The following is a 112,180-nucleotide window of genomic DNA, read 5'->3' on the forward strand; positions in this document are numbered from 1 at the left end:
CGGGGCGTAGTCGCGATAACCGTTTTCCAGCCGCGACGACGCGATCAGCGCCCGGGCTTCGTAATGACGAAGCGCGCGGGTGCTCGCGCCGGTACGCAGTGCCAGTTCGCCAATCTGCATGTTCACCTCCACCGGCGGAACTCTAGGGGCTTGACGCTAGTGTCAAGGTCAAGCGCCCGGGCTTGCCCGGCGCGTGACTTCGGACGGCGATTATAGGAACGCGGCCCGGAGGCCAGAAATGCACATGGGTATAGGCCCGGCATACCTGGGTATGACGGCCGGCGGGGCGCGCAGGCCGGCTCGTCTATGCTGGAGTTTTCGATTGCCAGCGAGGGTGCGTCATGGGCCTGAACGAAGCGAGCCAGCGGCTGCGGCGCGAATTATTGAACATGGCCTTCCGCCATGAGGGACTGGCGACCGACCTGGGGCGGGCCGCCGAGCAGCTGCCGGCGTCCCAGGCGGTGCACCTGGTGCGCATGGCGGCCTTCCTGCAGGGCGATGCCGAACGGCTGATCGCCATGGCCGAGCAGGTGCGCACGGGCGTCATCAGCGCCAGCGACCCCTGACCCCTCCAAAGCACTATTCCCTTCCTCCGGCGTGCGGGTAAGGTGGCGGCAGAACACCGCTGGATTGCCCATGAACCGCAACGCCGCGCCCCCGCAGGCCCGCCAGGTCGTCCTGGCCAACGGCCTGGGGCTGACCCTGGTGCACGACCCGCAGGCCACCCGCGCCGCCGCCCTGGCGCGGGTGGCGGCCGGCAGCCATGACGAGCCGCGGGCGCACCCCGGGCTCGCGCATTTCCTCGAACACCTGCTGTTCCTCGGCGGCGCGTGCTTCGCCGCGGGCGAGCGGCTGATGCCCTGGGTGCAGGCGCGGGGCGGGCGGCTGAACGCCAGCACCCGGGCGCGCACTACCGACTACTTCTTCGAAGTGCCCGCCGCGGAGCTGGACGGCGGGCTGGCGCGCCTGCTCGACATGCTGGCCCGGCCGCGGTTGGAAGTTAGCGCGCAACTCGGCGAGCGCGAGGTGCTGGAGGCGGAATACATCGCCCGCGCCAGCGATGCCGGCACGCTGATCGACGCGGCCCTGGCCGCCGGGGTGGCCGAGGGGCATCCGCTGCGCCGCTTCGTGGCCGGCCGGCGCGCCAGCCTGGCGGTGGAGGCGGCGGATTTCCAGGGCGCGCTGCGGGACTTCCATGGCGGCTTCTACCGGCCCGGCAATGTGCAGCTGTGGCTGCAGGGGCCGCAGTCCCTCGACGAGTTGCAGGCCCTGGCCGCCCGGCACTGCGGGGATTGCCCGGCCGGCCCGGTGCCGACCCGCGACCTGCCGCCGGCCCTGGCGCCGCTGGCCGGCGACAGGCTGCACCTGCGCCTGCCCGGTGCGCCGCGCCTGGTGCTGGGCTTCGCCGTGGCCGAGCTGGAGGCCGCCGCCGAGCAGACCGTCGATGCCCTGGCCGGCCTGCTGGGCGACGAGGCGGAGGGTGGATTGCTGGCCTGGCTGGGCGAGCGCGGGCTGTGCGATGCGGCGAGCTTGCGGGTGGCCTACCGCGCGCCGGGGCAGGCGTTGCTGGCGGCGACCTTCGAACTGGCGCAGGCGCGGGATGCCGCGCAGGTCGAGGCGGCCTTTCTCGATTGGCTGCGGGCGCTGCGCGAGGGTGGCGGCGTTGCCTTGGTGGCGAACGAAGCACGGCAACTGCCTCCCTTGGAGCAACTGCAACGGCGTGCCCGGGGCCTGCCGGCGCCGGTCTCGCCGCAATGGCTGGCGGCGCTGGACGCTTCGCGTCTGGTCCGCCTGCTGGTCGCGGCGGATGCGCCGGGCCAGCCCGCCTGCGTAGCCGGCTTCGACCTGCACCTGGGGCGCAGTCCGGTCGAGCCCGTAGCCTTTGCCCCTCAGCCTTGGCGTTTTGCGGCGCCGCCTGCGGTCAGCACGGCGGCAACGGGAGCGATCCATTTGCGTTGGCGCTTCCCGAGCGCGCCAGCCCATAGCCACTTCCTCGCTGTGCGCCACGGCCTGCGCCCGCTGGCCGGGCTGGCGCGGCGCAATGGCGTGAGCCTGCGCCTGGACGAGGAGGGCGCCGACTGGGCCCTGGGCCTGCAAGGCCCGGCCGACCGCCTGGAAAGCTGCCTGGACAGCGCCCTGGCGCTACTGGCCGAGCCCCCCGCGGCAGTGCTGGCCCAGGGGGAGCGCCTGCTGTTGCGCGAGCGGCAGCAGAAGGCCGCCGAACTGCCGATCCGCCGCCTGCTCGACGCCTTGCCGGTCCAGTTGGCGGGGGAGGGTGCGGCTTTGCCGGACTGGTCTTTGGCGCGCTGGGATGTGCTGGCGCGTAATGCCGAACTGCCCCAGCCAAGTCGGGTGCCCGGCCTGTTGGCGACGGAGCCGCTGTTGCCGACGGCACTGGTTCCGGGCCGCCATCGCTGCGACATGGCGGGTGAAGGCGAGTCGGCGCTGCTGCTGTTCTACCCGCTGCCAGGGCGGGATGCACCGCAGGAAGCCGCCTGGCGCCTGCTGGCGCGCGAGCTGGAAGGCGGCTTCTACCAGCGCCTGCGCGTCGAGTTGAACCTGGGCTATGCGCTGTTCTGCGGCTTCCGCCAGGTCGCCGGCTGGCGCGGGCTGCTGTTCGCCGTGCAGTCGCCGCACGCGCAGCCGGACGCGCTGTTCGGCCACCTGCGCACCTTCCTGGAAGACGCCGCCATCTCCCTGGGCGAACTGCCCGACGCCCGCCTGCACGACCTCGCCCATAGCCTGGCGAACGAGCCGGCCGGCGAGAACGCGGCCTGGCGCGACCAACTCGCCGGCGTGGATGCCGATCACGCGCAACGCGTGGCCGAGGCCGCCCGCCGCATCACTCGCACCGATCTCCAGGCCGCCCATGCCGCATTGCTGGACGAGCAGGGCGGCTGCTGGCTGCTGACCAACCGCGCCTGATCTCTTTTCTACACCTTCTTCCGCTACTGCCCGGGCGTACCGCCCCGGGCACGTGCGCCTGCGACTTTGGTCCTGCGCCGCAAGGCCCGCTGCCAAGGTGCCGCTACCCCCGCGACCAAGGCGCCGGGCCTTGTGGTGGCCTGGTGCCATGGCCTTGCGCAGCGATCCGGCAAGCCCCACGCAAGCAGCGCCGAAGTGCGCCCAAAGCAGCGTATGGCGCCGCGCGGGGCGTTTCGATAATCGCCTCCGCCACGACCCCGAACGGTCATCCATCCCCTGCGGAGCGCGTCATGAACAAGAACAACACCGCCATTCGCCGTTTCCTGCCCCTGGCCCTGGCCTCGCTGGGCAGCCTGGGCTGCCTGCCGGCCGTCGCCGACATCAAGCTGTACGACAAGGACGACACCACCTTCTCCACCGACGGCTACTTCAACGCCTTCTACGTCAACAGCGACGTGGACCGCGAGGGCGACACCTACGACCGCCGCCAGTCGCGGGTGAAGATGGGCTTTTTGCCCAACTACATCGGCTTCAACTTCGGCAAGAAGATCGACGGCCTGACCCTCACCGGGCGTTCCTCGTTCTGGGTGACCATCAACGACAGCGAGCAGGACGGCACCGACACCGCCATCGACGTGCGGCAGTTCTACGGCAACGTGGCCGGCGACTGGGGCGAGGTGCTGATCGGCAAGGACTTCGGCCTGTTCTCGCGCTCGAACATCTTCCTCGACGAACTGCTGGCCGGCTTCGGCAACGCCAGCGACACCCTCGGCCTGGTGGACGGCAAGGGCGTGTCCTTCGGCAACATCGGCACCGGCTACCCGTACCCGTTCCCCACCTCGCAGATCACCTACCGCAACAACAACCTGGTGGACGGCCTGCGCGTGGCGGTGGGCATCATGGACCCGATCGACACCAACCAGATCGACAAGGACGCCAGCGATGGCCTGGACGACAAGGCCTACCAGGACAACCCGCGCTACGAGAGCGAGATCAGCTACCAGTTCGACCTGGGCGGCGCGCAGATCTACAGCTGGGTCAACGGCGCCTACCAGACCTCGAAGAACACCAACGACCAGGTCGACGACGTCACCTCCAAGGGCCTGGGCTACGGCATCCAGGCCAAGTTCGGTGGCGTGTCGCTGACCGGCTCGGGCTTCACCGCCAAGGGCATCAACCCCTTCTTCACCAACAACGCCGGCGAAGCCGCGCTGCGCGAGGTGGACAGCCGCGGCATGCTGCTGCAGGGCTCCTACACCTGGGGCAAGAACCGCCTGGCGCTGTCCTACGGCAAGACCGAGGACGACGGCAACGGCCTGGGCAGCGCGGCGGACTACTCCACCCGCGGCATCGCCTACTTCCGCACCATCAACGACAACCTCAAGCTGGTGGCCGAGTACAACCAGTATGAGATCGACGGCCGCAAGGGCTCGCTGGTGAGCGAAGACACCGACACCTTTGCGGTTGGTGCGGTATTGAACTGGTAATAATCCTCAGAGCTCCTTTGGCAGTAATTGGGCGGGGCGGCGGTGGCGTCGGTCCGCCGTTTTTTTTGTGGAGGATGGTGTTCTGTCGGGAGGGTCTTTGAAGAGCGCCCTCTCCCCAGCCCTCTCCCTGAAGGGAGAGGGGGCTAGTCCGTGCCGAGAGGAGGAGTGGTTTCAGCCGGTAACTTTCGGTTTTGCCGGCTAACGCCGAAACATCAGCACACACCGAACGGTTCCCTCTCCCTTCAGGGAGAGGGTTGCGGACACCAACCCCGCTCCGCAGCTGAACCTGACTCCGCTGTTCATTGTAGGAGCGGGCCCTGCCCGCGAATCGCGCGCAGGGCGCGCTCCTACGAATGACACGGAGCTACACCTTTCGGAGGTCCCCGCCAGCACCCAAGTAGCATGGGGCCGCGCCAGGCGCCTTCGTAGAATGCCCCCGTGGTCAACCGGCGTTGAGGCAGGCGTATGCAGGAAGGGCAGGGCGAAGGGGTAGTCAGGGGCATGTCCAGCGCCCGCGATGCGGAGGCGGTGGCCCAGGACCTGGCGCGGCAGTTGATCCACCCGCACCTGGGCTTCGTGCTGTTCTTCTGCTCCGCCGAGTACGACCTGCCGGCCCTGGCCGCCGCGCTGGAGCAGTACTTCGGCGGCATCGAGCTGGTCGGCTGCACCACCGCCGGCGAGATCACCCCCCAGGGCTACGGCCGCGGCTGCGTCAGCGCGGTGGGGTTCGACGTGCGCAGCTTCGCCGTGGCCAGCGCGCTGATCGACGAGATGGAACGCTTCAGCCTGATCGACGCGCAGCAGCTGGTGGAGGCCCTGGTGGCCGACTGCCGCAGCAGCGAGTTGGCGCCGATCAAGGACCACAGCTTCGCCCTGACCCTGCTCGACGGCCTGTCCAGCCGCGAAGAGGTGGTGCTGGCGGCGCTCAGCGCGGCGCTCGGCGCCATCCCGCATTTCGGCGGCTCGGCCGGCGACGACAACCACCTCACCCATACCCACGTCTACTACCAGGGCCAGTTCCACACCGGCGCGGCGGTGGTGCTGCTGTTCAACACCTGGCTCGACTTCGAGGTGTTCACCACCCACCACGTGGTGCCGCGCGGCGAGAAGCTGGTGGTGACCCGCGCCGACAGCGCCAGCCGCCGGGTGCTGGAGCTCAACGCCGAGCCCGCCGCCCTGGAATACGCCCGGCTGGTCGGCGTGGAGCCCCACGACCTGAGCTTCGAGCTGTTCTCCCGCCACCCGCTGGCGGTGCGCATCAAGGACCAGTACTACGTGCGCTCCATCCAGCAGGTGCACGACGACTTCAGCCTGACCTTCTACTGCGCGGTGGAGAACGGCATCGTCCTCACCGCCATGAGCACCGGGCCGCTGCTGCCCAACCTGCAGGCGCAGTTCGCGCGCCTGCACGAACGCCTCGGCCCGCCGCTGCTGAGCATCGGCTGCGACTGCTTCCTGCGCCGCCTGGAGCTGGAAGTGGCGGGCGACAGCGCAGCCACCGCCGCTTTTCTCCGCCACCAGCAGGTGATCGGCTTCAACACCTACGGAGAGCAATTCAATGGCATGCACATCAACCAGACCTTCACCGGCGTCGCCATTGGCCGTCCCCGTGGCGGCGCCGGCTGAGCTGCTGGCGCGCATCGACGAGCTCGAGCGCGACAAGCTCAAGCTGCAGCGCATCAACACCGCGCTGATCGAGCGCATCGAATCCAGCGCCTCGCGCGGCGACGGCGCCTACGGGGCCTTCCAGCACTCGGTGGTGCTGGCCGAGCAGGTGCGCGAACGCACCGACGCCCTGAGCCAGGCAATGGCCGAGCTGAAGTCCAGCAACCAGCTGCTCAGCGACGCCCGCCTGCGCGCCGAGACCGCCCACCAGCACCTGCTGGACGCCATCGAAAGCATCTCCGACGCCTTCGTGCTGTTCGACCCGCAGCAGCGCATCGTTCTGTTCAACGAACGCTTCCGCGCACTCTGGGCGCCCACCCGCGCGCGCCTGGGCGCCGGCACCCGGCTGGCCGAGGTGCGCCGCCTGGCGCAGAGCAGCGGGCTGATAGTCGAGGAACAGCGCAGCAACGACGACGAACACACCCTCTACCGCCTGCGCGACGACCGCTGGGTGCGCATGAGCGAGCGGCCGACCCGCGACGGCGGCCTGGTGGTGCTCTACACCGACATCACCGAGATCAAGCTCAGCGAGACCGCGCGCCGCGAGCAGGCGGTGGCGCAGAAGTCGCACCTGCTGCAGCGCGCCGTGGACAACCTGTCCCAGGGCGTGGCCATGGTCGGCGCCGAGGGCGCGCTGGAGCTGTGGAACCGGCGCTTCCTGGAGCTCTGCGGGCTGGCGCCGATCGGCGCGCACCGGCCCTTCGCCGACGTCATGGGCGAGAGCGGCCTGCCGCTGCTCACCCCGCGCAGCCGCGGCGACGACGGCGCGCCCCTGGCGGCCCTGGAGCAGCGCCTGTTCGACGGCCGCATGCTGGAAATCCGCACCCACGCGCTGCCCACCGGCGGCTTCGTCAACACCTTCACCGACATCACCGAGCGCTACCGCCACGCCGAGGCGCTGCGCGAAAGCGAACGCTGGATCCGCCTGATCACCGACCAGGTGCCGGCGCTGATCGCCTACCTCAACGCCGACCTGGTCTACGAGTTCACCAACAAGGTCTACGAGCAGTGGTACCGCTGGCCCAGCGGCGCGATGCTCGGGCGCAACCTGCGCGAGGTGCACGGCGCCGAGCACTGCCGGCGCCTGGAGCCGTACTTCGAGCGGGCGCTGTCGGGCGAGAGCGTGACCTTCGAGATCGCCGAGACCAACCTGGCCGGGCAGGAGCGCTACATGCAGCGCTCCTACGTGCCCAACCGCCAGGCCGACGGCCAGGTCGCCGGGCTGTTCGTGCTGATCCGCGACATCACCGAGCGCCGGCGCACCGCCGAGGCGCTGCACCAGGCCTACCAGAACCTGGAGCAGCGGGTGCGCGAACGCACCGCCGAGCTGACCAGCCTGAACGACCAGCTCAAGCGCGAGATCGACGAGCGCAGCCAGGTGCAGGCGCGCCTGCGCGAGGCCAAGCGCGAGGCCGAGCAGGCCAACCTGTCGAAGACCAAGTTCCTCGCCGCGGTCAGCCACGACCTGCTGCAGCCGCTGAACGCCGCGCGGCTGTTCACCAGCGCCCTGCAGGAGCGCGGCGAGGGCGACGGCCTGGTGCGCAACATCAGCCACTCGCTGGAGGACGTGGAGAACCTGCTGGGCACCCTGGTGGACATCTCCAAGCTAGACGCCGGGGTGATCAAGCCGGACATCGCGCCCTTCGAGGTGGGCGAACTGCTCGGCAACCTCGCCGCCGAATACCGCCAGATCGCCGCCAGCGAAGGCCTGCGCCTGGACTACGTGGCCTGCGACGCCCAGGTGCGCAGCGACCTGCAACTGCTCGCCCGCATCCTGCGCAACCTGCTGTCCAACGCCATCCGCTACACGCCCGCCGGTCGCGTGCTGCTGGGCTGCCGGCGGCGCCGGCAGAGCCTGTGGATCGAGGTCTGGGACACCGGCATGGGCATCCCGGCGGACAAGCTCGGCGAGATTTTCCAGGAGTTCAAGCGCGGCGACACCCAGCGCTCCCACCAGGACCGCGGCCTGGGCCTGGGGCTGGCGATCGTCGAGAAGATCGCGCGCATGCTCGGCCACCGCATCCAGGTCGGCTCGGTGCCCGGCAAGGGCTCGCGCTTCGCCGTCGAGGTTCCGCTGGCGCGCGGGGCGGTGCGCGCGCGCCCGGAACCGGCGCAGCAGGCCGAACACCTGGTGGAACGCCTGCGCGGCTCGCGGGTGTGGGTGCTGGACAACGACGCGGCCATCTGCGCCGGCATGCGCACCCTGCTGGAAGCCTGGGGCTGCCGGGTGGTCACCGCGCTATCGGAAGAAGACCTGGCGCGCCAGGTGGACAACTTCCACGCTGAAGCCGACCTGCTGATAGCCGACTACCACCTGGACGACGGCTGCAACGGGGTGGACGCCGTGGCTTCGATAAACGCCCGCCGCGGCGCGCCGCTGCCGGCGTTGATGATCACCGCCAACTACAGCAACGAGCTCAAGCAGCAGGTGCGGGAGTTGGGGCATACGCTGATGCACAAGCCGGTTAGGCCGATGAAGCTGAAGACGGCGTTGTGTCACCTGATGGATCGCGCTGGTTGAAGCTGGCGCCGTACCTGTAGGAGCGGGCCCTGCCCGCGATTTTCGCGCGCAGGGCGCGCTCCTACATGGGGGATGGGGGCGGAGTAGGGCGGATAACCGTTCGCGGTTATCCGCCGTTGGTTGGGGGCGTGGCGGTGAAAGGTTCGACTTCGGTGCCGGGGTTGGCGTCCGCAACCCTCTCCCCAGCCCTCGGCTGCGCGCCCCGCCCTGAAGGGAGAGGGGGCTATCCGTGCCGCCGGTGGTTTTCGTGCCATCCGGCAACACCGGCGTGGCCGGCGAGCGCTGAAATCACACTTCACGCCGAACGGTCCCCTCTCCCTTCAGGGAGAGGGTTAGGGAGAGGGGCTTGTCCGTGCGGAGAAGGGATCTGGTGCCAGCCGGATACTCGGTACAAACCGGCTAACGCCGAAACGTCAGCGCACGCCGAACGGTCCCCTCTCCCTCTGGGAGAGGGTTAGGGTGAGGGAGCGGAGGTTGGCCCAGCAGAGGAGTCACCGGCAAACAGGTTCACGAGCAAGAACTAGGCGTCCCCCTCGCTCCTACGAAAAGCCAACCAGTGCTCAAGCCCGCTGAACAGCCGGCACACGCACCTTGGCCCGCAGTATCAGCGCAATCCCCCCCAACACCGCGCAGGACACCAGCAACAACCGCAAACTGATGTGCTCCCCCAGCACCAGCGCCCCGGACAACGCCGCCAGCACCGGCACACTCAACTGCACCGACGCCGCCTGGATCGCCGACAGCCCCGGCAACGCCGCGTACCAGATGGCATAGCCAATCCCCGAAGCCAGCGCCCCGGACAGCACCGCGTAGACCACGCCCGGCACATCCCCCCGCAACTGGCCATGGAACACCAGGGCCAGCACGGCGGCAAAGGCGATGCCACGAACGAAGTTGCCCGTAGTCACCGCCAATGGATCGCCCGCATTTCGCCCCAGCAGCGAATACAGCCCCCAGGCCACGCCGGACAGCAGCATCAGCAGGGCGCCCGTCAGGGGCGGCGCGCCGGCGCCGGGCAGCAGTTGCACCAGCAGCCCGCCCAGGGCCAGGGCGAAGCCCAGCAGGGCCTGGCCGGCCAGGCGTTCGCCGCGCAGCAGGCCGACTACGAGCATGGTCACCTGCACCGCGCCGAACAGCAGCAGCGCGCCGGCGCCGGCGTCCAGCTGCACGTAGGCGTAGGAGAAGGCCGCGGCGTAGACGAACAGCGCCGCCGCCGCGCGCCAGTTGCCTTTGGCCTCGCCGGCCCGGCCGCGCAGGCGCAGCAGCAGGCCGAGCATCAGCGCGCCGGAGAGGATGCGGATGCCGGTGAAGCTCACCGCGTCCAGCTGGGTGGCCTTCAGGGCCAGGCGGCAGAGCAGGGAATTGCCGGCGAAGGCGAGCATCGCCAGCGCTGTGAGCAGCAGGGTGCGCGAGGCGGGCATGGCGGCTCCCTAGCGGCGCAGGTAGGCGGCGAAGTCGATGTCGCCGGCGCTGAGGATGGCCTGCACGCGGTTGTGCACCTTGAGCTTGCGCAGGATCGCCGAGACGTGGGCCTTCACCGTGGTCTCGGCGATCTCCAGGTTGTAGGCGATCTGCTTGTTCGACTCGCCCTTGGTCATGCGTTCGAGCACCAGCAACTGCTTGCGCGTCAGCGCCTGCAGCAGCTCCGGCGGGATGCCGTGCTCCTCGTGGCCGCTGCGCCGCGGCGAGGCCTTCTGCGTGCGGATGATGTCCGAGGGCAGGTAGACGTTGCCGTTGAGGATCTGCTCGATGGCCTCGGTCATCTGCGCCCGCGGCGAGGACTTGGTGATGAAGCCCACCGCGCCGTAGGTGATGGCCTGCAGCACCACCTGCTTGTCCTGCTCGGCCGAGACGATCACCACCGGGATGGTCGGCGCCTCGTTGCGCAGGTTCATCAGGCCGCTCAGGCCGTGCATGCCGGGCATGTTCAGGTCGAGCAGGATCAGGTCCAGGTCGTCGTGCTCCTGGGTCAGGCCCAGGGCGCTGTCGAGGTCGGCGGTCTCCATCACCTCGCTGCCGGGGAAGCCGTCGGCGATGACGTTGTGGATGGCCTCGCGGAACAGCGGGTGATCGTCGGCGATCAGGATCTTGTACATGGCCTACACCTCGTTGTTGTCGTTATGGGCGGCGGCTAGCCGTTGCCGGGTGTGCTCAGGGGAAAGGGTGCGGCTGGGCGTCCTGCAGGGGCAGGCCGGCCTGTTCCCAGGCGTCTACTCCGTCACGGTACCAGTAGAGCCTGGAATAGCCCAGCGCATGGGCGCGGCGGACCGCGTTCCAGCTGGCCCAGCAGTCCGAGCGGCAGTAGAACACCAGCGGGCGCGTCGGGTCGCCCTCGCTCAGCTGCCGCAGGTTCTCGCGGAAGTAGGCCTGCCAGGGCGCGCTCAGCACGCCGTCGCCGGTGTTGGCCAGCCACAGGCTGCCGGGCAGGTTGCGGTGTGGTTCGTTGGCCACGAACCGGCCGTTGAGCCAGGTGCGCCGGTACACGTCCACCAGGCGCGTGTGCGGCTCGCGCTTGAGCAGCGCCTGCAGGGCGGCGGTGTCCAGAGTGGTGGCGTGGTCGGCGCTGGCCGGGGTCGGGCTGCGGTACTGGCTGGTGCGGTAGCCGTCGCTGGAGAACAGCGCTTCGTCCGCATGGGCCAGCGGCAGGCCCAGCAGCGCGCAGAGCAGGGCAGGGGCTAGGCGGAGCATGGTGGCATCTCGATATTTATTCTTCTGCCCGCCATTACATGCCAGGGGCGCTGCTTTGGAAATTCGACGTCCGGAGGGTTGATCCAGTACCAAAGTAGGAGATTTCAGCCCTTGCGCAGCGCCGCGTGCTGCGGGTTGAAGGTGAGCAGCGCAAGGCCGGCGAACAGCAGCGTCAGCCCCAGGCACACCGCCAGCGCCAGCGGGTCGAAGCGCTGGTACAGGGCGAAGCGCACCAGCTCCACGGCGTGGCTGAAGGGGTTGAGCGCGCACAGCCAGTACAGCCCCACGCTGGCCTCGCGCATCTTCCACAGCGGGTACAGCGCCGAGGACAGGAAGAACAGCGGGAAGATCACGAAGTTCATCACCCCGGCGAAGTTCTCCAACTGGCGGATGGCGTTGGACAGCAGCAGGCCCAGGGCGCTGAGCAGCAACGCCGCCAGCAGCAGCGCCGGCAGCGCCGCGAGCAGGCCCCAGGCCGGCGGCTGCACGCCGTAGAGCCAGGCGATGGCGAGGAAGGCGTATACCTGCAGCAGCGACACCAGCGCCGTGGCCAGCAGCTTGCCGGCCAGCAGGAAGGCGCGCGGCAGCGGGCTGGTGAGCAGTACGCGCATGCTGCCCATCTCGCGGTCGTAGACCATCGACAGCGAGCCCTGCATGCCGTTGAACAGCAGGATCATGCAGCACAGCCCGGGGACGATGTAGGTCTCGTAGGTCACGTAGGTGTCGTAGGGCTCGATGATCGAGATGCCCAGCGCGGCGCGAAAGCCCGCGGCGAACACCAGCAGCCACAGCAGTGGGCGCACCAGGGCGCTGAGGAAGCGCGAGCGCTGCAGCACGAAGCGCAGCCACTCGCGCACCACGATGCCGCGCAGGCATTGCCAGTAGGCGGCGGGGCCGAAGCCGAGGGTGTCGTAGGTGCTCATGCGCAGGCTTCCAGGCGGGTGAGGCGGGCGAAGGCGCGGGGCAGGTCGCCGTCGTCGGCGGCGCTGACCTGTGCCGCTTCGCCCTGGGCCACCAGGCGGCCGCGGTCGAGCACCAGCAACTGGTCGTCGCCGCGCACCTCGTCCAGCAAATGGGTGGTCCACAGCACCGCCAGGCCCTCGTCGCGGCACAGCTGGCGCACGTGTTCGTTCAGCCCCTGGCGCGCCGCCGGGTCCAGCCCCACGCTGGCCTCGTCGAGCAGCAGCAGGCGCGGGCGGTGCAGCAGCGCGCGGGCGATCTCCACGCGGCGGCGGTGGCCGCCGTTCAAGGTGCGCACCTTGTCGCGGCGGCGTTCCTGCAACTGCTGGCGGGCCAGCTCCTGCTCGATGCGCTCGGCCGCCAGGGCCCGCGGCAGGCCGTGCAGGGCGGCGTGGTAGCGCAGGTTCTGCTCCACGCTCAGGTCCAGGTCCAGGGTGCTCTGCTGGAACACCACGCCCAGCTGGCGCAGGGCCAGGCGCGGCTGGCGGGCCAGGCTGCAGCCGCATACCTCGATCTCGCCCTGTTGCAGGTCGTACAGGCGCGTGAGCAGGGCGATCAAGGTCGACTTGCCGGCGCCGTTGGGCCCCAGCAGGGCGGTGAAGCGCCCCTCCGGCAGGGTGAAGTCGATGCCGTCCAGCGCCTTGCGCGCGCCGTAGGCGAAGCCCACGCCCGCCACCCGCAGGGCGTTCATGGCGTCACCACCACGCCCCAGGGGTAGCGCCCGACCTTGATCGAGCGGGTCACCTTGAGGTCCTTCACGTCGATCACCGACACGTCGCCGCTGACGCCGTTGGTGGCCAGCAGCAGGCTCTCGTCCGGGTTGAACGCCAGGTGCCAGACGCGGCGGCCCACCAGCAGGTAGTCGAGCACCTCGAAGGTCTTCGCATCCACCACCGCCACGTGGTTGGCCGGGCCCAGGGCGACGAAGGCGTACTTGCCGTCGCTGGTCAGCTTCACGCCCACGGGCTGGATCTTGTCCGGGTGCACGCCCTTGATGGCGAAGCGCAGGCTCTTGAGGATCTTGCGGCTGGCCACGTCCACCACGCTGACGCTGCCGCCGATCTCCGCCGACACCCAGACCTGGCTGCCGTCCTTGTTGAACTCCGCGTGGCGCGGGCGCTGGTCCACCAGGGTGCTGTCCACCAGCTTCTGCGTGGCGGTGTCGATCCAGTGCAGCATGTTGGTGGTCTCGCTGGTGTTCACCGCCCACTTGCCGTCCGGGCTCACCGCCATGCCCTCGGGCTCCACGCCCACGTCGATCTGCCCGAGCACCTGGGCGGTCTGGGTATCGACCACCGTCACCAGCGCGTCGTCCTCGTTGGAGACGTACAGCCAGCGGTCGTTGGGGTGCAGGGCGAACTGCTCGGGGTCGGCGCCGGAGGGCAACTGCCTGACGATCTTGCCGCTGGCCAGGTCCATCACCTGCACGGTGTCGGAGTCGCTGGCGCAGATGTACAGCAGCTTGTTGTCGTGGGACAGCGCCAGGCCGCGCGGGCGCTTGCCGGTGTCCAGGGTGCCGGTGACGGTCATGCTGTCCAGGTCGATGACGCTGATGTTGTTGTCCTTCTCGTTGGACACGTAGGCCTTGGCGGCGAAGGCCGGCGGCGCCAGGCACAGGGCGGCGGCCAGCAGGGAAGGGGCCAGGGTGGCTGGGAACATGGCAGGTCGGAAAATGGCGGCGCGGAACATGGCGTATCTCCAGGTCAGGGCTTGGCGTCGGCGAGGCGGCAACGGCTTTCCGGGGCATCCAGGCCGAGGCTGTCGAGTTCGCTTGCGGGGTGCAGGAAGCCTTCCTGCGGCGAGGTGCTGACCAGCGCGCGCGGCTGCACCAGCGGGATGGGCTGGCGCAGCTGGCCGTCCCAGGGGCGGTAGCTGAGCTTGTAGCCCTTGAAGCCGTCCAGCGGCAGGTCCGGCGACAGCGCCAGGGCGCGGATGGCCTGCGGCTCGGCGTTGCGCAGGCGCGTCACGGCGCTGGCCACGCTGCGCACGGCGACCCAGGCGGCGAAGTCGCGGTCGTTCATCCAGCGCTTGGCCTGGGCCTCGAAGCGCTTCTGCAACTGCGCGGCGCCGAAGGTTTCCACGGTCTTGTGCCAGCCCGTGGCGACCAGGCCCTGGGTGCCGGCCACCGGGCGCGGCAGCCAGGTGTTGTAGGGCACGTACTCGCCGAAGTCGCCGTGCTCGTCGGCCACCAGCACCACGTCGTAGTCGTCGCCGGCCTGGGTGAACAGCGGCATGTCGGCCTGGGCGCTGCGGCGCTGGTCGTTGGCGAAGGTGAAGGCCTTCTCCTCGACTATCTTGGCCCCGAAGCGTTTGGCCGAGCGGCGCAGGGCGGCGGCGTAGGCCTTGTCCTCGGGGCGCTGGCCGATGATCAACAGCCAGTGCGTCCACTTGCGCAGCACCAGGAACTGGGTGAGGGCGTCGGTCAGCATCAGCCGGCTGGGCAGGGTGTGCAGCACGTTGGCCGGGCACTGGTCGGCGCGCAGCTCGTCGTCGGCGGCGCCGGCGTTGAACAGCAGGCTGTCCGGCAGCGCGGCGGCCAGTTGGCGCAGGCTCTCGGCCGGGGCGTTGACCACGAACAGGCGCAGGCCGTCGTCGTGCAGCTTGCGCGCCTCGGCCAGCAGCTGCTGCGCGTCGGCGCTGGTGGCGCTGACCAGGCTGTAGCGCTGCTTGAGGAAGCGCCCGGTGGTGTTGCTGTCGTCGATGGCCAGCTCGGCGCCGCGCAGGCCGGCGTCGGTGGGTTCAGGGATGATATTGGACAGCAGCGGGCCGGGGTCGGGCGTGTAGCCGAGATAGGCGATGCGCACCTGCAGCTCGGCCGGGGCATCCTCGGCACGCGCGTTCAGGCAGAGCAGGGCAGCGCAGGCGACCGCCAGCAGGTAGGCCACGCCGTGCAGGGCGAACTGGCGCATGGGCGACTCCATTGTTGTTGTGTCGCCAGCATAGGAACGCGCCAGGGCCTGGGAAATATGCAGAAAGTACCGCCGGGGCAATACCAAGGTAGTAGATCGCCGCCCGCGGCCGCGCCCTAGCATGGCCCTACAACAACAAAGACAACGGGAGCCGAGCCATGCGTATCGCCGTCACCCTGGTACTGCCCATCCTGCTGATCCTCAGCCTGCTGGGCTTCGATTTCATGTACAGCCTGCACACCCGCCCCGGCGTGCCCAGCGCCTGCGTCGCCGGCCAGCCCTGCCGCGTGGGGCCGTAGGGCGCGGCCATGTCGGCGCTGTGGCGGATCAACCTGCTGGTCGGGCTGTTCTTCGCCCTGGTCGCCGCGCTGTGTGTGGCCGTGCTGCTGCACCAGGGCGACGAGGACGTGCGCCGCGAACTGGACGCCGCCCGCGCCGTGGTGGAATACCTGCGCGAGGCGGCGCTGCGCGACCCGGCCAGCCTCGACCAGAGCCTCACCGGCGGCCTGCGCCACGTACGCGTGCACTGGCTCGACCAGCCGCCGCCGGCGCCGCGCGGCTGGCTCGACGAATGGCTGGCGGCGCGCCTGTACCCGGACGTCTACCACGCCGCGCCGCTGCAACTGGCCGATGGCCGCCGCGTGCAGCTGAGCGTGGACCCGCGCGACGAAATCGACGAAGTCCGCGACTCCCTGGTGCAGCTGCTGGCGCTGTTCGGCGTGGCTCTGGCGGTCAGCCTGCTGGCCATCCGCTGGGCGGTGCGCGGCGGGCTGCGGGTGGTGGAGCAGTTGCAGGCCGCGTTCGGCGAGATCGCCCAGGGCCGCCTGCAGGTGCGCCTGCCCGGCCATTCGCTGCCCGAGGCGCAGCGCCTGGCCGGGCGCTTCAACGGCATGGCCGAGGCCCTGGAGCGCGCCTGCCAGGAAAACGCCGAACTGACCCGCTCGCTGCTCGCCGTGCAGGAGCGCGAGCGCCAGGAACTGGCCCAGGCCCTGCACGACGACATCGGCCAGTACCTGGCCGGCATCCGCGCGCAACTCTTCCTGCTGCACAGCCTGCACGACCAACCCGCCGCGCAACTCACCCTGGAGCGCATGGACCAGCACTGCCGCGGCCTGAACGACAGCTTCCGCGCGCTGATCCGCGACCTCTACCCGGTGGTGCTGGAGCACCTGGCCCTGGACGAAGCGGTGCGCGCCTACGTCGAGGACTGGCAGGCCAGCCAGGGCATCGCCTGCGCCCTGAGCCTGCCCGACAGCCTGCCGCCCCTGGGCGACGCGGCCAAGGCGCACCTGTACCGCCTGCTGCAAGAGGCGCTGACCAACGTCGCCCGCCACGCCGGCGCCAGCCGCGTGTGGGTGCGCCTGCAAACCCGCGGCGGCCACCTGTACCTGGCCGTGCGCGACGACGGCCGCGGCAGCGACGGCCCGCCCCGCGCCGGCATCGGCCTGCGCTCCATGCGCGAGCGCGCCCGCTGCCTGGGCGGCGAACTGCAACTGCGCAGCCAGCCCGGCCTGGGCCTGGCGCTGCGCCTGCGGGTGCCGCTGCCAGTGGCGGCATGAGAGGAGAAAAGCGATGAAAATCCTGCTGGTGGACGACCATTTCGTGGTGCGCGAAGGCATAGCCGCCCTGCTGCGCGGCCTGCTGCCGGAAGCGGACGTGGTGGAGGCGGGCGACGGCGAGGAAGCGTTGCAGGCGGTGCAGCGCGAGATTCCCGCGCTGGTCATCCTCGACATCGGCCTGCCCGGCATCAGCGGCCTGGAAGTCACCCGCCGGCTGCGCCAGCGCCTGCCGCAGCTGCGCGTGCTGTTCTTCAGCATGCACGACGAACTGCCCCTGGTGCGCCAGGCCCTGGACGCCGGCGCCGCCGGCTACGTGACCAAGGGCGCGGCCCCGGCGGTGCTGCTCGAAGCGGTGCGCCGCGTGCTGGCCGGCCAGCTTTACATCGAACAACCCCTGGCCACCCGCCTGGCCTGCCAGCCCAGGGGCCTGGAAGAGGGCGACCCGCGCCTGCACGGCCTGACCCGCCGCGAATTCGAAATCTTCGTCATGCTCGCCCGCGGCCTGCCGGCAAGGCAGGTGGCCGAACACCTGTGCGTGAGCGCCAAGACGGTGTCCAACCACGTGACGCTGCTGAAGCAGAAGCTGCAGGTCAGCTCCCACGCGGAGCTGGTGCACCTGGCGATCGATAGCGGGGTGCTGCGTGTGAGCGGCGAGGCGTTGGCGGGGTAGGGACCTGGCTTTGCAGGGAATGGTGCGGGTGGTGCCGCGTAGGAGCGAGCATGGCTTTTCGTAGGATGGTGTTGAGCGAAGCGATACCCATCACCATGGTCCGATGGGTATCGCAAGCTCAACCCATCCTACGAAAAGCGCCCCGGCGCAGCCGGCAAGGCAGCCGCTCCCACGGGGGGCTGGGAGGCGCAGGCATAGGATGGCGTGGAGCGCAGCGATACCCATCTTTTCCCCCGCATGACCTGATTGGGTTTCCATCTACCTGTTGCTTGGTGTGATGTATTGCATCACACTTCGCCGCATGATCGTCAGCTTCCAGCACAAGGGCCTGGCTCTGTTCTTCAGAACTGGCTCCACCCGAGGAATCCGTGCCGACCATGCCAAACGCCTGGCGCGTATGTTGCCGTTCCTCGATCGAGCGGCCGCTCCGGACGACCTCAACCTGCCGGGCTGGCGTCTGCATCCCTTGAAGGGAGAACTGGACGGTTTCTGGTCACTCACGGTCAGCGGCAACTGGCGGGTGATCTTCCGCTTCATCGGCAACGACGTGGAACTTGTCGACTATCTTGATTACCACTGAACAGGAGGGGGTGCCCATGGTCATGTTCAATCCACCACATCCTGGCGAAACCCTGCGCGAAGACGTGCTGCCGGCGCTCGATATCAGCGTCACCGAACTGGCCCGCCGCCTGGGCTTCGCACGCGAAACCCTGTCGCGGGTGCTGCACGGCCGCGCGCCCATCAGCCCGGACCTGGCCGTGCGCCTGGAACTGGCCGGCATCGGCACGGCGCGCACCTGGCTCGGCGTGCAAGCCGACTACGACATCTGGCAGGCCAGGCACCGCGAACAACCACATATCGAGCGCTTCGCCGATATCGCCTGAAAACTGAAAAGCCCTGCGAATGCGGGGCTTCTCCTGTTCCGAAGCATCAGGGAGCTGCTCCGTAGGATGGCGTGGAGCGCAGCGATACCCATCGCCCCCTTGCGCACCACCTCCCCTGTAGGAGCGGACTTCGTCCGCGATCCGCGGCCACGCCCCCTGCAACGGTCGCCCTCAAGGCTCGAAAGTCACCGGCCGCAGCGGTGCGGTATTCACCTTCAACTCGAACACATCCGGCCGCGCGTAGTGGCCGCAGGCATCGAAATCGAGGTTGCCCTTGCTCAGCTGGGCCATGTCGAGGTCGGCGTAGAGTTCGGTCTCGCAGTCGAACACCGGGCCGGCCAGCACTTCGCCCTGCGGGCTGACGATCATGCTGCCGCCGCGCATCACGTACTCGTCCTCCTGATAGTCCAGGCCGAACGCCTCGCGATGCTGCTGCGGGTACTCGCCCAGGCGGATCGCCTGGCAGGCCGAGAGCACGAACACCCGGCCTTCCAGGGCGATGTGCACCATCGAACTGGCCCAGGACGGGCGGTCGTCCGCGGTGGGCGCGCAATACAGCTGCACACCCTGGGCGTACATGGCCTGGCGCAGCGCCGGCATGTAGTTCTCCCAGCAGATCACGCTGCCCAGCACGCCGAACTCGGTGTCCACCGGCTCTATCGTGGAACCGTCGCCGAAGCCCCAGATCAGCCGTTCCTGCCCGGTGGGCATCAGCTTGCGGTGGTAGCCGGCGATGCCGCGCCCCGGCGCCAGTGTCACGGCGGTGCAGTAGAGGGTGCGGCCGAAGCGCTCGATGATGCCCACCACCACGGTCACCCCGGTCTGCTCCACGCACTCGGCGAGCACCGTCAGTTCCGGGCCGTCCAGCGCCACGGCGCCTTCGACGTAACGCTGGTACAGCTCGCGCCCTGCGGCGCTGCGGTTGCCCACCACGCTGCCGAAGGCGGCCCCCTTGGGATAGCCGCCGATGAAGGCCTCGGGGAACACCGCCAGCTTCGCGCCCTGTTCCGCCACGCGGCGGAGGATGCCGCAGGCCTTCTCGACGCTGGCCATCGGCTCGTAGGGAACGGAGGCGGCCTGGATGATTGCTACACGGGTCATGGGGACTCCTGACTGTCTGTTGAAAAGGCTTAGAAACGGCTGATGTCGTTGTCGCGGGTTTCCGGCAGGGTCTTCCACAGCACCACCAGACACACCAGGGAGACCGCCGCCAGATAGGCCGCGGGCAGGTTCGCATCGCCGGTCTGGCGAATCAGCGCGGCGGCGATGAAGGGTCCCGGCCCGGCGAGGATCGCCAGTGCCAGGTTGTGGCCCAGGGCCGCGCCGGTGGAGCGGATCGAGGCCGGGAAGACCTCCACCAGCAGCACCACGTCCATCACCGCGGTGATCGCCACCAGCACGCCCATCACGATCAGCCCGGCGAGGATCGCCAGCGGGTTGCCGCTGTTGAGCAGCAGGAAGATCGGATAGGCCAGCAGCGTGAGCGCGGCGGCAGCGCCCAGCAGCAGCCTGCGCCGGCCGATGCGGTCGCTGAGTTGGCCGATCAGCGGGTTGACGATCACATAGACCACCAGCGCCGCGCTGCACAGCCACAGCGCGCTGCTGCGCGGCAGGCCGACGGTGGAGACCAGGTGGTTGTTGGCGTAGGTGATGAAGTAGTAGAGCGAGACGCCGAACAGCGCGGAGAAGGCGAAGGTGGTGACGAAGGCGCGGCGGCGCACGGCGCGGCTCGGGGCTTGTGCCTTGTGCGAGTCGCGCTGGCGGACCATCTCCTCGTATACCGGGGTATCGCCCAGCTTGCGGCGGATGAACACGGCGATGCCGGTCATCACGATGGACGCCACGAACGGCAGACGCCAGCCCCAGGCCGCCAACTGCTGGTCATCCAGCGCCGAGGCGATGCTCGCCGCGGTGAAGGTACCGAACAGGAAGGCCAGTCCCGCCGTCCCGGTGATCACGCTGGCGGCGGTGGCGCGGCGGTTGGATGGCGCGCTCTCGACGATGTAGATGCCGGCGCTGGACCACTCGCCGCCGACCATCATGCCCTGGATGAAACGCATGGCGATGAGCAGGATGGGCGCGGCGATACCGATCGCCTCGTAGGAGGGCAGCAGGCCGATGATGGTGGTGCACACGCCCATGCCGAACACCGTGATGATCAGCACCGCGCGGCGGCCGAAGCGGTCGCCGATGGGCCCGAGGATCAACGCCCCGAGCGGCCGCGAGAGGAAGCCGACGGCGAACACCGCCAGCGATGAGAGTAGCGACACGCCCGGCGCGCTGGAGGGGAAGAACAGCATGCCGATCACCGCGGCGAAGTAGCCGTAGATGGCGAAATCGAACCATTCCATGAAATTGCCGATGCCGACCGCGATGGCCCGCTTGCGGATATCCGACTGTCCGCCCCTGGTCCGGATGCCGCCTGCACCCATGCTTTGCTCAATCGCGTCCACAGAATTCTCCAGCGCTTGTTATGTTGTTGTGGACGCCAGACTAGGAATCTCCTCGGGCACGGGGCAAACGATTAGCAAATATGAGCCGGATTAACGTACGTAATATCTCGCGGATCGACCTCAACCTTCTGCTCACCTTCCACTGCCTGATGACCGAGCGCAGCGCCACCCGCGCCTCGGCGATGCTGCATGTGACCCAGGGCGCGGTGAGCGCGGCGCTGCGCCGGCTGCGCGAGCATTTCGGCGACGAACTGTTCATCCGCACCGCCTCCGGCATGCAGCCTACGCGCAAGGCCATGGAGCTGGCGCCGAAGATCGCCGAGGCGCTGACCTCCATTTCCGGCGTGCTGGGCGCCGAGCCGGAGTTCTCCCCGCGCGATTCCAGCTACCTGTTCAACATCGGCCTGTCCGACGACATCGAGTCCTACCTCGCCCCGCGCATCGTCAGCGCGGCGGCGGAGCGGGGCCTGGGCGTGACTTTCGCCTTCCACCAGAGCAACAGCTCGCTGTGGAAGCAGTCGCTGCAGGACCCGGACATGGACCTGGTGATCTGCAGCGAGCCGAAGGACTTCAACACCAGCTATTCGTCCCAGGTGCTGTTCTCCTCCTCGTACTCCTGCCTGTTCCGTCCGCGCGCCGGCGCGGCGGACGAACCCATCGGCCTGGAGGAATACTTCGCCGCCGACCACGTGCGCATCTCCTACGACGGCCGCCGCGGCTTCATCGACGACATGTTCGAGTCCGCCGGCTACGCCCGCCGCGTCATCGCCTCCTTCACCCACTTCAGCGGCGCCTTGACCACGCTGGTGAGCAGCGAGGCCATCGCCACGCTCCCGACCTTCGCCGCCGAGAGCTACGCGGCCATGACCCAGCTGCGCGCGAGCCCAGCGCCGCTGCCGGTGCCGTCCTTCCGCTGCTTCATGGTCTGGGACATCGCCAAGCACAGCAAACCGCACCACGAATGGCTGCGCCAGTTCATCGGCGAACTGGCGCAGAAGCTCGGCTAGCCGCGAGAGGACCGTCCATTCGGCATCAACCCGTAGGCGTGGATCTCATCCGCGAATCGCGCCGGGACGTCCGGCTATCGCGGACAAGGTCCGCCTACGGGGGCAGGTCCCCTCGTAGGATGGTGTTGAGCGAAGCGATACCCATCGCCATGACCGCATGGGTTTCGCAAGCTCAACCCATCCTACGAAAAGCATCTCGACGCAGACAGTTGCTCCTACGGTTACAGGGAGGCACGGTCGTAGGAGCGAACTCTGTCCGCGATTGGATTCACCGGCCACGCCGGACGCCCCGGCGGCACCGTCGACGGCGGATAACCGCGAACGGTTATGCGCCCTACGTCCGGCCGCGCTCCTCTGCGGCGGCATACAACCGCTCTATCCCTGCGCGCTGATATCTGCCTATACCCATAAGAGTTCTCGGTATGAGCTTATTCAGTCTGCTTTTCACATTTCTCGTTGAGTTGGCGGGCTTGGTTGATTAACTCGCTGAGTACATCGCTGGATGCAGGTTTCGGTACTGCGGCGGCTGATTTTATTTTGGCCTCGGATAATATCTCCTGGGTAAGCTGTGAGCATGATGGGAAGTCATGGTTGGTGAAGCTTGTTTCCGCTATTTTCAGTTTGTAGTGGATGGCTATTGAATCCGGGAGTTGTGCCTTGCAATGGGTTAGCATTGTTTCAGCTATTCTATAGGCCTTGTTGTCGTTTCCTGCCTTCACTGCATCAAGAAACTCTCTGCGGCTGCCTGTGACCTGGAATGAATAGCATCCGTTGGGAGAGGCCTTGTAGGTTCCGTCAAATGAAGCTCCCGCACCGCACCATCCGCTGCAATGGTTGGGCGATGTTTTGACGGCCTCAATCGTTACGGTATCTGGTTCGGTTTGATTTATGTTGATCTTGCACTCTGTATCGGAATCGCCTGGGCTTGCTACGATGCCTGTCCTGCCTTTTAAGTTTCCTTTCAGTGTGCAGGAAGAACCATTGCTTCCATACGTTTGGATATCGAAGCTCTGTCCTCCTGCATGGGGTGGCAGGATGCTTATATACCCCATTCCAGAATCCAGAGAGTATTCGTTTGAAATCACTCCAGTCGCCATTGCGGCGACTGGAGTGAGTAGGATGAAGGTAAATGATAGTTTTTTGATCATTGCTTTATCCTGACGCTTCTCAGACGATCGAGAAATAAGCGAGTGTTATTGCTATTCCGGTGGCATACCTTATGCCGCTGGAGATGTTGTCGTGAACTGTCCAGTAGTTTGGGCTTGAAAGCGTCACTCCAATCCCTTGTGAGAGTAGTTGCTTTAAGTCCGTAGGGAGATTCATTGAGGCTATTTGCGTATTGCTTAAGCCTCTAATGTTTACGCCATATGATACTGTCAGCCCTGAGTCTTGGTTAGGGCTTCCTCCAGACATTATTTCCACGCCAACATCCGTAGGGTAGATGTTGGGAGACTGCTGTAGGAGGCTAAGATAATTGGCTCCATATCTTTGTTTGACCGTGTCTAGGTTTGCCGCTATTGAGCTTACTAGTGTCATGATTTCGGAACATGCTTGAGGCTTGTTTTGTGCCATCTTGAATGTAAGCAAAAGAACTTGGGCTGATTCCGCGGACAGTATTGTTCCGTACTTCTGGTCTACCTGTGATACATCACCGTTGGGTACGAATTCAGGGTGAAGGACGATAGGGATGTTTAAAGCTTCTATTAGCTGTGGTTCGGGGTATGGGTAAGATGGATCGCACTGCTGTGCCAAGGGCTTGTAGAGATTGGCGATGACTTGGCCAGGGTTCTGATAGATATTGGTTTGCTGTGCTTGAGCGGTAGATTCGGTCATTATGGCATCCTCCTTGATCACTGCTCATATCCAAAGGAAACTGCTAAATATCTGGCTCTGGCTTCGAGTCGCTTGGATATCTCCAGGCTGGGGTCGTTAGGAACTCCGTTCCAATTGCGCAGTTCGTGAATAGCCGTCGGCCAGTCTTGGCTGTTAATAGCCTGCTGGAAATTTTGGAAGTTCTGGTTTTCACCGAAGTTATAGTATAGGTCGACAGCAACGGTTCTAGCTGCTTGTGGGAGGTTTGGCCAACTTGCCGAGAACTGGTTGCTGGCGAGGCGCTGTACGGTTTTTATAAGTTTTGCACTGAACAGCAGAAGGGCATCGTCGTCCGTTAGGTGTTGCCCTAATGAGGCATAAATAGTCCAGAAGTCTGGAGTGGAGGTCGAAATCTGTAGGGCCGGGGTGACTTTCTGTTTGGTAGAAAATGGAAGATTCAGAGCTTCAAGATCGCTTGCATTGTGTGTGAAGCAATCAAATCCATAGCCAATTGTTATATGCCCGTTCACAAGTGCAATGGTTTTGGGGCGCTGCCCAGCGTTTAATTCGTTTCGTGCAATAAAATCGGTGTTTATTTTTTGCTCAAGAAGATATTGAATATTGGCTTGAAGCTTTTCAACTTTGTCGCCTTTGTCACCATCCTGCAGGTCCTGAATGGTGGCCACCGCTTGTTGATTAAGACCAGTTTGATATTCCTCGATGGTGATTGAGTTCGGTTTTACGCCTAGCTCTACCGGAGTTCGAAAAGTGGTCTCATGGATTTTTAGATAACTCTCGGTTACCTGCACTGGCCGACCTGCAAGATTGGATATGCTGTTGGTCAGGCTTTGTGTGAAGCCTGGATCAATCCGCTCAGCAATACTTGAGCTCTGGATCCAGTAGTCAAAAGTGTAGGGGGTGATTGTTGTTGGAGGGAATTCGAGCACGGGGTAATTGGCTAGAGCCCTTATGAGTGACTGAGCCTTCTCAGCTGTGGGATGGCTGTGTGCTGGTGTGTTAAGCAGGTCAAAGTAACTAGTGCGCATTTTGCTCTCCTCCACTGAGAGATTCTTATTGATCGAGTTGGCTCGAGTGTGTCACCTATCTTAAGTATGGAAGAGCACTGAGGGATAATGCCTAGTGCTTAAATACAATACTGAATGCTTGGGTGTGGCTATGTTGTCCGAATACTTCCATTAGGTGTGTAAGCCATTTGCTATATATCTTGTAAGTGTGGTTGCTTCGGCCAAAGATTACGCAATGGTAAATCTTGCTGCCGACTGTTCGCCACGGATCAGTCCATTGAGGCCGGCATGGGACAATCAAGTCATTTCCAAGTCTGCTGTTCGCAGGTTGGCCTGGTACAGCTTATCGACGTTCAAGAGGGCAAGTTCGCGCTAAGTGGTGGAGAGGTGGGTGCTTTGTCATTGGGGCGCTGAGCTATCAGGCCCAGCTATGAGTGGCGCACCGAGGAAGTCAGCGTCGAGCGGGAAAATGCGGATTTGCTTTCCTCACACCAAGCGGTCAGCGGCACCGCCTCGCTCCCGACTAACCCCGGCCCCTGCCTTGAACCACGGCAGAAGCCCATGCAGGAAGCGTGTAGTAGCTGGAATGTATGTAGAAAAGGGACCGATTCATTTCTTCTGCTCTAAAACTGTCCGGGACGAGACCAGAGTGCTGAAAATAAATCTGTTTCCCTCTTCCGCAAGCGGGAGAGGGCTGTCCGGCATGCCCGTGAGATTCGGCATCAACCCATAGGTGCGCGATGTGTGGCAACCCGCGGATCTCATCCGCGAATCGCGCCGGGACGTCCGGCTATCGCGGACAGAGTCTGCTCCTACGGTGTCGGTATGGCGCGACGCGGCACTCACCTGCGGCGGATAACCGCGAACGGTTATCCGCCCTACGCCCGGCTACGCTCCTCTGCGGCGGCATACAACCGCTCGGCATCGGCCGCCAGGTACTCCAGTGCGCTGAAGGTGCCGTCCAACACATCCTCGGCGGGCGCCCCCAGGTCCGGCGCGCCGGCCAGCAGGCGCATGGTGGGACTGGGCAGTGTCGTAGAGGTCCGACGGGGCAGCGTGCTTGAGGGGATGGGATAGAACATGGGCTGCAAGGCTCATGAAAATCTCCCAGATCGACTCAGTCTTCCGCCTCCCGACGCCAATAGGGGAGGGCGGACCGTACAGGTTGGCGTACCGGAATCTGGGAACCGGCGCATCCGAAGATGCCCCGCACGGCCCGCCCATAACATGGGTACAGCCATGCAAGGTGCCGGAGATTGACCCCAGACACCTTCCAGAATTCCGGGACGTCAATCTCGCACTCTGTTGAGCGGCTGAGCAACGTCAGGGAGTTGCCGTGGGACTGTCAATCGGGTGGCCGCCCCGTTTCGACGATGACGACGGAAGCTCGCTGCCTGCCCATCCGCGCTTTCCCGGAGGCGCTTTGTATTCCAGTGTGTCCGCAGCGCGTTTTGACATTCGCAGAGATGGCTACGCCTTTTCTCGACACGGCGCAGATACCCCAAGGGCTTTTAATTCACTCCAACAGGACATCGGCGCGCGGTAGAGCCAGCGCTCCTCCAGAGCGCTCTTTCCCACTCCGATGGACTGTTCCCCCTAACCCTTGAGGAACAATGCCATGAACACTCTGAAGACCCTCGTGACCGCCATTACCTTTTCGCTGGCCGGCGTGGCGGTGCATGCGAATGCGGCCGAAGCACGCTGCTCCCACGGCACCGTCTGTTTCCAACTGACGCCCCTGGCTGAAGAAGGCGCAACCCCGCAACTGGCGGAAGACGGCTTCAGCAGGACGCCCCTGGGCATGCGCGTGAACTCGGCAGCGCCTGCGCAACAGACCATTGCCGCAGATGGCTACAGCCGGACGCCGTTGGGCAAGCGCGTGGCGTCGTCCCATGAATCGGCAACCGTCTGATTTCCGGGGTTTCACGTTTTCAGTCAATGAAGGTGAGGCGATGAAGCGAGACGAAGCAGGGAATGACAAGGTCGCCATTGTTTTTGGTGGCTCCCGGGGCATTGGCGCGGCAGCGGCGAGGCAACTCGCCGCCGACGGTTTCTCGGTGGCGCTGACCTACGTGTCCCGGCCGGACAGCGCCAAAGCGCTGGCCGCCGAGATCGAGGCGGGTGGCGGCCGTGCCCTTGCGATCCAGGCCGACAGCAAGGATGCCGCTGCCATCCGGAATGCGGTGTCGGCGGTGGTCGAGCGCTTTGGCGCGATCGACATGGCGGTGGTCAATGCCGGCGTGCTGCGGCTCGCCCGTATCGATGCCCTTGGCGTCGAGGACCTCGACCTGATGCTCGACGTGAACATCCGTGGCGTCATTCTCTCGATCCAGGCCGCCGTGGCCAGCATGCGCGACGGCGGGCGAGTGATCACCATCGGCAGCAATTCGGCCTCTGGGCGCACTTCGGTCGAAGGCGCGGTGTATGCGATGACCAAGGCCGCCGTCGCGCGCCTGGTGCAGGGGCTCGCGCTGGATCTCGCGGCGCGCCGGATCACCGTCAACAACATCCAGCCCGGCCCGACCGCGACCGACATGACGCAATCGCACCTGGACGCGCTGGCGGAACTCGTCCCACTCGGACGCGTCGCCCAGCCCATGGAGATCGCCGGCCTGGTCGCGTACCTCGCCAGCCCGGCAGCGGCCCACATGACCGGGGCGAGCCTGACGCTGGACGGCGGCTATGCACTGTAATGCCGGAAACGCCGGGGGTCGCGACGCTCAAGGGCTTGAGCGGCAATGACGCCGACGCCCCATTGTGGAAGAGGAACAGATTTATTCCTTCTGCTCTAAAGCTGTCCGGATGGACGAGACTAGAGTGCTGAAAATAAACCTGTCTTGCACGGACACCATACCGGTGGGCACGGCTTCTCGTAGGAGCGAGCTTGCTCGCGAACGGGCTCCGCTGCGGGCTCATTCGCGAGCAAGAACCAGGCGTCCCCCCTCGATCCTACGAAGCGCCCCCGCACGGCTGGCAAGAGAGTCGCTCTTACGGCACCAGGGCGGGCCATGCAGGTTGGCGTACCGGACTCGGACCGGCGCATCCGAAGATGCCCCACACGGCCCCCATGGCGGGCATCCACGATAAGGCGCGCTGATCCCGGCCCGAATGCCTTGATGGAAGAGGTGGCATAAAAATATAATGCGAGTCATTCGCATATGATGGAATGCCACTCCATGCACGCTACTGCCGCTACAGAGGATCAGCTGCTGCTCGGCCGGCTGTACCAGGACCACCACGGATGGCTGCGCGGATGGCTCCATCGTCGATTGGGCAACCGCTGCGATGCGGCCGACCTGGCCCAGGATACCTTCGTCCGGTTGCTCGTTTCGCCCGCTGCGCTGCAGCAGCCAATCGCGACGCCGCGAGCCTACCTGCTGACCATCGCACGGCGGCTGGTGATCAATCTCTACCGTCGGCGCTCGCTGGAGCAGGCGTATCTGGAAGTCCTGGCCAGCCTGCCGGAGGCGTGCACGCCTTCGCTGGAGCATCAGGCTCTGGTGCTCGAAGCCCTGCACGAGGTCGACGCGGTACTGGCCCGCCTGCCGAGCAAGGCACGCCAGGCGTTCCTCCTGTACCAGCTCGAAGGGCTCACCCAGGATGCCATCGCCCAGCGGTTGGGCGTGAGCGTACGTAGCGTTCAGCGTTATCTCGCGCTGGCTTTCGAAGAGTGCATCGTGCTGGCTGCGGAAGTTCCGGAGCACCCGTGAGCGCGCAATCCATCGACCGCGATATCGCTCGCCAGGCCGCGCGCTGGTATGTGCGCCTTCAGGGGCCGCGCGTCAGCGAGGCGCAACGTCGCGATTGCGAGCGCTGGCGCGCAGCCGACCCGGAGCACGAACGCGCCTGGCAGTTGGCGGAGGGCTTCAACCGGCGACTGGGGCTGATCCCGCCTCAGCTGGGGCTTGAAACGCTGGATCGTTCCCATGCCGCTACGCGCCGACAGGCCCTCAAGTTGCTCGCACTGCTGCTGGCAACGGCGCCTGCAGCCTTGCTGATTCGCCGTACGCAGTCCTGGCAGCAGCTCAATGCCGATGTTCGCAGCGGGGTAGGCGAGCAGCGCCAGATGTCTCTGGCCGACGGCACGCAGATTCATCTCAATACCGACAGCGCAGTCGATGTGGCCTTCGACGGTGCGAGCCGGCGGGTACGGCTGGTTGCAGGCGAGGTGCTGATCATCACCGCCAAGGACCCCGCCGGCAGACCCTTCATTGTGGAAACTGCCCAGGGCGAGATCGAGCCCATCGGCACGCGCTTCCTGGTGCGGCAATGGCCCGAGGACAGCCAGGTTGCGGTGCTCGAAGGCGCGGTGAAGCTGAACTCGCGGGCGGGAGAATCCCTGCTGCTGAAGGCCGGCGAACAGGCGAGATTCAACGCCCGGCATGTGGGCGGCGTCGAGCCGCTCGATGCACGCATCGCCGATTGGACCCGAGGCGTGATCAAGGCCGAGCGTATGAGCCTGGCAAGCTTCGCCGCCGAACTGGGGCGATACCGGCCCGGCCTGTTGCGATGCGACCCCGAGGTTGCGCAACTGGAAGTCTCCGGGGCGTTTCAACTGCACGACACCGACCAGGCGCTCCATGCGTTGACCCAGGTGCTGCCGGTGGAAATCCGCTATCGCACCCGTTACTGGGTCACCATCGCGCCCATTTCCAGCTGATTGGCGCTGCCGAATTTATTTTGTCGTCTTTTTCGTCTCTCGCGTGTCACCCGAGCACACAACGAAAAACATGCTCGACACAGGGAGTCACTCATGCAGCTTCACCCCTTCGCTTCGCGCCGTGCAGCACGACCCAGCGAACTCGCCCAGGCATTGCGCGCCGCTGCGCTCGGGCTGTGCCTGGGCCCGATCGGCTTCGTCGCGTCCGCGCAGGCCGACACCTCCGATCAGGCCAGTCGGCAACGCCACTTCGAGATAGCCCCTGGCCCGCTGGGCGCTGCGCTGGCGGAGTTCGCGAGCCAGGCGGGCATCACACTGCCGCTGCAGCCGCAGCGGGTGCAGGGGCTGAAGAGTCGAGGCCTGAGCGGCGATGCCGATGTCGACACCGGTCTGAGCCGGTTGCTCGAGGGGACTGGACTGCGCGCCTCACGGCAGGGCGACGGCCTCTATGTCCTGCGTCCGGTAGCCGAAGCCGAGCAGCCACTGAAGATGGACAGCAGCGAAATCATGGGCGTTCGCCAGGATGGCCTGACCGAGGGAACGGGCTCCTATACGACCGGCGCCATGCAGACCGCCACCAAGCTGAACCTCTCGCTGCGTGAAACGCCGCAGTCGGTCACGGTGATGACTCGCCAGCGCCTCGACGACCAGGCCCTGGCCGACCTCAACGACGTTGTGCAGAACACCCCGGGCATGGTCATCCGGCGCACGGGGCCGGAGCGTTCCACCTACTACGCCCGCGGCTTTGCGCTCGACAACATCATGTACGACGGCCTGCCCACCAGCCTCGACAGTTCCCAGCTGTCCCAGGACCTGCTTTCCGCAGACATGGCCATGTACGACCGGGTGGAGGTGGTGCGCGGCGCCACCGGCCTGATGCAGGGCGCCGGAAACCCGGCCGCGGCCATCAACCTGGTTCGCAAGCGTCCTACGCCAACGTTCCAGGCCAGCATCCAGGGCAGCGCAGGCACCTGGGACCGCTACCGCACCGACGTCGACCTGTCCGGCCCGCTGACCGACAACGGCGCTGTGCGCGGTCGCCTGGTCACCGCCTACCAGACCCAGGGCAGCTTCCGCGACTCGCTGGATAACGAGCGGAACCTGTTCTACGGGATCCTAGAGGCCGACCTGAACGACAGCACCACCCTGACGCTCAGCGCTTCGCGCCAGCAGGACGACTACAACGGCAACGGCTGGACCGGCCTGCCGGTGGGCTTCGACGGCAGCGACCTGAAGCTGTCGCGCTCCACTTCCCTGAGCAATGACTGGGAGTACTGGAACAAGACCAGCACCTCCGCATATGCCGCCATCGAACACGCCCTGGACAACGGCTGGAAACTCAACCTGTCGGCCACCAAGTCCTGGGCCGACCTGGACATGCTGGGCACCTACATACTGGGGCGCACCGCCACCCAGACCTATGACCAGTACGTCGGCGCCGGCCATTATCGGGAAAGCCAGAACAGCTTCGATGCCTACGCCAGCGGCCCGTTCCGCCTGATGGACCGCGACCACGAACTGGTGTTCGGTGCCAGCCATCGCCGCGTGGTGTTCAATGGCGACGTGCCGGCAAACGTGCTGCTGCACAGCAATATCGATATCTACAACTGGAACGGCGACACCCCGAAAGTCGCCAGCCAGACCAAATACGGCTGGCAGAACACCAACGCCAAGCTCAACAGCGTTTACGCCACCACCCGCCTGAACCTGGCCGACCCACTGAAACTGATTCTGGGCAGCCGCCTGGACTGGTACGAAAACGATACCAGCGCCCCCTACAAAGGCACCGAGACCGAACTCAAGGTCAACCGCCACGTCACCAAGTACGCGGGCCTGATCTATGACCTGGACGCGCATCACTCGATGTATGTCAGCTACACCGACATCTTCAAGCCGCAGAGTTACTTCGATACCTCTGGCTCGGTCATCGCTCCTATCACTGGCAAGAACTACGAACTGGGCATCAAGGGCGAGTATTTCGACGGCGCGCTGAACGCTTCGGCCGCCATCTTCCAACTGGACCAGGAAAACCGCGCCAAGGCCATCACCGACCAGAGCCTTTGCCCCAGCTATCCCACCACTTCCTGCTACGAGGCGGCCGGCGAGGTGCGCAGCAAAGGCATCGAACTGGAACTGCAAGGGCAACTCACGCCCAACTGGCAACTGGGCGCCGGCTACACCTTCACCGAAGCCAAATACCGCAAGGATGCGAACAAGGCCAACGAAGGTCGCCTGTTCGATACCGACATCCCGCGACACCTGTTCAAGATGAGCACCACCTACACCCTGCCTGGCGCGCTCGACCAATGGCGCATTGGTAGTTCCCTGTACCGGCAGAACCGCATCTACAACAAAGGCACCACCTACATGATCGAGCAGGACGCCTACACGCTGGTGGACTTCATGCTGGGGTTCAAGCCGACTGCCCATATCGATGCGCAGCTGAACCTGAACAATGCGTTCGACAAGAAGTACTACAACTCGCTGAGCTCCTCCGTCACGGTGCCGAGCAACGTGTATGGTGAGCCGCGGAATCTGATGTTGTCGGTGAAGTACAGTTTTTGAAGCGGCCGCGGGCGCAGGCCTGACCGAGTAGGGAAGCGCAGGAGGCCTATGGACGCCTGGCATCAGCCAGCATAGCGCTTGGCATCGCGGCGGTATGGCTGCCATGGGGGCGGAAGCTGACGATTACCGAGGTCTGCTTTCGGCCCATAGCCGACATCGGCTCAATGGCCGCTGCTATGAATGAGCCAAGCGATGAATGCTACGAAGGGAGCAAACAGAATCAGGCCGCCGACAACTTCTGCCCAGCCATAGGCAAAGCCGCTTTCACCCTTGAACCGGCCACCGCTCAGAAATCCCAACACACGGACACCGATACGATGCGCCAGATAGTGGACTATGAAGTCTGCGATGAAGTCCATTCTGCTTTCCTGGTCGATGCTCGCCTTCTCAGAGCAGGGACGAACGCCAGTGAAGCATAGCGTTCAAGCAGTCGGCTGCGAATGACCATTGCTTCTGGGCGTTAGCAGACACTCAAAGCCGAATCCGTTTCCGCTGGCTGTCAGTGCAGCGTGGGGAAGCGCTCTTTCACCAGCGCCTGGGCCTGATGGGCCATCTGGTCGAGCAGGCGGTCGCGTTTTTTCTCGGCATCGGCCATGGCCTTCCGGCCGTGTTGCTGCACCAGGTAGGCGTGGATCTGCCGCACTTCCCTGGACTGATAGATCGGGGCCAGGTCCTGCACCGCGACCATGCCGTCGGAGCGGTGATCGCGGGTGTTGAGCAGTACGTGCGGCCCTTGTGCGGCCAGGACCTGAAAGCCCATCGACTCGAAGGCCGGCACCTTGCTCGCCGCGCAGGCGAGTTCGACGTGGGGCCGATGTGTGGCCACCTGTTGCAGCATGGCCCGCGCGATGCCGTGCCGGCGATGGCTGGCCGTGACGGCCAGGTAGGCCAGCGTGCAGGCCTGGGCATCGTCCTGGCTCGGCAGGTACAGGGCAAAGCCCAGGACCTGGGAGGGATCCTCGTCGTCCAGGGCCAGGACCAACCGCGCGCTGCTGTCCATTGCGCTGTCCATGGCCTGCAGATACAGGTGCACCTCGTAGCCGATCACGTACTGGTACAGCTGATAGAGCGGATTGCTGGGCGTCAGCGGCACCGGGCTGATGTCGCTGAAGTAGTCCACCACCATTTGCAGAACCTGATTCTTCAGGGACTCCGGTGGCGGTGCGTCCAGGGTTACGAGGGTGAACATCTGAAGCTGACTCCGGGCGTGCCCGATCGGGGGAGATCGGCGCGGGCGCCATTGTAACGTTCGCGCGTGCCGAGCGTTGCAGCCGTTGGCGGAGCTCGGCGCGTAGGGCGAATAACGCTCCGCGTTATCCGCCGTTTGGCCTTGGTTGAACCCCGCTCGGGGCGGGCTTGTGGGCATCCTGGGTGGGAACGCCAGGACCGGCCACGGTGTTGGCGATGAGAAAGGTGTAACGGCGGATAACCGCGAACGGTTATCCGCCCTACGCTCGGTCTGTTGTAGGAGCGGGCCCTGCCCGCGATTTCGCGCGCAGGGCGCGCTCCTACATGGGGCTCGGTGTGAGGCAACCCGTAGGAGCGGATCTCATCCGCGAATCGCGCCGGAATTTCCGGCTATCGCGGACAAGGTCCTGCCCCTCCGGCAAACACAACACCCCGTAGGATGGGTATCGCTTCGTGTTCTGCCTGGAGACATAGGTTGCGCCTGTCGGGACACATGGTAACGGTTTCCCATGGTCACTCCGGCTGCCTGAGGTCGACCTGCCACCACATTTTGTTGATGAAAATGATGTCGAGTACGCCGCCTCCTTGGCGGGGTGTATGACGACTCGCTCGCCCGCCAGACCTTCACCGATGAATACCATTCAGCCATTGAGGCGAGTCTGGCCGTTGGTACGTACCGTCAGCACCCGCTCTCCAGGCTCGTACTCCACTTGTGTATTCCATTGATGCTGACACCCAGTTCCAGTGATCCACCGCGCTGATGATTCTGACCCAGCGTGGAGTGAGAGATGAGGCGTGAGTTGTTCGGACGTCTCCTATAGCAATGACGACGGAACGGCGGCTACCTTCGCAAAGGCCCGAGGTTCAATCGGGAGCAGATGACTCCATGTGTCATTGCAGAGGGATTCCGATTGAGGGCACTAGCGTGTCTTGGGGACAAAACCACCTACGGTGAAATCATATCGGCTACGGCATCGTGGTTCGAAGGTAACAAGGCCATTGCCCAAACCGGCGACCTTGCTCGCTGCAGCAAATGCAAAGGGACCTTTCCCATCTTTGGAACGGCTTACGAATGGTCGGAGCAGCAGCCCTATGTGGCAACAGGCGATAGAGTGCTTTGCGGGTGCCCCGACCACGTAGTGTATGGTTCCACCACTCAGTACACGGACTCACCGGCCAGTCCGAAGGTCACCTCGGCCCCTAAGCCGAATTTCACCGCGCCTGCGCCCTCTCCTGTATCGGCTCCTGCCGCCAAGCCCTTCACTACGGCACAGCCGCAGGTGAAACCTGTCCCGGCTTTCGCCAAGTGCTGCAAGCTGCCCGACTCGGTGATCGACTACAACACGTCATCGGGCACCTTTCCGGTCGATAGCGTGAGCGACTACGGGAACCTTGTGTTGCTCGGGGGCCGGGAAGCGGACGATAGCGGCAAGGTGCCGCTCCAGAAGATCAGCGGGAATGTCCCCGCTGGTTTCGGCTCGTTGGCACTGCGTGGACTTGTGCTATCAGGTGCTGGTGAATCCTGTGGTGGGCTCTGCGAGGTCGCATCTGCGGGTGGTGCGGTAGCCAGCGGTGGGCGCGTCGCTGTCGGAGCTGGTGGCCGTGCCGTTGGCGGCGGCATCCTTACTGGCGGGGTGGCCGGTGGTGCACTCCTGGGTGTCGTGGCGATGCTCTGGCCGTCCAGCTTGGGCGATAGCGCGCTTTACACCGAAGAGCAGCTTCGCACGATGAGGCAGGGGCGAACCCGGGTTCGGATTCGGGTTGAACAGCAGTCAGACGGCAGACTAAAGGGCTACGGCTACAACACGCAGCTGCGCAGCGATTGGGAAATGATCCCGGTTGTTCAATTCACCCCCATCGGTAGTCAGATGGTCGCCGACTTTGGCGGTGGTATTGAACTGATCTGGACGCCTGCCGCCAATCCTTCCGACACGCTGGGAGTCCCCGCTCTGGAGGCGGCTCCCCAAGCGCCGCAGATCACGATCTACCCGCCTGTAGAGCAGGCCGATAACCTCATCGTCAATCCGATCTACCCACCAGAATACCGGGATTTCATCCTGGTATTCCCGGCTGGGTCCGGAATTGCGCCGCTCTATATCGTGATGAATGCCCGGCATGATCCAGGGGTTGTCGCTGGGACTGGCGAGGATGTCTTCGGTATCTGGCTGGCAGGGGCCGGTGAGGGCCTTGGTGCACCAATCCCGAGGCGAATTGCTGACAAGCTGCGTGGTAGGCGCTTCAACGGCTTCGACTCTTTCCGAAAAGCACTCTGGATTGCTGTTTCCGAAGACGCAGAGCTAATGAGTCAATTCAAGGTTACTAACCAAGGCTGGTTGAGAAAGGGAAACTCACCATTTGTGCCTAGAGCAGAACGGAATGGTGAAAACGCCCGTTATGAGATTCACCACATTCAGCAAATCCAACATGGCGGGGCCGTTTACGACATTGATAACCTGTCGATAATCACGCCGAAGCGCCATGTCGAAATTCACAAGGAGGACCGGCAATAGCAATGAAGACTAACTTCAATGAATACAGTGAGTCTGAATTTGTAGCCCTGCTGCGACGTATCGTTGAGCACTCTGGGAGCGAGTCGGAGGTGGATCAGTTGGTGTTCCACTTCGAGAAGGTAAGCGGGCACCCTGACGGTTCGGATCTGATCTTCTATCCCAAGGATGGAGCGGATGATTCCCCCGAGGGGATCACTCGAACAGTGAAGGAGTGGCGTGCAGCCAACGGGCTCCCCGGCTTCAAGTCCAACTGAGACAACAAATAGGGAATAGCGATGGCCGGGGATTCCTCGGCCATTGATTGTCCTGTGGGCGGTCGTCCGACCCCGGGACGTTTTCTTCCCCACCTTTCCTGCATGTCCTTTCGGCTCTGCAACCAGCCATCCACGCGGATCAGCATCGGCCAGAGGAGCATGGGGCATGTGTGCAGATGCTGATTGATCAGCCTGCAGTGCTGCTGCGCCTTGGGCGGTAGCCGCTCGGGTTGTGCAGCATCTCAAGCAAAACCTCGACTGCATTGTCGTCGTTCAGGTTCGTAGGGCGCATAACCGTTCGCGGTTATCCGCCGATGGCCTCGGTACAGGGGCCCACCGGCGGATAACGCTTGAGGCGTTATGCGCCCTACGCGTTACCCGGGACATCCCATTCGCGAGCAAGCTCGCTCCTACAGTCGGTGCCGCTCAATCCCAGCCGCCGGGACAGCCCTTGCACCCCTGCCTATTCGTCCCCTGGAAATTCCCGAACCTCGGCTTGCTGCCCCGCAAGTCCGCATCCTCCAGATTCGCCTCCGCCAGCTTCACCTCCTGCAGGTTCGCATCCCGCAAATCCGCCCCTTTCAGGTCCGCACGGGACAGCCAGGTCATCTCCAGGTCCGCTGCGCGCAGGTTGGCCTGGTGCAGTTTGCCGCCGCTCAGGCGGGCGAATTCGAGGTAGGCGGCGGTCAGGTCGGCGCCTTGCCATTGGGCGCCCTGGGCGAACAGGCCCCAGGCCTGGATGGCCACCAGGCTGGCGCCGGAGAGGTCGGCGGCGCGCAGGTTGGCTTGTTGCAGGCTGGCGCGGGTGAGGTTGGCGCCGCGCAGGTTGGCTTTTTCCAGGTTGGCCAGGTCGAGGGTGGCGTGGCGCAGGTCGGCGCCTGAAAGGTCCGCGCCGGCGAGGTTCATGCGGCTGAGGTCCTGGCCTTTCAGGTCGGCGCCGCGCAGGTCGGCGCCGGGGCATTGGCTGGCGGGGGCTATGCGGCAGTGGGCGATGACGGTGGCGTCGTCGTCGGTGTCGGCGGATTCGTCGCTGGCGTGGGCCAGGCCGGCCAGCAGCAGGGCGGCGAGCAGGGTGGTGGTTTTCATGGCTTTCTCCCGGGGCATGGAAAACCGCGCCCCTGGGGGGCGCGGTCGGTGGGCTCAGCGGCTGGCGGTCTTGTTGTCCCAGCTGGGCAGCTTGAACACCCAGAAGGATCCGCCCTGGGCCACCGGGCGCGTCAGGTCGGCCATGTCGCCGCCCCACAGCGGCACGGCGCCGCCGTAGCCGACGGTCACGCCGATGTACTGCTCGCCGTCCTGTTCCCAGGTGATGGGCGGGGAGACGATGCCGCTGCCGGTCTGGAACTTCCACAGTTCCTTGCCGTTCTTCGCGTCGAAGGCCTTGAGGAAGCCGTCGCCGGTGCCGGTGAACACCAGGTTGCCGGCGGTGGCCAGCACGCCGGCCCACAGCGGCAGGTGCTCCTTGTGTTCCCACACCACCTTGCCGCTGGTGGGGTCCATGGCGCGCAGGCTGCCGACGTGGTCGTCGTACATGCGCTTGATGCGGAAGCCCATGCCCAGGTAGGCGCTGCCCTTGGTGTAGCTGACTTCCTCGGTCCAGTAGTCTTCCTTCCAGTGGTTGGCCGGCACGTAGAACAGGCCGGTGTCCTGGCTGTAGGCCATGGGGTTCCAGTTCTTGCCGCCGAGGAAGGGCGGCGAGACTTCCACCGCCTTGCCATGCTTCTGCCCCGGTTCCGGCAGCGGCGGGCGCTGGCCTTCACGCTCGACCGGGCGGCCGGTCTTCAGGTCGATGTGGCTGGCCCAGGTGATGTTGTCGACGAAGGGGAAGGCGTTCTGCAGCTTGCCGTTGCTGCGGTCGACCACGTAGAAGAAGCCGTTGCGGTCGGCGTGGGCGGTGGCCTTGACTATCTTGCCGTCCTTGGCCTTGTAGTCGAACAGCACCAGTTCGTTGTTGCCGGAGAAGTCCCAGGCGTCGTTCGGGGTGTGCTGGTAGAACCACTTCACCTCGCCGGTGCTCGGGTCCACGCCCACTTGCCCGGACGTGTAGAGGCTGTCGTAGTCGTGCGGGTTGCCGCCCTTGGCGGTGCGCGCCCAGGTGTTCCACGGGCCGGGGTTGCCGGCGCCGACGATGATGGTGTTGGTCTCGGCATCGAAGCTGGCGCTCTGCCAGGGCGCGCCGCCGCCGTGGTTCCAGGATTCGACCTTGCCGGTGGGCGAGTTGGCGTCGTCTGGCCAGGACGGCGCCTTGACGTTGCCGGTGACGCTGCTGTCCTTGCCGTTCAGGCGGCCTACGTGGCCTTCGACGAAGGGCCGCATCCAGATTTCCTCGCCGGTGTCCGGGTCGCGGGCGAACAGGCGGCCGACCACGCCGAACTCGTCGCCCGAGCTGCCGTGGATGAGCAGCACCTTGCCGGTCTTGCCGTCCTTCACGATGGTCGGCGCGCCGGTCATGGTGTAGCCGGCGCCGTGTTCGCCGAACTTCTTCTTCCAGACGACCTTGCCGGTGTTCTTGTTCAGCGCCACGACCGAGGCGTCGAGGGTGCCGAAGAAGATCTTGTCGCCGTAGATGGCGGCGCCGCGGTTGACCACGTCGCAGCACGGGCGGATGTCGTCGGGCAGGCGGTGGTTGTAGGTCCACAGGCGCTTGCCGGTCTTGGCGTCGAGGGCGAACAGCCGCGAGTAGGAGGCGGTGACGTAGATCACCCCGTCGCTGACGATGGCCTGGGATTCCTGGCCGCGCTGTTTCTCGTCGCCGAAGGAGTAGGACCAGGCCGGGGTCAGCTTGAACACGTTGTCGGCGTTGACCTGCTTGAGCGGGCTCCAGCGCTGGGCGTTGGTGCCCATGCCGTACTGCAGCACGTCGCTGGTGGTCTTGTGGTCGTTGGCGATGTCGTCCCAGCTGACGTCCTTGGCCAGCGCCGCGCCGCCGGCGCCCAGGGCGATGGCGAGGGTCAGGCTGTGCAGGGCGAGGCGCAGGGGGCCGGCAGACGTGGGTGAAGAGGCGGGGGAGGTTCTTGTTGTCATCTTCGGGTTCCCGTTTTTGGTGTTGGGTCGAGAAACGGCGGGCCGCTGCTCGGGCCGCGGCGGTTCCATGGTGGGAGCCGGCGGCCGTGGCAGAAACGGAAAAGCTCCCGCATCGGCCGGGACAAGTTCCCGGTCGGGGCATGACTTGGGCTTGCTGCCGAAGGCCCTGGCGCGGCAGCCCTGCGCCCTAGTACGAAGGGAGTAGGCGGGGGCATCCAAAGCAGCATTCGGGGCGGGGGCGGGGCTTCCTAACATGGTCGAGGAGCGCCTCCGGTGGCGCCCGTGCCTTGTCCTACCCCCAGAGGAATGAAGTGATGAACAAGAAGAACTCCTTGCGCGGCCTGCTGGTGCTGGCCGGCCTCAGCGTCTCGGCCCTGGCCCTGGCCCATGGCAACGTGACCCCGCAAGCGGTGGATACCAAGGGCCTGGAGCCCCTGGGCAAGGAGTGGCGCGACACCAACCCGTACCGCGAGCCCTACGCCAACCACAAGCTGGCGGTGGAGATCGGCTCCTCCGCCTACAACCAGAACTGCGCGCGCTGCCATGGCCTGGAGGCCAAGTCCGGCGGCATCGCCCCCGACCTGCGCAAGCTCGACCTGGGCGCCGAGGGCGACGAGTGGTTCAAGGAGCGGGTGATCAACGGCGCGGTGCGCGACGGCGCGGTGTACATGCCGAAGATGGCCGACTTCATCAGCCAGGAAGGCCTGTGGGCCATCCGCAGCTACCTGGAAAGCGTCCACGTGGACGAGTGACGCCGCCATGCGCCTGCTCAGCCTGCTGTGCGGCCTGCTCCTGTTGCTGGGGCAGGCCGAGGCCAAGGTCCGGCCCTACGAAGACATGGTCGCTTCCGGCGTGTTGCGGGTGGCGGTCTACCAGAACTTCCCGCCCTACAGCTTCATGCAGGACGGCCAGCCCCACGGCATCGACGTGGATCTCGCCACGCGCCTGGCCCAGGGCCTGGGGCTGCGCGCGGAGTTCCTCTGGGTGATTCCCGGCGAGCGCCTGGACGACGACCTGCGCAACTTCATCTGGAAGGGCCACTACCTGCGCCCGGGCGTGGTGGCCGACGTGATGCTGCGGGTGCCCTACGACCGCGACTACTCCAACAAGCGCAACGACGTCGGCGAGCTGGCCAACGACCAGGTGGTGATGTTCGGCCCCTACCAGCGTGAGCGCTGGCAGGTGGTCAACGATGCCCGCCGGCTGCCGCAGGTGGACACCATCGCGGCGTTCCGCGAGCACCGCATCGGCGTGGAACTGGACAGCGTGCCCTCGTTCTACCTGACCTCGGTGCTGGGCGGCCAGCTCAGCGCCATGACCGTGCACTTCCCCAGCACCCAGGCGGCCTTCGACGCCATGCGCGCCGGCAAGGTGGACGCGGTGATGGCGCTGCGCGGCGAGCTGGACTGGATGCGCGCCCAGGCCCACGACGACCAGCTGAAGAACGCCGAGAACACCTACCCCAGCCTCGGCCAGCCGGACTGGGACATCGGCATGGCGGTGCACGAGAGCAACCGCCAGCTCTCCAACGCCCTCGACGGCGAGCTGGAGGAACTGGTGCGCAGCGGCGAGCTGGCCAAGCTCTACGCCGGCTACGGCGTGCGCTACGAGTTGCCGGGGCTGTACCAGGACGTGCAATAGCACGAGGAGGAGGGATGCGTAGACGTAGCCTGCTGTTGGGCCTGTGCGGCCTGCCGCTGCTGGCCGCGGCGGTGGAGGGCGACCCGGTGCCCTCGGTGATGTGGGACTACCACCACAAGCGCCTGCTCGGCGGCGAGCCCTTCGTCTTCGACGAGCGGGTGAAGCTGGGCGTGCCGCCCTTCGCCGAGGACGCGCGGCAGGTGCCGGTGGAGGTGGACGCGCGGCAGCTGCCCGGGCGCTTCGAGCGCCTGGTGCTGTGGGCCGAGCTGAACCCCATACCCCACGTGCTGACGCTCTACCCGGGCGAGGGCCTGGAGGCGCTGCTGGCGGTACGCATCCGCATCGAGCAGGCCACCGCCATCCGCGCTGCGCTGCGTGGTGAAGATGGCGTGTGGCACGTGGGCTCGGCCTGGATCGACGCCGCCGGCGGCGGCTGCACCGCGCCCAGCGTGGTGCGCGCCCAGGCCGGCTGGGAGCAGCGCCTGGGCCAGGTGCACGGCGGGGCTTTCTCGCGCGGGCCGAACACCCGGCTGCGGCTGAAGGTGGAGCACCCGATGGACAACGGCCTGGTCGGCGGCATCCCCGAGTTCTACCTCGACCACGCCGAACTGCGCACGCCCGAGGGCGAGGTGCTGGCGCGCCTGGACCTGTTCCCGGCGGTGAGCGAGAACCCCAGCTTCAGCTTCGAACTGCGCGGCCATCCCCACGCGAAGCTGTTCCTGCACGACAACAACGGCAACGAGTTCGAGGCCGCCCTCTGAGGCGGCCGGCCCGCCCGCGAGGTGCCCATGCGTTACCTGCTGACCTTCCTGCTGCTGCTCTGCACCCAGGTCCTCGCCGACCTGCAGTACCACCTGCAACCCCGGCAGATCGCCGAGGGCACCTGGCTGGTGGAGGGCAGCACCGACAACTTCGCCAAGGACAACGGCGGCAACATCGTCAACGTGGCGTTCATCGACACCGGCGACGGCATCCTGGTGATCGACACCGGCCCCTCGCGGCGCTACGGCGAGGCATTGCGCGCGGTGATCCAGCAGACCACCGGCAAGCCGGTGACTCAGGTGCTGCTGACCCACCACCACCCCGACCACGTGCTGGGCAACCAGGCCTTCGCCGACGTGCCCATCGGCGCGCTGGCCGGCACCGGCAAGCTGCTGAAGGAGCAGGGCAACGCCATGGCGGAGAACATGTACCGCCTGGTGGGCGACTGGATGCGCGGCACCGAGGTGGTACTGCCGACGCAGACGGTGGAACCGGGCGAGCTGCAGGTCGGCACGCACCGTTTCCGCCTGCTCGGTTTGCGCGGGCATACCGGGGCGGACCTGGCGATCCTCGACGAGACCAGCGGGGTGCTGTTCGCCGGCGACCTGGTGTTCTACGAGCGCGCGCTGACCACGCCCAACAGTCCTGGGCTGGACGTCTGGCTGGCCGATCTCGATACCCTGCAGGCGCTGCCCTGGAAGCTGATCGTCCCCGGCCACGGGCCCATCGCCACCGACGCCAGGCCCTTCGCCCAGATGCGCGACTACCTCGGCTGGCTCGACAGCGTGATGCGCGAAGGCACCCGCGAAGGCGCGGACATGAACGACCTGCTGCGCACCCCCATCCCCGAACGCTTCGCCGGCATCAGCCTGACGCGCTACGAGCTGATCCGCAGCGTCACCCACCTGTACCCGCGCTACGAACAGCAGGCGTTGCCGCGTATCGACCAGCAGTGAGCCGCCCCGGCTCTTCGTAGGAGCGAGCTTGCTCGCGAACAAACGCGGTGCCATGCGGTTCGCGAGCAAGCTCGCTCCTACGAAAGGCCGTGTTCTCACCTGTAACGGGCCGCGTGGCCGTTCCCCTGTAGGAGCGCGCCCTGCGCGCGAATCGCGGGCAGGGCCCGCTCCTACAGGTCTTCCGCACGTCACGGAGTTGTCTATTGGGTTCCCGCGTTCGCGGGAATCCAGAAAACAGCGATCACAAAGCCGGGTATTGCTACCAAGGAACTAGGGAATTCGGCAAAGCGGTCAATTGTTGGCCCACCGCACCGGGCCAAGAATCTGCGGCAGACCGGGAAAACTTCCCGGGTACAACAACAAATCCGCAGAGGTAGCCGCAATGAGACATGCAGGTCCCACCCCTTCCTTCGCGCGCAGCGCGCTCTTCGCCGCACTCGCCCTGGCCAGCCTGGGCGCCCAGGCCGCGGTTACCGACCAGGACATCAGCGACAGCGCCAAGCGCACCGACCAGATCGTGGTCAACGGCATCAACCAGCAGGGCCAGCGCTTCAGCCCGCTGAAGACCCTCAACAGCGACAACGTCAAGGAACTGCGCCCGGTGTGGGCGCTATCCTTCGGCGGCGAGAAACAACGCGGCCAGCAGGCCCAGCCGCTGGTCAAGGACGGGGTGATGTACGTCAGCGCCTCCTACTCACGGGTGTTCGCCGTGGACGCGCGCACCGGGCGCAAGCTCTGGCAGTACGACGCGCGCCTGCCCGACGGCATCATGCCCTGCTGCGACGTGATCAACCGCGGCGTGGCCCTGTACGGCGACCTGGTGATCTTCGGCACCCTGGACGCCAAGCTGGTGGCGCTGAACAAGGACACCGGCAAGGTGGTGTGGAAGAAGACCGTGGCCGACTACAAGGCCGGCTACTCCATCTCCGCCGCGCCGCTGATCGCCAAGGGCAAGCTGATCACCGGCGTGGCCGGCGGCGAGTTCGGCGTGGTCGGCAAGATCGAGGCCTACGACCCCACTAACGGCGAGCTGCTGTGGAGCCGCCCGACCGTCGAAGGCCACATGGGCTACGTGTACAAGGACGGCAAGGCCATCGAGAACGGCATCTCCGGCGGCGAGGCCGGCAAGACCTGGCCGGGCGACCTGTGGAAGACCGGCGGCGCCGCGCCCTGGCTGGGCGGCTACTACGATCCGAGCACCGATTCGCTGTTCATCGGCACCGGCAACCCGTCGCCGTGGAACTCGCACCTGCGCCCGGGCGACAACCTGTTCTCCTCCTCGCGCCTGGCGCTGAACCCGGAGGACGGCTCGATCAAGTGGCACTTCCAGACCACCCCCCACGACGGCTGGGACTTCGACGGCGTGAACGAGCTGGTGTCCTTCGACTACAAGGACGGCGGCAAGACCGTGAAGGCCGCGGCCACCGCCGACCGCAACGGCTTCTTCTACGTGCTGGACCGCACCAACGGCAAGTTCATCCGCGGCTTCCCCTTCGTCGACAAGGTGACCTGGGCCAAGGGCCTGGACCCGAACGGCCGGCCGATCTACGACGACGCCCACCGCCCCGGCGCGCCGGGCGAGGGCGCCAAGGGCAGCTCGGTGTTCGTCTCGCCGTCCTTCCTCGGCGGCAAGAACTGGATGCCCATGGCCTACAGCCAGGACACCGGCCTGTTCTACGTGCCCTCCAACGAGTGGGGCATGGACATGTGGAACGAGAACGTCACCTACAAGAAGGGCGCGGCCTACCTGGGCGCCGGCTTCACCATCAAGCCGCTGAACGAGAAATACATCGGCGTGCTGCGCGCCATCGACCCGAAGACCGGCAAGCAGGTGTGGCGCTACGAGAACTACGCGCCGCTGTGGGGCGGCGTGCTGGCCACCCACGGCAACCTGGTGTTCACCGGCAACCCCGAGGGCTACCTGATGGCCTTCGACGCCAAGAGCGGCAAGAAGCTCTACGAGTTCAACACCGGCTCGGGCGTGATCGCCTCGCCCATCACCTGGGAGATGGACGGCGAGCAGTACGTCACCGTGCTCTCCGGCTGGGGCGGCGCCGTGCCGCTGTGGGGCGGCGAGGTGGCCAAGCGCATCAAGGACCTGGACCAGGGCGGGATGATCTGGACCTTCAAGCTGCCGAAGGATCTGGTGAGCAAGCGCTGAGTTCGCAGGGGTAGGGCAGGGGGCTGGCTGGTGCCGGCCCTTTGCTTTTTGGGGGCTTTGCTTTTTGCTTTTCGTAGGAGCGAGCTTGCTCGCGAACGGTGTCTCCCGGTTGCAGTGGTGCAAGCGTTGACTCCGGCCCCTCTCCCTAACCCTCGGCTGCGCGCCCCGCCCTGAAGGGAGAGGGGACCGTTCGGTGTGCGCTGATGCTTCGGCGTTAGCCGGCTTGTACCGAGTGGCCGGCTGACACCAAGTCCTCTCTCGGCACGGACAAGCCCCCTCTCCCTTCAGGGCGGGGCGCGCAGCCGAGGGCTGGGGAGAGGGGGCGAGATTCGAGCCTGCACTGGAATCGCCGGCAGACTCCATGTGGTGGTTCGCGCAAGCAAGCTCGCCCCCACGAACCCCCCCCTCTACTACCAAATAACTACCCCCCCACGCCCATGGGCGCATTCCTGGCCGGCGCGGGCGCTGCCTAAGATCGCCGCAAGGCCCGGGCTTGGTGCGCCGGGACGCCACAGGAGAGCTTCGCCATGATCTACGCCCCACCCGGAACCCCCGGTGCCGTCGTCACCCTCAAGCCGCGCTACGGCAACTACATCGGCGGTGAATTCGTGCCGCCGGTGCTCGGCCAGTACTTCAACAACACTTCCCCGGTGAACGGCCAGGCGATCGCCGAATTCCCCCGTTCCACCGCCGAGGACGTGGAGCGCGCGCTGGACGCCGCCCACGCCGCCGCCGATGCCTGGGGCCGCACTTCGGTGCAGGAGCGCTCGCTGGTCCTGCTGAAGATCGCCGACCGCATCGAACAGAACCTGGAAGTGCTCGCCGTCACCGAGACCTGGGACAACGGCAAGCCGGTGCGCGAAACCCTCAACGCCGACATCCCGCTGGCCGCCGACCACTTCCGCTACTTCGCCGGCTGCATCCGCGCCCAGGAAGGCTCGGCCGCGGAGATCAACGACACTACCGTGGCCTACCACATCCACGAGCCGCTGGGCGTGGTGGGGCAGATCATCCCGTGGAACTTCCCGCTGCTGATGGCCGCCTGGAAACTCGCCCCGGCCCTGGCCGCCGGCAACTGCGTGGTGCTCAAGCCGGCCGAGCAGACGCCGCTGGGCATCTGCGTGCTGATGGAAATCATCGGCGACCTGCTGCCGCCGGGCGTGCTCAACGTGGTGCAAGGCTTCGGCAAGGAAGCCGGCGAGGCGCTGGCCACCAGCAAGCGCATCGCCAAGATCGCCTTCACCGGCTCCACCCCGGTGGGCTCGCACATCCTCGAATGCGCGGCGAAGAACATCATTCCCAGCACCGTGGAACTGGGCGGCAAGAGCCCGAACATCTACTTCGAAGACATCATGCAGGCCGAGCCGACCTTCATCGAGAAGGCCGCCGAGGGCCTGGTGCTGGCCTTCTTCAACCAGGGCGAGGTGTGCACCTGCCCGTCCCGCGCCCTGGTGCAGGAGTCGATCTTCGAGCCGTTCATGGCCGAGGTGCAGAAGAAGATCGCCCAGATCAAGCGCGGCAACCCGCTGGACACCGAGACCATGGTCGGCGCCCAGGCCTCGCAGCAGCAGTACGAGAAGATCCTGTCGTACCTGGACATCGCCCAGAACGAGGGCGCCCAGCTGCTGGCCGGCGGCCAGAGCGAGCGGCTGTCCGGCGACCTCGCCAGCGGCTACTACATCCAGCCCACGCTGCTGAAGGGCCACAACGGCATGCGCGTGTTCCAGGAGGAAATCTTCGGCCCGGTGGTGGGCGTGACCACCTTCAAGGACGAGGCCGAGGCTCTGGCGATTGCCAACGACACCGAGTTCGGCCTGGGCGCCGGCGTCTGGACCCGCGACATCAACCGCGCCTGGCGCATGGGCCGCGGCATCAAGGCCGGCCGCGTGTGGACCAACTGCTACCACCTGTACCCGGCGCACGCCGCGTTCGGCGGCTACAAGAAGTCCGGCGTCGGCCGCGAGACGCACAAGATGATGCTCGACCACTACCAGCAGACCAAGAACCTGCTGGTGAGCTACGACGTCAACCCGCTGGGGTTCTTCTGAGGTAGACCGGCCGCCCGCGACCCCGTCCCCATCCGGGGGCGCGGGCCGGTTCCGGCAAGCGTGTTCAACACCCGCGCCCGGCGCTCCACCGGGCCACCTTTTTTCGATGCGCCCGAGCATGGGCGACCCGTGCGCCCCTCCCACTTCCGGGCGTTGCGGGGCTATCGAGCGCGGCTTCGGCCGCGTTTTTTGTTTTTGGGCAGGGTGTTTCCCGGTGATCGCGGTGTTCTTGGCGTCACTCCGTTCCCTCTCCCCAGCCCTCGGCTGCGCGCCCCGCCCTGAAGGGAGAGGGGGCTAGTCCGTGCCGAGAGAGGTGATGGTTTGTGCTTGAAATCACCGGAGTTGCCGGCTAACGCCATAACAGCAAACCCTGCCCAACGGTCCCCTCTCCCTTCAGGGAGAGGGTTAGGGAGAGGGAACGGCATCAACGCCTGCACCCCCGCAACCGGGAGGCACCATCCCCAAAAAAGCCCCCTCAACACCCATCCCCCTCCCTACCAAATCAGGGGGGAAACTCCTTCGAAAGTATCATTCGGAGGGCTCCCCCCTGGTGTTTAACTCGACCTGCCGGAATCGCCGGCCAACAAGAAGAGGACAGACCCATGTGGACCAAGCCTAGCTTCACCGACCTGCGCCTTGGCTTCGAAGTGACCCTGTACTTCGCCAACCGCTGATCCACCCGGCCCCGGTCTTCCGGGGCCCCTGCCCACGGGGCACTGTCATGCACATCCGTATTCTCGGTTCGGCCGCCGGTGGCGGCTTCCCGCAGTGGAACTGCAACTGCCGCAACTGCCACGGCGTGCGCAGCGGCCAGGTGCTGGCGCAGCCGCGCACCCAGTCGTCCATCGCCCTGTCCGACGACGGCGAGCGCTGGATTCTCTGCAACGCCTCGCCCGACATCCGCGCCCAGCTCGCCGCCTTCCCGGCCCTGCAGCCGGCGCGCAAGGTGCGCGACACGGCCATCGCCGGCATCCTCCTGCTGGACAGCCAGATCGACCATTGCACCGGCCTGCTCAGCCTGCGCGAGGGCTGCCCGCACGACGTCTGGTGCACGCAGATGGTCCACCAGGACCTGACCAGCGGCTTCCCGCTGTTCAACATGCTGCAGCACTGGAACGGCGGCCTGCGCCACCACCCGATCGAGCTGGACGGCGCGCCCTTCACCGTTCCCGCCTGCCCGAACCTGCGCTTCACCGCCATCCCGCTGCGCAGCGCCGCGCCGCCGTATTCGCCGCACCGCCACGACCCGCACCCGGGCGACAACATCGGCCTGTTCGTCGAGGACCTGGGCAGCGGTGGCAAGCTGTTCTACGCCCCCGGCCTGGGCCAGGTGGACGAGGCGCTGCTGGGCTGGATGCGCCGCGCCGACTGCCTGCTGGTGGACGGCACCCTGTGGCGCGACGACGAGATGCGCCGCTGCGAAGTGGGCGACAAGCTCGGCAGCGAGATGGGCCACCTGGCTCAGAGCGGCCCCGGCGGCATGCTCGAGGTGCTGGACGGCGTGCCCGGGCCGCGCAAGGTGCTCATCCACATCAACAACACCAACCCCATCCTCGACCCGGCCTCGCCCGAACGCGCCGAACTGGACGCCCGCGGCGTCGAAGTGGCCTGGGACGGCATGGCCATCCACCTGTAGAGGGAGCGCGCGATGAACGCCGCCATGAGCCCCGCCGAATTCGAGCAGGCGCTGCGCGCCAAGGGCGCCTGCTATCACATCCACCACCCGTTCCACGTGGCCATGTACGAGGGCCGCTGCACCCGCGAGCAGATCCAGGGCTGGGTGGCCAACCGCTTCTACTACCAGCTGAACATCCCGCTGAAGGATGCCGCCATCCTCGCCAACTGCCCGGACCGCGACACCCGCCGCGAGTGGGTGCAGCGCATCCTCGACCACGACGGCCGCCCCGGCGAGCCCGGCGGCATCGAGGCCTGGCTGCGCCTGGCCGAGGCGGTGGGCCTGGAGCGCGAGCAGGTGCTGTCGCAGGAACTGGTGCTGCCCGGCGTGCGCTTCGCTGTGGACGCCTACGTCAACTTCGCCCGCCGCGCCAGCTGGCAGGAAGCGGCCAGCAGCTCGCTGACCGAGCTGTTCGCCCCGCAGATCCACCAGTCGCGGCTGGACGCCTGGCCGCAGCACTACCCCTGGATAGACGCGGCCGGCTACGACTACTTCCGCAGCCGCCTGTCCCAGGCCCGCCGCGACGTGGAGCACGGCCTGCGCATCACCCTGGAGCACTACCGCACCCGCGAGGCCCAGGCGCGCATGCTGGACATCCTGCAATTCAAGCTCGACGTGCTCTGGAGCATGCTCGACGCCATGAGCATGGCCTACGAGCTGGACCGCCCGCCGTACCACACGGTGACCCGCGAGCGCATCTGGCACAGGGGGCTGCTGTGATGAGCCTGCCCGCGCTGGACAGCGTGCCGCGCATCCGCCGCGGTTTCCGCCTGCAATTCGAACCGGCCCAGGGCTGCCACGTGCTGCTCTACCCCGAAGGCATGGTCAAGCTCAACGACAGCGCCGGGGAAATCCTCCAGCGCATTGATGGCCAGCGCGACGTGGCGGCCATCATCGCCGAGCTGAGCAAAAGCTTCCCCGGCGTGCCGGGCATCGACGAAGACATCCTGGCATTCCTCGAGGTGGCCCATGCGCAATTCTGGATCGAGCTGCACTGAAGGCGCCGGCCCGCCGCTGTGGCTGCTGGCCGAGCTGACCTACCGCTGCCCGCTGCAGTGCCCGTACTGCTCCAACCCGCTGGACTTCGCCAGGCAGGGCGGTGAACTGAGCACCGCCGAGTGGATCGAGGTGTTCCGCCAGGCCCGCGAGCTGGGCGCCGCGCAGCTGGGCTTTTCCGGCGGCGAGCCGCTGCTGCGCCAGGACCTCGCCGAGCTGATCGGCGCGGCCCGCGGGCTGGGCTTCTATACCAACCTGATCACCTCCGGCATCGGCCTGAGCGAGGCGCGCCTGGCGCAGTTCGCCGAGGCCGGGCTGGACCACATCCAGATCAGCTTCCAGGCCGCCAACGAGGAGGTGAACAACCTGCTCGCCGGCTCGCGCAGGGCCTTCGCCCAGAAGCTGGCCATGGCCCGCGCGGTGAAGGCCCACGGCTACCCGATGGTGCTCAACTTCGTCACCCACCGGCACAACATCGACAACATCGGGCGGATCATCGAGCTGTGCATAGAGCTTGAGGCGGACTTCGTCGAACTCGCCACCTGCCAGTTCTACGGCTGGGCCGAGCTGAACCGCGCCGGCCTGCTGCCCACCCGCGCGCAGCTGGAGCGCGCCGAGCGCATCACCCACGAATACCGCGAACGCCTGGCCGCCGAAGGCAAGCCCTGCAAGCTGATCTTCGTCACCCCGGACTACTACGAGGAACGCCCCAAGGCCTGCATGGGCGGCTGGGCCAGCGTGTTCCTCGACGTCACCCCCGACGGCACCGCGCTGCCGTGCCATAGCGCGCGGCAACTGCCGGTGCAGTTCCCCAACGTGCGCGAGCACAGCCTGCAGCACATCTGGTACGAATCCTTCGGCTTCAACCGCTACCGCGGCGACGCCTGGATGCCCGAGCCGTGCCGCTCCTGCTCGGAGAAGGAACGCGACCACGGCGGCTGCCGCTGCCAGGCCTACATGCTCACCGGCGACGCCGACGCCACCGACCCGGTGTGCGCCAAGTCGGCCCACCACGGGAAGATTCTCGACGCCCGCCGCCAGGCCGAGGAAGCGCCGCTGGGCCTGGACCAACTGACCTGGCGCAACCAGCGCGCCTCGCAACTGATCTGCAAGGCCTGAGGGTGCGCAGCCTGGCCCATGGCGACTGGCCCAGCGCCTGGAGCGCCGAGCGCGCGGTGGCGGCGGGGCGCGACTTCGCCGAACTGCACGCGGCCCACGGCGGGCTGCTGTGGCTGGAATTCGAGCCGCGCAGCGCGCGCTGCCGCCTGTACCTGTGGCGCGACGGCGCGCTGCAGGAACTGACGCCGCCCGGCGCCTCGGCGCGCAGCCGTGTCTACGAATACGGCGGCGGCGCCTGCTGCGCCACGGCCGAGGGCGTGGCCTGGGTGGAGGAGGGCGACCAGCAGGTGCGCTGGCTGCGCTTCGGCGAGGCGCCCCGGCAGCTGACCGCGCGCCCGCAGTGTCGCTATGGCGACCTGCACTACGTGGCGGCCTGGAACGCGCTGCTGGCGGTGGAGGAAAGCCGCGAGGGCGACGCCGTGGTCCACCGCATCGTGCGCCTGGACGCCGATGGTGCGCGCCAGGTCATCGCCGAAGGCGCGGACTTCTACGCCGCGCCGACAGCCAGCCTCGACGCGGCACGTATCGCCTGGGTGGAATGGGACCGCCCGCAACAGCCCTGGACCGCCACGCGCCTGTGCCTGCTGCGGGACGGTGTGCAGCGTTGCCTGGCGGGCGAGGGCGGCGAAGAATCCATCCAGCAACCGCGCTTCGACGACCAGGGCCGCCTGCACTGGCTCAGCGACCGCAGCGGCTGGTGGCGCCCCGAGGCCGAGGACGGGCAGGCCGGAGCCTTCGCTGCCGCCGACCACGCCCCGGCGCCCTGGCAACTGGGTGGGCGCAGCTACATGCCGCAGGCCAATGACGAGATGCTGCTGAGCCGCTTCGAGGAAGGCCGCGGGCTGCTGGTGCTGCGCGCCGCCGATGGCAGCGAACGGCGCCTGGCCCCGGATTTCTCGCGCTTCCGCGCCCTGGCCGCCGACGCCGGGCACTGCTACTGCATCGCCGCCGCCGAGGACCGCCTGCCGGCGCTGCTGGCCATCGGCCGCGAAAGTGGCCAGGTGCAAGTAATCGCCGGCGGCGAGCACCTGCTGGACGAGGCCGAGCTGTCGCGCCCGCAACCCTTCGGCTACCCGGTGGCCGGCAACGAGCGCGGCCACGGCTTCTTCTACCCGCCGCGCAACGCCCAGTGCCGCGGCCCGGCGGGGCGGCGGCCACCGCTGGTGGTGTTCCTGCATGGCGGGCCCACTTCGGCCTGCTACCCGGTGTTCGATGCGCGCATCCAGTTCTGGACCCAGCGCGGCTTCGCCGTGGCCGACCTCAACTACCGCGGCAGCGCCAACTTCGGCCGCGCCTACCGCGAACGCCTGCGCAGCGAGTGGGGCAGGGCGGAGGTGCAGGACATCTGGGCGGCGGTGGTGCAACTGGCCGCCGATGGCCTGATCGACCGCCAGCGGGTGTTCGTCCGCGGCGCCAGCGCCGGCGGCTACAGCGCGCTCTGCGCCCTGGCCTTCGTCGGCGGCTTCCGCGGAGGCGCCAGCCTCTATGGCGTCAGCGATCCGCTGGCGCTGGGGCGGGTGACGCACAAGTTCGAGGCCGACTACCTCGGCTGGCTGATCGGCGACCCGCAACGCGACGCCCGCCGCTACCGGGCGCGCACGCCGCTGCTGCACGCCGCGCGCATCCAGGCGCCGGTGATCTTCTTCCAGGGCGAACTGGACGCCGTGGTGGTGCCCGAGCAGACCCAGGCCATGGTCGCCAGCCTGCGCCAGCGCGGCCTGGCCGTGGAATGCCACCTGTACCCCGGCGAGCGCCACGGCTTCCGACAGGCGGCCAACCTGGCCCACGCGCTGGACGCCGAGTGGCGCTTCTACCGTGCGCTGCTGGGCGGCTGACGGCCGGGCCAAGGTCGCATTGCAATCAGCGCAGGATGCAGTAGGCTCGCGGAAACATTTCATAACAAGAACAAGCACCCCATGAGCCACGACCTCAGCCTGCTGCGCAAATTCGTCTCGCCAGAGATCATCTTCGGTGCCGGTTGCCGGCACACCGTCGCCAACTACGCCAAGACCTTCGGCGCCCGCAAGGTGCTGCTGGTGTCCGACCCCGGCGTGCTCGCCGCCGGCTGGGTGGCCGACGTGCAGGCCAGCCTGGCCGGGCAGGGCATCGAGCACTGCCTGTACACCGACGTATCCCCAAACCCGCGCGTGGAAGAAGTGATGCGCGGCGCCGACATCTACCGCAGCGAGGGCTGCAACGTGATAGTCGCGGTCGGCGGCGGCAGCCCCATGGACTGCGCCAAGGGCATCGGCATCGTCGCCGCCCACGGCCGCAACATCCTCGAGTTCGAAGGCGTGGACAAACTGCGCGTGCCCAGCCCGCCGCTGATCCTCATCCCCACCACCGCCGGCACCTCGGCCGACGTCTCGCAGTTCGTCATCATCTCCAACCAGGACGAGCGCATGAAGTTCTCGGTGGTGAGCAAGGCGGTGGTGCCCGACGTGTCGCTGATCGACCCGGAAACCACCCTGAGCATGGACGGCTTCCTCTCCGCCTGCACCGGCATCGACGCCCTGGTCCACGCCATCGAGGCCTTCGTCTCCACCGGCCACGGCCCGCTCACCGACAGCCACGCGCTGGAGGCCATGCGACTGATCGACGGCAACCTGGTGCAGATGATCGCCAACCCCAACGACATCACCCTGCGCGAGAAAATCATGCTCGGCAGTATGCAGGCCGGGCTGGCCTTCTCCAACGCCATCCTCGGCGCGGTGCACGCCATGTCCCACAGCCTGGGCGGCTACCTCGACCTGCCCCACGGGCTGTGCAACGCGGTGCTGGTGGAGCACGTGGTGGCCTTCAACTACAACGCCGCGCCCGAGCGCTTCAAGGTCATCGCCGAGACCTTCGGCATCGACTGCCGCGGCCTCAGCCACGCGCAGATCCGCCAGCGCCTGGTCGAGCACCTGATCGCCCTCAAGCGCGCCGTGGGCTTCCACGAGACCCTCGGCCCGCACGGCGTGGGCATCTCCGACATTCCCTTCCTGTCGCGCCACGCCATGCAGGACCCGTGCATCCTCACCAACCCCCGCGAATCCAGCCAGCGCGACGTCGAGGTGGTCTATGGCGAGGCCCTCTGAGCCGCAGCAGGACGCCCTGGCGGCGCTGCTCGGCCTGGGCAGCCACTCCACGCGCAAGAGCCACTACCCCGAGCTGCTGGCGCGCCTGGAGGAACTGGAAACCGAGCGCAACCGCTACAAGTGGCTGTTCGAGCACGCCGTGCACGGCATCTTCCAGGCCAGCCTCAGCGACGGCCTGCGCGCGGCCAACCCGGCCCTGGCGCGGATGCTCGGCTACGCCGACCCGCAGCAGGTGTTGTGGAACCTGCAGGACATGGCCACGCAGCTGTTCGCCGGCGGCGAGGCGGAGATGCGCCGCATCCGCGACCTGCTGCGCGAGCAGGGCGGGCTGTTCGGCTACGAGACGCGCCTGCTGCGCAAGGACGGCAGCCACGTCGACGTGCTCATGAACCTGCTGCTCAAGCCCGACGAAGAGGGCCTGGTGGAAGGCTTCGTCGCCGACATCACCGAGCGCATCCTGGCCCAGCAGCGACTGCAGACACTCAACGAGGAACTGGAGCAGCGCGTCGCCGAACGCACCGGCGAGCTGGAAGCGCTGAACCAGCAGCTGCGCGAGGCCCGCGATGCCGCCGAGGCGGCCAACCACAGCAAGGACAAGTACCTGGCGGCGGCCAGCCACGACCTGCTGCAACCGCTCAACGCCGCGCGCCTGCTGGTGGCCACCCTGCGCGAGCGGCAATTGCCGGGCGCCGAGCAGCAACTGGTGGAGCGCACCCACCAGGCCCTGGAAGGCGCGGAAAACCTGCTCACCGACCTGCTGGAGATCGCCCGCCTGGACCAGAGCGCGATCCGTCCGGACCTGGACGTCCACGGCCTGGACGAACTGCTCGGCCCGCTGGCCTCGGAGTTCGAAAGCGTGGCGCTGTCGTCCGGCCTGCAACTGCGCGTGCGCATCCCCAATCTCTCGGTGCGCACCGACGCGCGCCTGCTGTCGCGCATCCTGCGCAACTTCCTCAGCAACGCCTGCCGCTACACCGGGCGCGGTGGCGTGCTGCTGGCCGCACGGCGGCGCGGCGCCAGCGTGCGCCTGGAGGTGTGGGACACCGGCCGCGGCATCCCGGCGGACCAGTTGCAGGCGATCTTCCTCGAATTCAACCAGCTCGACACCGGCCGCGCCGCCGAGCGCCAGGGCGTGGGCCTGGGCCTGGCCATCGTCGACCGCATCGCCGGGCTGCTCGGCTGCGCGGTGCAGGTGCGCTCGGTGCCCGGGCGCGGCTCGCTGTTCGCCCTCGAAGTGCCCCTGGCCGAGGCGCTGCCGCCGCGCGCCGGCGGCGATGCCGCGCCGCGCCCGAGCACCGGCGACCCGCTGCCGGGCCGGCGCCTGCTGGTGGTGGACAACGAAACCTCGATCCTCTTCAGCATGGCCGCGCTGCTCGGCCAGTGGGGCTGCGAGGTGCTCACCGCCACCGACCGCGACGCCGCCCTGGCGCTGCTCGGCCCGCAGCCGCCGGAGGCGATACTGGCCGACTACCACCTGGACCACGGCGCCACCGGCTGCGAGCTGGTGCGCGACCTGCGCCGCCACTACGGCCGCGAGATCCCCGCGGTGATGATCAGCGCCGACCGCAGCGACGAATGCCGCCGCGCCCTGCAGCGCCTGGGCATCCCGCAGCTGAACAAGCCGCTGAAGCCGGGCAAGCTGCGCGCGGTGCTCAGCGCGCTGCTCGATACGCCGGCCTGACCGGCCGGTCATGGGCGGATTCGCCCACGCGGGCTAGAATACCCGCTGCGCGGGCCATGCCGTCCGCTACGGATTACCCCGCGTCGAGCCCGTGATGTCGTGAAGCGTGATACCCGCGTAGCCTCCCTGCTGCTGTTCATGATCTGCGTCTCCCTGGCCCTGCTGACCGCCTGGCAGACCTGGTCGGCGCGCGAGCGCACCCTGCGCGAAGTGAACACCGACATGCTCAACCTCTCCCAGGCGCTGGACTCCTACGCCGAGGGCGTGGTGCGCCAGTGCGAGGTGCTGCTGCTGGACCTGGCCGACCGCATCGAGAGCGACGGCCTGGGCCCCGCGCAGCTGGCGCGCCTGCAGCGGCTGCTGGAGCGTCAGCAGAAGGTGCTCAGCCAGGTAGTCGGCATTTCGCTGTTCGATGCGCACGGCCGCTGGCTGCTGCTCTCCCACGGCGCCATCCCGCCGGGGGCGAACAGCGCAGACCGCGCCTTCTTCATCCACCACCGCGACAACCCCTCGCGGGACATCTTCATCGGCCCGCCGATCCGCAGCCGCTCCAGCGGCCTGTGGGTGATCACCGTCAGCCGCCGCCTTGACCACCCCGACGGCAGCTTCGCCGGCGTGGTGGCCACCACCCTCGGCATCGAGAACTTCCTCAGCCTGTTCGGCCGCCTGGACATCGGCCAGCACGGCGCCATGAGCCTGAGCCAGGGCAACGGCCAACTGCTGGTGCGCTACCCCTTCCGCGAGGCCGACCTGGGCCGCGACCTGTCGGGCTCGCCGCTGTTCACCGACTACCTGCGCCACGCCGACTCCGGCAGCGCCAGCAGCACCTCGCGCTTCGACGGCGTGGAGCGCATCTACGTGTTCCGCCGCAACGACCACTACCCGCTGGTGACCACCGTGGCGCTGAGCAAGGCGGAGGCCCTGCAGGACTGGCGCAAGCAGGCCCAGCTCAACGCCGGCATCGTCCTGGTGCTGCTGGCGGTGCTCGGCCTGACCGGCCAGCGCCTGCTCATCGACATCCGCCAGCGCACCCGCACCAGCCGCCAGCTCGCCGCCGCCCGCGAAGAACTGCTGCGGGCCAACGACCAGCTGCGCGTGCTCGCCGCCCAGGACGCGCTGACCGGCCTGGCCAACCGCCGCAGTTTCGACGAAACCCTGGCCACTGAGGCGCGCCGCTGTGCCCGCGAGGGGGCGCCGCTGTCGCTGTTGCTGGTCGATATCGATCACTTCAAGCGCTACAACGACAGCTACGGGCACCAGGCGGGCGATGACTGTCTGCAGGTGGTGGCGGGGTTGCTAGCCGCCTGTGTGCGGCGACCGGGGGATCTGGTGGCGCGTTACGGTGGCGAGGAGTTGGCGGTGATTCTGCCCAGCACTGATAGCGCTGGCGCTGAGGCGGTGGCTAGGGCCTTTCTGCAGCGCTTGGCGGGTGAGCGGCTGGCGCACCGTGAGAGCCCCTTCGGTGTGGTTACTGCCAGCATCGGCCTGGCCACTGCTCCGGCTACGGTGGCAGGGGGGCAGGAGTGGCAGTTGGTGAATGCTGCCGACCGGGCTCTGTATCGTGCGAAGGCTGGTGGGCGTAATCGCCTGGAGGTGGAGCGCCTGGAGGGGTGAGGGTGGTCTTCTACGGATTCTTAACCCCCGCTCCAGCCTCAACCCCATCGAAAATCCGTAGGACGGATAAGGTCCGCTCAGGTTGCCGGGAAGCACGGTATGTCTCCCCCGTAGCGGATCTGTCCGCGATAGCCGGACGATCCGGCGCGATTCGCGGATGAGATCCGCTCCTACGCTGCCCCACCCACGCCATTCCCATGTAGGAGCGCGCCCTGCGCGCGAAATCGCGGGCAGGGCCCGCTCCTACAGTTGACGCCGAATTTCTCGTTCGCGCCGGACGGCTCCCTCTCCCTCCGGGAGAGGGTTGGGGTGAGGGGGCGGGGTCAACCTGAAACACTGTTGTCGCCGGTAAGCACCGTTCGCGAGCAAGCTCGCGCCTACGAGAAGCTGTGCCTGCCCGCTCCTACAGGTTGACGCCGAATTTCTCGTTCGCGCCGGACGGCCCCCTCTCCCTCCGGGAGAGGGCTGGGGTGAGGGGGCGGCGTCAACCCGAAATACCGCTGTCGCCGGTAAGCACCGTTCGCGAGCAAGCTCGCGCCTACAGGTTGACGCCGAATTTCTCGTTCGCGCCGGACGGCTCCCTCTCCCTCCGGGAGAGGGCTGGGGTGAGGGAGCGGCGTCAACCTGAAACACCGCTGTCGCCGGTAAGCACCGTTCGCGAGCAAGCTCGCTCCTACGAGAAGCTGTGCCTGCCCATGGGGTGGCGGCGATGGGTATCGCTTCGCTCAACCCAACCTACGAAAAGCACCCTGACGGAGTTGGCAAGACAGTTGCTCCTACAGGTGGGCTCGGAGGTGGGCGCATTGTAGGAGCGAGCTTGCTCGCGAACAGACTCCGCTGCGGGGCTCATTCGCGAGCAGGAACCAGGCGTCCCCCCTCGATCCTACGAAAAGCGCCCGGTTCGGGCGTTACAACAGATCCAGCGGATAACTCACGATCAACCGGTTCTCGTCGAAGCTGTTGGTCCTTCCCCAATCGCGGCGCATGGTCGAGTTGCGCCACTTCAGGTTCAGCGTCTTCAGCGGCCCGGACTGCACGGTGTAGGCCAGCTCGCTCTCGCGGCCCCATTCGCTGCCGTCGTCTGTGCTGGCGTTGTGCACGTTGCTGCCGTGGATGTAGCGGTTCATCAGCGTCAGGCCGGGGACGCCGAGGCCGGCGAAGTCGTAGTCGTAGCGCAGCTGCCAGGAGCGCTCCTTGGCGTTCTCGTAGCTGGAGTTGTAGCTGTCGTTGGCCAGGGTGCCGCCGCTGGCGCCGTTGACGCGGAACCACTCGTCATCGCCCATGACCTTCTGCAGGCCCAGGTAGAAGGTGCCGGCGCCGTACTTGGCGGAGAACAGCCCGGAGGCGGTGCGGTTGTCCAGGTCGCCGGCGCGGGCGCTGCCGTCTTCCTTGCCCCGGAAGTAGCCGAGGTTGGCGCCCAGCACCCAGTCGCCCACCGGCTGGAAGTGCTGCACCTGCAGGTACTGCTGCTGGTAGATGTCCTTCAGTTCGGCGTTCCACAGGCCGACCAGGGTGCGCTCGCCGTTGAAGCGGTATTCGCCGCCGACGAAGTTGAAGCGGTCGGACTTGAACGCCGTGCGGTTGAACAGGCTCATGTCCTCCATGCTGGCGTCGTTGCGCGGGCTGTTCTGGCGGAACTGGCCGCCGTAGAGGGTCAGCCCGGCGAGTTCCTTCGAGGTCACCTGCGCGCCCTGGAAGGTCTGCGTCAGCGAACGGCCGTCGTCGGAGCGCAGGATCGGCAGTGCCGGCGCCCATTCGCCGACCTTCAGCTCGGTCCTGGAAATGCGCGCCTTGCCGGCCACCGCCAGGCGGCCGAAGTCGTCGGCCGGGCGGCCATCGTCGTGCACCGGCAGCAACTGGGTGCCGGCGGTGCCCTTGCCGCCATCGAGCTTGACGCTGTACAGGCCGAGCACGTCCAGGCCCAGGCCGACGGTGCCCTGGGTGAAGCCGGACTTGAAGTCGAGGATGAAGTTCTGCGTCCACTCCTCGGCCTTGCCCTGGGCGGTGTCGCCCAGGTAGTTGCGGTTCATGTAGAAGTTGCGCAGCGTCAGGCTCGACTTGGCGTCTTCGAGGAAGCCGTCGGCGAAGGCGGGCAGGGTGGTACCGGCCAGGGCCAGGGCGGCGGGCAGGTAACGGGGAAAACGGCGGATGCAGGGGTAGCCCATGACGATCTCTCTGGAGTCATTGTTGTGGGAGAGGCTTGTGCGGCTCGGCGGGGCGCCGGGAAACGCGGCGCTAGGCGGCTGGGCGGCCCGGCGTTCGCGGATCGAGAGAGGGGCGTGTGCTGTGCGGCATGGCTCTGGACCTTCTTGTAATTGTTCGAGGGTGTTCGCGTCCGAGGGCAGCAGGCGCTGCCGGGTGTTTCGGTACGGCTCGATAGTGGAAGGGCGGCAGGCAGTGGACAATCGGCGAAAACGCTTCTTGTGCGAATAGCGAACATTAATTAACCGGTTCGAACATTTAAGGAGAGCATCCGATCCAGCCCGGCGGTTCCCCGGCCCGGTCGATCTCATTAGAATCCGCCGATCCTCGTAGTGGACGACGCCCATGGCCGGTAGCCAGATCGAACGCGCCTTCAGCCTTCTCGAAAGCCTCACCAGCGAGCCCCGCGGCCTGCCGATGCAGACCCTCGCCGAGCGCCTGGAGATACCCAAGAGCGCCACCCACCGCATGCTCGCCGAACTGATCCGCCTGGGCTACGTGCGGCAGAACCCGGAGAACGCCCGCTACCAGCTGTCCACCAAGCTGGTGGCGCTGGGCTTCCGCTACCTGTCCTGCAGCGGCGCCGACATCGTCCAGCCGATCCTCGACCGCCTGGCTCAGGACAGCGGCGAACTGGTGCGCCTGGGGGTGATCGACGGCAGCCGCCAGACCTGGATCGCCAAGTCCCAGGGCGCCCGCTCGGGGCTGCGCTACGACCCGGACATGGGCCGCGATGCGCCGCTGTTCTACACCGCCTCCGGGCACGCCTGGCTGGCCAGCCTGGACGATGCCCAGGCCCTGGAGCTGGTGCGCCGGCAGGGCGTGGGCGACCCCGCCAACTTCGGCCCGCGCGCGCCGCGCAGCGAGGACGAGCTGCTCGGCTACCTGCGCCGTGCCCGCGAGCGTGGCTACGCCTGGGTCGAAGAAACCTCGGCACTCGGCACCTCGGCCCTGGCTGCCGTGGTGCACAGCCCGGTGGACCGCCGGGCGATCGGCGTGCTGAGCATCGCCGGGCCCAGCGCGCGCCTGCCGGAAGCGCGCCTGCACGAACTGGCGCCGCTGCTGCTGGCCGCCAGCGCCGAGCTGTCCGCCGCCAGCCAGGCTTCCGACCTCTTCGCCTGATTCCCCCTTGCTTGGCCTTCCTCCCATGGAGGAGGGCCGTTTGCGCCTGCCCGGATGTAACGGCGGTCGATAATCGCCCGCTGCTTGTTGCATTGCGCTTGAGTAAAAATGGAACCAAGTTCTAAATTTGCTCATGCCATTCCATGGAGCCCCGTGCAGCGAGGCTCCAGCACAACAAGCAGAAGAGGAATCCCGCGTGACCGTTCCCTTGCGCATCGCCCTGATCGGCGCCGGCATCATGGGCCGCCAGCATCACCAGCACCTGCTCCAGGTGCCCACCCTGCAACTCTGCGCGGTGGCCGACCCGGGCCCCGGCGCGGCCGGCTTCGCCGCCGAATGCGGGGTGCCGTACTACGCCGACCACCGGCGCATGCTGGAAGAGGCGCAACCGCAGGCGGCGATCATCGCCAACCCCAACAACCTGCACGTGACCACCGCCCTGGACTGCCTGGCCGCCGGCGTGCCGGTGCTGCTGGAGAAGCCGGTGGGCGTGCACCTGGACGAAGTGCGCGAGCTGGTGGAGGCGAGCCGGGGCAGCGGCGTGCCGGTGCTGGTCGGCCATCACCGCCGGCACAACCCGCTGATCGGCAAGGCTCGGGAAATCCTGGCCGCGGGCGCCCTGGGCCGTTTGGTCAACGTCACCGCGCTGTGGCAGCTGCAGAAGCCCGACAGCTATTTCGAGGTGCCCTGGCGCCGCGAGCCGGGCGCCGGCTTCCTGCTCACCAACCTGATCCACGACCTCGACCTGCTGCGCTACCTGTGCGGCGAGGTGGCGCAGGTGCAGGCCTTCACCGGCAACGCGGTGCGCGGCCTGGTCAACGAGGACAGCGCGGCCATCCTCCTGCAATTCGAGAACGGCGCCCTCGGCAGCCTGACCGGTTCCGACGGCGTGGCCGCGCCCTGGAGCTGGGAGCTGGATTCCGGCGAGAGCCCCATCTACCCACGCCAGGTCGACCAGCCCTGCTATCTGCTGGCCGGCACCGAGGGCGCGTTGAGCATCCCGCAGTTGCAGCGCTGGCACTACGCGCAGCCGGGCGCCGGCTGGCACCAGCCGTTGCTGCGCAGCAGCGAGCCCTTCACCCCAGGCGAGGCGCTGCGCCGGCAGCTGGAGCATTTCGTGCGCGTGGTGCGCGGTGAGGACCAGCCATTGACCGACGCCGTGGACGGCGGCCGTACCCTGGCGCTGATCGAGGCCATCCGCGAAGCCGCCGCCAGCGGCCGGGCGTGTGCGCCGGCGCGGGTTGGGTGAGTGAGCCCGTACGGGAGAGGGGCCACCGTAGGATGGGTGGAGCGGAGCGATACCCATCACCACGACCGCATGGGTATCGCAAGCTCAACCCATCCTACGAAGAGCACTTCGGCGCAGCCTGCAAGACAGTTGCTCCTACAGGTTGACGCCGAGCTTCCCGTCCATGCCGGACAGCCCCCTCTCCCGCTTGCGGGAGAGGGGGGGGAGAGGGCGCCCACCGGCAAACACCGTTCGCGAGCAAGAACTAGGCGTCCCCCTCGCTCCTACAATCCACCTGTGAACCGGATACCGATACCCATGACCGACCGAATCTTCTCTCTCGCCGCCCTGACCGTCCTCGAACTGTCGCCGCCGGACATGGTCGAGGTCGCCGCCCGCGCCGGCTACAGCCACGTCGGCCTGCGTCTGGTGCCGGCCACCGCCGAGGAGCACCACTTCCCGCTGGTGGCCGATACCGAGTTGCGCCGGCAGACCCAGGCGCGCCTGCGCGACACCGGCATCCGCGTGCTGGACCTGGAAATCCTGCGCCTGAAGCCGGAGACCCGCGTGGCCGACTTCGAGCCCATCCTCGCCGTCGGCGCCGAGTTCGGCGGCACGGAGCTGCTGGTGGCCGGCAACGACGCGGATGAGGCGCGCATGACCGAACGCTTCGCCGAGCTGTGCGAACTGGCCGAGGGCTACGGCATCCACCCGCACCTGGAGTTCATGCCCTGGACCGACGCCCCCGACCTGGCCACGGCCTGGCGCGTGGTGCGCAACGCCGGGCGCGAGAATGGCTGCGTGCTGGTCGACGCCTTCCACTTCGACCGCTCCGGCTCATCCTTGCAGGACCTGGCGCAGTTGCCGGCCTCGCGCATGCGCTATGCCCAGTTGTGCGACGTGGCCGGCCCGCGCCCGGACGACATGCAGGAAATCCTCCGCCAGGCGCGCAACGAGCGGCGTTTCCCCGGCGATGGCGACTGCGACCTGGCGGGTCTGTTGCGGACCTTGCCGGCGACGGTGCCGCTGAGCCTGGAGATCCCCACCCGGCAGCTGCTGGAGCAGGGCGTCAGCGCCCTGGAGCGGGCCAGCCTGGCGCTGGACAAGGCACGCACGGTGCTCGCCCGGCTCTGACGCCGGCAACTGCGCCATTCCCATCCACCCGTTCGCCCGGCACACTGCCGGGCGCCTTGCTTTGTAAACCACGGGAAACCCGATGACCGCCGCCTCCGCGTTGTCCGGCAGCAGCCAGCCCCTGAAGGGCATCCTTCTGGTGGTACTGGCCACCTCGCTGTTCTCCACCCACGACGCCCTGTCCAAGTACCTCTCCGGCTTCTACCCGATCCTGCTGGTGGTTTGGGCCCGCTACGTGGTGCACACGCTGCTGATGGCCGGCATCTTCCTGCCGCAGTCGGGCCTGCGCGTGCTGCGCACCCGCCGGCCGGGGCTGCAGACCCTGCGCGCGTTGTGCCTGCTGGGCACCAGCCTGCTGTTCACCACCGGCCTGCAGTACATCCCCCTGGCCGAGGCCACGGCAGTCAACTTCCTCGCCCCGCTGATGGTCACCGCGCTGTCGGTGCCGTTGCTGCACGAGAAGGTCAGCGCCGGGCAATGGGCGGCGGTGAGCCTGGGCTTCGCCGGGGTGCTGGCGATCGTCCATCCCGGCGGCGAACTGTTCACCCCGGCGGTGCTGCTGCCGCTGGGTTCGGCGCTGTGCTTCTGCTTCTATCAGCTGCTGACGCGCAAGCTGGCGGCGGTGGACAGCCCGACCACCAGCAACTTCTTCGCCGGCCTGCTGAACACCGCGCTGACCACGGCGATGGTGCCCTTCGTCTGGCACACCCCGAGCCTCGGCCACGCGCTGCTGATGCTCGCCCTGGGCACCTGCGGCATGTCCGCCCACCTGTTCCTCACCCAGGCCTTCCGCCATGCCGCCCCGGCGCTGTTGGCGCCCTTCGGCTATTGCCAGATCGTCTTCGCCGGGTTGATCGGCTGGCTGGTCTTCAGCCATGTGCCGAGCGCCAGTGCCCTGGTGGGGATTGCTGTGATTTGCCTGAGCGGGTTGGCGGCGGCCTGGATGCAGCGGCGGGGGTGAGGGGTCGTGTAGGCGCGAGCTTGCTCGCGAAGGGAGTTTCGCGGTGGTGTCGGTGCTGGGTTCAAGAGCCCCTCACCCCAACCCTCTCCCAGAGGGAGAGGGGGCTGTCCTGAGCCGCCGGGAAGTCTGGAGTCAGACTGATACTCCGGTGCATAACCGTTCGCGGTTATCCGCCGTTGGCCGTGCCACCGATGCGTCCGGCGGGCCGGTGAATCCGATCGCGGACTCTGTCCGCGATTTTCCGCTGCGGGGCGTCGGACCTGAGCTCTCGCGATGTAGGCAACTTCCGTTTCTTCTCCAGGGCGATAGCCAGGTGTGCAGCAGCGCACCCCGGGCAGGCGCCCGGCCACCGTACTTTCTCCCCCTCGCACAGACGCCGGCGAGGGGATTCCACTCCCGAGGCAGCACTCGCCTCGTCTGAGACCTATTGGTAAATGGTAACGAGGAGGTTACTATGGTGGCCATAGAGGTGCTCGAGTATGTCCGGGAAGACAGGTCCTGCCCTTATCAGGAGTGGTTCGACTCCCTGCATTTCCAGGCGGCGGCCAAGGTTGCCACCGCCAAGGTGCGCATGGCGGTGGGCAACACCTCCAATGTCAAATGGTTCGATGGCATCGGCGAATACCGCATCGACTGGGGCCCGGGCTACCGGATCTACCTGGCGAGGGACGGCGAGGCGCTCATCGTGCTGTTCGGTGGTGGCAGCAAGAACAGCCAGGCGGCGGATATCCGCAAGGCGAAGGCGCTGCATGCCGAGTACAAGCAACGCAAGAAGGCCCGGTTCGGGCCGCAGATGAGAGGGTGATTCCAATGGTACTGACCAGGGATTTCAAACAGACCGTCGTCGCGCGGGTGCAGCGCGAACCGGCATTCGCCACCGCGCTGCTCGACGAGGCGGCCTCGCTGTTCCTCAACGGCGAACCGGACGCCGCGCGCCTGATCCTCCGCGATCTGGTCAACGCCACCCTGGGCTTCGAGCGCCTGGCGCTGGAGACGGAACGGCCGAGCAAAAGCCTGCACCGCATGCTGTCGGCCTCGGGCAACCCGGGCATGGACAACCTGGCGGCGATCTTCGATGCCCTGCGCCGCACCCTGGGGGTGGAAATCCAGGTGCGGGCGGTGCATGTCGCCTGACGCCGCCCCACGAAAAAAGGCCCCTCACGGGGCCTTTTTTCATGCTCGGGCATTACCTGTTCAGTGGCTCGCCACCCGCAGGCTGTTCTGCCGCGCGCTGTCGTAGGCGGCTTTTTCCAGCGGCTTGGCGTCAGGCTTTCCCAGGTCTTCCATCGGCAGGCGGTGGGTTTCCGGGGCCAGGTAGGCGGCGAAGGCGCACAGGCAGGTGATGAGGAAGGCCAGGCTGCCGATCACCATCGGGACGTTGTCCGAGCCGGGCGGGGCGACGGCGGCGAACAGCGCCGGCAGCATGGCGGTGAGCATGGTGCCGATGTTCTGTGCGATGGCCATGGCCGAGACGCGGTAGCGGGTCTGAAACAGCTCCGGGTAGAAGGACGGGAACACCGCGTTGTAGCCCTGGTACACCAGGCCCCACATCAGCAGCGACATGAGGAAGGCCAGCGGCACGTTCTGGATGCTGATGGCGTACAGGTAGCCGAAGGCGAGCAGGCCCGAGCCCAGGGCGCCGACGATCAGCGTCGGGCGGCGGCCGATGCGGTCGGAGAGGTTGCCGACGAAGGGAATGGCCAGCACCGCGACTATGTTGCCCACCACCGGGATCCACAGGTACACGCTCTTGTCGAAGCCGATGCCGTAGGCCGGCTGCACCGCGTAGGCCGCGCCGAAGATGGTGGCCACCACCGGGATCACATTCATCAGCGACATGACCATCACCAGCAGCATCTGCTTCCAGCTGTTGCGGAAGGCTTCGGCGATCGGCGACTTGGCCACCTGTTGCTTGGCTTCCTCGCTGACGAAGGCCGGGGTCTCGTGGACTTCGCGACGGATGATCAGGCCGGCGATCAGCACCACGGCGCTGAGCAGGAAGGGAATCCGCCAGCCCCAGGCGTTGAAGGCGTCGTTGGGCATGAAGTAGGCCAGCGGCAGGAACACCGCGGCGGCCATCACCTGGCCGGCCTGCACGCCCTGCAGGGTGTAGCTGGCGAAGTAGCCGCGGCGGCCGAAGGGCGCGTGCTCGAGGATCATCGAGCTGGCCCCGGAGATTTCCCCGGCCACGGCGAAGCCCTGCACCAGGCGCAGCACCACCAGCAGCGCCGGGGCGAGGAAGCCGACGTCGTGGTAGGTCGGCAGCAGGCCCACGGCCATGGTCGACAGGCCCATCATGAACATGCACAGCAGCAGCACGTTCTTGCGCCCGCGGGTATCGCCCCAGTGGCCGAGGAAGAAGGCGCCGATCGGGCGGGCCAGGTAGCCCACGCCGTAGGTCGCCAGCGACGCGACGATGGCCATCTTCGGGTCGGAGGAGGGGAAGAACAGCTGCGGGAAGATCAGCGCAGCGGCCTGGGCGTAGATGAAGAAGTCGTAGTACTCGAGAGCCGAGCCGATCCAGCCACTGGCGGTGGCTTTCTTGGCTTGGGAGCTGGAGGAAGTCGCCATCGTTGTCTCCGGTTCTTGTTGTTGTCGGTGCCTGCCCGGGCGCCGCGCCCTTCGGGGGCGTGTGCGCTGATCGAACAGGGGCACCGAGGTCGTCGCTAAAGCCCCTGGCCGGGGCCCGTGTCGGAAATGCGCCGGGCGGCGCGGCTCAGGGCTGGGGGCGAGCCGGCGTTCGTGTTGGGCTGGAGACGGCGGCGGTGAGGAGGCGTGCAGTCAACATGGGCAGGGACTCTTGTTGAAATTGTTATAGGGCAAGGCGTCTCGCGGGCCAGGGGAGGCATGGCCCTGGTGTGTCGCGGTGAATCCATGGTCGGCCACTGGACGAAAAACCGTCAATTCGCTGATCGGCCTTTTGTTCGCTGATCGAACACAAAACTAACTGGTTCGTACAATTTGCCTTGCTGCTGGAAAATACCCTGCGAATAATCCAATGACCAGCCGTGCGTCCTACGGCTGGCGATATTTCCGAAGGTCGCCGACAGCCGGCGGCCAGGCCATGGCTCGCAGAAGCCAGCAGCACAGGAGCCCCAGCATGCAGCGCTCGATCGCCACCGTCTCCCTGAGCGGTACCCTGCCCGAGAAACTCGAAGCCATCGCCGCCGCCGGCTTCGACGGCGTGGAGATCTTCGAAAACGACCTCCTGTACTACGACGGCAGCCCCCGCGACGTGCGCCAGATGTGCGCCGACCTGAATCTGGCGATCACCCTGTTCCAGCCCTTCCGCGACTTCGAGGGCTGCCGCCGCGAGCGCCTGGCGCGCAACCTGGAGCGCGCCGAGCGCAAGTTCGACCTGATGCAGGAACTGGGCACCGACCTGGTGCTGGTGTGCAGCAACACCGTCGCCGATTCCCTGGGCGAGCGCGACATCCTCGTCGACGACCTGCGCGAGCTGGCCGAGCGCGCCGCCAAGCGCGGCCTGCGCATCGGCTACGAGGCCCTGGCCTGGGGCCGCCACGTCAACACCTGGCAGCAGGTCTGGGATCTGGTGAAAGCCGCCGACCACCCGGCCCTGGGCGTGCTGCTGGACAGCTTCCACACCCTGTCGATCAAGGGCGACCCCAGCGGCATCGCCGATATCCCCGGCGAGAAGATCTTCTTCGTGCAGATGGCCGACGCGCCCGTGCTGGCCATGGACGTGCTGGAGTGGAGCCGGCATTTCCGCTGCTTCCCCGGCCAGGGCGAATTCGACCTGGCGGGCTTCCTCGCGCCCATCCTGCGCAGCGGCTACAAGGGCCCGCTGTCGCTGGAAATCTTCAACGATGGTTTCCGCGCCGCGCCGACCCGCGCCAACGCTGCCGACGGCCTGCGCTCGCTGCTCTACCTGGAGGAGAAGACGCGCCGCCTGCTGGAGCAGGACGCCGCGCCCGCCGGCGACCCCGGCATCCTCTTCGCGCCGCCGCCGGCCAGCCGCTACGACGGCGTGGAATTCCTCGAATTCGCCGTGGACGAGAACCTGGGCGCGCGCCTGGGCAACTGGCTGGAGAAGCTCGGCTTCGCCCGCGCCGGCGAGCACCGCTCCAAGGCAGTGAGCCTGCTGCGCCAGGGCGACATCAACATCGTGCTCAACGCCGAGCCGTACTCCTTCGCCCACAACTTCTTCGAAGCCCACGGCCCCTCGCTGTGCGCCACCGCCCTGCGGGTGCGCGACGGCGCCCAGGCCCTGGAGCGCGCCCAGGCCTTCCGTGGCCAACCGTTCCGCGGCCTGGTCGGCCCCAACGAGCGCGAGGTGCCCGCGGTGCGCGCCCCCGACGGCAGCCTGATCTACCTGGTGGAGCAGGGCGCGCCGGGGCAGACCATCTACGACAGCGACTTCCGCCTCGACGCCCAGGCCCAGGCCAGCGGCAACCTGCAGCGCATCGACCACATGGCCATGGCCCTGCCGGCCGACAGCCTGGACAGCTGGGTGCTGTTCTACAAGGCGCTGTTCGACTTCGAGGCCGACGACGAGGTGGTCTTGCCCGACCCCTATGGCCTGGTCAAGAGCCGCGCCATCCGCAGCCGCTGCGGCAGCCTGCGCCTGCCGCTGAACATCTCGGAGAACCGCAACACCGCCATTTCCCACGCGCTGTCCAGCTACCGCGGCTCGGGCGTGCACCACATCGCCTTCGCCTGCGAGGACATCTTCGCCGAGGTCACCCGCGCCAAGCAGGCCGGGGTGCCGCTGCTGGACATCCCGCTGAACTACTACGACGACCTGGCGGCGCGCTTCGACTTCGACGACGAGTTCCTCAGCGAACTGGCCTACTTCAACGTGCTCTACGACCGCGACGCCCAGGGCGGCGAGCTGTTCCACGTCTACACCGAGCCGTTCGAGGGGCGCTTCTTCTTCGAAATCCTCCAGCGCAGGAACGGCTATGCCGGCTACGGCGCGGCCAACGTCGCCGTGCGCCTGGCGGCCATGGCCCAGGCGCGCAGCGGCGCCGCGCGCAAGCCCAAGCTGTAGCGCCCGGGGGCGGCGCGGCAAGCCCCGCGCCGCTTCCCTTGGCGGGGTGGCGAGGCCCATAATCGGCGCTCTCCGTGAGGCTGCGAGCCAACCATGCCGAATGTCGTCGAACCCCTGGACCATGCCGAAGTGCGTGGCAAGGGCCGCAAGAACAACCCCGAGAAAACCCGCGAGGGCATCCTCCAGGCGGCCATCGCCGAGTTCGTCCAGCAGGGCCTGTCCGGCGCCCGGGTGGACGCCATCGCCGAGCGCACGCACACCTCCAAGCGCATGATCTACTACTACTTCGGCAGCAAGGAGCAGCTCTACGTCGAAGTGCTGGAGAAGCTCTACGGCGACATCCGCCACACCGAGGACAAGCTGCACCTGGCGGAACTGGAGCCGCTGGAGGCGATCCGCCGCACCGTGGAGTTCGCCTTCGACCACCACGACCGCAACGTCGACTTCGTGCGCATCGTTTCCATCGAGAACATCCACCACGGCGAGTACGTGAAGAAGTCCACGGCGATCCGCTCGATGAGCAACAACATGCTGCTGTCGCTGGCCGAGATCCTCCGCCGCGGCGCCGAGCAGGGCCTGTTCCGCGAGGGCATCGACCCGCTGGACCTGCACCTGTTCATCAGCTCGTTCTGCTTCTACCGCGTGTCCAACCGCAACACCTTCGGCGAAATCTTCCAGATCGACCTGGCCGACGAGCAGGTCAAGCAACGCCACAAGCAGATGATCTGCGAGGCGGTGCTGCGCTACATCCAGCGCTGAGCCCGGCCAGCTCCAGGCCGGCGAGGTAGCCGAAGGTCATGCCCGGCCCCAGGGTGATGCCGCCGCTGGGGTAGTGGCCGGCCATCACGCTGGCCATGTCGTTGCCCACCGCGTACAGCCCCTCGATGGCCGCGCCGCTGGCGTCCAGCACCCGCGCGCGGGCGTCGGTGCGCAGGCCGGCGAAGGTGCCGAGGCTGCCGGGCAGCAGCTTCACTGCGTAGAACGGACCTTTTTCCAGGGGCCGCAGCGACGCGTTGGGATGCTGCCGCGCTTCGCCCTGGGCCTTGTTGTAGGCCGAGCGGCCGCGCTGGAAGTCCGCGTCCTCGCCCAGCGCCGCATATTCGTTGAAGCGCTCCACCGTCGCCTGCAGTTGCTCGGCGTCGATGCCGCAGCGCGCCGCCAGTTGCGCCAGGCTGCGGGCTTTGACCAGATAGCCGCGGCGCTCGTAGGGCAGGTCCGGGAAGGGCAAGGGCTTCACCCAGCCGATGCCGTAGCGCCGCCGCGCCCGGGCGTCGGCGATCAGCCAGGCCTCGTGAGGCTCGCCCGGCGGCGTGGCGGCGAACAGGGCGCTCATGAAGTCGTGGTAGCAGTCGGCCTCGTTGGCGAAGCGCCGGCCGTCGCGGCGCACGCAGAGGAAGCCGGGCTTGGCCCGTTCGATCAGGTGCGGGAAGTGGCCGACGCTGCCGTCGCGGCGCGGCACCAGGGACACCGGCACCCAGGCGCCGGCGTGGGCCAGGTCGTCCGCCACGCGGCCGCCCACGGCTTCGCCCAGGCGCAGGCCGTCGCCGGTGTTCTGCGGCGGCGCGGCGGAGCGGTGCTGCCAGCCGTCCGGGGCGTGGGGCATGAGTTGGGCGATGCGTTCGCGGTCGTGGGGGAAGCCGCCGCAAGCCAGGACCACGCCGCGACGGGCGCGGAATTCCAGGGTGTCGCTACGCGCACCGGTCACCTTGCCGCCTTCGCGGAGCAGTTCGTGGATCGGCGTTTGCGTCAGCAACTGCACCTTCAGGTCCAGCGCGCTGCGCAGCAGGCGCGCCACCAGGGCGTTGCCGTTGACCAACTGCGTGCCGCGCCCGTAGCGCAGGCGCCCATACCAGTGCCGGGCGATGCGCTTGAGCGCGTAGAGCGCGGCTTTCGGCGAGCGCGTGGCGTCGAGGAAGTTGGTCAGGTCGGCGCCGCCGGCGATGCCCATGCCGGCCAGGCTGACGATGTCCAGCGGCTCGCGCAGGTGGCGCAGCCAGGGGCCGAGTTCGCGGCCGTCGTAGGGCTGGGCGCACAGCGAGCGGCCGCCGGCGGCGGAACCCTCGCCATCGCGCATGTCCGGCATGCGCGTGCCGCTGAAGAACTGCACGGCGCTGTGGCGCTGGAAGAACTCGACCATCTCCGGGCCGTGGCGGAGGAAGGCGGCCTGGCGTTCGTCCAGTTGCTCGGCATGGACCTGGGCCTTGAGGTAGCGCTCCGGCGCGTCGTCCGGCTCGACGCGGCCTTCGGCGATGGCCAGCGGGTTGCGCGGGATCCACAGCCAGCCGCCGGACCAGGCGCTGGTGCCGCCGAGCTGCGCGGCCTTTTCCGCGACGACCACGCGCAGGCCGTGGTGCGCGGCGGTCACGGCGGCGGCCAGGCCGGCGGCGCCGGAGCCGATCACCAGGACGTCGCAGTCGAGGGTTTGCAAGGTGGGCATGGGCTCTCTCTTGTCGTTATCGGGGCGCGCGGAAGGGCTCCGCGCGCCGGGGCCATCACTGCAGCGGGGAGAAGCCGGTGGGCTTCATCAGCCGCGATTCCAGCTTGAGCACGGCGCCCAGTTCCCGGTTCAGCTTGCCGAACTCGGCCCAGCGCGGGTCGGCGGCCATGCTGGCGCGGCGCTGCATGCGCTCGTCCAGGCTCTCGTAGGCCCACAGGTGCACCACCTGGCTGCATTCGCCGAATTCGGTGGTGAAGAAGCCCACCAGCCTGCCCAGGTGCTCGGTCTGCACCTCGTAGGCGTGGCTGCGGTACAGGGCCAGCCAGTCGGCGAGTTTCAGCGGGTCGATGCTGTAGGTGCGCAGTTCGTAGTACATCGTCAGTGCTCCAGGGTTGCTTGTTGCGAGGCCGGCGCGGCGAGGCGCGCGGCTATGTGGTTGGCCGCCAGCCAGGCGAAGGTCAGGCCGGGGCCGAGGGTGATGCCGGGGCCGGGGTAGGTGCCGTCCATCAGCGAGTTCATGTCGTTGCCGGCGGCGTAGAGGCCGGGGATCGGCTGGCCGTCGCGGCCGAGCACGCGGGCCTGGCCGTCGGTGACCAGGCCGCGGGCCGAGCCGAGGTCGCCGGTGTGCAGGCGGATGGCGTAGTAGGGCGCCTTCTCCAGCGGCGCCAGGCAGGGGTTGGGGCGGTGGTCCGGGTCGCCCATGTAGCGGTTGTAGCTGTTGCCGCCCTTGGCGAAGTCCGCGTCGACGCCGTTGCGCGCGCTGGCGTTGAAGCGCGCCAGCGTCTGCCGCAGGCCCTCGGCGTCGATGCCGATGGCGCGGGCCAGGGCCTCCGGCGAATCGGCCTGGTACAGGTAGCCGGCTTGCACCAGCGCGCTGTTGTCGACCGGCTTCGGTCGCGCCAGGCCCAGGCCGTAGCGGTTCATGGCGCTGGCGTCGCAGATCAGCCAGCACTCGGTGTTGCCGCTGGCGAACATGCTCTGCACGAAGTGATGGTAGGAGTTGGACTCGTTGACGAAGCGCCGGCCGCTGCGGTTCACCGCGATCACCCCGGGCTTGGCGCGGTCGGTGACAAGGTGCGGGAAGCGCTCGCGGCTACCGTCGGCGTGGCGCAGCTCGGAGACCGGCGCCCAGAAGAAGTTCGCCGCCAGGCCCTCGCCGGCTGCCGCGCCGATGGCCTCGCCCAGGCGCAGGGCGGCGCCGTCGTTGTGTTCCGGCGACATGCTCAGGTGCTCGCCGTCGCTCGCCGGGCGGAAGCGCTCGGCCAGCTTGCCGGCGGCGAAACCGCCCATGGCGCAGACCACGCCGCCATGCACGCGGATGCGCTCGATGCGGCCTTCGTGCAGCACCTGCGCGCCGACCACTGCGTCATTCTCGACCAGCAACTGCTGCGCCTCGCTGTTCAGCCACAGCTCCACGCCCTTGGCGAAGGCCGTGGTGGCCAGGCGCGCGATCAGGGCGTTGCCGGTGGTCAGGCGCGTGCCGCGGTGGTGGCTGAGGCGGTCGACGCCGTAGCGCGCCAGCAGCTTCAGGCAGTGCCACAACGACTTGGGCGAACGGCGGAAGCTGAGGAAATGCTGGATGTCCACGCGGTTCACCATCATGCCGCCGAACAGCAGCATGCCCGGCGGCGGCATGCGCAGGTCGCGGAAGCGCTCGCCGAGGTGGCGGCCGTCGTACTCGACCATCTCCAGGGCGCGGCCGAATTCGGTACCGCCTTCCTCGTCGGGGTAGTAGTCCGGCGAGTGCGGACGCAGGGCGTAGCGCAGCTCGGTGTTGGCCTCCAGCCAGCGCAGGGCCCGGTGCCCGTTGCGGATGAAGCTGTCCACCAGCTCGGGCTTGTAGCCCGGGCCGATGGTGCGCCGCAGGTAGGTGCGCATGGCTTCTTCGGAGTCCTTCGCCCCGGCGGCGCGGGCCTGGTCGGTGCCGTAGATCCACACCGCGCCGCCGGAGATGGCCGAGGTGCCGCCGAAGCTATCGGCCTTCTCCAGCATCAGCACGCGCAGGCCCTGGCAGGCGGCAGTGGCCGCGGCGGCGAAACCGGCGGCGCCGCTGCCCAGCACCAGCACATCGCACTCGCGGCTCCAGGCCGGGGCGTTGAGGCTGGTCATGGCTGGATCTCCAGCGGCGTGACGCCCATGAAGGCGCCCAGGTTGCCCAGCTGCGCGAAGGCCATTTCGGCGCCGGTCTGGATGCGGCAGCCCGCCTCGCGGGCGCGCTCCAGCAGCGGAGTGATCTCCGGCTTGGTGACCACGTCGGCCACCAGGGTGTGTGCCTGCAGGCCATCGAGCAGCATGCCTGGCAGCGGCAGCTCGCCGGTGCCGCCCATGCCCACTGGCGAGGCGTTGACCAGCAGGTCGAGGCCGGCCAGGTCGTCGCAGCCCACGCCGATGCGTACCTGGGGGAAGAGGGCACCCAGGCGCTCGACCAGGGCGGCGGCGCACACCTGGTCGAGGTCGCGCAGGCGCAGCTCGCCGATGCCGGCTTCGCACAGCGCATAGGCGATGGCGCTGCCGACGCCGCCGGAGCCGACCACCAGCGCGCGCTTGCCGGCCGGCTGCAGGCCATGGCGCCGGGCGGCGTTGAGGAAGCCGGCGCCGTCGACGTTGTCGCCCAGCAGGCGGCCGTCGGCCTCGCGGCGGATCACGTTGACCGAGCCCAGCGCCTCGGCGCGGGCGCTCAGGCCGTCCAAGCGCGGCGCCAGGGCCTGCTTGTAGGGCACGGTGACCACGCAGCCGCGCAGGTTGTGCCAGCCGCGCAGGGTGGCGACGAAGGCATCGAGGGCGTCGGCGCCCAGGTCGATGGCGATCATCGCCAGGTCGTGGCCGTTGTGGGCGAACCAGGTGTTGAAGTTCTCCGGCGACTTCACCTGCGCGATGGGTGTGCCGACGATGGCGACCAGTTCGGTGGAACCGCGAATCATGCTGACCTCCAGGGGTTCTTGGCGTTGTTCTGCTGGCCAGGATGCGGCGGCGGGCTGTTGCGCTCAATGCGATTGACGGCGCTTTAGTGCGGTATTCGCAGTGATAATGCGATAATCGCAATATTCGGCCGAATTACCCGGAGCCCGTGCCTTGGAAACCCCCAGCATCCACCCCCGCGACCTGATCGCCGGCCTGCAGAAGGGCCTGGCGCTGATGCAACTGTTCAGCGCTGACCGGCCGCGCCTGAGCGTGCCCGAGGCGGCGCGGCTGTCCGGCCTCACCCCCAGCGCCGCGCGGCGCTTCCTGCTGACTCTGGTGCACGAAGGCTTCGCCGAGACCGACAGCCGCCACTACTGGCTGACGCCCAAGGCGCTGCGCATCGGCCAGGCCTACGTGGATTCGGCGCAACTGCCGCGCATGCTGCGGCCGATCGTCGAGCAGGTGGCGCGGCAGACCCAGGAGCACGTCTCGGTGGGCACCCGCGACGGCGACGAGATCGTCCACGTGGTGCGCAGCCGCTACAGCCACATTGCCTCGCTGTCGATCCGCCCTGGCTCGCGGGTGCCCATGTACTGCACCGCCAGCGGCCGCCTGTGGCTGGCGGCGCTGGGCGAGGCGGAGCTGGCGGCCTATTTCGAACGCAATCCGCCACGGGCGCTGACGCCCTACACGCTGACGGACATGGACGCCTTGCGCGCCGAGATCGCCAAGGTCGCCCAGCAGGGCTACTGCGTAGTGGACCAGGAGTACGAGATCGGCATGCGCGTGATCGGCGTGCCGCTGCTGGACCGCAGCGGGCGCATGCGCGCGAGCCTGGCCATCACCACCCACGCCTCGCGCCTGGGCCTGGACGAGATGCGCCTGCGCTACCTGCCGGCGCTGTACGAGGCCCAGGCGTTGCTGCGCCCGGTGGTGGACTGAGCGGGCGCTGATCGCCCGCGGGGCCTGGCGCAGGCGCATCGACGCGGCATAATCGGCGGCTCCGTGTGCCGACGAGTTGCGTGATGACCCTCGAATTCCTCCTGGTGGCGATCCCCGCCGTGCTGCTCACCGGCGTCTCCAAGGGCGGCTTCGGCGGCGCCCTGGGCGGCATCGCCGTGCCGCTGATGGCCTTGGCCATGCCGCCGACCCAGGCCGCCGCGCTGATGCTGCCGATCCTCTGCATGGCCGATTTCACCGGCCTGCGGCGCTTCTACGGCAAGTGGGACCTGCGCAACCTGAAGATCATGCTGCCCGGCGCGCTGCTGGGCGTGGCGGCGGGCGCGCTGAGCTTCGGCCTGCTCAGCGAGCGCTTCATCGCCCTGCTGATCGGCGGCATCGCCATCGCCTTCGTGCTGCTCAACACCCTGGTGGCCCGCGCCGCGGCCCAGCCGAAACCGGCGGCGGCGGGCAAGGGCGTGGTGCTCTCGGGCATCGCCGGCTTCACCAGCTTCGTCGCCCACGCCGGCGGCCCGCCGGTGATGATGTACCTGCTGCCGCAGCAACTGGAGAAGGTGCGCTACATCGCCACGGTGAACTGCTTCTTCCTGCTGACCAACGCCATCAAGCTGGTGCCCTACGCGCTGCTCGGCCAGTTCACCTGGAGCAACCTGGGGACCAGCCTGCTGCTGGCGCCCATCGTGGTGCTGGGTGTGTGGCTGGGGATCTGGCTGCAGGACAAGGTCAACCATGTGTGGTTCTACCGCATTGCGCGGCTGGGGTTGCTGGCGACCGGGGTGCAGTTGGTTTGGGAGAATTGGCGGGGATAGGGGGCAGGGCTTTTCGTAGGAGCGAGGGGGACGCCTAGTTCTTGCTCGCGAACAATGGCGCCAGGTTTGACTCCGGAGCTGGGGTGGAGTCCGCAACCCTCTCCCCAGCCCTCTCCCTGAAGGGAGAGGGAGCTTGTCCGTGCCGAGAATGGATTTGGTGTCAGCCGGTCACTCGGTACAAGCCGGCTAACACAGAAACACCCGCGCACTCCGAACGGTCCCCTCTCCCTTCAGGGAGAGGGTTAGGGAGAGGGCGCTCTTCAACGCAAACACCATGGACCCAAGGAGCGTAGGGCGAATAACGCTCCGCGTTATCCGCCGCCTGACCCTGGCCGAACGCCCGCTGGTTGTAGAGCAGGGCTCCGCTTTGGTGGCCGATGAGGCGTCCAGCAGAATCTCGCAGCCGGGCAGGGGACCGGTGTATCGGCGTATAACCGCGAACGGTTATACGCCCTACGCTCAATCCAGGCTGCGGAAGTGGGCTTGCATCCGCTGCGCATCGGCCGCTCGGCCGCTGAACAGCTCGAAGGCCTTCACCGCCTGGAACACCGCCATGGTGCCGCCGTCCAGCGTGCGGCAGCCGAGGCTGCGGGCGTGGCGCAGCAGTTCGGTTTCCAGCGGGAAGTAGATGATCTCCGCCACCCACAGTTCGGCGCGCAGCAGGTCCACCGGCAGCGGCGTGCCGGGCAGCTTGGCCATGCCCACCGGGGTGGTGTTGACCAGGCCGTCGGCCACCGCCATGGCGGCCGGCAGGTCGGTGCAGAGCAGCGCCCGGCCATGGCCGAAATGCTGGTTGAGGTTGTTCACCAGGGCCTCGGCGCGGGCCGCGTCCACTTCGTAGACGCTCAGTTGCTCCACGCCTTCGCTGAGCAGCGCGTGGGCCACCGCCGCACCCGCGCCGCCGGCGCCCAACTGCACCACGCGGTTGCGCTTCACGTCGGCCAGGCCGCGGCGGAAGCCTTCGGCAAAGCCCAGGCAATCGGTGTTGTGGCCGACGCGCTTGCCGTCCTTCAGCACCACCGTGTTCACCGCGCCTATGCCGCGTGCTTCCTCGGAGAGTTCATCGAGCAGCGGGATGATCGCCTGCTTGCACGGGAAGGTGATGTTCAGCCCGGTGAAGCCCAGGCGCTGGGCGCCGTCGAGCAGTTCGGGCAGGGCGTCGAGGTTCAGCTTCAGCTGGTCCAGGTCGATCAGCCGGTACAGGTAGCGCAGGCCCTGGGCGTCGCCTTCGTGCTCGTGCAGGGCAGGGGTGCGCGAGGCCTGGATGCCGGCGCCGATCAGGCCGGCGAGGATGGCGGTCTTCTGGCTCATGGCATCAGCCCCGCAGCAGGTTGGCGAAGTGGTCGAGGGCCAGGCGGTAGCCGTTGCTGCCGAAGCCGGCCAGCACGCCCACGGCGATGCCCGAGACGAAGGAGTGGTGACGGAACTCCTCGCGCTTGTGCACGTTGGACAGGTGCACCTCGATCACCGGCAGCTCCACCGCCGCCAGGGCGTCGCGGATGGCCACCGAGGTGTGCGTCCAGGCCGCCGGGTTGATCACGATGCCGGCGCAACGGCCGCGGGCCTCGTGGATCCAGTCGATCAGCTGGCCCTCGTGGTTGGTCTGCTTGAATGCCACCTGCAGGCCCAGTTCGTCGGCGCGCGCCTGGCACAGCGCTTCGACGTCGGCCAGCGTCTCGTGGCCGTAGGTGGCCGGTTCGCGGGTGCCGAGCAGGTTCAGGTTGGGGCCGTTGAGGATCAGGATCGGGAGGGGCATGCGGGTGTCTCTTGTAGGTCTTGTCGCCGCTGGAGTGCGGTCATCAGAAAATGTACCAAATGGTTACTTTCGTCAATTGGCTCGCCGGGCTCTGGGTGAAAGCACTGCAAGCTAGGCGCGGCAAGGCCCGGCGCGGTTTCTGGCCGGGCCGGGCGGAAGGAGGGGAGCGAGGAAGTGTGCGATCAGCGGACGGTCAGCCCCACTTCGGGGCGAATTCCGGGCTGACCAGGCGGACGTTCTTCGGCAGGGCGGCGATCTGCGCGCGGTCCTCGTCGTCCAGGCGCAGGTCGAGGGCGGCGAGGTTGGAGCGCTGGTTGGCCAGGCTGGCGGCCTTGGGGATGGCGGCCACGCCGTCCTGCTCCAGCAGCCAGGCCAGGGCCACCTGGCTGGGCAGCACGCCGTGGCGCTGGGCGATGGCCTGGATTGCCGGTTCCTCCAGCATGCGCCCGCGGCCCAGCGGGGTGTAGGCGGTGAGGGCCATGTCGTGGGCGCGGGCGTAGTCCAGCAGCGGTTGCTGGTTCAGCATCAGGTGGTATTCGACCTGGATGGCCGCCAGCGGGGCGCCCAGGGTTTCCACGGTCTCGCGCAGCAGCGCCAGGGGGAAGTTGGCTACACCGATGGCGCGTGCCTTGCCATTGTCGAGGGCGGCCACCAAGGCCTCGATGCTGCGCTTCAGGTCATCGCCGACCAGGCTGCCGTTCTTGCCCGGCCAGTGGATCATGAACAGGTCCAGGTAGTCGCTGCGCAGCGCGCGCAGGCTGTCGTCCAGGGACTGGGCGAGGTCGGCCGGGGCCAGGCGGTCCCACCAGACCTTGCTGGTGACGTGGACGTCCTCGCGGGCCACCGGGCTGTCGGCCAGCGCCTGGCCGACGGCGTCTTCGTTGTGGTAGCCGGCGGCGGTATCGATGTGCCGGTAGCCCAGCTCCAGGGCCTGGCGCACGGCGCCGGTGCACTCGGCGCCGGTCAGCGGCCAGGTGCCCAGGCCGAGCTTGGGCATGTTCAGGCCGTGGCGGTTGCGGATGCGTGCTTGCATGGGGTGGCTCCTGCTTGGGGTTCGTAGTCGTGTGCGCCGGCGGCGTGGCGGCCGGCGACGTAGCCGAAGGTCAGCGCCGGGCCGAGGTTGATGCCGCCGGAGGGGTAGTGGCCGCCGAACACGCTGGCCATGTCGGTGCCGGCGGCGTACAGGCCGGGGATCGGCTGGCCGTCGGCGCCGAGCACGCGGGCCTGGCCGTCGGTCTTCAGCCCGGCGAAGGTGCCGAAGCAGCCCGGCTGCACTTTGACCGCATAGAACGGGCCGTGCTCGATGGGCGCGACGCAGGGGTTGGGGCCGGGGTTGGCCGCATCGCCCTGCTTGCGGTTGAAGGCGGTGCTGCCGCGGCCGAAGGCCGGGTCCTCGCCGTTGCGGGCGTGGCGGTTGAAGTCGCTGACGGTCTGCGCCAGGCCCTGCGGGTCGATGCCGCAGAGCTGCGCCAGTTGCTCGATGCTGGCGCCGCGCTTGAGGTAGCCGCTGCGCAGGTGCGCGCCGATGGGCAGCGGCGCCGGGCGCACGTAGCCCAGGCCGTAGCGGCGCAGGAAGCGCTGGTCGCAGACCAGCCAGGAGCAGGGTTCCTGGTCCTCGGGCAGGGCGGCGAGCATCGCGCTGACGTAGTCGTAGTAGCCGTGGGCCTCGTTGACGAAGCGCTTGCCGTTGGCCAGCACGCCGATGATGCCGGGCTTGCCGCGCTCGATGATGTGCGGGAAGTGGCCGACGCTGCCGTCGCGGTGCGTGACCTTCGACACCGGGGCCCAGGCCACGGGGGAGCGCAGGTTCGTCTCGACGCTGCCGCCGGCGGCTTCGCCCAGGCGCAGGCCGTCGCCGGAGCAGGAGGTCGGCGGCAGGGCGAGGTTGTCGTGGCCGCTGGCGTCGCGGGGGAACAGCTGGCGGCGGCGCTCGGGGTCGTTGGGGAAGCCGCCGGCGGCGAGGACCACGGCCTTGGCGCGGATTTCCAGTTCGCCGCGCGGCGTCTTCACCACGGCTCCGCGCACGGCACCATCCTCCAGCCGCAGGCGCTGCGCCGGGCAGGACTCCATCAGGCGCACGCCCAGGTCTTGCGCCGACTTGGCCAACCGCGCCACCAGCGCCACGCCGTTGACCAGGTGCATGGCGCGGCCGTAGCGGGCCAGGTGGTAGAAGTGGGTGAGCACGCGCTTGGCCACGTGGATGAATGCGCGCGGTGAGCGGGTCATGTTGAGGAAGGCGGCCAGGTCGGCGCCGGCCATGATCGGCATGCCGAGGAAGGAGGTCTCGCGCATCGTCCTGCGCAGGCGCGGCAGCAGGTCGCCGACCTCGCGGGCATCGTAGGGCGCGGCTATCACCTGGTGGCCGCCGCTGGCGGCGCCGGGGGTGTCGCCATGCATGTCGGGGATGCCGTTGCCGTCGGCGAACTGCAGGCGGGTGTGCTGCTCGAAGAAGGCCACCATGTGCGGCGCGGCTTCGAGGAAGGCATCAACCCGCGCGGCGTCGTAGTAGTCGCCCAGCTCGTTGCGCAGGTAGGTGCGCGGCTGCTCGATGTCTTCCTCGATGCCGGCGCGGCGCGCCAGCGGGTTGCGCGGCACCCAGGCCCAGCCGCCGGACCAGGCGGTGGCGCCGCCGAACACCGCGTCCTTCTCCACCAGGATGACCTTCTGGCCGTGCCAGGCGGCGGTGACGGCGGCGGCCAGGCCGGCGGCGCCGGAGCCGACCACCAGCAGGTCGCAGTCGGTGGGCGGCAGGTTCGGGGCAGGGGACATGGGCAGGGGACTCCGCGGGAATTGTTTTTGGAACTTGGTTCCATAATCTTGTTTGGGGCGGAGAGAAGGCAAGCTGCCGGGCGCAACTACTGGTCGATAATCGGCCGGGGAGCGGACGTAGGATGGGTTGAGCGAAGCGATACCCATCATTCATCGGGGTGCTGGGCTGATCATTTCCATGCAAGGCTTGGTGGTGGGCTGGGCCTCGCCCCTCTCCCTAACCCTCTCCCTGAAGGGAGAGGGGACCGTTGGGCAGATGCGGATGTACGGGCGTTAGCCGGCAACGCCAAAAGTCTCAGGCTAATGCCATGCCTTCTCTCGGCACGGACAAGCTCCCTCTCCCTTCAGGGAGAGGGCTGGGGAGAGGGTTACGGACGCCAACCCAGCTCCAGAGTCAAACCTGACGCCATTGTTCGCGAGCAAGCTCACTCCTACAGATATTTCCGGCCTTCCCTGAAAATTGGGAAAGCTCACGCGTGAGCCTGCGATACTTCGCCTTGTTGCGCCTGAGTGGGGCTCGCTAGGGTTCGTCCGTCACGGCGATTGTCGTGATCGGGCGTGAGAACCCGGTGGAACGCATGCAGGCGCGGTGGCGCCATGGCTGTACAGCAGGCGCTTTTTTTGTGCCTGCGGTACGCATTTCTATGGCGGCCGTGCGAGGCGGGTTCATGCCCGGCCGGTAGCCTGCATTACCGGATTCTCACCCTCGCACGGTCCGCCTCCCTTGCCCGTGAGAAGGCTGGAAGGTGGCTCCCATCCGATGCAGGAGCACAAGAAAATGCATTCACCCGCTTTTACCCGCGCGCACCACCCGACTGAAAAACTCTTCACCACCCACATCCCCGCCGCTGACGGCCAGCCGGCGTTGGAATTGTTCTGGCTGCAGGACTGCCAGGCCGCCATCGATGCCGGGCAGCGACGTGCCGAGCGCTGGCTGATGGAAAAGGAGCCGGCCAGCCTCTGGGCGGTCCTGTTGGTCGGTCGCGAGGGGCAGGTTCCGGAGGGGCAACGCACGGCGTACGAGGTGGCTTTCCTGGCGCGCTTGCAGCAGCGTTTGTTGGCGCAGGAGGCGGGCAGCTAGCAGCGTGGGCGTTGATGGGTTTCGCAGGCTCAACCCATCCTACGGGTGCCAGGTGTGTGCGACGTAGGATGGGTTGAGCGCAGCGATACCCATCGGCGGGTATCGCAGAGGGCTCAGATATGCAGCGCGTGCCCCAGGGCGCGCAGGGCGGTTTCCTGTACCGCTTCGCCGAGGGTCGGGTGGGCGTGGATGGTGCCGGCTATGTCTTCCAGGCGTGCGCCCATTTCGATGGACTGGACGAAGGCCGTGGAGAGTTCCGATACCGCCTTGCCCACCGCCTGCCAGCCCAGGATGAGGTGGTTGTCCGCGCGGGCCACCACGCGGACGAAGCCGTCGTGGGCTTCCAGGGTCATGGCGCGGCCGTTGGCGGCGAAGGGGAAGTTCGCTGTCAGCACTTCGTGTCCGCCGGCGCGGGCCTGGTCCGGGGTGAGGCCGACCACCACCACTTCCGGGTCGGTGAAGCACACCGCCGGGATCGCTGCGGGGGTGAAGGCGCGGCGCTTGCCGGCGATGAGTTCGGCGACCATCTCGCCCTGGGCCATGGCGCGGTGCGCCAGCATGGGTTCGCCGGCGATGTCGCCGATGGCCCAGACGTTGCGCATCGAGGTGCGGCACTGCTCGTCGATCTTCACCGCGCGGCCGTCCATGTCCAGGTGCAGGCTCTCCAGGTTCCAGCCTTCGGTGTTGGGCCGGCGGCCGACGGCGACCAGCACCTGGTCGGTCTCGATCACCCGTTGCTGGCCCTGGCCGTCGCGCAGGCGCAGGCCCTTGCCGTCGGGCTCCAGGCCCACCACGCTGTGGCCCAGGTAGAGTTCCACGCCGAGCTTGCGCAGGGCCGCCGCCACCGGTTTGGTCAGTTCTTCGTCGTAGCTCGGCAGGATGCGCGGCTGCGCTTCCACCACCGTCACTTCCACGCCCAGCTTGCGGTAGGCGGTGCCCAGCTCCAGGCCGATGTAGCCGCCGCCGATCACCGCCAGGCGCTTGGGCAGGGCCTTGGGCGCCAGGGCTTCGGTGGAGGAGATGACCTTGCCGCCGAGCGGCAGGAAGGGCAGTTCCACCGAGCGCGAACCGGCCGCCAGCAGCAGGTGCTCGGTGTGGATGCGCTGGGTGCCGCCGTCGGCCAGGGCGACTTCGACGGTCTTGCCGTCGACGACCTGCGCCCAGCCGTGCACCACGCCCACGCCGTGCTTTTTCAGCAGCGCGGCGACGCCGGTGGTCAGGCGGTCGACGATGCCGTCCTTCCATTCCACGGTGCGCTGGATGTCGATGCTCGGCGCCTGCACGCTGATGCCCAGTGCGGACTTGCCGGCGAACTCGCGGGCCTTGAGGTATTCCTCGGCGGCGTGGATCAGCGCCTTGGAGGGGATGCAGCCGATGTTCAGGCAGGTGCCGCCCAGGGCCGCGCCTTCCACCAGCAGGGTGCGGATGCCCAGTTGCCCGGCGCGGATGGCGGCGACGTAGCCGCCGGGGCCGCCGCCGATGATCAGCAGGGTGGTTTCCAGTGTCTGGTTCTGCTTCACGGCGGTCACTCCAGGAACAGGGTGGCGGGGTGTTCGAGCAGGGCGCGCACGGCCTGGATGAAGGCCGCCGCGTCCATGCCGTCGACCACCCGGTGATCGAAGGACGAGGACAGGTTCATCATCTTGCGCACCACGATCTGGCCGTTGACCACCATGGGCCGCTCGACCATGCGGTTGACGCCGACGATGGCCACTTCCGGATGGTTGATCACCGGCGTGCTGACGATGCCGCCCAGCGCGCCCAGGCTGCTGAGGGTGATGGTCGAGCCGGAGAGTTCCTCGCGGCTGGCCTTGCCGTGGCGCGCGGCCTCGGCCAGGCGCGCCACTTCCGCGGCGTTGCCCCACAGGTCGCGGGATTCGGCGTTGCGCAGCACCGGCACCATCAGGCCGCTGTCGCTCTGGGTGGCTACGCCCAGGTGCACCGCGCCGTAGCGGGTGATGACTTCGGCCTCGTCGTCATAGCGGGCGTTGAGCTGCGGGAACTCGCGCAGGGCCACCACCATCGCGCGGGCGATGAAGGGCAGCAGGGTGAGCTTGCCGCGGCTGGCGCCGTACCTGGCGTTGAGGTGCTGGCGCAGGGCTTCGAGGTCGGTGACGTCGATTTCCTCGACGTAGCTGAAGTGCGGGATGCGCCGCTTGGCCTCGGCCATCTTCTGGGCGATCTTGCGGCGCAGGCCGATGACCTGGATCTGCTGCTCGTCGTGGCGCGCGGCGTAGCCGGAGGCGACCACCGCGCCGCCGTGGGCCAGGTACTGGTCGAGGTCGTCGTGGAGGATGCGCCCGGCGGGGCCGGAGCCCTGCACGAATTGCAGTTCCACGCCCAGGTCGCGGGCGCGCTGGCGCACCGCCGGGGAGGCCAGCGGCTTCTCGCCGGGGGCGCGGCGCGGGGCCGGCGCGGCGGCTGCCGGACGTGGCGCGGGGGCCGGTTTGGCTTCGGCGCGCGGGGCTTCCTTGGTCGGCTGGGCTTTCGCTTCGGCTTCTGCGGCGGGCGCGCTTTCATGGGGCTTGGCCGCGGCTTCGCGGTGGTTGCCGGCGCCTTCCACTTCCAGGCGCACCAGCTCGCCGCCCACGGCCATCACCTGGCCGGGCTCGCCGCCCAGGGCGAGAATCCTGCCGGAAACCGGCGAGGGGATTTCCACGGTGGCCTTGTCGGTCATCACTTCGGCCAGCACCTGGTCCTCATGGACCTCGTCGCCGACCTTGATGTGCCATTCCACCAGTTCCACTTCGGCGATGCCTTCCCCGATGTCAGGCATCTTGATCACGTGAATGCCCATTCAGACCTCCATGGCACGCTTGAAGGCGGCGCCGACGCGGGCCGGGCCGGGGAAGTAGTCCCATTCCTGGGCGTGCGGGTAGGGGGTGTCCCAGCCGGTCACGCGGGCGATGGGGGCTTCCAGGTGGTGGAAGCAGTTTTCCTGCACCAGCGACATCAGCTCGGCGCCGTAGCCGCAGGTGCGGGTGGCCTCGTGGACGATGACGCAGCGGCCGGTCTTCTTCACCGACTCGACTATGGTGTCCAGGTCCAGCGGCCAGAGGCTGCGCAGGTCGATGATCTCGGCGTCGATGCCGGTCTCCTCGGCGGCGGTCTGCGCCACGTAGACGGTGGTGCCGTAGGTGAGCACGGTCAGCTCGCTGCCCGGGCGGGCGATGGCCGCCTTGTCCAGCGGCACCCGGTAGTAGCCTTCGGGCACCTGGCTCTGCGGGTGCTTGGACCAGGGCGTCACCGGGCGCTCGTGGTGGCCGTCGAAGGGGCCGTTGTACAGGCGCTTGGGTTCGAGGAAGATCACCGGGTCGTCGTTCTCGATGCAGGCGATCAGCAGACCCTTGGCGTCGTAGGGGTTGGACGGCATCACCGTGCGCAGGCCGCAGACCTGGGTGAACATGGCCTCCGGGCTCTGGCTGTGCGTCTGCCCGCCGTAGATGCCGCCGCCGCAGGGCATGCGCACCACCATGGGCACGACGAAGTCGCCCACCGAGCGGTAGCGGATGCGCGCCGCCTCGGACACCAACTGGTCGGTGGCCGGGTAGACGTAGTCGGCGAACTGGATTTCCACCACCGGGCGCAGACCATAGGCGCACATGCCCACCGCGGCGCCGACGATGCCGCTCTCGGAGATCGGCGCGTCGAACACCCGCGAGGTGCCGTACTTCTTCTGCAGGCCTTCGGTGCAGCGGAACACGCCGCCGAAGTAGCCCACGTCCTGGCCGAACACCACCACGTCGTCGTCGCGTTCGAGCATCACGTCCATCGCCGAGCGCAGCGCCTGGATCATGCTCATGCTGGTGAGCGCCTGGGCGTTCTCGTGTTGCGGATTCATGGCATTCATACCCCGAGCTCCTGGCGCTGCCGGCGCAGGTGTTCCGGCAGGTCCTTGTAGACGTCGTCGAACAGGCTGGCGGCGCTGAAGACGTGGCCGTCCACCAGCGAGCCGTGGCGTTCGGCCTCTTTCTGCGCGGCCATCACTTCGGCTTCCAGTTCCTTGTGCAGCGCCTCGTGCTGTTCCTCGCTCCAGATGCCCAGGGCCAGCACATGCTGCTTCAGGCGGGCGATGGGGTCGCCGAGGGGGAAGTTGGTCCAGTCGTCGGCCGGGCGGTACTTGGATGGGTCGTCCGAGGTGGAGTGCGGGCCGGCGCGGTAGGTGACCCACTCGATCAGGCTCGGCCCATGGCCGCGGCGGGCGCGTTCGGCGGCCCACTGCGAGGCGGCGTACACCGCGAGGAAGTCGTTGCCGTCCACCCGCAGCGAGGCGATGCCGCAGCCCACGCCGCGGTTGGCGAAGGTGGTGCCTTCACCGCCGGCGATGGCCTGGAAGGTGGAGATCGCCCACTGGTTGTTGACCACGTTGAGGATCACCGGCGCGCGGTAGACGTGGGCGAAGGTCAGCGCGGTGTGGAAGTCCGACTCGGCGGTGGCGCCGTCGCCGATCCAGGCCGAGGCGATCCTGGTATCGCCCTTGATCGCCGAGGCCATGCCCCAGCCCACCGCCTGGATGAACTGGGTGGCGAGGTTGCCGGAGATGGAGAAGAAGCCGTGGCTGCGGCTGGAGTACATGATCGGCAGCTGGCGGCCCTTGAGCGGGTCCTGCTCGTTGGAGAGCAACTGGCAGATCATGTCCTTGAGCGGGTAGTCGCGGGTGATCAGGATGCCCTGCTGGCGGTAGGTGGGGAAGCACATGTCGCCGCCCTGCAGGGCCATGGTGTGGGCGGTGGCGATGGCTTCCTCGCCCAGGCACTGCATGTAGAAGGACATTTTCTTCTGCCGCTGCGCGGTGAGCATGCGGGCGTCGAAGATGCGCGTCTTGAGCATCAGGCGCAGGCCGCGCAGCAGCTGTTCGTGGCTGAGCTGCGGGTCCCAGGGGCCGAGGGCGCTGCCCTGGTCGTCGAGCACGCGCACGAGGCTGTAGGCGAGGTCGGCGGTCTGTGCCGGCTCGACGTCGACGTCGGGCTTGCGCACTTCCCCGGCGGGGGACAGGTGCAGGTAGGAGAAGTCGGTCTTGCAGCCCGGGCGCCCGGTGGGTTCGGGGACGTGCAGGCGGAGGGGAGCGTAGTCGGTCATGGTGGGTCTCCAGTTGTGATCGGGGGTGGGGATCAGCAGACGGAAGACGCCGGACCGGGCGGGTGCGACTGGCCTGGTTGGGCGACGGTGCGGGTGCCGCGCGCGGTAGCGCGGCGGGTGCTGACATCACTCATGGTGAGGTCCTCGTTCGTTGTTCTTGTGATTTCAGTATAGGTGTGACCGGCTGGTTTTTTGCTCCAATTTGACTAGCTTTGGACAGAAGATTTAGTGTCTTTGAACTACAAAAAACCTCTTCCATAGAAGTGAGCGCCATGGCCGACATCGACCGCACCGACCTCAAGATCCTCCGCGCCCTGGCCGACGACGGCCGCCTGAGCTGGCGCGACCTGGCGCAGAAGATCGGCCTGTCGCTGACGCCGACGCTGCGCCGGGTGCGGCGCCTGGAGGAAGAGCGGTACATCCAGGGCTACTTCGCCCAGCTCGACGAGGAGCGCCTGTCCGGGGCCATGAGCGTGTTCGTTTCGGTCACCCTGGAAAAACAGACCGGCGACTACCTGGCGCGGTTCGAGGAAAGCATCGTCCAGGCGCCGCAGGTGATGAGCTGCTTCCAGATGACCGGCGACGCGGACTACATGCTGCGCGTGGTGGTCAAGGACCTGGCGGCCTACCAGGCCTTCCTCACCACCACCCTGACGCAGATTCCCGGGGTGGCCGGGATCAAGTCGGCGTTCGCCTTGAAGTCGGTGCTCAAGCGCTCGGCGCCGCCGCTTTGAGGGGGCGGGCAACTGACTTGCCGGCTGCGCCGAGGCGCTTTCGCAGGATGGGTTGAGCTTGCGAAACCCATGCGGTGGCGCTGATGGGTATCGCTTCGCTCAACCCATCCTACGGGAAAGCGCCGTGCTTCCCGGCAACCTGTAGCGGGCCCTGCCCGCGATTCACGCAGGGGAATGGCGTGGGTGGGGTCGCGTAGGAGCGGATCTCATCCGCGAAGCGCGCCGGTGGTTCCGGTTATCGCGGACAAGGTCCGCTCCTACGGGATCGGTATGACGCGCGCCGACGGCGGGGAGCGCCCTCACTGCTCGTCGAGGGCGAAGGCGGTGAGGCTGTAGGTGGGGATGCCGGCGTCGGCCAGCTTGGCCGAGCCGCCGAGTTCCGGCAGGTCGATGATGGCGGCGGCTTCCAGGACCCTGGCGCCCATGCGCCGGACCAGTTGCGCGGCGGCCAGCAGGGTGCCGCCGGTGGCGATCAGGTCGTCGAAGATCAGCACGCTGTCGCCTTCGCACAGGCTGTCGGCGTGCACTTCCAGCAGGGCTTCGCCGTACTCGGTCTGGTAGGCCTGGGCCAGCACGTCGGCGGGCAGCTTGCCCTGCTTGCGGAACAGCACCAGCGGCTTGTTCAGTTCGTAGGCGATGATCGAGCCGATCAGGAAGCCACGCGCGTCCATGGCGCCGATGTGGCTGAAATCCGCTTCGACGTAGCGCTGGATGAAGCTGTCGGCGACGAAGCGCAGCGCGCGCGGCGACTGGAACAGCGGGGTGATGTCACGGAACACCACGCCCGCCTTGGGGAAGTCGGGGACCGCGCGGATCATGGATTTCAGGTCGAGCTGGTTGAGGATCATGCTGGCAGGGTACCTGGTGACGGCTTTTCGAAGCCCCCAAGTATAACGGGCCCGCCACAAGGCGAGCCCGTTTTGCGCGATGACCGGAAGGTCGCGCCTTCAGCTTTCCATCTGGCCGCCGGCCAGGGCGCACAGCTCGATGGAGTCGAGGATGCGCACTTCCTTGCCTTCGGCGGCGATCAGGCCGTTCTGCTGGAAGCGGGTGAACACCCGCGACACGGTTTCCACCGCCAGGCCCAGGTAGTTGCCGATCTCGTTGCGCGACATCGCCAGGCGGAACTGCTGGGCGGAGAAGCCGCGGGCGCGGAAGCGCGCCGAGAGGTTGACCAGGAAGGTAGCGATGCGCTCGTCGGCGGTCTTCTTCGATAGCAGCATCATCATCTGCTGGTCGTCGCGGATTTCGCGGCTCATCACCCGCATCAGCTGGCGGCGCAGCTGCGGCAGTTGCTCGGACAGCTCGTCCAGGCGCTCGAAGGGAATCTCGCAGACCGAGGTGGTCTCCAGGGCCTGGGCCGACACCGGGTAGGCTTCGGTGTCCATGCCGGACAGGCCGACCAGTTCGCTGGGCAGGTGGAAGCCGGTGATCTGCTCTTCACCGCCGTCGGTGATGCTGAAGGTCTTCAGCGCGCCGGAACGCACCGCGAACACGGAACCGAAGGCGTCGCCCTGGCGAAACAGGAACTCGCCCTTCTTCAGTGGCCGGCCGCGCTTGACGATTTCGTCGAGGGCGTCCATGTCGTCGTTGTTCAGCGACAGGGGCAGGCACAGCGGCGCCAGGCTGCAATCCTTGCAATGCGCTTGCGGCAAGGCGCGCACCTTGATGGTTTCGGCCATGGTTGATCCTTGGGTGGAAAGGCACAAGAAACGCAAGGGTAACGCACCCAAGGGTTCGGCTGCCAGCTTGCCGGGTGGATTTCGGAACATTCCGGCGTTTATTCCGAAACCTTATGTAAAAAAGGTCAGATTCGTACTTACTCTCTAAGCAAATTCCTTCAGATCACCCGCGAGAACCGTTGCAGGTTCTGGTGCGGCAGGTAGTGGTCGAAGAGCATGCACAGGCTGCGCACCAGCAGCCGGCCGGCGGCGGTGACGTCGATGCCGCGCGGGCTCAGCTCGATCAGGCCGTCCTTGGCGAAGCGCTCCAGCTCGTCCCAGATGTCGGCGAAGTAGCCGTGGAATTCGATGTTGAAGCGTTCCTCGATGCTTTCGAAGTCCAGCTGGAAGTGGCAGATCAGTTGCTGGATCACCGCGCGGCGCACGCGGTCGTCGGCGTTGCAGTAGAGGCCGCGGCGGGTGGCCAGCTGGCCGTTGTCCAGGCTGTTCTGGTAGTCGTTGATGTCGGTGCTGTTCTGGCAGTAGAGGTCGCCGATCTGGCTGATCGCCGAAACGCCCAGGCCCACCAGGTCGCAATGGCCGTGGGTGGTGTAGCCCTGGAAGTTGCGTTGCAGGGTGCCGTCCTCCTGGGCGCTGGCCAGTTCGTCGTCGGGCAGGGCGAAGTGGTCCATGCCGATGTAGCGGTAGCCGGCGGCGCTGAGCTGCTCGATGGTGCGCTGGAGCATTTCCAGCTTCTGCGCGGGGGAGGGCAGGTCCTGGGCGTTGATGCGCCGCTGCGGCATGAAGCGTTCGGGCAGGTGCGCGTAGTTGAACACCGAGAGGCGGTTGGGCTGCAGGCCGATGACCTGCTCGACGGTGCGGGCGAAGCTGTCGGGGTTCTGCTTGGGCAGGCCGTAGATCAGGTCGATGTTGATCGAGCGGTATTGCAGGGTGCGGGCCGCGTCCATGATGGCGCGGGTCTCGTCGAAGCTCTGCATGCGGTTCACCGCCTGCTGCACTTCCAGGTCGAAGTCCTGCACGCCGACGCTGACGCGGTTGAAGCCCAGTTCGCGGAGCAGGCCCATGGTCGACCAGTCGGCCTCGCGCGGGTCGATCTCGATGCCGTAGTCGCCGGAGTCGTCTTCCACCAGGTTCAGGTGCTCGCGCAGCTGGCCCATGAGTTCGCGCAGTTGCCCGGGGCTGAGGAAGGTGGGGGTGCCGCCGCCGAAGTGCAGCTGTTCCACGCACTGGTCCTTGCCCAGGTGGCGGCTGACGATCTCGATTTCGTGGATCAGCCGGGCGAGGTAGGGCGCGCTGCGCCCGCGGTCCTTGGTGATGACCTTATTGCAGGCGCAGTAGTAGCAGATGTTGGCGCAGAACGGGATGTGCACGTAGAGCGACAGCGGCCGGTCGGCCTTCTGGCTGTTGCGCAGGGCATGCAGCATGTCGAAGGGGCCCACGCCTTCGTGGAACTGCACGGCGGTGGGATAGGAGGTATAGCGCGGGCCGGACAGATCGTAGCGACGGATCAGATCTGTGTCCCAGCGGATATCGTCGAGCATGCCGCAGTCCCCGAATCAGGCGAGCTTTTCGGCGCAGTCTAGGGAGACTGTGGGAAAAGCCTCTTGACCTGCATCAAGCGGTCGCAGGGGGTACCTCGTTGGAGGGGGGGCTGGTGGGCGGTGGTGTCGGGGTTGGGGTTGGCTTTGGAGTTGGGGTGGAGTCCGTAACCCTCTCCCCAGCCCTCGGCTGCGCGCCCCGCCCTGAAGGGCGAGGGGGCCAGTCTGTGCCGAGAAAGGTGATGGTTTCCGCCGGCAGCCACTGCACTAGCCGGCTAACGCCATAACATCAAACCCTGCCCAACGGTCCCCTCTCCCTTCAGGGAGAGGGTTAGGGAGAGGGCGCTCTTCAGGCCAGGCACCAAGGTGAAGCCCGTTCGCGAGCAAGAGCTAGGCGCCCCCCTCGCTCCTACGAAAAGCGGGGGCTTCAATGCATCGCATGCCCCATCAGCCACGCCTGGTGTGGGCCGGGCAGGGTCCACAGGCCGAAGAGGATCACCAGCAGGCCGCCGGCCATGCGCACGCTGCGCTTGCGCAGCAGCGCCGTGATGCGTTCGGCGGCAAGCCCCGTGGCCAGCAGCACCGGCCAGGTACCCAGGCCGAAGGCGAGCATCAGCAGCGCGCTTTCCAGCGCCGAGCCCTGGCTGCTGGTCCACAGCAGGGTGCTGTAGACCAGGCCGCAGGGCAGCCAGCCCCAGAGCGCGCCGAGCAGCAGCGCGCGCGGCACGCTGGCCACCGGCAGCAGGCGGCTGGCGAAGGGCTGGATGTATTTCCACAGGCCGCGGCCGAGGGCCTCGATGCGCGTCAGGCCGCTCCACCAGCCGGCCAGGTACAGGCCCATGGCGACCAGCAGCAGGCCGGCGACCACGCGCAGCGCCGAGGCGAAGGGGGTGCTGGCGATGGCCCAGCCGGCCAGGCCCAGCAGCAGGCCGGCGGCGGCGTAGCTGAGGATGCGCCCGAGGTTGTAGGCCAGCAGCAGCTGCAGGCGGCGCCCGCGCTGCTCCGCCGGAATGGCCAGGGTCAGCGCGCCCATCAGGCCGCCGCACATGCCCAGGCAGTGGCCGCCGCCGAGCAGGCCGAGGATCAGCGCAGACGCCAGCATGGGCGCCAGGTCAAGCATCGCGCGAGTCCTTGTCCCGGGCTTCGGCCTGCGCGTCCCTGGCGCCTTCGGCCTCGTCGATGCCGGCCTGGTGCTTGGGGTCCTCGTCGTCGAACAGGATGCTGTGGGCCGGGCCGTCCATGTCGTCGTACTGGCCGCTGTTCACCGCCCAGAAGAAGATCCAGACGGCGATGGCGACGATGATCAGCGCCACCGGGATCATTACGTAGAGAGCGGGCATATCGACTCCGTTGAAAAGGCCTGCGCGCCTTCAGTGGGCGGCGAGCGGGATGACCAGCGGCGCGGCTTCGGGGGCCGCCGGCAGGGCGCGCACGCGGGTCAGGCGCAGGGCGTTGAGCACCACGGTCAGCGAGCTGACCGACATGCCGATGGCCGCCCAGGCGGGGGTGATCCAGCCGAGGGCGGCGAAGGGCAGCATCAGGCTATTGTACAACCCCGCCCAGACCAGGTTCTCGACGATCACCCTGCGGGTGCGGCGGGCCAGGACGAAGGCCTGCACCAGGCTGTCCAGGCGGTTGGACAGCAGCACCGCGTCGGCGCTGGTCTTGGCCAGGTCGGTGGCGCTGCCCATGGCCACGCTGATGTCGGCGGCGGCCAGCACCGGCACGTCGTTGACGCCGTCGCCGAGCATCAGCACGTGGCGGCCTTCGCCGTGCAGTTGCCTGAGGATCGCCAGCTTGTCGTCCGGGCGCAGGCCGCCGTGGACTTCGTCGATGCCCAGTTCGGCGGCCACGCTCTGCACCATCGGCGAGCTGTCGCCGGACAGCAGCAGGGTGCGCCAGCCGCGCTCGCGGCAGGCCTGCAGCAGGGCCGGGGCGTCGTCGCGCAGGCGGTCGTCGAGCACCAGCCAGGCCAGTGGGCCGCGCGCGTCGCCCAGCAGCAGCCACTGGCCGTGCTCATTGGGCATGGCCGGTGCGGGCTGGCCGCTCAGGGCGCAGACGAAGGCGGCCTGGCCGATGCGCAGGCGCTGGCCGTCGACCACGCCTTCCAGGCCCAGGCTAGGGTGGCTTTCCACGGCTTCGGCGGGTTGCGGGGCGCGGCCGAAGGCGCGGGCGATGGGGTGTTCGGAGCGGTTCTCCAGGGCCGCGGCCAGGGCCAGGCAGCGTTCGCCGTCGAGTTCGCCCAGCGGCTGTACGGCGCGCAGGGTCAGGCGGCCTTCGGTGAGGGTGCCGGTCTTGTCGAAGATCACCGTGTCGATGCGTTTCAGGCCTTCCAGCACGTGGCCGCGGGTGAGCAGCAGGCCGAGCTTGTGCAGGCTGCCGGTGGCCGCGGTGAGGGCGGTGGGCGTGGCCAGGGAGAGGGCGCAGGGGCAGGTGGCGACCAGCATCGACAGGACCACCCAGAAGGCCCGCGAGGCGTCGTGCTGCCACCAGAACAGGCCGACCACCGCGGCCAGCGCCAGCAGCACCAGCAGGAACCATTGCGCGGCGCTGTCGGCGAGCTGCGCCAGGCGCGGCTTGTCGGCCTGGGCGCGCTCCAGCAGGCGGACGATGGCCGACAGCCGGCTGTCGTCGCCCAGGGCCTGCACCTGCAGGGTCAGCGGGCCTTCGACGTTGAGGGTGCCGCCGGTGACGCTGTCGCCGGCCTGGCGCGGCTGCGGCAGGTATTCGCCGGTAAGCAGGGATTCGTCGACGCTGGACTGGCCGGCGAGGATCAGGCCGTCGGCCGGCAGCACCGCGCCCGGCGGCACCAGCACGCGGTCGCCGATGCGCAGTTCGCTGAGCAGGATGCGCTGGCTGTTGCCGGCGTCGTCCAGGCGCAGGCAGGAGGCCGGCAGCAGGTTGACCAGTTGCGCGGTGGCCGCCGCCGTGCGCTCACGGGCGCGGCGTTCGAGATAGCGGCCGGCGAGCAGGAACAGGGCGAACATGCCCACCGCGTCGAAGTACAGGTCGCCCTTGCCGGTGATGGCGGTCCAGATGCCGGCCAGGTAGGCGCCGCCGATGGCCAGGGACACCGAGACGTCCATGGTCAGGTGGCGCGTGCGCAAGTCGCGCAGGGCGCCGCGGAAGAACGGCTGGCAGGAGTAGAAGACGATCGGCGTGGTGAGGAACATCGCCACCCAGCGCAGGATTTCGTGCATCTCGGCGCTGAGGTCGATGTTGAATTCCGGCCAGGTGGCCATGGTCGCCATCATCGCCTGGAACCACAGCATGCCGGCCACGCCCAGCTGGCGCAGGGAGCGGCGGTTCTCTTCGGCGAGCTGCTCGGCGGCCTTGTCCGGCCGGTAGGGGTGGGCGGCGTAGCCGATCCTGCGCAGCTCGGCGAGCAGGCCGCTGAGCGGCAACTGGCCGTCGGCCCAGCGCACGTGCAGGCGGTGGTTGGACAGGTTGAGCCCGGCCTCGGCCACCGCCGGCAATCGCCGCAGGTGTTTTTCGATCAGCCAGCCGCAGGCGGCGCAACTGATGCCTTCGAGGATCAGGGTGGTCTCGGCCAGTTCGCCCTGGTGCTGGACGAAGGGCTGCTGCACGTCGGGGCGGTCGAGCAGGGCCAGTTCGTCGCCGAGTTGCGCGGGCAGCGCCTCGGGGTTGGCGGCCGATTCGGTGCGGTGCCGGTAATAGCCTTCCAGGCCACTGGCGACTATGGCCTCGGCCACGGCCTGGCAGCCGGGGCAGCAGAATTCGCGGGTCTCGCCGAGGACCCGGGCGGTGAAGCGGCTGCCGGACGGGACCGGCAGCGCGCAGTGGTAGCAGGGCCGGGGGGCGCTCATGGGCGCTGGACTTCATCCCCCTTGAGGGGTTCGTCGCCGAGAAGGATCTCGCCGTCGGCGATGAGCTTCTCTTCTTCGAACAGGCGCCAGGCGTGGCCATCCTGCTCGCCGAGCAGTTCGACGAAGCGGCGGCCTTCGACGGCGCTGTCCAGGCGGCCGGTGTAGCGGCCCGGTTCGTTGGCCGGCAGCAGGGCGACGTGGCGGTCCTGGGATTCCAGGGTGGGGGAGATCAGGTTGAGGGTCAGCTGCGCCGGCTGGCTGTCGCCCTTCAGGCGTACCTCGACCTCGCCGGTGAGCTTGTCCAGGCGCACCTGGGCCTGCATGTGCAGTTGCTGGGCCAGGTGCTCGCGGTCCAGCGAGCGGTTGATGCCCTTGCCGGCCTCGTAGTAGTTGTCGTTGACCAGGGTGTCCTGGTTCTCCACGGCGATGCGCACCATCGTCAGGCTGAGGAACACCGAGGTGGCGAGCATGCCGATGATGATCCAGGGCCAGAGGTGCTTGTACCAGGGTTGTTGGGCGGGCGCCGACTGCATGGGTTTTCTCTCTCGTGGTCCGCGGGGCGGAGGCGGCCTGCCCGAGGGGTGGGCGGCGCGCCTGGGTGGGGCGGATTCTACGTGCTCCGCGTGCCGCTGGCATCCCGCCGCGGGGGCGGGATGCGTTGCGGTTCAGCCGGGGTTCAGCGTACCACCGGGCCGATGAAGCGGCTGTCGGCTTCCTTGCTGATGGACGGCTCGTCCACCGACTGGATGGTGAAGGTGATCTTGTTGGTGCTGGACGGCAGCTTGTCCGGGTCCACCGCCAGTTCCACCGGCATGGCGAGGATGTCGCCGGCGGCCACCTGCACTTCCTTGCGGCCTTCCAGGGTCAGGCCTTCCAGGCCCTTGGCGCCGAGCACGTAGGTGTGGTCGCGCTGGTCCTTGTTCATGATCTTCAGGCTGTAGACGTTCTCGATCCGGCCTTCGGCGTTCTCGCGGTAGAGCACGCGGTCCTTGCTGACGTCGAAGCCCACCAGCGGGCGGATCACGATGGCGGTGGCCAGCAGGCTCATCATCACGCACAGGGCGATGGCGTAGCCGATCAGGCGCGGGCGCACCAGGTGCGTCTTCTGCCCGGACAGGTTGTGCTCGGTGGTGTAGCTGATCAGCCCGCGCGGGTAGCCCATCTTGTCCATGATGCTGTCGCAGGCGTCGATGCACGCGGCGCAGCCGATGCACTCGATCTGCAGGCCGTCGCGGATGTCGATGCCGGTGGGGCAGACCTGTACGCACATGGTGCAGTCGATGCAGTCGCCCAGGCCCTGGGCCTTGTAGTCCAGGGTCTTCTTGCGCGGGCCGCGCTTCTCGCCGCGGCGCGGGTCGTAGGAGACGATCAGGGTGTCCTTGTCGAACATCACGCTCTGGAAGCGCGCGTAGGGGCACATGTAGATGCACACCTGCTCGCGCAGCCAGCCGGCGTTGCCGTAGGTGGCCAGGGTGAAGAAACCGACCCAGAAGTAGGCCCAGCCGTCGGCTTCGCCGGTGACCAGGTCCATCAGCAGTTCGCGGATGGGGGCGAAGTAGCCGACGAAGGTCAGGCCGGTGACCAGGCCGATCAGCAGCCACAGCGTGTGCTTGGCGGCCTTGCGCAGCAGCTTGTTGCCGCTCATCGGCGCCTTGTCCAGCTTCATGCGCTGGTTGCGGTCGCCTTCGGTGACCTTCTCGCACCACATGTAGATCCAGGTCCACACGCTCTGCGGGCAGGTGTAGCCGCACCAGACGCGGCCGGCGAACACCGTGATGAAGAACAGCCCGAAGGCGCTGATGATCAGCAACCCGGAGAGGAGGATGAAGTCCTGCGGCCAGAAGGTGGCGCCGAAGATGTAGAACTTGCGCTCGGGCAGGTCCCACCACACCGCCTGCCGACCGTTCCAGGTCAGCCACACGGTGCCGAAGTAGAGAAGGAACAGGAAAGCGCCGCCGACACGGCGCAGGTTGCGGAAGAACCCGGTGAAGGCCCGGGTGTAGATCTTCTCGCGGGAGGCATATAAGTCGACGTTCTCCCCACCCTTCTTCGCGGGCGGTGTGACGTCTTGCACGGGAATCTGTTTGCTCATCAGTGCGTACCACGGCAGTGGGAGGGCGCCCTGTCGATACGTGCCGAAAGGGTCAGGATATGGCTGCACGCCTAAACATGATACGACTTGGCCCGGTGTGCAACGGTGCGACCGTTGGTCGCGTCAGAATATTCGGAAGATTTTTCGTTCCCCGAAATAGAGCGGCGCCGGTAGGAACCGGCGCCGCTGGGTGTTGCGAGGGGAGGGCGGAAGCGCTTATTCGCTCTTCTGCGCATCACCCTGGGACAGGCTGTACACGTAGGCGGCCAGCAGGTGCACCTGGTCGGCGCCGAGGCGTTCCAGCTGGGCCGGCATCTGGCCCTGGCGGCCGTAGCGGATGGTCTGCTGCAGCTGGGAGAAGCTCGAGCCGTAGATGAAGGCGGCCGGGTGCGTCAGGTTGGGCGCGCCCATGGCGGCGGTGCCCTTGCCCTCGGGGCCGTGGCAGGCGACGCAGGTGGTGGCGAAGATCTTGCCGCCATTGGCCACCTGCTCGTCGGTCACGCCTTCGGGCAGCTTGCGGCCGTCCAGCTTGCTGGTGACGAAGGCGGCCACGTCATGCACGCCCTGGTCGCCCAGGACTTCGCCCCAGGCCGGCATGGCGGCGTGGCGGCCACCCTTGATGGTGGTCTCGATGTCCGCGGTGGCACCGCCCCAGCGCCAGTCCTGGTCGGTCAGGTTGGGGAAGCCGTAGGCGCCCTTGGCGTCGGAGCCGTGGCACACCGAGCAGTTGGAGGCGAACAGGCGGCCGCCCATCTTCAGCGCCAGCGGGTCCTTGGCCACATCTTCGATGGGCATGGCGGCGAACTTGGCGAAGATCGGGCCGTACTTCTCGTCGGCCTTGGCCATTTCCTTTTCCCACTGGTGCACGCCGGTCCAGCCCGGCTGGCCATTGGCGAAGGGCTTGCCGTCGCTGACTTCCTGGTAGCCCGGCAGCAGGCCCTTCCAGTTGCCCAGGCCCGGGTACAGGACCAGGTAGCCCAGGGCGAAGACGAAGGTGGCGACGAACAGCATGAACCACCACTTCGGCAGCGGGTTGTCGTACTCCTCGATGCCGTCGAAGGCGTGCCCGACGGTCTCGTCGGTGGCTTCGCTGCGCTGGCCGCGGCGGGTGGCGAACAGCAGCCAGGCCAGGGCGAAGATGGTGCCCAGGGTAAGTACGGTGACGTACAGACTCCAGAAGGTTGTCATTCTTTGTTGCTCCTAGAAGCTTGTTCTTTCTCGACGTGCTTCATGGCTGCCGGGTCGTCCGCGAAGGGCAGCAGGGCGTCGTCGTCGAAGCGCTGCTTGCGCTTGCCGCTGTAGGCCCAGAGCAGTACGCCGATGAAGGCGACCATCACTACGACGGTGCCGAGGCCGCGAATCGTCCCGATATCCATCTGCTGTCACCGTTTGCTCTTGATGATGGTGCCCAGACTCTGCAGGTAGGCCACCAGGGCGTCCATCTCGGTCTTGCCTTTCACGGCATCGCGAGCACCGGCGATGTCCTCGTCGGTGTAGGGCACGCCGAGGGTGCGCATGGCCTTGAGCTTGCCTTCGATGTCCTTGCCGTCGAGCTTGTTCTCGACCAGCCAGGGGTAGGCCGGCATCTTCGACTCCGGCACCACGTTGCGCGGGTTGTACAGGTGCGCGCGGTGCCAGTCGTCGGAGTAGCGGCCGCCGACGCGGGCCAGGTCCGGGCCGGTACGCTTGGAGCCCCACAGGAAGGGGTGGTCCCAGACGCTTTCGCCGGCCACGGAGTAGTGGCCGTAGCGCTCGGTCTCGGCGCGGAACGGGCGGATCATCTGCGAGTGGCAGCCCACGCAGCCTTCGCGGATATAGATGTCACGACCTTCGAGCTCCAGCGCGGTGCGTGGCTTCATGCCTTCCACCGGCTTGTTGGTCACGTCCTGGAAGAACAGCGGGACGATCTGCGTCAGGCCGCCGATGCTCACGGCTATGACCATGAAGAAGGCCAGCAGGCCGATGTTCTTCTCGACTGCTTCGTGCTTCATCAATGAGCTCCTACAGCGGGAATGCGGGCAGCGGCATCGACTTCAGCAGCGTTGTAGCCACGCACGGTACGGAAGGTGTTGTAGGCCATCAGCAGCATGCCGAAGGCGAAGAAGAAGCCGCCCAGCGCGCGGACCATGAAGCCCGGGTGGCTGGCCTGCAGCGCTTCGACGAAGGAGTAGGTGAGGGTGCCGTCGGTGTTCACCGCGCGCCACATCAGGCCCTGGGTGATGCCGTTGACCCACATCGAGGCGATGTAGAGCACGGTGCCGATGGTGGCGAGCCAGAAGTGCGCGTTGATCAGGCCGGTGCTGTGCATCTGCTCGCGGCCGAACACTTTCGGGATCATGTGATACAGCGAGCCGATGGAGATCATCGCTACCCAGCCCAGCGCCCCGGCGTGCACGTGGCCGATGGTCCAGTCGGTGTAGTGGGACAGCGAGTTCACCGTCTTGATGGCCATCATCGGGCCTTCGAAGGTGGACATGCCGTAGAAGGCCAGGGACACCACCAGGAAGCGCAGGATGGGGTCGGTGCGCAGCTTATGCCAGGCGCCGGAGAGGGTCATCATGCCGTTGATCATGCCGCCCCAGCTCGGGGCCAGGAGGATCAGCGACATCACCATGCCCAGGGACTGCGCCCAGTCCGGCAGCGCGGTGTAGTGCAGGTGGTGCGGGCCGGCCCAGATGTACAGGGTGATCAGCGCCCAGAAGTGGACGATGGACAGGCGGTAGGAGTAGACCGGGCGCTCGGCCTGCTTGGGCACGAAGTAGTACATCATGCCGAGGAAGCCGGTGGTCAGGAAGAAGCCCACGGCGTTGTGGCCGTACCACCACTGGACCATGGCGTCGGTGGCGCCGGAGTAGATGGAGTAGGACTTGAACCAGCCGACCGGGATCTCCAGGTTGTTGACAATGTGCAGCATCGCGGTCACCAGGATGAAGCCGCCGTAGAACCAGTTGCCCACATAGATGTGCTTGGTCTGGCGCTTGACGATGGTGCCGAAGAACACCACGGCATAGGTGACCCAGACGATGGCGATCAGGATGTCGACCGGCCATTCCAGCTCGGCGTACTCCTTGGAGGAGGTGTAGCCCAGCGGCAGGGTGATGGCGGCCAGTACGATCACCGCCTGCCAGCCCCAGAAGGTGAAGGCGGCCAGGCTATCGGAGATCAGACGGGTCTGGCAGGTGCGTTGCACCACGTAGTAGGAGGTTGCGAACAGAGCACAGCCGCCGAAGGCGAAGATCACCAGGTTGGTGTGCAACGGGCGAAGTCGCCCGAAACTGGTCCACGGCAAGCCGAGGTTCAGCTCGGGCCATACCAACTGTGAGGCGATGAAAACACCCATCCCCATTCCTAGTATTCCCCAGACCACCGTCATGATGGCGAACTGGCGGATTACCTTATAGTTATAAGCAGTCGGACTGATTGCTGTGCTCATTCTAAGGTTCCACGGTTTTTTTGCTATTTAGGGACAAAAAACGGCGGCAAGTATGTAGAAAGCCACTAGGCAATGCAACGCGCCGGAATAAGCCCCGGAGCCGCTGCGCATGCTGCTTTGAAGGCATTTCTGCCAATGTTTTTCTGGCTTTCTATCGGCGTGGAAACCCTGATAAGCGTAGGGATTCCCCCAATTACTGCCGACTCACGGATGGAATGAGCTTAGTCTTGATCTAGAGCAGTGTGAAGGAATGGCGCGCGCGAGGTGCGACACTTGGTCGCGTAACTGCGCGGAAGTTGCTCGCGCCCGGGCGGGCGCGAGCGGAGGGTGGATCAGTTGGCGTTTTCCGGGCGGGAAATGTTGTAGATGTACGCGGCCAGGACGTGGACCTTGTCCTTGCCCAGGTAGGCTTCCTGGGCCGGCATCTGGCCCTGGCGGCCATGGCGGATGGTCTGCTGCAGCTGGGCGAAGCCCGAACCGTAGATGAACGCACCCGGGTGGGTCAGGTCCGGCGCGCCCAGGGCGGCGGTGCCCTTGCCTTCCGGGCCGTGGCAGGCGACGCAGGTGGTGGCGAAGAGCTTCTCGCCATTGGCCACCTGGGCGTCGGTCACGCCTTCGGGCAGCTTGCGGCCGTCCAGCTTGGTGGTGACGAACGCGGCCACGTCATGCACGCCCTGGTCGCCCAGCACCTCGCCCCAGGCCGGCATCACCGCGTGGCGGCCGCCGAGGATGGTGGTCTGGATGGTTTGCGCGTCGCCGCCCCAGCGCCAGTCCTGGTCGGTCAGGTTGGGGAAGCCCATGGCGCCCTTGGCGTCGGAGCCGTGGCAGATCGAGCAGTAGGTGGCGAACAGGCGTTCGCCGGTCTTCATGGCCTGTGGGTCCTTGGCCACGTCTTCGACGGACATGGCCGAGTACTTGGCGAAGATCGGCGCGTATTTCTCGTCGGCCAGGGCCTGCTCGCGTTCCAGCTGTTTGACCTGGGTCCAGCCGTCGGTGTAGCCCGGCAGTACGCCTTTCCAGTTGCCCAGGCCCGGGTACAGGGCCAGGTAGCCGACGGCGAAGACGATGGTGCCCACGAACAGCAGGAACCACCAGCGCGGCAGCGGGTTGTCGTATTCCTCGATACCGTCGAAGGAGTGCCCCATGGTCTGGTCGGTGGCGCCCTTGGTCTCGCCGCTGCGGGTGGCGAAGACCAGCCATAGCAGGGCGATCAGCGATCCGACGGTCAGTACGGTGATGTACAGACTCCAGAAGGTAGTCATGCTTTGTTGCTCCCAGAAGCTTGTTCATGCTCGGCGTGGCGCAGAGCCTGCGGATCGTCGGCGAAGGGCAGCAGGGCGTCGGCGTCGAAGCGCTGCTTGCGCTTGCCGCTGTAGGCCCAGAGGGTGACGCCGATGAAGGCGAGCATCACCACGACGGTGCCGAGGCCGCGGATGGTTCCGATGTCCATGGCCATCACCGCTTGTTCTTGATCGCTGTGCCCAGGCCTTGCAGGTAGGCCACCACGGCGTCCATCTCGGTCTTGCCCTGAACGCTCTCGCGGGCGCCGGCGATGTCCTCGTCGGTGTAGGGCACGCCGAGGGTGCGCATGGCCTTGAGCTTGCCTTCGATGTCCTTGCCGTCGAGCTTGTTCTCGACCAGCCAGGGGTAGGCCGGCATCTTCGACTCCGGCACCACGTTGCGCGGGTTGTACAGGTGCGCGCGGTGCCAGTCGTCGGAGTAGCGGCCGCCGACGCGGGCCAGGTCCGGACCGGTACGCTTGGAGCCCCACAGGAAGGGGTGGTCCCAGACGCTCTCGCCGGCCACGGAGTAGTGGCCGTAGCGCTCGGTCTCGGCGCGGAACGGGCGGATCATCTGCGAGTGGCAGCCGACGCAGCCCTCGCGGATGTAGATGTCGCGGCCTTCCAGCTGCAGGGCGGTGTAGGGCTTCATGCCTTCCACCGGGGTGTTGGTGACGTCCTGGAAGAACAGCGGGACGATCTGCGTCAGGCCGCCGATGCTCACGGCCACGGCCATGCACAGGGCCAGCAGGCCGACGTTCTTCTCGAGTACTTCGTGTTTCATCAGTGGGCTCCTACGACGGCGGGAATCCGGGCGGCCGCTTCAGCTTCCTCGGCTTTGGAGGAGGCGATGGTGCGCCAGGTGTTGTAGGCCATGATCAGCATGCCGCTGAGGAACACGGCGCCGCCGATCATGCGCACGACGAAGCCGGGGTGGCCGGCGGCGAGCGCTTCGACGAAGGAGTAGGTGAGGGTGCCGTCGGCGTTGACCGCACGCCACATCAGGCCCTGGGTGATGCCGTTGACCCACATAGAGGCGATGTAGAGCACGGTGCCGATGGTGGCGAGCCAGAAGTGCGCGTTGATCAGGCCCACGCTGTGCATCTGCTCGCGGCCGAACACTTTCGGGATCATGTGGTACAGCGAACCGATGGAGACCATGGCGACCCAGCCCAGCGCGCCGGCATGCACGTGGCCGATGGTCCAGTCGGTGTAGTGGGAGAGGGCGTTGACGGTCTTGATGGCCATCATCGGGCCTTCGAAGGTGGACATGCCGTAGAAGGCCAGGGAGACCACCAGGAAGCGCAGGATCGGGTCGCTGCGCAGCTTATGCCAGGCCCCGGAGAGGGTCATCATGCCGTTGATCATGCCGCCCCAGGAGGGCGCCAGGAGGATCAGCGACATCACCATGCCCAGGGACTGCGCCCAGTCGGGCAGGGCGGTGTAGTGCAGGTGGTGCGGGCCGGCCCAGATGTACACCGCGATCAGCGCCCAGAAGTGCACGATCGACAGGCGATAGGAGTACACCGGACGCTCGGCCTGCTTGGGCACGAAGTAGTACATCATCCCCAGGAAGCCGGCGGTGAGGAAGAAGCCCACGGCGTTGTGGCCGTACCACCACTGCACCATGGCGTCGGTGGCGCCGGAGTAGATGGAGTACGACTTCATGAAGCCGACCGGCAGCTCTAGGTTGTTGACCACGTGCAGCAGCGCCACGGTCAGGATGAAGCCGCCGAAGAACCAGTTGCCCACGTAGATGTGCTTGGTCTTGCGCTTCACCAGGGTGCCGAAGAACACCACGGCGTAGGCGACCCACACGATGGTGATGAGGATGTCGATCGGCCATTCCAGCTCGGCGTACTCCTTGGAGGAGGTGTAGCCCAGCGGCAGGCTGATGGCGGCCAGCAGGATCACCAGCTGCCAGCCCCAGAAGGTGAAGGAGGCCAGGGTGTCGGAGAACAGGCGTACCTGGCAGGTACGCTGCACCGCGTAGTAGCTGGTGGCGAACAGGGCGCAGCCACCGAAGGCGAAGATCACGGCGTTGGTGTGCAGTGGGCGCAGGCGCCCGAAGCTCGTCCACGGCAAGCCGAGGTTGAGTTCCGGCCACACCAGCTGGGCGGCGATGACGACGCCGACCAGCATGCCGACGATTCCCCAGATCACCGTCATCACGGCGAACTGGCGGACCACCTTGTAGTTATAAGCGGTCTGATTGGTTGTGCTCATGGTATATGGGCTTCCATCCACGGTTATGGGCTAGCCCATCCCGGCGGGTTCCTTACGGCGAACGCCGCCCCTCCCCCAGGGACAGGTACTAATTACGCAACTAGCGGAGCGAAGAATGGATAAACCCCGGAAACCGAATATTGATTTTGATCAATCGCCCTCGGCGCCCGGCCCGGCGGGGGAGTGTGGCGCTTTGTCGCTGCTGTGGAACCGGCCGGCCGGTGCGTTGTCGGCAACCCTCGTCCTGGCCCATGGCGCCGGTGCGCCCATGGACAGCCCGTTCATGGACGAAATGGCATGGCGCCTGGCCGCCCGGGGCGTGGCGGTAGCGCGCTTCGAGTTCCCCTACATGGCCGCCCGCCGCGAGGACGGCCGCCGGCGCCCGCCGAACCCGCAGAAGCAGCTGCTGGAGTGCTGGCGCCAGGTGTTCGAGCAGGTGCGCGGGCAAGTGCGGGGCCCGCTGGCCATCGGCGGCAAGTCCATGGGCGGGCGTATGGCCAGCCTGCTGGCCGACGAACTGGGCGCCGATGCCCTGGTGTGCCTGGGCTACCCCTTCTACGCCGCGGGCAAGCCGGAGAAACCGCGGGTGGCGCACCTGGCCGAACTGCGCACGTCGACGCTGATCGTCCAGGGCGAACGCGATGCCCTGGGCGACCGGGCGCATGTGGCGGAATACGTGCTGTCGCCGGCGATCCGCGTCGAGTGGCTGGCGGCGGCGGACCATGACCTGAAGCCGTTGAAGGCGTCAGGGCTGACTCATGAGCAGCACCTGGAGAGCGCGGCGGGGATGGTGGCGGGGTTTCTGGAGGGGCTTTCGTAGGAGCGAGCTTGCTTGCGAATGGCGTTCTGCCGGTGGTTTCGGTACCCGGCTTGACCGCGCGCCCTCTCCCTAACCCTCTCCCTGAAGGGAGAGGGGACTGGGTCGGCGCGCTCGACAAGGTCGAAGTCAGCCGGAGGTTCCGGCTGAATCCATACCCCACCATTGGCACGGACGGCTCCCTCTCCCTTCAGGGAGAGGGCTGGGGAGAGGGTTACGGACTTCAGCGTAGCTCCGAAGCTGAACCAGGCGACGCTCTGTTCGCGAGCAAGCTCGCTCCCATGGAGCGTAGGGCGAATAACCGTTCGCGGTTATCCGCCGCCTGACCTCGGTATCCGCGCGCTGCGGACCCGAACCCGAAGCCCCCGTTACGAACGAACGCCAACACTCAACGATTGAACCGCTCCACCAGCGAATACTGGCTCTGCGCCGTCCCCGTCAGCTCCTCGCTCAGCTGCGCGGTGCGCTGGGCCTCGTCGGAGGTCTGGTCGGCCAGTTGGGCGATGGTGGCGATGTTGCGGTTGATCTCCTCGGCCACCGCGCTCTGTTCCTCGGCTGCCGCGGCGATCTGGTTGGCCATGTCGGCGATGTTGGCCACCGAGTCGCTGATGCCCGACAGCGCCTGGTCGGCCAGCAGCACCCGTTCCACGCCTTCGTCGGCCTGGCGGCGGCCGACTTCCATGGCGCTCACCGCGCCCTCGGCGGTTTGCTGCAGCTTGGCGATCAGGCCGTGGATCTGCTCGGTGGATTCGGCGGTGCGCTGGGCCAGCGAGCGCACCTCGTCGGCCACCACGGCGAAGCCGCGGCCCATCTCGCCGGCGCGGGCCGCCTCGATGGCGGCATTGAGCGCCAGCAGGTTGGTCTGGTCGGCGATGCCCTTGATCACGTCGACCACGCCGCCGATCTCGTTGCTGTCCTGGGCCAGTTGGCTCACCGCCAGGCCCGTCTCGCCCACCGAGGCGGACAGGCGCTGGATGGCCTCGCGGGTCTCGCTGGCCACGCTGCGGCCGCGGCGCGTCAGCTCGTTGGCCTGGCGCGTGGCGTCGGCGGTGCGCTGCACGTTGTTCGCCACTTCCTGGGTGGTGGCGGCCATCTGGTTGACCGCGGTGGCCACCTGCTCGGTCTCCACGCGCTGGCGTTCCAGGCCGGAGGAGCTGTGGTGGGCCAGGGTATCGGCCTGGCGGGCCTGCTCGGTGAGCTGCTCGGCGGTGTCCTGCAGGCGCGTCAGGCAGGTCTTCAGGCGCGCTTCCTGGCTGAGGATGGCCATTTCCAGGCGCGCCTGGGCGCCGCGGCTGTCGGTGTACATCTGCGCGATCAGCGGGTCCGAGGTGGTCTGCTCGGCCAGGCGCAGCAGGCGCTTGAGGCCGCGCTGCTGCCAGCCCAGGCCGGCCAGGCCGAGGGGGACGGCGAGCAGGGCGGCGAGGGCGAAGCCCCAGTGCGAGTCGAGCCAGGCGCCGATGAGGAAGGCCACCTGGCTGATCAGGATGAACGGCAGCCAGTCCAGCAGCACCGGTAGCCACAGGTCGCGGCGCGGGATCGCCGGCTTGCCGGTGTTGATCCGCTGGTACAGGGCCTGGGCGCGCTCCACCTGCTCGGCGGTGGGGCGCACGCGCACCGACTCGTAGCCGACGATCTCGTCGCGCTCGAAGATGGGCGTGACGTAGGCGCTGACCCAGTAGTGGTCGCCGTTCTTGCAGCGGTTCTTGACGATGCCCATCCATGGCTTGCCGTTCTTCAGCGTGGCCCACATGTGGGCGAACACCGCGGGCGGCACGTCGGGATGGCGCACCAGGTTGTGCGGCGAGCCCACCAGCTCGTCCCGCGCGAAGCCGCTGATGTCGACGAAGGCATCGTTGGCATAGGTGATCACGCCACGGCTGTTGGTGGTGGAGATCAGGCGTTGTTCCGCCGGGTAGGTGCGTTCACGCTGGGTGATGGGCTGGTTGTTGCGCATTCAGGGCAAGGTCCACGAAGAAGGCATGTGACGGTTTTGTTATCGGCCGGAATCAACGGAAGTTGAAGCCTTGTTCGATATTTGGCGTGGGAATATTGGCAGTGGACGATATCAAAATGCTACTTGTCACATGGTCGTAAGAGATTTTCCTATGAGCTAATAGGTTTTGTCCGTCGGACCTGGCCCGAATGAAAGGCGCGGGCACGGCTTCTCGTAGGAGCGAGCTTGCTCGCGAACAAACTCCTCTGCGGGGCTCATTCGCGAGCAAGCTCGCTCCTACAAGGGGGGTATGGTGCGAAAGGGGAAACCGTAGGAGCGGGCCCTGCCCGCGAATCGCGCGCAGGGCGCGCTCCTACAAACACCGCGCTCCGTAGGATGGGTTGAGCGAAGCGATACCCATCACTGCAACCGCATGGGTTTCGCAAGCTCAACCCATCCTACGAAAGCGTCCTCGCGCAGCCCTCAGATCAAACTACGCAGCACGTAGTGCAGGATCCCCCCGGCCTTGAAGTACTCCACCTCGTTGAGGGTGTCGATGCGGCACAGCACCTCGAAGCTGTCCTGCTTGCCGTCCTCGCGGGTGACTTCCACCTTCAGCGTCATGTGCGGCTTCAGCTCGCCGTCCAGGCCGCGGATGTTCAGCACTTCCTTGCCGGTGAGGTTCAGCGCCTTGCGGTCCTGGCCGCCGGTGAACTGCAGCGGCAGCACGCCCATGCCCACCAGGTTGGAGCGGTGGATGCGCTCGAAGCTCTCGGCGATCACCGCCTTCACCCCCAGCAGGTTGGTGCCCTTGGCCGCCCAGTCGCGGGACGAGCCGGTGCCGTACTCCTTGCCGGCGATGATCAGCAGCGGCGTGCCCTCGGCCTGGTAGCGCATGGCCGCATCGTAGATCGCCAGCTTCTCGCCGCTGGGCACATGCAGGGTGTTGCCGCCTTCCTCGCCGCCGAGCATCTCGTTCTTGATGCGGATGTTGGCGAAGGTGCCGCGCATCATCACCTCGTGGTTGCCGCGCCGCGAGCCGTAGGAGTTGAAGTCGGCGTAGGCCACGCCATGCTCGCTTAGGTAGCGCCCGGCGGGGCTGTCCTTCTTGATGTTGCCGGCGGGGGAGATGTGGTCGGTGGTCACCGAGTCGCCCAGCACCGCCAGCACCCGGGCCTTCTCGATGTCGGCCACCTTCGGCGGGGCGTCGGCGATGTGCTCGAAGAACGGCGGGTGCTGGATGTAGGTGGAGTCGGCCTGCCAGGTGTAGGTCTGTGCCTGGGGTACCTGGATGGCGCGCCACTTCTCGTCGCCCTGGAACACCTCGGCGTATTCCTTGTGGAACATGGCGGTGTCGACCTTCTGGATCGCCTCGGCGATTTCCCGCTGGCTCGGCCAGATGTCCTTCAGGTACACCGGCTGGCCGTCCTTGCCGGTGCCCAGGGCGTCCTTCGTCAGGTCCAGGCGCACGCTGCCGGCCAGGGCGTAGGCCACCACCAGGGGCGGCGAGGCCAGCCAGTTGGTCTTCACCAGCGGGTGCACGCGGCCTTCGAAGTTGCGGTTGCCGGAGAGCACCGAGGCCACCGTCAGGTCGGCCTGCTGGATGGCCTTCTCGATGGGCTCCAGCAGTGGCCCGGAGTTGCCGATGCAGGTGGTGCAGCCGTAGCCCACCAGGTCGAAGCCCAGCTCGTCCAGGTACTTCGTCAGGCCGGCGGCCTTGAAGTAGTCGGTGACCACCTTGGAGCCGGGCGCCAGCGAACTCTTCACCCAGGGCTTGCGCTGCAGGCCCTTCTCCAGCGCCTTCTTCGCCAGCAGCCCGGCGGCCATCATCACACTGGGGTTGGAGGTGTTGGTGCAGGAGGTGATGGCGGCGATGACCACCGCGCCGTCCTGCAGGTGGTAGCTCTTGCCTTCGTGCTGGTACTCGACGCCCTGGCTCTCGGCGCTGCCCACCGCGGCGCCGCCACCGCCTTCATTGAGCAGGCGCGAGACCTCCGGGCTGCGCGCGGCCTTGGGCTGCAGCGCGAGGAAGTCGGCGAAGGCCTTGCCCACCTGGCCCAGCGGCACGCGGTCCTGCGGGCGCTTGGGCCCGGCCAGGCTGGCCTCGACCTCGCCCATGTCCAGTTGCAGGGCGTCGGTGAACACCGGCTCGTGGCCCTTTTCGCGCCACAGGCCCTGGGCCTTGCAGTAGGCCTCCACCAGCTTGACCGTCTCTTCCGGGCGGCCGGACAGGCGCAGGTACCCCAGGGTGATCTCGTCCACCGGGAAGAAGCCGCAGGTGGCGCCGTATTCCGGGGCCATGTTGGCGATGGTGGCGCGGTCGGCCAGGGGCAGGTCGGCCAGGCCGTCGCCGTAGAACTCGACGAATTTCCCCACCACGCCCTTCTGCCGCAGCATCTGGGTGACGGTGAGCACCAGGTCGGTGGCGGTGATGCCTTCCCTGAGCTTGCCGGTGAGCTTGAAGCCGACCACCTCGGGGATCAGCATCGACACCGGCTGGCCGAGCATGGCCGCCTCGGCCTCGATGCCGCCGACGCCCCAGCCGAGCACGCCCAGGCCGTTGATCATGGTGGTGTGCGAGTCGGTGCCGACCAGGGTATCGGGGAAGGCGTAGGTGCGCCCGTCCTCGTCCCTGGTCCACACGGTGCGGCCCAGGTATTCCAGGTTGACCTGGTGGCAGATGCCGGTGCCCGGCGGCACCACGCGGAAGTTGTCGAAGGCGTTCTGGCCCCAGCGCAGGAAGGCGTAGCGTTCGCCGTTGCGCTGCATCTCGATCTCGACGTTCTCGGCGAAGGCGGCGTGGCTGGCGTAGCGGTCGACCATCACCGAGTGGTCGATGACCAGGTCCACCGGCGACAGCGGGTTGATCTTCTGCGGATCGCCCCCGGCCTTGGCCATGGCGTCGCGCATGGCGGCCAGGTCGACCACCGCCGGCACCCCGGTGAAGTCCTGCATCAGCACCCGCGCCGGGCGGTACTGGATCTCGCGGTCGGAACGGCGCTCCTTCAGCCAGCCGGCCAGGGCCCGCAGGTCGTCGGTGTTGACCGTATGGTTGTCCTCCCAGCGCAGGAGGTTTTCCAAGAGCACCTTGAGCGACTTCGGCAGCTTGTCCAGGTCGCCGAGCTGCTTGGCGGCTTCCGGAAGGCTGTAATAGTGGTAGGTCTTGCCGCCCACCTCAAGGGTGCGAAGGCTGTTCAGGCTGTCCACTGCGGGCATGACGTTCTCCTCAGGCTGGATTCTGCCGGTGATCGACGGCACCGCTGCGATACTGGCGGAAAGTCCAGGCGGACTTCCTGGCTTGGCGCAAAAGGAATGCAGATTGGCAGTCATCTTCTGCATATCGGGCGGCATCCTGGCGACTTCCGGCATGCGCTCTCCGGGGCACGGCAAGCCCTGGATCGCGACTTCGGAACTCTCAAACTAGACCGCTGCGCGCGGTCCTGCCATGGGTTCTGGACCTTTTGCCGCAGCCGGGGGTTCCCCTGGCGTGCGGCGAATCCGGGTGAAAGCCGGCCGCGCAGCGACTATAGTGCGCGGCCAAGGAGACACCCCGATGAACACCCTGCTACTGCATTGCCGCCCGGGCTTCGAGAACGAGGTCTGCGCGGAGATTTCCGACCTGGCCGCCGGCCTCGACGTGGCCGGTTACGCCCGCGCCAAGCCGGCCACCGCCTATGCCGAGTTCGTCTGCCAGGAGGCCGACGGCGCCGACCGGCTGATGCGCCAGCTGCGCTTCGCCGAGCTGATCTTCCCGCGCCAATGGGCCCGCGGCACCGGCTTCGTCCAGTTGCCCGAGCAGGACCGCATCGGCGCGCTGCTGGAGGAACTGGGCCCGTATCCGCTGTGCGGCAGCCTGTGGCTGGAAGTCTTCGACAGCAACGAAGGCAAGGAACTGTCGACCTTCTGCCGCAAGTTCGAGAAGCCCCTGCGCGCCGCCCTGGTCAAGGCCGGCAAGCTGCGCGAGGACCCGAGCCTGCCGCGCCTGCTGCTGACCTTCCGCTCCGGCCGCGAGGTCTTCGTCGGCCTCGCCGAGCCGCGCAACAGTGCCATGTGGCCGATGGGCATCCCGCGCCTGCGGTTCCCCCGCGAGGCGCCCAGCCGCTCCACCCTCAAGCTGGAAGAGGCCTGGCACCACTTCATCCCGCGCGGCGAATGGGACAAGCGCCTGGCGCCGGGCATGCTCGCCGTCGACCTGGGCGCGGCGCCCGGCGGCTGGACCTGGCAGCTGGTCAACCGCGAGATGCGGGTGATCGCCGTGGACAACGGGCCCATGGCCGAGAACCTGATCTACTCCGGCCTGGTGGACCACCAGCGCGCCGACGGCTATGTGTTCCGCCCGCGGCAGATGGTCGACTGGATGGTCTGCGACATCGTCGAGAAGCCGGCGCGCACCGGCTGGCTGATCGACACCTGGATCGGCGAGGGCCTGTGCCGCGAGGCGGTGGTCAACCTGAAGTTGCCGATGAAGCAGCGCTACGCCGAGGTGCGCAAGATCCTCGAACGCCTGCGCGAGAGTTTCCGCGAGCGCGGCCTGCGCGTGGCCATCGGCTGCAAGCAGCTGTACCACGACCGCGAGGAAGTCACGGTGCACCTGCGACGCCTGTAGGCGCCTGCGACCCGCGACCTTCGGCGACTTGCCGTTGCGCCGCGCAGCGACCATGCTGTGCGGCGCACCCCCTCCCGGAGCCGCTCGTGAAGCGAAAGTTGCCCTCGCTGCTGGGCAGTTACAGCCGCATGTTGTTGCCGCGCCGTGGCCTGGGCCGCGGCGAGCGCCTGCCGAACCTGGCCATGGACAGCCGCAGCCTGCGCTTCGACGCCCGCCACCTGCGCGCCTACCGCCAGCACTTCGGCCTGGACCCGGCGCTGGGCGTGCCGCTGCTCTACCCGCAGGTGATCAGCCTGCCGCTGCACCTGCGCCTGCTCAGCCGTTCGCGCATGCCGTTGTCGATCCTCGGGCTGATCCACCTGCGCAGCCACATCCAGCGCTACCGCATGCTCGACGAGCACGCCCAACTGCAGCTGGACTGCCGCATCCTCACCAGCCGGCGCAGCCCGCTGGGGCTGGAGGTGGACGTGGCGACCGAGGTCTGGCACCACGACATGCTCTACTGGCAGTCGATCACCACCTACCTGCGCCGCGGCGACTTCCTCGACGACCACGCCGAGCCCGACGCGCTGCCCGAGCGCGCCCAGTGGCACACCCTCGACGTGCCCGCGCACCCCGGCGTGCAGTGGCGCGTGCCGAAGATCGCCGGCTGGCGCTATGCCGGCCTGAGCGGCGACTTCAACCCGCTGCACCTGTCGCGCCTGATGGCCTCGCGCTACGGCTTCGGCAAACCCTTCGCCCACGGCATGTGGAGCCTGGCGCGCAGCCTCACCGGCCGGCGCCTGGCCGAGCAGGTGCGCCTGGACGTGCACTTCAAGGCGCCGCTGCCGCTGGGCAGCCAGGTGCGCCAGAGCCACCGCCGCCTGGGCCACAAGGAACAGTGGGCGCTGCTGCCGGTGGACGGCGGCGACGAGCCGATGCTGCTGGCCCAGCTGGACGAGGCGCCCGCCGGGCCGCTGCGCTGATTCAGCGGCCGGCCGCCAGGCGCGGCTGCAGCGGCAGCAGGGCGGGCAACTGCACTTCGCCCTGCAGGTCCACCGCGGCGAACTTCCAGGAACCGTTGAACAGGTATTGGCCGCTGAAACCGCTGACCAGCAGGCCGATCTCGTCCCCCGCCGCCAGGCTGGCGCTGACCGCGTTGAGCCGCGTGGCGCCCTGGTTGAGCAGCGGTTTGACCTGTTCGTTCAGCACCCGCGTGCGGCCGTCGGCGCCACGGATCGCCAGCGAGGCGAACAGCAGCGCCTGGTCGCCCGGGCCGAGCGGCCGGGCCAGGCGAATCTCCGCGCTGCCGAGCAGCGCGCTGGGCTCGGCGACCTGCTGCAGCGGGATGAAGGTGCGCGGCTGCAAGAGGCCGCTGCTGACCGGCCGCACCGGCGTTGGCGGCAAGGCCACGACGGGGCCGGGTGCGGGCAGCTCGTCCAGCGCCAGGCCCTGGTCCAGGTCGAGGCTGACGCACAGCGACGGCACGCTGTCGGCGGCGCCGGGGCGTTGGCGCAGCTTCTCCTCGTACCAGGCGAGGATGCCCTGGTAGAGGTCGATGGCGCGCCCGCCGCAGTGGATCACCGGCTCGTTGTTGAATGGCGGCAGGCCGCTCCAGGCCTGCAGTGGCGGCGGCAGGATGTGCCCGCCCTGCATGCCCAGCAGGCGCACGTCGGCGCTGCCCTGGCGCAGGCACTGGCGGATCTGCAGGCCCTGGTCGAGGGGGAACAGGGTATCGCGCAGGCCCTGGATCAGCAGGGCGTCGGCGTGGGGCCGGCGGCCCTCGGCGCAGTAGCGCGCCAGGCTGTGGGCGGCCAGTTCGGCGCGCACCGGTTCGGCCATGCGCCCGCTGGCGCTGTGCAGGTAGTCGGCCTGGGCGAACTTGCCCAGGTCGTAGCCGGTGGCGATGCCCAGGCCCAGCAGCACGCCGCCCCAGCCCATCTTCAACTGGCCGCCCGGGGCCAGGGCGTCGCTCAGGTCGTACCAGGTGGCGATGGGCACGATGGCGTCGATGCGCCGGTCCTCGCTGGCCGCCAGCAGTTGCACGGCGCCGCCGTAGCTCTCGCCGAGCATGCCCACGCGCG

At 67.4% G+C, this 112,180-nt stretch carries 99 protein-coding genes (2 of these 99 cut by a window edge); 48 read left to right on the top strand and 51 right to left on the bottom strand.

Annotation, left to right across the window (positions count from 1 at the left end):
• Positions 1–120: the start of a MerR family transcriptional regulator gene (locus QSJ95_RS09845; RefSeq protein WP_058491015.1), read on the bottom strand. 303 nt of this gene lie to the left of the window's left edge; only the first 120 of its 423 coding nucleotides appear in the window; its start codon is at positions 118–120; its stop codon lies beyond the left edge, outside the window.
• A 221-nt stretch (positions 121–341) separates the two neighbouring features.
• Between QSJ95_RS09845 and QSJ95_RS09850 the strand changes: the two genes are divergently transcribed.
• The 5 genes from QSJ95_RS09850 to nahK all read left to right on the top strand — a co-directional run bounded on the left by QSJ95_RS09850 (position 342) and on the right by nahK (position 8,598).
• Positions 342–566: a hypothetical protein gene (locus QSJ95_RS09850; RefSeq protein ID WP_009622991.1), complete on the top strand. Its 225-nt coding sequence runs from the start codon at positions 342–344 to the stop codon at positions 564–566.
• Between the two features lie 70 nt (positions 567–636).
• Positions 637–2,925 (top strand): pyrroloquinoline quinone biosynthesis protein PqqF, encoded by a 2,289-nt coding sequence (gene pqqF, locus QSJ95_RS09855; RefSeq protein ID WP_285642030.1) that lies wholly within the window; start codon positions 637–639, stop codon positions 2,923–2,925.
• 290 nt (positions 2,926–3,215) lie between these two features.
• Positions 3,216–4,412 (top strand): porin, encoded by a 1,197-nt coding sequence (locus QSJ95_RS09860; RefSeq protein ID WP_043316469.1) that lies wholly within the window; start codon positions 3,216–3,218, stop codon positions 4,410–4,412.
• Positions 4,413–4,877: 465 nt separating this feature from the next.
• The gene (gene nosP / locus QSJ95_RS09865) at positions 4,878–6,038 is read left to right on the top strand and encodes a nitric oxide-sensing protein NosP (protein ID WP_269962896.1); all 1,161 of its coding nucleotides are present in this window, start codon (positions 4,878–4,880) and stop codon (positions 6,036–6,038) included.
• On the top strand, positions 5,971–8,598 hold the full coding sequence (gene nahK, locus QSJ95_RS09870; protein ID WP_081884674.1) for a hybrid sensor histidine kinase/response regulator NahK/ErcS': 2,628 nt from the start codon (positions 5,971–5,973) through the stop codon (positions 8,596–8,598). Before nosP ends, nahK begins: the two co-directional genes overlap by 68 nt.
• Before the next feature lie 560 nt (positions 8,599–9,158).
• Here nahK and QSJ95_RS09875 read toward each other — a convergent pair.
• The 7 genes from QSJ95_RS09875 to QSJ95_RS09905 form a co-directional block, all read right to left on the bottom strand.
• Complete coding sequence (locus QSJ95_RS09875) at positions 9,159–10,019, bottom strand: DMT family transporter (protein ID WP_285642036.1); 861 nt, start codon at positions 10,017–10,019, stop codon at positions 9,159–9,161.
• Between the two features lie 9 nt (positions 10,020–10,028).
• A complete protein-coding gene (gene agmR, locus QSJ95_RS09880; protein ID WP_058070436.1) occupies positions 10,029–10,694 on the bottom strand; it encodes a response regulator AgmR in 666 nt (221 codons plus the stop codon).
• Between the two features lie 55 nt (positions 10,695–10,749).
• On the bottom strand, positions 10,750–11,286 hold the full coding sequence (locus tag QSJ95_RS09885; protein WP_058490087.1) for a PQQ-dependent catabolism-associated CXXCW motif protein: 537 nt from the start codon (positions 11,284–11,286) through the stop codon (positions 10,750–10,752).
• Positions 11,287–11,390: 104 nt separating this feature from the next.
• A complete protein-coding gene (locus QSJ95_RS09890; RefSeq protein WP_052267777.1) occupies positions 11,391–12,209 on the bottom strand; it encodes a lanthanide ABC transporter permease protein PedC in 819 nt (272 codons plus the stop codon).
• A complete protein-coding gene (locus tag QSJ95_RS09895) occupies positions 12,206–12,937 on the bottom strand; it encodes a lanthanide ABC transporter ATP-binding protein PedB/LutE (RefSeq protein ID WP_285642042.1) in 732 nt (243 codons plus the stop codon). The genes QSJ95_RS09890 and QSJ95_RS09895 overlap by 4 nt, the downstream gene beginning before the upstream one ends.
• Positions 12,934–13,905 (bottom strand): YVTN family beta-propeller repeat protein, encoded by a 972-nt coding sequence (locus QSJ95_RS09900; RefSeq protein ID WP_285642044.1) that lies wholly within the window; start codon positions 13,903–13,905, stop codon positions 12,934–12,936. Before QSJ95_RS09900 ends, QSJ95_RS09895 begins: the two co-directional genes overlap by 4 nt.
• A 44-nt stretch (positions 13,906–13,949) precedes the next feature.
• Positions 13,950–15,155 carry a lanthanide ABC transporter ABC transporter substrate-binding protein PedA1 gene (locus QSJ95_RS09905; RefSeq protein ID WP_285642046.1) on the bottom strand — a complete coding sequence of 402 codons (1,206 nt, stop codon included), beginning with the start codon at positions 15,153–15,155 and terminating at the stop codon, positions 13,950–13,952.
• 158 nt (positions 15,156–15,313) lie between these two features.
• Here QSJ95_RS09905 and QSJ95_RS09910 point away from each other — a divergent pair, with 158 nt between their 5' ends.
• From QSJ95_RS09910 to QSJ95_RS09930, 5 genes are all read left to right on the top strand, one after another.
• A complete protein-coding gene (locus QSJ95_RS09910) occupies positions 15,314–15,454 on the top strand; it encodes a hypothetical protein (protein WP_009622964.1) in 141 nt (46 codons plus the stop codon).
• A 9-nt stretch (positions 15,455–15,463) separates the two neighbouring features.
• Positions 15,464–16,714 (top strand): sensor histidine kinase, encoded by a 1,251-nt coding sequence (locus tag QSJ95_RS09915; RefSeq protein ID WP_285642049.1) that lies wholly within the window; start codon positions 15,464–15,466, stop codon positions 16,712–16,714.
• Between the two features lie 13 nt (positions 16,715–16,727).
• The gene (locus QSJ95_RS09920; protein ID WP_061562022.1) at positions 16,728–17,384 is read left to right on the top strand and encodes a response regulator transcription factor; all 657 of its coding nucleotides are present in this window, start codon (positions 16,728–16,730) and stop codon (positions 17,382–17,384) included.
• 301 nt (positions 17,385–17,685) lie between these two features.
• The gene (locus QSJ95_RS09925; protein WP_024128692.1) at positions 17,686–17,964 is read left to right on the top strand and encodes a type II toxin-antitoxin system RelE/ParE family toxin; all 279 of its coding nucleotides are present in this window, start codon (positions 17,686–17,688) and stop codon (positions 17,962–17,964) included.
• 16 nt (positions 17,965–17,980) lie between these two features.
• Positions 17,981–18,268, top strand: coding sequence for a HigA family addiction module antitoxin (locus tag QSJ95_RS09930; RefSeq protein WP_009622956.1), 288 nt, complete (start codon positions 17,981–17,983; stop codon positions 18,266–18,268).
• A 171-nt stretch (positions 18,269–18,439) separates the two neighbouring features.
• Here QSJ95_RS09930 and QSJ95_RS09935 read toward each other — a convergent pair whose 3' ends face one another.
• Positions 18,440–19,369, bottom strand: coding sequence for a carbon-nitrogen hydrolase family protein (locus tag QSJ95_RS09935; RefSeq protein ID WP_058070430.1), 930 nt, complete (start codon positions 19,367–19,369; stop codon positions 18,440–18,442).
• A 29-nt stretch (positions 19,370–19,398) separates the two neighbouring features.
• Positions 19,399–20,700: an MFS transporter gene (locus tag QSJ95_RS09940; RefSeq protein WP_269669774.1), complete on the bottom strand. Its 1,302-nt coding sequence runs from the start codon at positions 20,698–20,700 to the stop codon at positions 19,399–19,401.
• Between the two features lie 101 nt (positions 20,701–20,801).
• On the opposite strand from QSJ95_RS09940, the gene QSJ95_RS09945 reads away from it, so the two are divergent.
• Positions 20,802–21,728, top strand: coding sequence for a LysR family transcriptional regulator (locus tag QSJ95_RS09945; protein ID WP_197887369.1), 927 nt, complete (start codon positions 20,802–20,804; stop codon positions 21,726–21,728).
• Between the two features lie 428 nt (positions 21,729–22,156).
• On the opposite strand, the gene QSJ95_RS09950 is transcribed toward QSJ95_RS09945, so the two are convergent.
• From QSJ95_RS09950 to QSJ95_RS09965, 4 genes are all read right to left on the bottom strand, one after another.
• Complete coding sequence (locus QSJ95_RS09950; RefSeq protein WP_285642056.1) at positions 22,157–22,876, bottom strand: hypothetical protein; 720 nt, start codon at positions 22,874–22,876, stop codon at positions 22,157–22,159.
• A gap of 19 nt (positions 22,877–22,895) precedes the next feature.
• The gene (locus tag QSJ95_RS09955; protein WP_082996207.1) at positions 22,896–23,561 is read right to left on the bottom strand and encodes a DUF3218 family protein; all 666 of its coding nucleotides are present in this window, start codon (positions 23,559–23,561) and stop codon (positions 22,896–22,898) included.
• Between the two features lie 17 nt (positions 23,562–23,578).
• Positions 23,579–24,586 (bottom strand): hypothetical protein, encoded by a 1,008-nt coding sequence (locus tag QSJ95_RS09960; RefSeq protein ID WP_083280394.1) that lies wholly within the window; start codon positions 24,584–24,586, stop codon positions 23,579–23,581.
• 857 nt (positions 24,587–25,443) lie between these two features.
• Positions 25,444–25,581 carry a hypothetical protein gene (locus QSJ95_RS09965; protein ID WP_285642060.1) on the bottom strand — a complete coding sequence of 46 codons (138 nt, stop codon included), beginning with the start codon at positions 25,579–25,581 and terminating at the stop codon, positions 25,444–25,446.
• A 602-nt stretch (positions 25,582–26,183) separates the two neighbouring features.
• Between QSJ95_RS09965 and QSJ95_RS09970 the strand changes: the two genes are divergently transcribed.
• From QSJ95_RS09970 to QSJ95_RS09990, 5 genes are all read left to right on the top strand, one after another.
• Positions 26,184–26,477, top strand: coding sequence for a hypothetical protein (locus tag QSJ95_RS09970; protein WP_058070426.1), 294 nt, complete (start codon positions 26,184–26,186; stop codon positions 26,475–26,477).
• A 40-nt stretch (positions 26,478–26,517) separates the two neighbouring features.
• Entirely contained in the window at positions 26,518–27,258 is a 741-nt protein-coding gene (locus QSJ95_RS09975; protein WP_285642061.1) for an SDR family NAD(P)-dependent oxidoreductase, read from the top strand.
• A 483-nt stretch (positions 27,259–27,741) separates the two neighbouring features.
• Positions 27,742–28,275: a sigma-70 family RNA polymerase sigma factor gene (locus QSJ95_RS09980; RefSeq protein ID WP_009622934.1), complete on the top strand. Its 534-nt coding sequence runs from the start codon at positions 27,742–27,744 to the stop codon at positions 28,273–28,275.
• Positions 28,272–29,225: a FecR domain-containing protein gene (locus tag QSJ95_RS09985; protein WP_285642063.1), complete on the top strand. Its 954-nt coding sequence runs from the start codon at positions 28,272–28,274 to the stop codon at positions 29,223–29,225. The genes QSJ95_RS09980 and QSJ95_RS09985 overlap by 4 nt, the downstream gene beginning before the upstream one ends.
• A gap of 93 nt (positions 29,226–29,318) precedes the next feature.
• A complete protein-coding gene (locus QSJ95_RS09990) occupies positions 29,319–31,790 on the top strand; it encodes a TonB-dependent siderophore receptor (RefSeq protein ID WP_285642065.1) in 2,472 nt (823 codons plus the stop codon).
• Between the two features lie 161 nt (positions 31,791–31,951).
• Here QSJ95_RS09990 and QSJ95_RS09995 read toward each other — a convergent pair whose 3' ends face one another.
• Positions 31,952–32,149, bottom strand: coding sequence for a hypothetical protein (locus QSJ95_RS09995; RefSeq protein ID WP_009622930.1), 198 nt, complete (start codon positions 32,147–32,149; stop codon positions 31,952–31,954).
• 140 nt (positions 32,150–32,289) lie between these two features.
• Positions 32,290–32,979, bottom strand: coding sequence for a GNAT family N-acetyltransferase (locus tag QSJ95_RS10000; RefSeq protein WP_285642066.1), 690 nt, complete (start codon positions 32,977–32,979; stop codon positions 32,290–32,292).
• Positions 32,980–34,306: 1,327 nt separating this feature from the next.
• Between QSJ95_RS10000 and QSJ95_RS10005 the strand changes: the two genes are divergently transcribed.
• Together QSJ95_RS10005 and QSJ95_RS10010 are read left to right on the top strand one after the other, a co-directional pair.
• A complete protein-coding gene (locus QSJ95_RS10005) occupies positions 34,307–35,488 on the top strand; it encodes a pyocin-S2/colicin E7-DNase domain-containing protein (protein ID WP_335713659.1) in 1,182 nt (393 codons plus the stop codon).
• A 2-nt stretch (positions 35,489–35,490) separates the two neighbouring features.
• Positions 35,491–35,742, top strand: coding sequence for a bacteriocin immunity protein (locus QSJ95_RS10010; protein ID WP_064582810.1), 252 nt, complete (start codon positions 35,491–35,493; stop codon positions 35,740–35,742).
• Between the two features lie 426 nt (positions 35,743–36,168).
• On the opposite strand, the gene QSJ95_RS10015 is transcribed toward QSJ95_RS10010, so the two are convergent.
• Both QSJ95_RS10015 and exaA read right to left on the bottom strand, forming a co-directional pair.
• Positions 36,169–36,828 carry a pentapeptide repeat-containing protein gene (locus QSJ95_RS10015; RefSeq protein ID WP_285642067.1) on the bottom strand — a complete coding sequence of 220 codons (660 nt, stop codon included), beginning with the start codon at positions 36,826–36,828 and terminating at the stop codon, positions 36,169–36,171.
• Between the two features lie 54 nt (positions 36,829–36,882).
• Positions 36,883–38,766, bottom strand: coding sequence for a quinoprotein ethanol dehydrogenase (gene exaA, locus QSJ95_RS10020; protein ID WP_285642068.1), 1,884 nt, complete (start codon positions 38,764–38,766; stop codon positions 36,883–36,885).
• Positions 38,767–39,080: 314 nt separating this feature from the next.
• Here exaA and pedF point away from each other — a divergent pair, with 314 nt between their 5' ends.
• The 15 genes from pedF to QSJ95_RS10095 all read left to right on the top strand — a co-directional run bounded on the left by pedF (position 39,081) and on the right by QSJ95_RS10095 (position 56,499).
• Positions 39,081–39,518, top strand: coding sequence for a cytochrome c-550 PedF (gene pedF, locus QSJ95_RS10025; RefSeq protein WP_009622924.1), 438 nt, complete (start codon positions 39,081–39,083; stop codon positions 39,516–39,518).
• 7 nt (positions 39,519–39,525) lie between these two features.
• On the top strand, positions 39,526–40,407 hold the full coding sequence (locus tag QSJ95_RS10030) for a substrate-binding periplasmic protein (protein ID WP_058070419.1): 882 nt from the start codon (positions 39,526–39,528) through the stop codon (positions 40,405–40,407).
• A gap of 14 nt (positions 40,408–40,421) precedes the next feature.
• Positions 40,422–41,168 (top strand): quinoprotein dehydrogenase-associated SoxYZ-like carrier, encoded by a 747-nt coding sequence (locus QSJ95_RS10035; RefSeq protein WP_285642071.1) that lies wholly within the window; start codon positions 40,422–40,424, stop codon positions 41,166–41,168.
• A gap of 27 nt (positions 41,169–41,195) precedes the next feature.
• Positions 41,196–42,125: a quinoprotein relay system zinc metallohydrolase 1 gene (locus tag QSJ95_RS10040; RefSeq protein WP_285642073.1), complete on the top strand. Its 930-nt coding sequence runs from the start codon at positions 41,196–41,198 to the stop codon at positions 42,123–42,125.
• A 382-nt stretch (positions 42,126–42,507) separates the two neighbouring features.
• Positions 42,508–44,286: a methanol/ethanol family PQQ-dependent dehydrogenase gene (locus QSJ95_RS10045; protein ID WP_285642075.1), complete on the top strand. Its 1,779-nt coding sequence runs from the start codon at positions 42,508–42,510 to the stop codon at positions 44,284–44,286.
• A 527-nt stretch (positions 44,287–44,813) separates the two neighbouring features.
• Positions 44,814–46,334: an acetaldehyde dehydrogenase ExaC gene (gene exaC / locus QSJ95_RS10050; RefSeq protein ID WP_285642077.1), complete on the top strand. Its 1,521-nt coding sequence runs from the start codon at positions 44,814–44,816 to the stop codon at positions 46,332–46,334.
• 602 nt (positions 46,335–46,936) lie between these two features.
• Positions 46,937–47,008, top strand: a complete 72-nt coding sequence (pqqA, locus tag QSJ95_RS10055; RefSeq protein ID WP_003106462.1) for a pyrroloquinoline quinone precursor peptide PqqA — start codon at positions 46,937–46,939, stop codon at positions 47,006–47,008.
• A gap of 47 nt (positions 47,009–47,055) precedes the next feature.
• A complete protein-coding gene (pqqB, locus tag QSJ95_RS10060; protein ID WP_061561999.1) occupies positions 47,056–47,970 on the top strand; it encodes a pyrroloquinoline quinone biosynthesis protein PqqB in 915 nt (304 codons plus the stop codon).
• Between the two features lie 12 nt (positions 47,971–47,982).
• Positions 47,983–48,729 carry a pyrroloquinoline-quinone synthase PqqC gene (gene pqqC / locus QSJ95_RS10065; RefSeq protein ID WP_285642081.1) on the top strand — a complete coding sequence of 249 codons (747 nt, stop codon included), beginning with the start codon at positions 47,983–47,985 and terminating at the stop codon, positions 48,727–48,729.
• Complete coding sequence (gene pqqD / locus QSJ95_RS10070; RefSeq protein ID WP_009622916.1) at positions 48,729–49,007, top strand: pyrroloquinoline quinone biosynthesis peptide chaperone PqqD; 279 nt, start codon at positions 48,729–48,731, stop codon at positions 49,005–49,007. The genes pqqC and pqqD overlap by 1 nt, the downstream gene beginning before the upstream one ends.
• Complete coding sequence (pqqE, locus tag QSJ95_RS10075; RefSeq protein ID WP_285642084.1) at positions 48,979–50,124, top strand: pyrroloquinoline quinone biosynthesis protein PqqE; 1,146 nt, start codon at positions 48,979–48,981, stop codon at positions 50,122–50,124. Before pqqD ends, pqqE begins: the two co-directional genes overlap by 29 nt.
• A 2-nt stretch (positions 50,125–50,126) precedes the next feature.
• Positions 50,127–51,959 carry an alpha/beta hydrolase family protein gene (locus QSJ95_RS10080; protein WP_285642086.1) on the top strand — a complete coding sequence of 611 codons (1,833 nt, stop codon included), beginning with the start codon at positions 50,127–50,129 and terminating at the stop codon, positions 51,957–51,959.
• Positions 51,960–52,040: 81 nt separating this feature from the next.
• Positions 52,041–53,204 (top strand): alcohol dehydrogenase-like regulatory protein ErcA, encoded by a 1,164-nt coding sequence (gene ercA / locus QSJ95_RS10085; RefSeq protein ID WP_285642088.1) that lies wholly within the window; start codon positions 52,041–52,043, stop codon positions 53,202–53,204.
• Positions 53,188–54,885 (top strand): PAS domain-containing hybrid sensor histidine kinase/response regulator, encoded by a 1,698-nt coding sequence (locus QSJ95_RS10090; protein ID WP_043313205.1) that lies wholly within the window; start codon positions 53,188–53,190, stop codon positions 54,883–54,885. Before ercA ends, QSJ95_RS10090 begins: the two co-directional genes overlap by 17 nt.
• Positions 54,886–54,984: 99 nt before the next feature.
• A complete protein-coding gene (locus QSJ95_RS10095; RefSeq protein WP_285642093.1) occupies positions 54,985–56,499 on the top strand; it encodes a sensor domain-containing diguanylate cyclase in 1,515 nt (504 codons plus the stop codon).
• 908 nt (positions 56,500–57,407) lie between these two features.
• Here the strand turns inward: QSJ95_RS10095 and QSJ95_RS10100 are convergent.
• A complete protein-coding gene (locus QSJ95_RS10100; protein ID WP_285642095.1) occupies positions 57,408–58,664 on the bottom strand; it encodes an OprD family porin in 1,257 nt (418 codons plus the stop codon).
• Between the two features lie 382 nt (positions 58,665–59,046).
• Between QSJ95_RS10100 and QSJ95_RS10105 the strand changes: the two genes are divergently transcribed.
• From QSJ95_RS10105 to QSJ95_RS10130, 6 genes are all read left to right on the top strand, one after another.
• On the top strand, positions 59,047–59,823 hold the full coding sequence (locus QSJ95_RS10105; protein ID WP_043313216.1) for an IclR family transcriptional regulator: 777 nt from the start codon (positions 59,047–59,049) through the stop codon (positions 59,821–59,823).
• 196 nt (positions 59,824–60,019) lie between these two features.
• Positions 60,020–61,072 carry a Gfo/Idh/MocA family protein gene (locus QSJ95_RS10110; RefSeq protein WP_285642097.1) on the top strand — a complete coding sequence of 351 codons (1,053 nt, stop codon included), beginning with the start codon at positions 60,020–60,022 and terminating at the stop codon, positions 61,070–61,072.
• A gap of 297 nt (positions 61,073–61,369) precedes the next feature.
• Positions 61,370–62,185, top strand: a complete 816-nt coding sequence (locus QSJ95_RS10115; RefSeq protein ID WP_285642099.1) for a sugar phosphate isomerase/epimerase family protein — start codon at positions 61,370–61,372, stop codon at positions 62,183–62,185.
• Positions 62,186–62,267: 82 nt separating this feature from the next.
• Positions 62,268–63,146 carry a DMT family transporter gene (locus tag QSJ95_RS10120; protein ID WP_009622878.1) on the top strand — a complete coding sequence of 293 codons (879 nt, stop codon included), beginning with the start codon at positions 62,268–62,270 and terminating at the stop codon, positions 63,144–63,146.
• 454 nt (positions 63,147–63,600) lie between these two features.
• Complete coding sequence (locus tag QSJ95_RS10125) at positions 63,601–63,951, top strand: type II toxin-antitoxin system RelE/ParE family toxin (protein WP_285642104.1); 351 nt, start codon at positions 63,601–63,603, stop codon at positions 63,949–63,951.
• 5 nt (positions 63,952–63,956) lie between these two features.
• The gene (locus QSJ95_RS10130) at positions 63,957–64,280 is read left to right on the top strand and encodes a helix-turn-helix domain-containing transcriptional regulator (protein ID WP_043271888.1); all 324 of its coding nucleotides are present in this window, start codon (positions 63,957–63,959) and stop codon (positions 64,278–64,280) included.
• A gap of 60 nt (positions 64,281–64,340) precedes the next feature.
• Here QSJ95_RS10130 and QSJ95_RS10135 read toward each other — a convergent pair whose 3' ends face one another.
• Positions 64,341–65,717: an MFS transporter gene (locus QSJ95_RS10135; protein WP_253407282.1), complete on the bottom strand. Its 1,377-nt coding sequence runs from the start codon at positions 65,715–65,717 to the stop codon at positions 64,341–64,343.
• A gap of 529 nt (positions 65,718–66,246) precedes the next feature.
• Here QSJ95_RS10135 and quiC point away from each other — a divergent pair.
• Together quiC and QSJ95_RS10145 are read left to right on the top strand one after the other, a co-directional pair.
• Complete coding sequence (gene quiC / locus QSJ95_RS10140; protein ID WP_285642110.1) at positions 66,247–68,157, top strand: 3-dehydroshikimate dehydratase QuiC; 1,911 nt, start codon at positions 66,247–66,249, stop codon at positions 68,155–68,157.
• 93 nt (positions 68,158–68,250) lie between these two features.
• Positions 68,251–68,916 carry a TetR/AcrR family transcriptional regulator gene (locus QSJ95_RS10145; RefSeq protein ID WP_253407292.1) on the top strand — a complete coding sequence of 222 codons (666 nt, stop codon included), beginning with the start codon at positions 68,251–68,253 and terminating at the stop codon, positions 68,914–68,916.
• On the opposite strand, the gene QSJ95_RS10150 is transcribed toward QSJ95_RS10145, so the two are convergent.
• The 4 genes from QSJ95_RS10150 to QSJ95_RS10165 all read right to left on the bottom strand — a co-directional run bounded on the left by QSJ95_RS10150 (position 68,858) and on the right by QSJ95_RS10165 (position 73,515).
• A complete protein-coding gene (locus QSJ95_RS10150; protein ID WP_285642303.1) occupies positions 68,858–70,585 on the bottom strand; it encodes an FAD-dependent oxidoreductase in 1,728 nt (575 codons plus the stop codon). The two genes, QSJ95_RS10145 and QSJ95_RS10150, sit on opposite strands and share 59 nt — an antisense overlap.
• Positions 70,586–70,649: 64 nt before the next feature.
• Positions 70,650–70,970, bottom strand: coding sequence for an NIPSNAP family protein (locus QSJ95_RS10155; RefSeq protein ID WP_009622855.1), 321 nt, complete (start codon positions 70,968–70,970; stop codon positions 70,650–70,652).
• A gap of 2 nt (positions 70,971–70,972) precedes the next feature.
• Complete coding sequence (locus QSJ95_RS10160) at positions 70,973–72,703, bottom strand: FAD-dependent oxidoreductase (protein ID WP_285642112.1); 1,731 nt, start codon at positions 72,701–72,703, stop codon at positions 70,973–70,975.
• Positions 72,700–73,515, bottom strand: coding sequence for a shikimate dehydrogenase family protein (locus tag QSJ95_RS10165; protein WP_267852905.1), 816 nt, complete (start codon positions 73,513–73,515; stop codon positions 72,700–72,702). The genes QSJ95_RS10160 and QSJ95_RS10165 overlap by 4 nt, the downstream gene beginning before the upstream one ends.
• A 151-nt stretch (positions 73,516–73,666) precedes the next feature.
• Between QSJ95_RS10165 and QSJ95_RS10170 the strand changes: the two genes are divergently transcribed.
• Positions 73,667–74,437, top strand: a complete 771-nt coding sequence (locus QSJ95_RS10170; protein ID WP_285642115.1) for an IclR family transcriptional regulator domain-containing protein — start codon at positions 73,667–73,669, stop codon at positions 74,435–74,437.
• A gap of 83 nt (positions 74,438–74,520) precedes the next feature.
• Positions 74,521–75,264, top strand: coding sequence for a sulfite exporter TauE/SafE family protein (locus tag QSJ95_RS10175; protein WP_285642117.1), 744 nt, complete (start codon positions 74,521–74,523; stop codon positions 75,262–75,264).
• 459 nt (positions 75,265–75,723) lie between these two features.
• On the opposite strand, the gene QSJ95_RS10180 is transcribed toward QSJ95_RS10175, so the two are convergent.
• The 4 genes from QSJ95_RS10180 to QSJ95_RS10195 all read right to left on the bottom strand — a co-directional run bounded on the left by QSJ95_RS10180 (position 75,724) and on the right by QSJ95_RS10195 (position 79,789).
• Positions 75,724–76,575: a shikimate dehydrogenase gene (locus tag QSJ95_RS10180; protein ID WP_285642119.1), complete on the bottom strand. Its 852-nt coding sequence runs from the start codon at positions 76,573–76,575 to the stop codon at positions 75,724–75,726.
• Between the two features lie 4 nt (positions 76,576–76,579).
• Positions 76,580–77,020: a type II 3-dehydroquinate dehydratase gene (gene aroQ, locus QSJ95_RS10185; RefSeq protein WP_285642120.1), complete on the bottom strand. Its 441-nt coding sequence runs from the start codon at positions 77,018–77,020 to the stop codon at positions 76,580–76,582.
• Positions 77,021–77,213: 193 nt separating this feature from the next.
• On the bottom strand, positions 77,214–78,053 hold the full coding sequence (locus QSJ95_RS10190) for an aldo/keto reductase (protein WP_285642121.1): 840 nt from the start codon (positions 78,051–78,053) through the stop codon (positions 77,214–77,216).
• The gene (locus QSJ95_RS10195; protein ID WP_285642122.1) at positions 78,020–79,789 is read right to left on the bottom strand and encodes an FAD-dependent oxidoreductase; all 1,770 of its coding nucleotides are present in this window, start codon (positions 79,787–79,789) and stop codon (positions 78,020–78,022) included. The genes QSJ95_RS10190 and QSJ95_RS10195 overlap by 34 nt, the downstream gene beginning before the upstream one ends.
• Positions 79,790–80,549: 760 nt before the next feature.
• Between QSJ95_RS10195 and QSJ95_RS10200 the strand changes: the two genes are divergently transcribed.
• On the top strand, positions 80,550–80,870 hold the full coding sequence (locus QSJ95_RS10200; RefSeq protein ID WP_285642123.1) for a LasR-specific antiactivator QslA: 321 nt from the start codon (positions 80,550–80,552) through the stop codon (positions 80,868–80,870).
• Between the two features lie 113 nt (positions 80,871–80,983).
• On the opposite strand, the gene lpdA is transcribed toward QSJ95_RS10200, so the two are convergent.
• Genes lpdA through QSJ95_RS10220 form a run of 4 tightly spaced genes read right to left on the bottom strand, consistent with a single transcriptional unit; the run spans position 80,984 to position 85,949 of the window.
• On the bottom strand, positions 80,984–82,390 hold the full coding sequence (gene lpdA, locus QSJ95_RS10205) for a dihydrolipoyl dehydrogenase (protein WP_285642125.1): 1,407 nt from the start codon (positions 82,388–82,390) through the stop codon (positions 80,984–80,986).
• Positions 82,391–82,395: 5 nt separating this feature from the next.
• Entirely contained in the window at positions 82,396–83,667 is a 1,272-nt protein-coding gene (locus QSJ95_RS10210) for a dihydrolipoamide acetyltransferase family protein (RefSeq protein ID WP_285642127.1), read from the bottom strand.
• Positions 83,668–84,720 (bottom strand): alpha-ketoacid dehydrogenase subunit beta, encoded by a 1,053-nt coding sequence (locus QSJ95_RS10215; RefSeq protein ID WP_043313243.1) that lies wholly within the window; start codon positions 84,718–84,720, stop codon positions 83,668–83,670.
• Positions 84,717–85,949, bottom strand: a complete 1,233-nt coding sequence (locus tag QSJ95_RS10220) for a 3-methyl-2-oxobutanoate dehydrogenase (2-methylpropanoyl-transferring) subunit alpha (RefSeq protein ID WP_285642131.1) — start codon at positions 85,947–85,949, stop codon at positions 84,717–84,719. The genes QSJ95_RS10215 and QSJ95_RS10220 overlap by 4 nt, the downstream gene beginning before the upstream one ends.
• A gap of 272 nt (positions 85,950–86,221) precedes the next feature.
• On the opposite strand from QSJ95_RS10220, the gene QSJ95_RS10225 reads away from it, so the two are divergent.
• Positions 86,222–86,683: an Lrp/AsnC family transcriptional regulator gene (locus QSJ95_RS10225; RefSeq protein ID WP_009622833.1), complete on the top strand. Its 462-nt coding sequence runs from the start codon at positions 86,222–86,224 to the stop codon at positions 86,681–86,683.
• 299 nt (positions 86,684–86,982) lie between these two features.
• Here the strand turns inward: QSJ95_RS10225 and QSJ95_RS10230 are convergent, their stop codons facing one another.
• The 16 genes from QSJ95_RS10230 to ccoN (QSJ95_RS10305) form a co-directional block, all read right to left on the bottom strand.
• Positions 86,983–87,531 carry an adenine phosphoribosyltransferase gene (locus tag QSJ95_RS10230; protein ID WP_009622831.1) on the bottom strand — a complete coding sequence of 183 codons (549 nt, stop codon included), beginning with the start codon at positions 87,529–87,531 and terminating at the stop codon, positions 86,983–86,985.
• A 99-nt stretch (positions 87,532–87,630) separates the two neighbouring features.
• Positions 87,631–88,365, bottom strand: coding sequence for a transcriptional regulator Anr (gene anr / locus QSJ95_RS10235; RefSeq protein WP_009622830.1), 735 nt, complete (start codon positions 88,363–88,365; stop codon positions 87,631–87,633).
• Between the two features lie 158 nt (positions 88,366–88,523).
• Entirely contained in the window at positions 88,524–89,906 is a 1,383-nt protein-coding gene (gene hemN, locus QSJ95_RS10240) for an oxygen-independent coproporphyrinogen III oxidase (RefSeq protein WP_009622829.1), read from the bottom strand.
• A 424-nt stretch (positions 89,907–90,330) separates the two neighbouring features.
• Positions 90,331–91,023: a sulfite exporter TauE/SafE family protein gene (locus QSJ95_RS10245; RefSeq protein WP_058071093.1), complete on the bottom strand. Its 693-nt coding sequence runs from the start codon at positions 91,021–91,023 to the stop codon at positions 90,331–90,333.
• A complete protein-coding gene (ccoS, locus tag QSJ95_RS10250; protein WP_043271872.1) occupies positions 91,016–91,243 on the bottom strand; it encodes a cbb3-type cytochrome oxidase assembly protein CcoS in 228 nt (75 codons plus the stop codon). The genes QSJ95_RS10245 and ccoS overlap by 8 nt, the downstream gene beginning before the upstream one ends.
• Positions 91,244–91,273: 30 nt before the next feature.
• Complete coding sequence (locus QSJ95_RS10255; RefSeq protein WP_285642140.1) at positions 91,274–93,730, bottom strand: heavy metal translocating P-type ATPase; 2,457 nt, start codon at positions 93,728–93,730, stop codon at positions 91,274–91,276.
• Positions 93,727–94,263 (bottom strand): FixH family protein, encoded by a 537-nt coding sequence (locus QSJ95_RS10260; RefSeq protein ID WP_043271870.1) that lies wholly within the window; start codon positions 94,261–94,263, stop codon positions 93,727–93,729. Before QSJ95_RS10260 ends, QSJ95_RS10255 begins: the two co-directional genes overlap by 4 nt.
• A 143-nt stretch (positions 94,264–94,406) precedes the next feature.
• On the bottom strand, positions 94,407–95,822 hold the full coding sequence (gene ccoG / locus QSJ95_RS10265; protein ID WP_009622824.1) for a cytochrome c oxidase accessory protein CcoG: 1,416 nt from the start codon (positions 95,820–95,822) through the stop codon (positions 94,407–94,409).
• Positions 95,823–96,038: 216 nt separating this feature from the next.
• Positions 96,039–97,010 carry a cytochrome-c oxidase, cbb3-type subunit III gene (ccoP, locus tag QSJ95_RS10270; protein WP_009622823.1) on the bottom strand — a complete coding sequence of 324 codons (972 nt, stop codon included), beginning with the start codon at positions 97,008–97,010 and terminating at the stop codon, positions 96,039–96,041.
• Positions 97,007–97,198, bottom strand: a complete 192-nt coding sequence (locus tag QSJ95_RS10275) for a CcoQ/FixQ family Cbb3-type cytochrome c oxidase assembly chaperone (RefSeq protein ID WP_009622822.1) — start codon at positions 97,196–97,198, stop codon at positions 97,007–97,009. Before QSJ95_RS10275 ends, ccoP (QSJ95_RS10270) begins: the two co-directional genes overlap by 4 nt.
• A gap of 6 nt (positions 97,199–97,204) precedes the next feature.
• Positions 97,205–97,813, bottom strand: a complete 609-nt coding sequence (gene ccoO, locus QSJ95_RS10280) for a cytochrome-c oxidase, cbb3-type subunit II (RefSeq protein ID WP_009622821.1) — start codon at positions 97,811–97,813, stop codon at positions 97,205–97,207.
• A complete protein-coding gene (gene ccoN, locus QSJ95_RS10285) occupies positions 97,813–99,255 on the bottom strand; it encodes a cytochrome-c oxidase, cbb3-type subunit I (protein ID WP_009622820.1) in 1,443 nt (480 codons plus the stop codon). The genes ccoO (QSJ95_RS10280) and ccoN (QSJ95_RS10285) overlap by 1 nt, the downstream gene beginning before the upstream one ends.
• A 332-nt stretch (positions 99,256–99,587) precedes the next feature.
• Positions 99,588–100,517, bottom strand: a complete 930-nt coding sequence (ccoP, locus tag QSJ95_RS10290) for a cytochrome-c oxidase, cbb3-type subunit III (protein WP_009622818.1) — start codon at positions 100,515–100,517, stop codon at positions 99,588–99,590.
• Entirely contained in the window at positions 100,514–100,705 is a 192-nt protein-coding gene (locus QSJ95_RS10295) for a CcoQ/FixQ family Cbb3-type cytochrome c oxidase assembly chaperone (protein ID WP_024128706.1), read from the bottom strand. The genes ccoP (QSJ95_RS10290) and QSJ95_RS10295 overlap by 4 nt, the downstream gene beginning before the upstream one ends.
• A gap of 5 nt (positions 100,706–100,710) precedes the next feature.
• Positions 100,711–101,319, bottom strand: coding sequence for a cytochrome-c oxidase, cbb3-type subunit II (gene ccoO, locus QSJ95_RS10300; RefSeq protein ID WP_009622815.1), 609 nt, complete (start codon positions 101,317–101,319; stop codon positions 100,711–100,713).
• Complete coding sequence (gene ccoN / locus QSJ95_RS10305; RefSeq protein ID WP_009622814.1) at positions 101,319–102,761, bottom strand: cytochrome-c oxidase, cbb3-type subunit I; 1,443 nt, start codon at positions 102,759–102,761, stop codon at positions 101,319–101,321. Before ccoN (QSJ95_RS10305) ends, ccoO (QSJ95_RS10300) begins: the two co-directional genes overlap by 1 nt.
• 115 nt (positions 102,762–102,876) lie before the next feature.
• On the opposite strand from ccoN (QSJ95_RS10305), the gene QSJ95_RS10310 reads away from it, so the two are divergent.
• On the top strand, positions 102,877–103,581 hold the full coding sequence (locus QSJ95_RS10310) for an alpha/beta family hydrolase (protein WP_352230812.1): 705 nt from the start codon (positions 102,877–102,879) through the stop codon (positions 103,579–103,581).
• Between the two features lie 385 nt (positions 103,582–103,966).
• Here the strand turns inward: QSJ95_RS10310 and QSJ95_RS10315 are convergent, their stop codons facing one another.
• The gene (locus tag QSJ95_RS10315; protein ID WP_276215291.1) at positions 103,967–105,532 is read right to left on the bottom strand and encodes a methyl-accepting chemotaxis protein; all 1,566 of its coding nucleotides are present in this window, start codon (positions 105,530–105,532) and stop codon (positions 103,967–103,969) included.
• A gap of 462 nt (positions 105,533–105,994) precedes the next feature.
• Positions 105,995–108,727 (bottom strand): aconitate hydratase AcnA, encoded by a 2,733-nt coding sequence (gene acnA / locus QSJ95_RS10320; protein WP_285642147.1) that lies wholly within the window; start codon positions 108,725–108,727, stop codon positions 105,995–105,997.
• 337 nt (positions 108,728–109,064) lie between these two features.
• On the opposite strand from acnA, the gene rlmM reads away from it, so the two are divergent.
• On the top strand, positions 109,065–110,117 hold the full coding sequence (gene rlmM / locus QSJ95_RS10325; protein ID WP_285642148.1) for a 23S rRNA (cytidine(2498)-2'-O)-methyltransferase RlmM: 1,053 nt from the start codon (positions 109,065–109,067) through the stop codon (positions 110,115–110,117).
• Between the two features lie 86 nt (positions 110,118–110,203).
• Positions 110,204–111,082, top strand: a complete 879-nt coding sequence (locus tag QSJ95_RS10330) for a MaoC family dehydratase (RefSeq protein WP_009622809.1) — start codon at positions 110,204–110,206, stop codon at positions 111,080–111,082.
• Position 111,083: 1 nt separating this feature from the next.
• On the opposite strand, the gene QSJ95_RS10335 is transcribed toward QSJ95_RS10330, so the two are convergent.
• On the bottom strand, positions 111,084–112,180 hold the 3' portion of the coding sequence (locus tag QSJ95_RS10335; protein WP_285642151.1) for an alpha/beta fold hydrolase. It continues 463 nt past the right edge of the window; the window shows 1,097 of its 1,560 coding nt (coding positions 464–1,560); its start codon lies beyond the right edge, outside the window; the stop codon is at positions 111,084–111,086.

The sequence above is a fragment of the Pseudomonas sp. NBRC 100443 genome, from assembly GCF_030268185.1.
Classification (GTDB): domain Bacteria; phylum Pseudomonadota; class Gammaproteobacteria; order Pseudomonadales; family Pseudomonadaceae; genus Pseudomonas; species Pseudomonas citronellolis.

Excerpts from the sequence above, each read along its gene's own strand:
- acnA (WP_285642147.1), bottom strand. The coding sequence starts at position 108,727 with ATGCCCGCAGTGGACAGCCTGAACAGCCTTCGCACCCTTGAGGTGGGC.
- quiC (WP_285642110.1), top strand. The coding sequence starts at position 66,247 with ATGCAGCGCTCGATCGCCACCGTCTCCCTGAGCGGTACCCTGCCCGAG.
- pqqC (WP_285642081.1), top strand. The coding sequence starts at position 47,983 with ATGAACGCCGCCATGAGCCCCGCCGAATTCGAGCAGGCGCTGCGCGCC.
- QSJ95_RS09905 (WP_285642046.1), bottom strand. The coding sequence starts at position 15,155 with ATGCGCCAGTTCGCCCTGCACGGCGTGGCCTACCTGCTGGCGGTCGCC.
- QSJ95_RS10000 (WP_285642066.1), bottom strand. The coding sequence starts at position 32,979 with ATGTTCACCCTCGTAACCCTGGACGCACCGCCACCGGAGTCCCTGAAG.
- QSJ95_RS10175 (WP_285642117.1), top strand. The coding sequence starts at position 74,521 with ATGACCCTCGAATTCCTCCTGGTGGCGATCCCCGCCGTGCTGCTCACC.
- exaA (WP_285642068.1), bottom strand. The coding sequence starts at position 38,766 with ATGACAACAAGAACCTCCCCCGCCTCTTCACCCACGTCTGCCGGCCCC.
- QSJ95_RS10045 (WP_285642075.1), top strand. The coding sequence starts at position 42,508 with ATGAGACATGCAGGTCCCACCCCTTCCTTCGCGCGCAGCGCGCTCTTC.
- QSJ95_RS09995 (WP_009622930.1), bottom strand. The coding sequence starts at position 32,149 with ATGGACTTCATCGCAGACTTCATAGTCCACTATCTGGCGCATCGTATC.
- QSJ95_RS09895 (WP_285642042.1), bottom strand. The coding sequence starts at position 12,937 with ATGAACGCCCTGCGGGTGGCGGGCGTGGGCTTCGCCTACGGCGCGCGC.
- ccoP (WP_009622818.1), bottom strand. The coding sequence starts at position 100,517 with ATGACTACCTTCTGGAGTCTGTACATCACCGTACTGACCGTCGGATCG.
- QSJ95_RS10135 (WP_253407282.1), bottom strand. The coding sequence starts at position 65,717 with ATGGCGACTTCCTCCAGCTCCCAAGCCAAGAAAGCCACCGCCAGTGGC.
- QSJ95_RS09965 (WP_285642060.1), bottom strand. The coding sequence starts at position 25,581 with ATGCGCCTGCTGGCCGGCGCGCCGGACCTGGGGGCGCCCGCCGAGGAT.
- QSJ95_RS10260 (WP_043271870.1), bottom strand. The coding sequence starts at position 94,263 with ATGCAGTCGGCGCCCGCCCAACAACCCTGGTACAAGCACCTCTGGCCC.
- QSJ95_RS10245 (WP_058071093.1), bottom strand. The coding sequence starts at position 91,023 with ATGCTTGACCTGGCGCCCATGCTGGCGTCTGCGCTGATCCTCGGCCTG.
- ccoN (WP_009622820.1), bottom strand. The coding sequence starts at position 99,255 with ATGAGCACAGCAATCAGTCCGACTGCTTATAACTATAAGGTAATCCGC.
- QSJ95_RS09910 (WP_009622964.1), top strand. The coding sequence starts at position 15,314 with ATGCGTATCGCCGTCACCCTGGTACTGCCCATCCTGCTGATCCTCAGC.
- QSJ95_RS10220 (WP_285642131.1), bottom strand. The coding sequence starts at position 85,949 with ATGACCGACTACGCTCCCCTCCGCCTGCACGTCCCCGAACCCACCGGG.
- ccoN (WP_009622814.1), bottom strand. The coding sequence starts at position 102,761 with ATGAGCACAACCAATCAGACCGCTTATAACTACAAGGTGGTCCGCCAG.
- QSJ95_RS10115 (WP_285642099.1), top strand. The coding sequence starts at position 61,370 with ATGACCGACCGAATCTTCTCTCTCGCCGCCCTGACCGTCCTCGAACTG.
- QSJ95_RS09930 (WP_009622956.1), top strand. The coding sequence starts at position 17,981 with ATGGTCATGTTCAATCCACCACATCCTGGCGAAACCCTGCGCGAAGAC.
- QSJ95_RS09885 (WP_058490087.1), bottom strand. The coding sequence starts at position 11,286 with ATGCTCCGCCTAGCCCCTGCCCTGCTCTGCGCGCTGCTGGGCCTGCCG.
- pqqB (WP_061561999.1), top strand. The coding sequence starts at position 47,056 with ATGCACATCCGTATTCTCGGTTCGGCCGCCGGTGGCGGCTTCCCGCAG.
- agmR (WP_058070436.1), bottom strand. The coding sequence starts at position 10,694 with ATGTACAAGATCCTGATCGCCGACGATCACCCGCTGTTCCGCGAGGCC.
- QSJ95_RS10195 (WP_285642122.1), bottom strand. The coding sequence starts at position 79,789 with ATGTCCCCTGCCCCGAACCTGCCGCCCACCGACTGCGACCTGCTGGTG.
- QSJ95_RS10105 (WP_043313216.1), top strand. The coding sequence starts at position 59,047 with ATGGCCGGTAGCCAGATCGAACGCGCCTTCAGCCTTCTCGAAAGCCTC.
- QSJ95_RS09900 (WP_285642044.1), bottom strand. The coding sequence starts at position 13,905 with ATGTTCCCAGCCACCCTGGCCCCTTCCCTGCTGGCCGCCGCCCTGTGC.
- QSJ95_RS09940 (WP_269669774.1), bottom strand. The coding sequence starts at position 20,700 with ATGGGTGCAGGCGGCATCCGGACCAGGGGCGGACAGTCGGATATCCGC.
- QSJ95_RS10230 (WP_009622831.1), bottom strand. The coding sequence starts at position 87,531 with ATGATCCTCAACCAGCTCGACCTGAAATCCATGATCCGCGCGGTCCCC.
- QSJ95_RS10090 (WP_043313205.1), top strand. The coding sequence starts at position 53,188 with ATGGCGAGGCCCTCTGAGCCGCAGCAGGACGCCCTGGCGGCGCTGCTC.
- QSJ95_RS10180 (WP_285642119.1), bottom strand. The coding sequence starts at position 76,575 with ATGAGCCAGAAGACCGCCATCCTCGCCGGCCTGATCGGCGCCGGCATC.
- ccoS (WP_043271872.1), bottom strand. The coding sequence starts at position 91,243 with ATGCCCGCTCTCTACGTAATGATCCCGGTGGCGCTGATCATCGTCGCC.
- QSJ95_RS10100 (WP_285642095.1), bottom strand. The coding sequence starts at position 58,664 with ATGGGCTACCCCTGCATCCGCCGTTTTCCCCGTTACCTGCCCGCCGCC.
- QSJ95_RS09970 (WP_058070426.1), top strand. The coding sequence starts at position 26,184 with ATGAACACTCTGAAGACCCTCGTGACCGCCATTACCTTTTCGCTGGCC.
- QSJ95_RS10155 (WP_009622855.1), bottom strand. The coding sequence starts at position 70,970 with ATGTACTACGAACTGCGCACCTACAGCATCGACCCGCTGAAACTCGCC.
- pqqD (WP_009622916.1), top strand. The coding sequence starts at position 48,729 with ATGAGCCTGCCCGCGCTGGACAGCGTGCCGCGCATCCGCCGCGGTTTC.
- ccoO (WP_009622821.1), bottom strand. The coding sequence starts at position 97,813 with ATGAAGCACGAAGCAGTCGAGAAGAACATCGGCCTGCTGGCCTTCTTC.
- QSJ95_RS10225 (WP_009622833.1), top strand. The coding sequence starts at position 86,222 with ATGGCCGACATCGACCGCACCGACCTCAAGATCCTCCGCGCCCTGGCC.
- nosP (WP_269962896.1), top strand. The coding sequence starts at position 4,878 with ATGCAGGAAGGGCAGGGCGAAGGGGTAGTCAGGGGCATGTCCAGCGCC.
- pqqF (WP_285642030.1), top strand. The coding sequence starts at position 637 with ATGAACCGCAACGCCGCGCCCCCGCAGGCCCGCCAGGTCGTCCTGGCC.
- QSJ95_RS10165 (WP_267852905.1), bottom strand. The coding sequence starts at position 73,515 with ATGATTCGCGGTTCCACCGAACTGGTCGCCATCGTCGGCACACCCATC.
- anr (WP_009622830.1), bottom strand. The coding sequence starts at position 88,365 with ATGGCCGAAACCATCAAGGTGCGCGCCTTGCCGCAAGCGCATTGCAAG.
- rlmM (WP_285642148.1), top strand. The coding sequence starts at position 109,065 with ATGAACACCCTGCTACTGCATTGCCGCCCGGGCTTCGAGAACGAGGTC.
- QSJ95_RS09860 (WP_043316469.1), top strand. The coding sequence starts at position 3,216 with ATGAACAAGAACAACACCGCCATTCGCCGTTTCCTGCCCCTGGCCCTG.
- QSJ95_RS09925 (WP_024128692.1), top strand. The coding sequence starts at position 17,686 with ATGATCGTCAGCTTCCAGCACAAGGGCCTGGCTCTGTTCTTCAGAACT.
- QSJ95_RS09980 (WP_009622934.1), top strand. The coding sequence starts at position 27,742 with ATGCACGCTACTGCCGCTACAGAGGATCAGCTGCTGCTCGGCCGGCTG.
- QSJ95_RS10295 (WP_024128706.1), bottom strand. The coding sequence starts at position 100,705 with ATGGACATCGGAACCATCCGCGGCCTCGGCACCGTCGTGGTGATGCTC.
- QSJ95_RS10210 (WP_285642127.1), bottom strand. The coding sequence starts at position 83,667 with ATGGGCATTCACGTGATCAAGATGCCTGACATCGGGGAAGGCATCGCC.
- ercA (WP_285642088.1), top strand. The coding sequence starts at position 52,041 with ATGAGCCACGACCTCAGCCTGCTGCGCAAATTCGTCTCGCCAGAGATC.
- aroQ (WP_285642120.1), bottom strand. The coding sequence starts at position 77,020 with ATGCCCCTCCCGATCCTGATCCTCAACGGCCCCAACCTGAACCTGCTC.
- pedF (WP_009622924.1), top strand. The coding sequence starts at position 39,081 with ATGAACAAGAAGAACTCCTTGCGCGGCCTGCTGGTGCTGGCCGGCCTC.
- QSJ95_RS09945 (WP_197887369.1), top strand. The coding sequence starts at position 20,802 with ATGAGCCGGATTAACGTACGTAATATCTCGCGGATCGACCTCAACCTT.
- QSJ95_RS09960 (WP_083280394.1), bottom strand. The coding sequence starts at position 24,586 with ATGCGCACTAGTTACTTTGACCTGCTTAACACACCAGCACACAGCCAT.
- pqqE (WP_285642084.1), top strand. The coding sequence starts at position 48,979 with ATGCGCAATTCTGGATCGAGCTGCACTGAAGGCGCCGGCCCGCCGCTG.
- QSJ95_RS10030 (WP_058070419.1), top strand. The coding sequence starts at position 39,526 with ATGCGCCTGCTCAGCCTGCTGTGCGGCCTGCTCCTGTTGCTGGGGCAG.
- QSJ95_RS09955 (WP_082996207.1), bottom strand. The coding sequence starts at position 23,561 with ATGACCGAATCTACCGCTCAAGCACAGCAAACCAATATCTATCAGAAC.
- QSJ95_RS10255 (WP_285642140.1), bottom strand. The coding sequence starts at position 93,730 with ATGAGCGCCCCCCGGCCCTGCTACCACTGCGCGCTGCCGGTCCCGTCC.
- QSJ95_RS09975 (WP_285642061.1), top strand. The coding sequence starts at position 26,518 with ATGAAGCGAGACGAAGCAGGGAATGACAAGGTCGCCATTGTTTTTGGT.
- hemN (WP_009622829.1), bottom strand. The coding sequence starts at position 89,906 with ATGCTCGACGATATCCGCTGGGACACAGATCTGATCCGTCGCTACGAT.
- QSJ95_RS10200 (WP_285642123.1), top strand. The coding sequence starts at position 80,550 with ATGCAGGAGCACAAGAAAATGCATTCACCCGCTTTTACCCGCGCGCAC.
- QSJ95_RS09950 (WP_285642056.1), bottom strand. The coding sequence starts at position 22,876 with ATGATCAAAAAACTATCATTTACCTTCATCCTACTCACTCCAGTCGCC.
- nahK (WP_081884674.1), top strand. The coding sequence starts at position 5,971 with ATGGCATGCACATCAACCAGACCTTCACCGGCGTCGCCATTGGCCGTC.
- QSJ95_RS09875 (WP_285642036.1), bottom strand. The coding sequence starts at position 10,019 with ATGCCCGCCTCGCGCACCCTGCTGCTCACAGCGCTGGCGATGCTCGCC.
- ccoO (WP_009622815.1), bottom strand. The coding sequence starts at position 101,319 with ATGAAACACGAAGTACTCGAGAAGAACGTCGGCCTGCTGGCCCTGTGC.
- QSJ95_RS10145 (WP_253407292.1), top strand. The coding sequence starts at position 68,251 with ATGCCGAATGTCGTCGAACCCCTGGACCATGCCGAAGTGCGTGGCAAG.
- QSJ95_RS10215 (WP_043313243.1), bottom strand. The coding sequence starts at position 84,720 with ATGAATGCCATGAATCCGCAACACGAGAACGCCCAGGCGCTCACCAGC.
- QSJ95_RS10035 (WP_285642071.1), top strand. The coding sequence starts at position 40,422 with ATGCGTAGACGTAGCCTGCTGTTGGGCCTGTGCGGCCTGCCGCTGCTG.
- QSJ95_RS10310 (WP_352230812.1), top strand. The coding sequence starts at position 102,877 with ATGGATAAACCCCGGAAACCGAATATTGATTTTGATCAATCGCCCTCG.
- QSJ95_RS10190 (WP_285642121.1), bottom strand. The coding sequence starts at position 78,053 with ATGCAAGCACGCATCCGCAACCGCCACGGCCTGAACATGCCCAAGCTC.
- QSJ95_RS10130 (WP_043271888.1), top strand. The coding sequence starts at position 63,957 with ATGGTACTGACCAGGGATTTCAAACAGACCGTCGTCGCGCGGGTGCAG.
- QSJ95_RS10010 (WP_064582810.1), top strand. The coding sequence starts at position 35,491 with ATGAAGACTAACTTCAATGAATACAGTGAGTCTGAATTTGTAGCCCTG.
- QSJ95_RS10125 (WP_285642104.1), top strand. The coding sequence starts at position 63,601 with ATGGTGGCCATAGAGGTGCTCGAGTATGTCCGGGAAGACAGGTCCTGC.
- ccoG (WP_009622824.1), bottom strand. The coding sequence starts at position 95,822 with ATGAGCAAACAGATTCCCGTGCAAGACGTCACACCGCCCGCGAAGAAG.
- QSJ95_RS09920 (WP_061562022.1), top strand. The coding sequence starts at position 16,728 with ATGAAAATCCTGCTGGTGGACGACCATTTCGTGGTGCGCGAAGGCATA.
- exaC (WP_285642077.1), top strand. The coding sequence starts at position 44,814 with ATGATCTACGCCCCACCCGGAACCCCCGGTGCCGTCGTCACCCTCAAG.
- QSJ95_RS09990 (WP_285642065.1), top strand. The coding sequence starts at position 29,319 with ATGCAGCTTCACCCCTTCGCTTCGCGCCGTGCAGCACGACCCAGCGAA.
- QSJ95_RS10275 (WP_009622822.1), bottom strand. The coding sequence starts at position 97,198 with ATGGATATCGGGACGATTCGCGGCCTCGGCACCGTCGTAGTGATGGTC.
- QSJ95_RS09915 (WP_285642049.1), top strand. The coding sequence starts at position 15,464 with ATGTCGGCGCTGTGGCGGATCAACCTGCTGGTCGGGCTGTTCTTCGCC.
- QSJ95_RS09850 (WP_009622991.1), top strand. The coding sequence starts at position 342 with ATGGGCCTGAACGAAGCGAGCCAGCGGCTGCGGCGCGAATTATTGAAC.
- QSJ95_RS10015 (WP_285642067.1), bottom strand. The coding sequence starts at position 36,828 with ATGAAAACCACCACCCTGCTCGCCGCCCTGCTGCTGGCCGGCCTGGCC.
- QSJ95_RS09935 (WP_058070430.1), bottom strand. The coding sequence starts at position 19,369 with ATGACCCGTGTAGCAATCATCCAGGCCGCCTCCGTTCCCTACGAGCCG.
- QSJ95_RS10315 (WP_276215291.1), bottom strand. The coding sequence starts at position 105,532 with ATGCGCAACAACCAGCCCATCACCCAGCGTGAACGCACCTACCCGGCG.
- QSJ95_RS10120 (WP_009622878.1), top strand. The coding sequence starts at position 62,268 with ATGACCGCCGCCTCCGCGTTGTCCGGCAGCAGCCAGCCCCTGAAGGGC.
- QSJ95_RS09890 (WP_052267777.1), bottom strand. The coding sequence starts at position 12,209 with ATGAGCACCTACGACACCCTCGGCTTCGGCCCCGCCGCCTACTGGCAA.
- QSJ95_RS10040 (WP_285642073.1), top strand. The coding sequence starts at position 41,196 with ATGCGTTACCTGCTGACCTTCCTGCTGCTGCTCTGCACCCAGGTCCTC.
- ccoP (WP_009622823.1), bottom strand. The coding sequence starts at position 97,010 with ATGACAACCTTCTGGAGTCTGTACGTCACCGTACTTACCCTGGGCACC.
- QSJ95_RS10160 (WP_285642112.1), bottom strand. The coding sequence starts at position 72,703 with ATGACCAGCCTCAACGCCCCGGCCTGGAGCCGCGAGTGCGATGTGCTG.